General features: G+C 46.3%; 102 protein-coding genes, 1 other RNA gene and 2 pseudogenes (2 of these 105 running past the window's edge). 65 read left to right on the plus strand and 40 right to left on the minus strand.

Annotated features, from left to right (window positions below; all coding sequences use genetic code 11):
• Positions 1-9: the start of a dipeptidase gene (locus tag DRW07_RS00540; protein ID WP_124025938.1), read on the minus strand. Its footprint begins 1,188 nt before the window's first position; 9 of the gene's 1,197 nt are visible here — the first part of the coding sequence; the start codon lies at positions 7-9; its stop codon lies beyond the left edge, outside the window.
• A 242-nt stretch (positions 10-251) separates the two neighbouring features.
• On the opposite strand from DRW07_RS00540, the gene DRW07_RS00545 reads away from it, so the two are divergent.
• The 22 genes and pseudogenes from DRW07_RS00545 (at position 252) to mutT (ending at position 23,965) form a co-directional block, all read left to right on the plus strand.
• Positions 252-1,022, plus strand: a complete 771-nt coding sequence (locus tag DRW07_RS00545) for a SapC family protein (protein ID WP_124025939.1) — start codon at positions 252-254, stop codon at positions 1,020-1,022.
• Positions 1,023-1,311: 289 nt separating this feature from the next.
• Positions 1,312-1,770, plus strand: a complete 459-nt coding sequence (mraZ, locus tag DRW07_RS00550; protein ID WP_124025940.1) for a division/cell wall cluster transcriptional repressor MraZ — start codon at positions 1,312-1,314, stop codon at positions 1,768-1,770.
• Entirely contained in the window at positions 1,767-2,720 is a 954-nt protein-coding gene (gene rsmH / locus DRW07_RS00555) for a 16S rRNA (cytosine(1402)-N(4))-methyltransferase RsmH (RefSeq protein WP_124025941.1), read from the plus strand. The genes mraZ and rsmH overlap by 4 nt, the downstream gene beginning before the upstream one ends.
• The gene (ftsL, locus tag DRW07_RS00560) at positions 2,717-3,037 is read left to right on the plus strand and encodes a cell division protein FtsL (protein ID WP_124025942.1); all 321 of its coding nucleotides are present in this window, start codon (positions 2,717-2,719) and stop codon (positions 3,035-3,037) included. Before rsmH ends, ftsL begins: the two co-directional genes overlap by 4 nt.
• Positions 3,038-4,768, plus strand: a complete 1,731-nt coding sequence (locus DRW07_RS00565) for a penicillin-binding transpeptidase domain-containing protein (protein ID WP_124025943.1) — start codon at positions 3,038-3,040, stop codon at positions 4,766-4,768.
• The gene (locus DRW07_RS00570) at positions 4,769-6,304 is read left to right on the plus strand and encodes a UDP-N-acetylmuramoyl-L-alanyl-D-glutamate--2,6-diaminopimelate ligase (protein WP_124025944.1); all 1,536 of its coding nucleotides are present in this window, start codon (positions 4,769-4,771) and stop codon (positions 6,302-6,304) included. It begins immediately after the preceding gene.
• Entirely contained in the window at positions 6,301-7,707 is a 1,407-nt protein-coding gene (locus DRW07_RS00575; protein ID WP_124025945.1) for a UDP-N-acetylmuramoyl-tripeptide--D-alanyl-D-alanine ligase, read from the plus strand. Before DRW07_RS00570 ends, DRW07_RS00575 begins: the two co-directional genes overlap by 4 nt.
• Positions 7,701-8,783 (plus strand): phospho-N-acetylmuramoyl-pentapeptide-transferase, encoded by a 1,083-nt coding sequence (gene mraY / locus DRW07_RS00580; RefSeq protein ID WP_124025946.1) that lies wholly within the window; start codon positions 7,701-7,703, stop codon positions 8,781-8,783. Before DRW07_RS00575 ends, mraY begins: the two co-directional genes overlap by 7 nt.
• A gap of 3 nt (positions 8,784-8,786) precedes the next feature.
• Positions 8,787-10,154, plus strand: a complete 1,368-nt coding sequence (gene murD / locus DRW07_RS00585; RefSeq protein ID WP_124025947.1) for a UDP-N-acetylmuramoyl-L-alanine--D-glutamate ligase — start codon at positions 8,787-8,789, stop codon at positions 10,152-10,154.
• The gene (gene ftsW, locus DRW07_RS00590) at positions 10,151-11,341 is read left to right on the plus strand and encodes a cell division protein FtsW (RefSeq protein WP_124025948.1); all 1,191 of its coding nucleotides are present in this window, start codon (positions 10,151-10,153) and stop codon (positions 11,339-11,341) included. The genes murD and ftsW overlap by 4 nt, the downstream gene beginning before the upstream one ends.
• Positions 11,334-12,401 carry an undecaprenyldiphospho-muramoylpentapeptide beta-N-acetylglucosaminyltransferase gene (gene murG / locus DRW07_RS00595; RefSeq protein WP_124025949.1) on the plus strand — a complete coding sequence of 356 codons (1,068 nt, stop codon included), beginning with the start codon at positions 11,334-11,336 and terminating at the stop codon, positions 12,399-12,401. The genes ftsW and murG overlap by 8 nt, the downstream gene beginning before the upstream one ends.
• Positions 12,402-12,433: 32 nt before the next feature.
• Positions 12,434-13,825 (plus strand): UDP-N-acetylmuramate--L-alanine ligase, encoded by a 1,392-nt coding sequence (murC, locus tag DRW07_RS00600; RefSeq protein WP_124026806.1) that lies wholly within the window; start codon positions 12,434-12,436, stop codon positions 13,823-13,825.
• 6 nt (positions 13,826-13,831) lie between these two features.
• Positions 13,832-14,788 (plus strand): D-alanine--D-alanine ligase, encoded by a 957-nt coding sequence (locus tag DRW07_RS00605; RefSeq protein WP_124025950.1) that lies wholly within the window; start codon positions 13,832-13,834, stop codon positions 14,786-14,788.
• Complete coding sequence (locus tag DRW07_RS00610) at positions 14,785-15,513, plus strand: cell division protein FtsQ/DivIB (RefSeq protein ID WP_240630467.1); 729 nt, start codon at positions 14,785-14,787, stop codon at positions 15,511-15,513. Before DRW07_RS00605 ends, DRW07_RS00610 begins: the two co-directional genes overlap by 4 nt.
• Positions 15,506-16,735 (plus strand): cell division protein FtsA, encoded by a 1,230-nt coding sequence (gene ftsA / locus DRW07_RS00615; protein WP_124025952.1) that lies wholly within the window; start codon positions 15,506-15,508, stop codon positions 16,733-16,735. The genes DRW07_RS00610 and ftsA overlap by 8 nt, the downstream gene beginning before the upstream one ends.
• Positions 16,736-16,843: 108 nt before the next feature.
• Entirely contained in the window at positions 16,844-17,995 is a 1,152-nt protein-coding gene (gene ftsZ / locus DRW07_RS00620; protein WP_124025953.1) for a cell division protein FtsZ, read from the plus strand.
• A 99-nt stretch (positions 17,996-18,094) separates the two neighbouring features.
• Positions 18,095-19,006: a UDP-3-O-acyl-N-acetylglucosamine deacetylase gene (lpxC, locus tag DRW07_RS00625; RefSeq protein ID WP_124025954.1), complete on the plus strand. Its 912-nt coding sequence runs from the start codon at positions 18,095-18,097 to the stop codon at positions 19,004-19,006.
• A 100-nt stretch (positions 19,007-19,106) separates the two neighbouring features.
• Positions 19,107-19,829, plus strand: a complete 723-nt coding sequence (locus DRW07_RS00630; protein WP_124025955.1) for a hypothetical protein — start codon at positions 19,107-19,109, stop codon at positions 19,827-19,829.
• 78 nt (positions 19,830-19,907) lie between these two features.
• A complete protein-coding gene (locus DRW07_RS00635) occupies positions 19,908-20,780 on the plus strand; it encodes a M23 family metallopeptidase (protein ID WP_124025956.1) in 873 nt (290 codons plus the stop codon).
• A 60-nt stretch (positions 20,781-20,840) separates the two neighbouring features.
• A pseudogene (gene secA / locus DRW07_RS00640) lies at positions 20,841-23,403 on the plus strand (preprotein translocase subunit SecA); the annotation flags it as partial.
• Between the two features lie 71 nt (positions 23,404-23,474).
• Positions 23,475-23,564: pseudogene (locus DRW07_RS18575) on the plus strand (SEC-C metal-binding domain-containing protein); the annotation flags it as partial.
• Positions 23,564-23,965, plus strand: coding sequence for an 8-oxo-dGTP diphosphatase MutT (gene mutT / locus DRW07_RS00645; RefSeq protein ID WP_124025958.1), 402 nt, complete (start codon positions 23,564-23,566; stop codon positions 23,963-23,965). The pseudogene DRW07_RS18575 and the gene mutT, both read left to right, overlap by 1 nt.
• Here mutT and DRW07_RS00650 read toward each other — a convergent pair.
• The 9 genes from DRW07_RS00650 to DRW07_RS00690 all read right to left on the minus strand — a co-directional run bounded on the left by DRW07_RS00650 (position 23,955) and on the right by DRW07_RS00690 (position 30,744).
• Entirely contained in the window at positions 23,955-24,836 is an 882-nt protein-coding gene (locus DRW07_RS00650) for an aspartoacylase (RefSeq protein WP_338067748.1), read from the minus strand. The two genes, mutT and DRW07_RS00650, sit on opposite strands and share 11 nt — an antisense overlap.
• On the minus strand, positions 24,833-25,054 hold the full coding sequence (gene yacG, locus DRW07_RS00655) for a DNA gyrase inhibitor YacG (RefSeq protein WP_124025959.1): 222 nt from the start codon (positions 25,052-25,054) through the stop codon (positions 24,833-24,835). Before yacG ends, DRW07_RS00650 begins: the two co-directional genes overlap by 4 nt.
• Positions 25,051-25,800, minus strand: a complete 750-nt coding sequence (zapD, locus tag DRW07_RS00660; protein WP_124025960.1) for a cell division protein ZapD — start codon at positions 25,798-25,800, stop codon at positions 25,051-25,053. Before zapD ends, yacG begins: the two co-directional genes overlap by 4 nt.
• A gap of 103 nt (positions 25,801-25,903) precedes the next feature.
• Positions 25,904-26,509, minus strand: a complete 606-nt coding sequence (gene coaE / locus DRW07_RS00665) for a dephospho-CoA kinase (protein ID WP_124025961.1) — start codon at positions 26,507-26,509, stop codon at positions 25,904-25,906.
• Positions 26,506-27,390, minus strand: coding sequence for a prepilin peptidase (locus DRW07_RS00670; protein WP_124025962.1), 885 nt, complete (start codon positions 27,388-27,390; stop codon positions 26,506-26,508). The genes coaE and DRW07_RS00670 overlap by 4 nt, the downstream gene beginning before the upstream one ends.
• Before the next feature lie 41 nt (positions 27,391-27,431).
• Complete coding sequence (locus DRW07_RS00675; protein WP_124025963.1) at positions 27,432-28,640, minus strand: type II secretion system F family protein; 1,209 nt, start codon at positions 28,638-28,640, stop codon at positions 27,432-27,434.
• Between the two features lie 44 nt (positions 28,641-28,684).
• Complete coding sequence (locus tag DRW07_RS00680) at positions 28,685-29,107, minus strand: pilin (protein ID WP_124025964.1); 423 nt, start codon at positions 29,105-29,107, stop codon at positions 28,685-28,687.
• A 216-nt stretch (positions 29,108-29,323) separates the two neighbouring features.
• Positions 29,324-30,190, minus strand: a complete 867-nt coding sequence (gene nadC, locus DRW07_RS00685; protein WP_124025965.1) for a carboxylating nicotinate-nucleotide diphosphorylase — start codon at positions 30,188-30,190, stop codon at positions 29,324-29,326.
• A gap of 35 nt (positions 30,191-30,225) precedes the next feature.
• The gene (locus DRW07_RS00690) at positions 30,226-30,744 is read right to left on the minus strand and encodes a retropepsin-like aspartic protease family protein (protein ID WP_124025966.1); all 519 of its coding nucleotides are present in this window, start codon (positions 30,742-30,744) and stop codon (positions 30,226-30,228) included.
• A gap of 95 nt (positions 30,745-30,839) precedes the next feature.
• Here DRW07_RS00690 and ampD point away from each other — a divergent pair, with 95 nt between their 5' ends.
• On the plus strand, positions 30,840-31,373 hold the full coding sequence (gene ampD / locus DRW07_RS00695) for a 1,6-anhydro-N-acetylmuramyl-L-alanine amidase AmpD (RefSeq protein ID WP_124025967.1): 534 nt from the start codon (positions 30,840-30,842) through the stop codon (positions 31,371-31,373).
• Positions 31,374-31,449: 76 nt separating this feature from the next.
• Positions 31,450-32,307, plus strand: coding sequence for a substrate-binding periplasmic protein (locus tag DRW07_RS00700; RefSeq protein ID WP_124025968.1), 858 nt, complete (start codon positions 31,450-31,452; stop codon positions 32,305-32,307).
• A 14-nt stretch (positions 32,308-32,321) separates the two neighbouring features.
• On the opposite strand, the gene DRW07_RS00705 is transcribed toward DRW07_RS00700, so the two are convergent.
• The gene (locus DRW07_RS00705; RefSeq protein WP_124025969.1) at positions 32,322-32,738 is read right to left on the minus strand and encodes a hypothetical protein; all 417 of its coding nucleotides are present in this window, start codon (positions 32,736-32,738) and stop codon (positions 32,322-32,324) included.
• Positions 32,739-32,836: 98 nt separating this feature from the next.
• Between DRW07_RS00705 and ampE the strand changes: the two genes are divergently transcribed.
• The 9 genes from ampE to DRW07_RS00750 all read left to right on the plus strand — a co-directional run bounded on the left by ampE (position 32,837) and on the right by DRW07_RS00750 (position 43,829).
• Positions 32,837-33,673, plus strand: a complete 837-nt coding sequence (gene ampE, locus DRW07_RS00710) for a beta-lactamase regulator AmpE (RefSeq protein WP_124025970.1) — start codon at positions 32,837-32,839, stop codon at positions 33,671-33,673.
• Positions 33,674-34,032: 359 nt separating this feature from the next.
• Positions 34,033-34,779, plus strand: coding sequence for a GntR family transcriptional regulator (locus DRW07_RS00715; RefSeq protein ID WP_124025971.1), 747 nt, complete (start codon positions 34,033-34,035; stop codon positions 34,777-34,779).
• An 18-nt stretch (positions 34,780-34,797) separates the two neighbouring features.
• The gene (aceE, locus tag DRW07_RS00720) at positions 34,798-37,470 is read left to right on the plus strand and encodes a pyruvate dehydrogenase (acetyl-transferring), homodimeric type (RefSeq protein ID WP_124025972.1); all 2,673 of its coding nucleotides are present in this window, start codon (positions 34,798-34,800) and stop codon (positions 37,468-37,470) included.
• 16 nt (positions 37,471-37,486) lie between these two features.
• Positions 37,487-39,421, plus strand: coding sequence for a pyruvate dehydrogenase complex dihydrolipoyllysine-residue acetyltransferase (gene aceF, locus DRW07_RS00725; RefSeq protein WP_124025973.1), 1,935 nt, complete (start codon positions 37,487-37,489; stop codon positions 39,419-39,421).
• 210 nt (positions 39,422-39,631) lie between these two features.
• Entirely contained in the window at positions 39,632-41,050 is a 1,419-nt protein-coding gene (gene lpdA / locus DRW07_RS00730; RefSeq protein WP_124025974.1) for a dihydrolipoyl dehydrogenase, read from the plus strand.
• Positions 41,051-41,096: 46 nt separating this feature from the next.
• Complete coding sequence (locus tag DRW07_RS00735; protein WP_124025975.1) at positions 41,097-41,357, plus strand: DUF1289 domain-containing protein; 261 nt, start codon at positions 41,097-41,099, stop codon at positions 41,355-41,357.
• An 11-nt stretch (positions 41,358-41,368) separates the two neighbouring features.
• Complete coding sequence (locus DRW07_RS00740; RefSeq protein WP_124025976.1) at positions 41,369-42,181, plus strand: HDOD domain-containing protein; 813 nt, start codon at positions 41,369-41,371, stop codon at positions 42,179-42,181.
• A gap of 63 nt (positions 42,182-42,244) precedes the next feature.
• Positions 42,245-43,015 carry a DUF481 domain-containing protein gene (locus DRW07_RS00745; protein ID WP_165870350.1) on the plus strand — a complete coding sequence of 257 codons (771 nt, stop codon included), beginning with the start codon at positions 42,245-42,247 and terminating at the stop codon, positions 43,013-43,015.
• A gap of 82 nt (positions 43,016-43,097) precedes the next feature.
• Complete coding sequence (locus DRW07_RS00750) at positions 43,098-43,829, plus strand: DUF481 domain-containing protein (protein WP_124025978.1); 732 nt, start codon at positions 43,098-43,100, stop codon at positions 43,827-43,829.
• Here the strand turns inward: DRW07_RS00750 and DRW07_RS00755 are convergent.
• On the minus strand, positions 43,800-44,450 hold the full coding sequence (locus DRW07_RS00755; RefSeq protein WP_124025979.1) for a hypothetical protein: 651 nt from the start codon (positions 44,448-44,450) through the stop codon (positions 43,800-43,802). The two genes, DRW07_RS00750 and DRW07_RS00755, sit on opposite strands and share 30 nt — an antisense overlap.
• A 195-nt stretch (positions 44,451-44,645) precedes the next feature.
• On the opposite strand from DRW07_RS00755, the gene DRW07_RS00760 reads away from it, so the two are divergent.
• Positions 44,646-47,450: a tetratricopeptide repeat protein gene (locus DRW07_RS00760; RefSeq protein WP_165870351.1), complete on the plus strand. Its 2,805-nt coding sequence runs from the start codon at positions 44,646-44,648 to the stop codon at positions 47,448-47,450.
• 5 nt (positions 47,451-47,455) lie between these two features.
• Here DRW07_RS00760 and serA read toward each other — a convergent pair whose 3' ends face one another.
• The 6 genes from serA to ssrS all read right to left on the minus strand — a co-directional run bounded on the left by serA (position 47,456) and on the right by ssrS (position 52,322).
• Positions 47,456-48,685 (minus strand): phosphoglycerate dehydrogenase, encoded by a 1,230-nt coding sequence (serA, locus tag DRW07_RS00765; RefSeq protein ID WP_124025981.1) that lies wholly within the window; start codon positions 48,683-48,685, stop codon positions 47,456-47,458.
• A gap of 300 nt (positions 48,686-48,985) precedes the next feature.
• The gene (gene rpiA, locus DRW07_RS00770; RefSeq protein WP_124025982.1) at positions 48,986-49,639 is read right to left on the minus strand and encodes a ribose-5-phosphate isomerase RpiA; all 654 of its coding nucleotides are present in this window, start codon (positions 49,637-49,639) and stop codon (positions 48,986-48,988) included.
• 24 nt (positions 49,640-49,663) lie between these two features.
• A complete protein-coding gene (locus DRW07_RS00775) occupies positions 49,664-50,248 on the minus strand; it encodes a 5-formyltetrahydrofolate cyclo-ligase (protein ID WP_124025983.1) in 585 nt (194 codons plus the stop codon).
• 39 nt (positions 50,249-50,287) lie between these two features.
• Positions 50,288-51,229, minus strand: coding sequence for a nucleoside hydrolase (locus DRW07_RS00780; protein ID WP_124025984.1), 942 nt, complete (start codon positions 51,227-51,229; stop codon positions 50,288-50,290).
• The gene (locus DRW07_RS00785; RefSeq protein WP_124025985.1) at positions 51,226-52,125 is read right to left on the minus strand and encodes a ribokinase; all 900 of its coding nucleotides are present in this window, start codon (positions 52,123-52,125) and stop codon (positions 51,226-51,228) included. Before DRW07_RS00785 ends, DRW07_RS00780 begins: the two co-directional genes overlap by 4 nt.
• Positions 52,126-52,140: 15 nt before the next feature.
• Positions 52,141-52,322: non-coding RNA, 6S RNA (gene ssrS / locus DRW07_RS00790), on the minus strand.
• A gap of 80 nt (positions 52,323-52,402) precedes the next feature.
• On the opposite strand from ssrS, the gene DRW07_RS00795 reads away from it, so the two are divergent.
• The 4 genes from DRW07_RS00795 to DRW07_RS00810 are packed head-to-tail and all read left to right on the plus strand — an operon-like array spanning position 52,403 to position 56,638.
• The gene (locus DRW07_RS00795) at positions 52,403-52,996 is read left to right on the plus strand and encodes a UPF0149 family protein (protein ID WP_124025986.1); all 594 of its coding nucleotides are present in this window, start codon (positions 52,403-52,405) and stop codon (positions 52,994-52,996) included.
• 3 nt (positions 52,997-52,999) lie between these two features.
• Positions 53,000-54,313, plus strand: coding sequence for a Xaa-Pro aminopeptidase (pepP, locus tag DRW07_RS00800; RefSeq protein ID WP_124025987.1), 1,314 nt, complete (start codon positions 53,000-53,002; stop codon positions 54,311-54,313).
• Positions 54,310-55,506: a 2-octaprenyl-6-methoxyphenyl hydroxylase gene (gene ubiH, locus DRW07_RS00805; protein ID WP_124025988.1), complete on the plus strand. Its 1,197-nt coding sequence runs from the start codon at positions 54,310-54,312 to the stop codon at positions 55,504-55,506. The genes pepP and ubiH overlap by 4 nt, the downstream gene beginning before the upstream one ends.
• Positions 55,493-56,638 carry an FAD-dependent monooxygenase gene (locus DRW07_RS00810; RefSeq protein ID WP_124025989.1) on the plus strand — a complete coding sequence of 382 codons (1,146 nt, stop codon included), beginning with the start codon at positions 55,493-55,495 and terminating at the stop codon, positions 56,636-56,638. Before ubiH ends, DRW07_RS00810 begins: the two co-directional genes overlap by 14 nt.
• Positions 56,639-56,845: 207 nt before the next feature.
• Here the strand turns inward: DRW07_RS00810 and DRW07_RS00815 are convergent, their stop codons facing one another.
• A complete protein-coding gene (locus DRW07_RS00815; RefSeq protein ID WP_124025990.1) occupies positions 56,846-57,592 on the minus strand; it encodes a hypothetical protein in 747 nt (248 codons plus the stop codon).
• A gap of 159 nt (positions 57,593-57,751) precedes the next feature.
• Here DRW07_RS00815 and DRW07_RS00820 point away from each other — a divergent pair, with 159 nt between their 5' ends.
• Together DRW07_RS00820 and DRW07_RS00825 are read left to right on the plus strand one after the other, a co-directional pair.
• A complete protein-coding gene (locus DRW07_RS00820) occupies positions 57,752-59,029 on the plus strand; it encodes a M24 family metallopeptidase (RefSeq protein WP_124025991.1) in 1,278 nt (425 codons plus the stop codon).
• Between the two features lie 22 nt (positions 59,030-59,051).
• On the plus strand, positions 59,052-59,738 hold the full coding sequence (locus DRW07_RS00825; protein ID WP_124025992.1) for a TMEM175 family protein: 687 nt from the start codon (positions 59,052-59,054) through the stop codon (positions 59,736-59,738).
• Here the strand turns inward: DRW07_RS00825 and elbB are convergent.
• Genes elbB through DRW07_RS00840 form a run of 3 tightly spaced genes read right to left on the minus strand, consistent with a single transcriptional unit; the run spans position 59,735 to position 61,821 of the window.
• Entirely contained in the window at positions 59,735-60,391 is a 657-nt protein-coding gene (gene elbB, locus DRW07_RS00830; RefSeq protein WP_124025993.1) for an isoprenoid biosynthesis glyoxalase ElbB, read from the minus strand. The two genes, DRW07_RS00825 and elbB, sit on opposite strands and share 4 nt — an antisense overlap.
• Positions 60,392-60,412: 21 nt before the next feature.
• Positions 60,413-60,922 carry a rhodanese-like domain-containing protein gene (locus DRW07_RS00835; RefSeq protein WP_124025994.1) on the minus strand — a complete coding sequence of 170 codons (510 nt, stop codon included), beginning with the start codon at positions 60,920-60,922 and terminating at the stop codon, positions 60,413-60,415.
• Between the two features lie 35 nt (positions 60,923-60,957).
• A complete protein-coding gene (locus DRW07_RS00840) occupies positions 60,958-61,821 on the minus strand; it encodes a LysR family transcriptional regulator (RefSeq protein WP_124025995.1) in 864 nt (287 codons plus the stop codon).
• Between the two features lie 142 nt (positions 61,822-61,963).
• On the opposite strand from DRW07_RS00840, the gene gcvT reads away from it, so the two are divergent.
• The 7 genes from gcvT (at position 61,964) to DRW07_RS00875 (ending at position 72,659) form a co-directional block, all read left to right on the plus strand.
• Positions 61,964-63,058, plus strand: coding sequence for a glycine cleavage system aminomethyltransferase GcvT (gene gcvT / locus DRW07_RS00845; protein WP_124025996.1), 1,095 nt, complete (start codon positions 61,964-61,966; stop codon positions 63,056-63,058).
• A gap of 27 nt (positions 63,059-63,085) precedes the next feature.
• Positions 63,086-63,475, plus strand: a complete 390-nt coding sequence (gcvH, locus tag DRW07_RS00850) for a glycine cleavage system protein GcvH (protein ID WP_124025997.1) — start codon at positions 63,086-63,088, stop codon at positions 63,473-63,475.
• Positions 63,476-63,517: 42 nt separating this feature from the next.
• Positions 63,518-66,421 (plus strand): aminomethyl-transferring glycine dehydrogenase, encoded by a 2,904-nt coding sequence (gene gcvP / locus DRW07_RS00855; protein WP_124025998.1) that lies wholly within the window; start codon positions 63,518-63,520, stop codon positions 66,419-66,421.
• A 230-nt stretch (positions 66,422-66,651) separates the two neighbouring features.
• A complete protein-coding gene (locus DRW07_RS00860) occupies positions 66,652-68,709 on the plus strand; it encodes a tetratricopeptide repeat-containing diguanylate cyclase (protein ID WP_124025999.1) in 2,058 nt (685 codons plus the stop codon).
• 116 nt (positions 68,710-68,825) lie between these two features.
• Positions 68,826-69,746 (plus strand): cation diffusion facilitator family transporter, encoded by a 921-nt coding sequence (locus tag DRW07_RS00865; protein ID WP_124026000.1) that lies wholly within the window; start codon positions 68,826-68,828, stop codon positions 69,744-69,746.
• Between the two features lie 72 nt (positions 69,747-69,818).
• A complete protein-coding gene (locus tag DRW07_RS00870) occupies positions 69,819-70,502 on the plus strand; it encodes a TorF family putative porin (RefSeq protein WP_124026001.1) in 684 nt (227 codons plus the stop codon).
• A gap of 18 nt (positions 70,503-70,520) precedes the next feature.
• Positions 70,521-72,659 (plus strand): methyl-accepting chemotaxis protein, encoded by a 2,139-nt coding sequence (locus DRW07_RS00875; RefSeq protein WP_124026002.1) that lies wholly within the window; start codon positions 70,521-70,523, stop codon positions 72,657-72,659.
• Between the two features lie 22 nt (positions 72,660-72,681).
• Here DRW07_RS00875 and DRW07_RS00880 read toward each other — a convergent pair whose 3' ends face one another.
• From DRW07_RS00880 to DRW07_RS00890, 3 genes are all read right to left on the minus strand, one after another.
• Positions 72,682-73,458 carry a substrate-binding periplasmic protein gene (locus DRW07_RS00880; protein ID WP_124026003.1) on the minus strand — a complete coding sequence of 259 codons (777 nt, stop codon included), beginning with the start codon at positions 73,456-73,458 and terminating at the stop codon, positions 72,682-72,684.
• Between the two features lie 152 nt (positions 73,459-73,610).
• Complete coding sequence (locus DRW07_RS00885; protein ID WP_124026004.1) at positions 73,611-73,973, minus strand: hypothetical protein; 363 nt, start codon at positions 73,971-73,973, stop codon at positions 73,611-73,613.
• Between the two features lie 9 nt (positions 73,974-73,982).
• Complete coding sequence (locus tag DRW07_RS00890; RefSeq protein ID WP_205665340.1) at positions 73,983-74,906, minus strand: SPFH domain-containing protein; 924 nt, start codon at positions 74,904-74,906, stop codon at positions 73,983-73,985.
• Between the two features lie 210 nt (positions 74,907-75,116).
• Between DRW07_RS00890 and DRW07_RS00895 the strand changes: the two genes are divergently transcribed.
• A complete protein-coding gene (locus DRW07_RS00895; protein ID WP_124026005.1) occupies positions 75,117-75,731 on the plus strand; it encodes a hypothetical protein in 615 nt (204 codons plus the stop codon).
• Positions 75,732-75,742: 11 nt separating this feature from the next.
• Here the strand turns inward: DRW07_RS00895 and DRW07_RS00900 are convergent, their stop codons facing one another.
• Entirely contained in the window at positions 75,743-76,969 is a 1,227-nt protein-coding gene (locus DRW07_RS00900) for a threonine/serine exporter family protein (protein ID WP_124026006.1), read from the minus strand.
• 237 nt (positions 76,970-77,206) lie between these two features.
• On the opposite strand from DRW07_RS00900, the gene DRW07_RS00905 reads away from it, so the two are divergent.
• Both DRW07_RS00905 and rsgA read left to right on the plus strand, forming a co-directional pair.
• Positions 77,207-79,153 (plus strand): S9 family peptidase, encoded by a 1,947-nt coding sequence (locus DRW07_RS00905; protein ID WP_240630468.1) that lies wholly within the window; start codon positions 77,207-77,209, stop codon positions 79,151-79,153.
• A 224-nt stretch (positions 79,154-79,377) separates the two neighbouring features.
• Positions 79,378-80,418, plus strand: a complete 1,041-nt coding sequence (rsgA, locus tag DRW07_RS00910) for a ribosome small subunit-dependent GTPase A (protein WP_124026007.1) — start codon at positions 79,378-79,380, stop codon at positions 80,416-80,418.
• A 222-nt stretch (positions 80,419-80,640) separates the two neighbouring features.
• On the opposite strand, the gene DRW07_RS00915 is transcribed toward rsgA, so the two are convergent.
• Both DRW07_RS00915 and DRW07_RS00920 read right to left on the minus strand, forming a co-directional pair.
• A complete protein-coding gene (locus DRW07_RS00915) occupies positions 80,641-81,339 on the minus strand; it encodes an alpha/beta fold hydrolase (RefSeq protein ID WP_124026008.1) in 699 nt (232 codons plus the stop codon).
• Positions 81,340-81,486: 147 nt separating this feature from the next.
• On the minus strand, positions 81,487-82,143 hold the full coding sequence (locus DRW07_RS00920; RefSeq protein ID WP_124026009.1) for a DUF4097 family beta strand repeat-containing protein: 657 nt from the start codon (positions 82,141-82,143) through the stop codon (positions 81,487-81,489).
• Between the two features lie 158 nt (positions 82,144-82,301).
• On the opposite strand from DRW07_RS00920, the gene DRW07_RS00925 reads away from it, so the two are divergent.
• The 4 genes from DRW07_RS00925 to cdd all read left to right on the plus strand — a co-directional run bounded on the left by DRW07_RS00925 (position 82,302) and on the right by cdd (position 84,060).
• Complete coding sequence (locus DRW07_RS00925; RefSeq protein WP_165870352.1) at positions 82,302-82,604, plus strand: PilZ domain-containing protein; 303 nt, start codon at positions 82,302-82,304, stop codon at positions 82,602-82,604.
• Between the two features lie 10 nt (positions 82,605-82,614).
• The gene (locus DRW07_RS00930) at positions 82,615-83,283 is read left to right on the plus strand and encodes an AAA family ATPase (protein WP_124026011.1); all 669 of its coding nucleotides are present in this window, start codon (positions 82,615-82,617) and stop codon (positions 83,281-83,283) included.
• Positions 83,270-83,575, plus strand: a complete 306-nt coding sequence (locus tag DRW07_RS00935) for a ribbon-helix-helix domain-containing protein (protein WP_124026012.1) — start codon at positions 83,270-83,272, stop codon at positions 83,573-83,575. The genes DRW07_RS00930 and DRW07_RS00935 overlap by 14 nt, the downstream gene beginning before the upstream one ends.
• A gap of 80 nt (positions 83,576-83,655) precedes the next feature.
• Positions 83,656-84,060, plus strand: coding sequence for a cytidine deaminase (gene cdd, locus DRW07_RS00940; protein WP_124026013.1), 405 nt, complete (start codon positions 83,656-83,658; stop codon positions 84,058-84,060).
• Between the two features lie 329 nt (positions 84,061-84,389).
• Here the strand turns inward: cdd and DRW07_RS00945 are convergent, their stop codons facing one another.
• The 7 genes from DRW07_RS00945 to DRW07_RS00975 form a co-directional block, all read right to left on the minus strand.
• A complete protein-coding gene (locus tag DRW07_RS00945; protein WP_124026014.1) occupies positions 84,390-85,892 on the minus strand; it encodes a tryptophan halogenase family protein in 1,503 nt (500 codons plus the stop codon).
• The gene (locus tag DRW07_RS00950; RefSeq protein WP_124026015.1) at positions 85,889-86,908 is read right to left on the minus strand and encodes a cupin-like domain-containing protein; all 1,020 of its coding nucleotides are present in this window, start codon (positions 86,906-86,908) and stop codon (positions 85,889-85,891) included. The genes DRW07_RS00945 and DRW07_RS00950 overlap by 4 nt, the downstream gene beginning before the upstream one ends.
• Positions 86,909-86,931: 23 nt before the next feature.
• Positions 86,932-87,948 (minus strand): cupin-like domain-containing protein, encoded by a 1,017-nt coding sequence (locus DRW07_RS00955; protein WP_124026016.1) that lies wholly within the window; start codon positions 87,946-87,948, stop codon positions 86,932-86,934.
• Complete coding sequence (locus DRW07_RS00960) at positions 87,948-89,459, minus strand: tryptophan halogenase family protein (RefSeq protein ID WP_124026017.1); 1,512 nt, start codon at positions 89,457-89,459, stop codon at positions 87,948-87,950. The genes DRW07_RS00955 and DRW07_RS00960 overlap by 1 nt, the downstream gene beginning before the upstream one ends.
• Before the next feature lie 121 nt (positions 89,460-89,580).
• A complete protein-coding gene (locus DRW07_RS00965) occupies positions 89,581-92,847 on the minus strand; it encodes a TonB-dependent receptor (protein ID WP_124026018.1) in 3,267 nt (1,088 codons plus the stop codon).
• Positions 92,848-93,199: 352 nt separating this feature from the next.
• A complete protein-coding gene (locus DRW07_RS00970; protein WP_124026019.1) occupies positions 93,200-96,442 on the minus strand; it encodes a family 20 glycosylhydrolase in 3,243 nt (1,080 codons plus the stop codon).
• Between the two features lie 2 nt (positions 96,443-96,444).
• Positions 96,445-97,629, minus strand: a complete 1,185-nt coding sequence (locus tag DRW07_RS00975) for an amino acid deaminase (protein WP_124026020.1) — start codon at positions 97,627-97,629, stop codon at positions 96,445-96,447.
• A gap of 230 nt (positions 97,630-97,859) precedes the next feature.
• Between DRW07_RS00975 and DRW07_RS00980 the strand changes: the two genes are divergently transcribed.
• From DRW07_RS00980 to DRW07_RS01005, 6 genes are all read left to right on the plus strand, one after another.
• The gene (locus tag DRW07_RS00980) at positions 97,860-98,726 is read left to right on the plus strand and encodes a MurR/RpiR family transcriptional regulator (protein ID WP_124026021.1); all 867 of its coding nucleotides are present in this window, start codon (positions 97,860-97,862) and stop codon (positions 98,724-98,726) included.
• Between the two features lie 19 nt (positions 98,727-98,745).
• Entirely contained in the window at positions 98,746-100,188 is a 1,443-nt protein-coding gene (locus DRW07_RS00985) for an N-acyl-D-amino-acid deacylase family protein (RefSeq protein ID WP_124026022.1), read from the plus strand.
• 18 nt (positions 100,189-100,206) lie between these two features.
• Positions 100,207-100,593, plus strand: coding sequence for a RidA family protein (locus DRW07_RS00990; RefSeq protein WP_124026023.1), 387 nt, complete (start codon positions 100,207-100,209; stop codon positions 100,591-100,593).
• Between the two features lies 1 nt (position 100,594).
• Entirely contained in the window at positions 100,595-101,998 is a 1,404-nt protein-coding gene (locus tag DRW07_RS00995) for a sodium:solute symporter family protein (RefSeq protein WP_124026024.1), read from the plus strand.
• Between the two features lie 71 nt (positions 101,999-102,069).
• Positions 102,070-102,906 carry a substrate-binding periplasmic protein gene (locus DRW07_RS01000; protein ID WP_165870353.1) on the plus strand — a complete coding sequence of 279 codons (837 nt, stop codon included), beginning with the start codon at positions 102,070-102,072 and terminating at the stop codon, positions 102,904-102,906.
• A 71-nt stretch (positions 102,907-102,977) separates the two neighbouring features.
• Positions 102,978-103,988: an aminoglycoside phosphotransferase family protein gene (locus tag DRW07_RS01005; RefSeq protein WP_124026026.1), complete on the plus strand. Its 1,011-nt coding sequence runs from the start codon at positions 102,978-102,980 to the stop codon at positions 103,986-103,988.
• Here DRW07_RS01005 and cysK read toward each other — a convergent pair.
• Positions 103,968-104,918: a cysteine synthase A gene (gene cysK, locus DRW07_RS01010; protein WP_124026027.1), complete on the minus strand. Its 951-nt coding sequence runs from the start codon at positions 104,916-104,918 to the stop codon at positions 103,968-103,970. The two genes, DRW07_RS01005 and cysK, sit on opposite strands and share 21 nt — an antisense overlap.
• Positions 104,919-105,050: 132 nt before the next feature.
• Between cysK and DRW07_RS01015 the strand changes: the two genes are divergently transcribed.
• The 3 genes from DRW07_RS01015 to DRW07_RS01025 all read left to right on the plus strand — a co-directional run bounded on the left by DRW07_RS01015 (position 105,051) and on the right by DRW07_RS01025 (position 108,990).
• A complete protein-coding gene (locus DRW07_RS01015; RefSeq protein ID WP_124026028.1) occupies positions 105,051-105,512 on the plus strand; it encodes an Lrp/AsnC family transcriptional regulator in 462 nt (153 codons plus the stop codon).
• 109 nt (positions 105,513-105,621) lie between these two features.
• Positions 105,622-107,397 (plus strand): GGDEF domain-containing protein, encoded by a 1,776-nt coding sequence (locus DRW07_RS01020; protein ID WP_124026029.1) that lies wholly within the window; start codon positions 105,622-105,624, stop codon positions 107,395-107,397.
• Between the two features lie 81 nt (positions 107,398-107,478).
• Positions 107,479-108,990, plus strand: a complete 1,512-nt coding sequence (locus DRW07_RS01025; protein WP_124026030.1) for an Hsp70 family protein — start codon at positions 107,479-107,481, stop codon at positions 108,988-108,990.
• A 23-nt stretch (positions 108,991-109,013) separates the two neighbouring features.
• Here DRW07_RS01025 and DRW07_RS18390 read toward each other — a convergent pair whose 3' ends face one another.
• The 4 genes from DRW07_RS18390 to DRW07_RS01040 all read right to left on the minus strand — a co-directional run bounded on the left by DRW07_RS18390 (position 109,014) and on the right by DRW07_RS01040 (position 112,680).
• Complete coding sequence (locus DRW07_RS18390) at positions 109,014-109,265, minus strand: hypothetical protein (RefSeq protein ID WP_240630469.1); 252 nt, start codon at positions 109,263-109,265, stop codon at positions 109,014-109,016.
• Between the two features lie 79 nt (positions 109,266-109,344).
• Complete coding sequence (locus DRW07_RS18395; protein ID WP_240630470.1) at positions 109,345-109,848, minus strand: HDOD domain-containing protein; 504 nt, start codon at positions 109,846-109,848, stop codon at positions 109,345-109,347.
• A 127-nt stretch (positions 109,849-109,975) separates the two neighbouring features.
• Positions 109,976-112,210, minus strand: a complete 2,235-nt coding sequence (locus DRW07_RS01035) for a xanthine dehydrogenase family protein molybdopterin-binding subunit (protein WP_124026031.1) — start codon at positions 112,208-112,210, stop codon at positions 109,976-109,978.
• Positions 112,210-112,680, minus strand: coding sequence for a (2Fe-2S)-binding protein (locus tag DRW07_RS01040; protein WP_124026032.1), 471 nt, complete (start codon positions 112,678-112,680; stop codon positions 112,210-112,212). Before DRW07_RS01040 ends, DRW07_RS01035 begins: the two co-directional genes overlap by 1 nt.
• 191 nt (positions 112,681-112,871) lie before the next feature.
• Here DRW07_RS01040 and DRW07_RS01045 point away from each other — a divergent pair, with 191 nt between their 5' ends.
• Both DRW07_RS01045 and DRW07_RS01050 read left to right on the plus strand, forming a co-directional pair.
• The gene (locus tag DRW07_RS01045; RefSeq protein WP_124026033.1) at positions 112,872-115,073 is read left to right on the plus strand and encodes a S9 family peptidase; all 2,202 of its coding nucleotides are present in this window, start codon (positions 112,872-112,874) and stop codon (positions 115,071-115,073) included.
• 153 nt (positions 115,074-115,226) lie between these two features.
• Positions 115,227-115,343: the start of an ABC transporter substrate-binding protein gene (locus DRW07_RS01050; RefSeq protein ID WP_124026034.1), read on the plus strand. Its footprint extends 1,023 nt past the window's final position; the window shows 117 of its 1,140 coding nt (coding positions 1-117); its start codon is at positions 115,227-115,229; its stop codon lies off the right edge, out of view.

A 115,343-nucleotide genomic window follows, 5' to 3' on the forward strand; every position in this document is an offset into this window, starting at 1 on the left:
TTTGTTCATGCAATGTCCGATGGGTAAAAATACGTTGTGTGAATCTCTGAAATGTCACAAAAATTTAATACTTGAAACAGGCTAACATCATCCCAAGATAATGGGAAAGCAGTTATTGTTTTTCCAGAGTGACATCTTTTGCCAAATGGGTAATACTGCTTCGCGTTTTGTGGCTGTACTGGCCATTTGTATGTAATAACCCGGCAGGGCGCTATGGCCACTGCCTATAATAATGAAAGAGTAATAGATAAATGGCTATGAATTTTGTACCGCTAGACAAAGAAAAACACAAAGATATTAAAATAGCGGCCAGACCTAACTTAGAGTTTGCCAAAGAGGCGCATATTTCTGCTGCATCAGTGCGCGAATTTGCAATGTTGGCAGCATCAATGCCGATCGTTTTTATCGAAGATCCAAACAAACGTTTTTATTCAGTTGTGATGTTGGGGATTGAGCAAAAGCAAAATTTGTTTTTGCACGACGGCCAATGGCAGGGCTCGCACGTCCCAATGAATCTATTGCGTTATCCTTTCGACATCAAACCAGATGGCGACAAGTTAGGTATCTACATCGACGAGAACAGCTACCAAATCACTGATGACGGAGAACCTCTCTTCGTCGATGGCGAGCCAAGCACCTTTTTGCGCTCACGCCAGCAGTTTCTGACTGATTTGGCTAACAGTGAAATGCTAACCCAGCGTTTTGTTGCCAAACTTCAGGAACACAACCTATTGGAAGAGATCAACATTCGCATTGCTTATCAAAATGGTGAGCAGCGAAATGTAACAGGCTTGTACAGCATCAATGAGAAGAACTTGTTGGATTTGTCTGCAGAAGCCGTTGTTGATTTACATAAAAATGGCTTTATTGGTGCGGCTTATACTGCAATGGTTTCACTCGGACAGCTAAATCGTTTGGTTGAATTATCGAACAAAACAGAGAACCCCATTCAGTCAATGCAAATTGTACGTTTGAGTGAACAGCAAAATGCGGAAGGCCAAGCTGCACCTGAAAACGCATAACAAATTCTCGCTTTTCTTATAAAACCGGTGTTTTTTCACCGGTTTTTTTATGCCTTAAAAATATCAACTAAATCATACACTTTTTCATTGATTATTTTTTCATCGTTGCCTAAGTGCAATTGTGGGATCAAATTATCCATTTTTTGCCTTGACAGTGGGGTGCGGGGGTAACTAAACTGCAAAAAGTGGGTAAAAGTGGTGAATAGTGGATCTTTGCGTCGTACTATTGCAGAACAGAGCTCAAGAATAAAAATAAAAAACAGCAAACAATAAAAAGAAGGCTAGGGGAATGTTCCGCGGCGCTAATGCAATTAATCTGGATAGCAAAGGGAGACTGGCAATACCAACGAAGTATCGTCAGTCTATTCTGGATGATTGTGACGGACAGCTGATCTGCACCATAGACTCAAAGCAAAGCTGCTTGCTACTTTACCCACTTCCCGAATGGGAAGAAATTGAAATAAAACTTCTCAAGCTTTCCAGCATGATTGAGCAGGAAAGTAGACTTCAAAGGCTTCTTCTGGGCAACGCTACCGACAGTGACATGGACAAAAACGGCCGTGTCTTGGTGCCTCCTCCTCTTCGTCAATATGCCAAATTAGACAAGTCCATCATGCTGGTGGGTAAGCTCAATCGATTTGAAATCTGGGATGCTGCAACTTGGACTGCGCAAATTGATGCTGACGTGGCTACTGAACGAGCCGGCGGTTTCGAATTGACAGAACGGTTGCAGGATTTCTCATTGTGAGTGGTACAAACGACTACGCTTCCCCGGAACATGCTTCTGTCTTGTTAAATGAGTGCCTAGAAGGGCTAGCGATTGCACCCGAAGGTATTTATGTAGATGCTACCTTTGGACGAGGTGGGCACAGCAGAGCGATATTAGCGTCACTTGGTGACTCCGGCCGTTTAATCGCCTTCGATCGCGACCCTCAAGCTATCGAAGAAGGGAAAGCGCTCGCCAACCAAGATGCGCGTTTTAGCATCATCCATAGCCCTTTTTCTGACATGGCCGAGCAAATAGATAAACTTGGCTTACTCGGCAAGGTGAAGGGCGTATTGATGGACTTAGGCGTTTCTTCGCCTCAGTTGGATCAGGCAGATCGCGGGTTTAGCTTTTTGCGAGATGGTCCTTTGGATATGCGAATGGATACCAGTTCTGGTCTTAGTGCAGCGCAGTGGTTAGCTAGTGCAGAAGAGCAAGATATTGCACAGGTTATTAAAGAGTTTGGCGAAGAAAAATTTGGCAAACGCATTGCCCACGGTATTGTTAATGCGCGTCAGCTGACACCTATTACCCGAACTTTGCAACTGGCGAAAATTATTGACGAGTCAGTACCCGTCAAAGACAAGTTCAAACATCCAGCCACACGTTCATTTCAGGCTATTCGCATATACATTAATGCAGAATTAGACCAGTTGAGGGAGGGGTTGAAAGCGGCCGTAAGCTTACTGGCACCGCATGGTCGTTTGGCTGTAATCAGTTTTCATTCTCTGGAAGACCGTCTTGTTAAACGCTTTATGAAAGATCAAAGCCAAGGCAAAGCCTATCCAGTTGGGTTACCTATTACTGCAGAGCAGATAGATGCCGACAGAGTGCTCAAGCTTATCGGTAAGGCTATTAAACCCTCCCAGGCAGAAATTGACATAAACGTGCGGGCGCGAAGCTCTGTGTTGCGGGTGGCCGAAAAACGATGAAATACGCAGGGACAAATTTTAATCTGCTGCTGATACTGGTCACTGACTTGACCCGCCATAAAATGCGGGTTTTGTTGTCTTTGCTGGTAGTAATAAGTGCCATAGCCGTGGTGTTATCAACGCATCACAACCGACAGCAAAACATCAAACTTGAAGCGCTGATGCAGCAGCAGGACGATTTAGACATAGAATGGCGTAATCTAGTATTGGAACAGCGTGCTCTGACAGAACACAACCGCATTGAAGCCATGGTTCAAAAAGAACTGAATATGTACCGTCCATCGGTAGATGAAGAAGTTGTGGTGAGAGTAAAGTAGATGGCCAAAGCGAAGCAGACAGTTCGCCCCGCACAATTACCCTGGCGCTTTTGGGTGGTTATCATTGGTGTGGTAAGTGTTTTTGTCGTACTGGCGGTAAGGGCTGCTTACATTCAGGTAATTGCTCCAGGGCATTTGGTAAAAGAGGGCGATAACCGAACCCTTAGAACCCGTAATATGCCAACATATCGCGGCATCATTAAAGACAGGAATGGCGTTGAACTCGCGGTCAGTGTGCCAGTGAGAGCAGTATGGGCTGACCCAAAAGTTATTCATGAAACGGGCGCGCTTCAGCATCACAGACGTTGGTTGGCATTGTCGGATGTACTGGGTCAGGAAACCAGCGAACTCATGGCGCGGGTACAGGATCCGAAACGTCGTTTTGTATACCTGCAACGTCAGGTTTCACCCGCCATGGCTAACTATGTAGACCAGCTTGATATACCTGGCATTCACCTGCTCAATGAATCCAGACGTTATTATCCAACGGGTGAGGTATCAGCACAGCTCATCGGAATCACAGACGTTGACGACAACGGCATTGAAGGGCTGGAACGTTTGTACAACGATAGGCTAACGGGCACACCTGGTACGCGTAAAATTCGTAGAGACGCCAAGGGACGCCAAGTTGAACTTCTTGAAATGAAAGAAGGTGAGGACGCCGGTAGTCTCGTTCTGACCATAGATCAACGTATTCAAGCACTGGCCTACAAGGCGGTCAAAGAGGCGACAATCCGTTACCAGGCTTCTTCGGTTTCTGCGATTGTTGTGGACGTTGAAAGTGGGGACATCATGGCGATGGCAAACAGCCCTTCTTTTAATCCCAATGACAGACAAAATGCATCACCACATCGCATGCGTAACCGAGTGATCACTGATGCGTTTGAGCCCGGCTCTTCTATGAAACCGCTGGCCGTATTAGCCGCATTGGAATTTGGTTCTGTGCAGATTGATGATGTTATTGATACCTCACCAGGCTGGATGCGAGTAGGGGGGAGCCTCATTCAGGACCCCGTTAATAATGGCCTGATGACATTAGAAGAAATCATTCAAAAGTCGAGCAATATGGGCACCTCCAAGTTAGTCCTGTCTATTCCTGAGCGCTTTTGGATAGATACCTATTACAACATGGGGCTAATGGAAGATACGGGGACGAATCTAACCGGTGAAATTAGCGGCATTTTCCACGAGCGTAGCCGTTGGTCAAAGCATGAATTAGCTGCCTTATCGTTTGGTTACAATATTTCAGTGACTGCCGCGCAAATTGCCCGGATGTACACGATCCTTGCTTCAGGCGGTATAAAGAAGCCCCTTAATATCGTTAAAAATGATAAGAAAAATACATTTCAGTCTGAACCTTATCGCGTTGTCAGCGAAAAGAATGCCCGCGCAGTAGTACACATGATGGAGAGCGTCACTCAGGAGGATGCCTCGGCCAGAAGAGCGGCCGTAGCGGGTTACCGGGTTGCAGGAAAGACAGGTACAAGTAAAAAGGCGGTAGCGGGAGGCTATTCCAGTGAATACGTCAATATTTTTGCTGGTATAGCACCAGTGAGTGATCCAAAGCTGGTTACCGTAGTGCTGATCAATGAGCCCGGCGGTGATTTGTACCACGCCAATGAAACTGCTGCACCCGTGTTTTCGCAAATTATGGGGGGCGCACTGCAAATGCTCAATGTTGCGCCTGATGATAAGCGTGTTTCCTCAACGTTTGCTAGGCATGGAGGCTAGATGGTAGTCAGTGAATTTGTTCAAAGTGTGCGGCCTCTGATGCAAAAATTTGGTATCGATGCGCCGGACATTCGCATTCAGGCAATGACGCTTGATAGCAGAGACGTATCGTCGCACGTTGCTTTTGTTGCGGTGAAAGGACACAGCTTAGACGGTCGTGATTTTATCCCTCAGGCAATAAGCCTGGGCACACCAATTATTTTTGTGCAAGCTGACAGTGAACAGGAACATGGCCAAATTACCATGCGTGATCACACCGTGCTGATTTACCTTTATGCCTTACCCGATATTCTGTCTTCTATTGCAGGCGCGTTCTATGATTACCCTGCAAATAAGTTAATCACAACAGCCGTCACCGGCACCAACGGTAAAACCTCTGTCGTCAATTTAATTTCTCAACTGAAGTTTACACTTGGCACACGTTCTGCGGCGATTGGTACTTTGGGCAGTGCTATTTACGAAGGCCCGCAGACAGACTGGGCTGAGTCAAAAAACGCCAACACCACCCCCGATGCTATATATATGCAGTATCAGCTGGCTGAATTTGTTCAGCAAGGTGTTGCACATGTTGCTTTTGAAGCGTCTTCTCATGCGCTGGTGCAAGGGCGATTGGCACAGATTAAAACCGATGTAGCCGTATTTACTAATCTGTCCCGAGACCATCTCGACTATCACGGCACAATGGAAGAATACGCGGCTGCAAAAAGGCTTCTGCTTGATCAGCCTAGTGTGCGAGCGGCTGTTATCAATGGTGACGACCACTGGTCGAAAGCGTGGATAGAGGGTGCAAAAGAAAGAGGGATAAAAACGGTTATTACCGGTCTACGTAGTACATCCGAAGTTTTTGAAGAATACCAACACTATTGCTTTGCCAGTGATATTCAGTATCACACCAATGGCGTAATATTCATACTTCATACCTCATGGGGGAAAGCCCAGGTTAAATGCGCACTACTTGGCGAGTTCAATGTGTACAACCTGCTCTCGGCAGTCGCAACCTTACTAGTGCAAGGAGAGCGTTTCAGTGAGGTTATAAAAGGGATCGCAGAAGTTAAACCCGTTGCCGGTCGCATGGAAGTTTTTGAGTTCAGCCGAGCTGCCAATGTGGTGGTTGACTACGCACATACGCCAGATGCGCTTGAAAAGGCGCTTCAAGCAGTCAGGAAACACACAGGGGCAAAATGCTGGTGCATTTTTGGCTGCGGCGGTGACAGAGACAAAGGTAAACGTCCTCAAATGGCGACCGTTGCCGAGAAATTTGCCGATCGGGTCGTATTAACCACAGACAATGCACGCAGCGAAGACCCGCAAACTATCGTGGCTGACATTATGAAAGGATTTGACGATGCAGCAGTGGTCGGGAATCAGCCAGACCGGGAACAGGCGTTGCGCTATTGTCTCAATAATGCTTCGCCACAAGACCTCATATTGGCCGCAGGTAAAGGCCATGAAGCTTATCAAATTATCAATAATCACACTTTGGATTACGACGAGCGTGCAGTGATAGCGCGTTTGCAACAGGAGTATTCATCATGATCACCAAATCTTTGCGCTGGATAGCCCAGCAGGTCAACGGTGAATTAACAGGTTCGGACGCTATGGTCACTAAGGTGACCACAGATACCCGAGAGCTACAAAAAGGCGATTTGTATATCGCGTTAAAGGGCGAACGCTTTAATGGGCATGATTTTGTTCAAACTGCCGAAAAAGAGGGCGCGTGTGCAATTATTGCAAGCGAGCCTGTAGAAACGTCATTGTCTGTGATTCAGGTGGCGGACACGAAACTAGCGTTAGGTCTTTTGGGTAAGGCTGTAAAGGACTGTGTTAATCCAAAGACTATTGCCATTACGGGATCCAGTGGAAAAACCACGGTAAAAGAAATGTGTGCGGCGATCTTGTCAAGACGTGGCGCTGTTCTTGCTACCAAAGGTAATTTTAACAATGATATTGGTGTACCTCTGACCCTTTTGGAATTAAAGCAAGAACACGAATATGCCGTACTTGAGTTGGGCGCAAATCACTTAGGCGAGATTGCGTATACCACAGACTTAGTAAAGCCCGATGTTGCGACTATTGTGAATGCAGCGGCGTCTCACTTGGAAGGCTTTGGGAGTTTGTTCGGTGTTGCCAGAGCGAAAAGTGAAATCTTTAAGGGACTTACTCAGCATGGTGTGGCTATTGTGAATGCAGATAGTCAGTTTGCGCCATTTTGGCTGGGCAAACTTAAGCAACGTAAAGTCAAACAGTTCTCGCCAACAGAATACAATGCTACTGCTGATTTCTATGCTAAAGACATCTCTCTTTCGCTAGATGGTTGCGCTGAGTTTTTACTGTGCACACCAGACGGCGAAATAGATATCAGGCTGGCACTTCCTGGCCAACATAATATTGGTAACGCTATGCTGGCTGCTGCACTCACCATGGAAGTGGGAGCAACACTCGAAGACATCCAGGATGGCCTGGCAAATATGTCACAAGTCAAGGGCCGTTTGAATGTGAAGCAAATCGCGCCACATATTCGGTTATTGGACGATTCCTACAATGCCAATGTAGCTTCGGTCAACGCTGCAATTGACCTACTAAGTAGCTTTTCAGGTCGGCGCATTTTGGTATTGGGCGACATGGCAGAACTGGGTCAAAAATCTCGTTATTACCATGAACAGGTGGGTTTGTACGCGAAAGAAAAGGGCATAGATAACTTGATGACTATTGGTGTATTAAGCCAAACCGCGAGTGCCGTATTTGGTGAAGCCGGTATTCACCATACCCGAACAGAGGACTTGCTTCAGTCACTTGAGGCAACACTGGCTGCAGAGTTTCGCGATATTACTTTGCTGGTCAAAGGGTCTAGAAGTGCACGCATGGAAGATGTTGCCGCAGCCATAGAGGCATCAAGCTTGGGAAAGCGTAATCGCCGTCGGGAGCGCGTAGCATGTTAATGTGGCTGGCGCAGTGGCTCACCCAGTTTGATACTGGGTTCAATGTATTCTCTTATCTGACTATGAGAGCCATTTCGAGCACCCTGACGGCGTTGATTCTGGCCATTGTGATTGGTCCGCGAATGATCCGCTTTTTACAGCGTCTGCAAATTGGCCAGACAGTAAGAGATGATGGTCCTGAAAGCCATCTGTCTAAGTCGGGCACACCCACTATGGGTGGTGTACTTATTCTGTTTGCCATTATGACCAGCGTGTTACTTTGGGCTGATTTGTCCAACCACTACGTATGGGCGACGCTCTTTGTTATAACCACTTATGGCATCATCGGTTTTGTTGATGATTACAGAAAAGTGGTGCGCAAAGACCCTAAAGGTTTGATAGCCAAATGGAAGTACTTTTGGTTATCCGTTGTAGCGATCGTGGTCGCGTTTTATTTGTATAGTGCAGCTTCACTTGAGGCTGAGACTGCCCTTATCGTGCCATTTTTCAAAGATGTGATGCCGCAACTTGGGTTGTTGTACTTAGCCCTGGTTTACTTTGCGCTAGTGGGCAGCAGTAATGCAGTTAACTTGACTGATGGTTTGGACGGGTTGGCAATCGTACCCACCATACTGGTTGCAGGTGCACTGGCAATATTCGCCTATGTTACCGGAAATGTTAATTTCTCAGATTACCTGAATATCCCGCATATTCCTTTCACTAGCGAACTCGTGGTGGTGTGCACTGCCATTGTAGGCGCTGGATTGGGTTTCCTATGGTTTAATACTTATCCAGCACAAGTCTTTATGGGCGATGTTGGTTCATTGGCGCTGGGCGGTGCATTAGGTATTCTGGCCGTATTGGTAAGACAGGAAATCGTACTTATCATAATGGGTGGTATATTTGTTATCGAAACCCTTTCGGTGATTTTGCAGGTAGGCTCTTATAAACTTCGTGGTAAACGCATATTCAGAATGGCGCCCATTCATCATCACTTCGAATTAAAGGGCTGGCCTGAGCCAACCGTCATTGTCCGGTTTTGGATTATCTCGCTAATTCTTGTGCTGATTGGCTTAGCCACCCTTAAGTTGAGGTAAAAAATGGGGGCGCCGACTATCACAACTCCATGGAACAACTTGCCTGATAAGCACATTGTGGTAGTGGGCCTAGGTAAAACCGGGCTCTCGGTAGCTAGCTACCTTATTGCTCAAGGGGTAAACGTTACCTGCTGGGATACCCGAGATGCGAGCGATATCGCAAGTAGCGAACGGGTTCCTGCATCAGCAGCAAGGCGATTGGGCGAGCAAACCGATGCATTTTGGGTAGCAGTCGATGGCGTGGTCATCAGTCCTGGCATTGACCCTTGGGGCGATGCATTGGAACCTGTGCGCCGGCACCATATTCCGCTAATTGGTGATATAGAGCTCTTTGCTTACGCTATCTCACAGCGACAAGTGCCACCTAAATTAGTAGGGATAACAGGTTCCAATGGCAAAACAACCTGCACTTTACTGCTTACACACCTATTAAATCACGCAGGCATTAAAGCACAATGTGCGGGTAACGTCGGCAAGCCCGCGTTGGACTGTATCGACCTCGACGTGGATGTTCTAGTGCTGGAGTTGTCCAGTTTTCAGTTGGAAATGACAAGCAATTTACCCCTTGAAATCGCGTGTTTTCTTAATTTGAGTGATGATCACTTGGACCGCCATGGCACTATTGCCCACTATGGAAAATTGAAGCAGCGTATCTACAATCATGCGCTAAAAGCCGTGTACTGGCGGGAACAATCAGAAACCATCCCTGTAAAAAAAATGAATAAAACAAGCACATTTGGTTTGAACCAAGTTTTATCTGATGATGACTGGACTGTCTCTGATGGCTTTGTGTGTCAGGGAAACGCTGAAGTGATTGCTGTTAACGATATTCCCATGGCTGGCTTACACAATGCCATGAATGTAATGGCGTGTTGTGCGATGGCGAGATTGCTAGATGTTCCTGTAACCTCATTACGGCATGGCGTAATGCAATTTGTCCCCCCGCAACACCGATGTGTAACAATTTCTAATTACAAAAGCGTTCAGTGGATTGATGACTCAAAGGCGACCAACCCTGGGGCGACAATCGCTGCCTTAAAGGGGTTGGGCCCGCTGACCCAAGGCCGACTATTTTTGATTGCGGGTGGCGACGGCAAAGGCGCTGACTTTAGCGATCTTGCTCCTGTTTTTGCTCTATTCGTGTATAAACTCATCGCCATGGGAAAAGACGGGCATAAACTCAAGGAACTCCATGCAAATGCAGCGGCGGCAAACTCTATGGAGGAAGCCGTCGATATGATCAACCTCGAATGTCAAAAGGGCGATGTGGTCTTGCTGTCACCCGCCTGTGCCAGCTGGGACATGTTTGACAATTATGAGCATCGCGCCGCAGTATTTAAATCTGCCGTTGAACGGGTGTCGGCTGCATGACCAAGGACGTTTTCCCAGACAACAAACCCTACGACGGTGGACTTATTCTGGTTTCACTGGCGCTAATGGCCATTGGGCTGGTTATGGTGACCTCGGCTTCAATGCCAGTTGCTGAACGATTGTTCGATAATCCCTTTCATTTTTCGATTCGCCATGCCATATACCTCATTGCCTCACTAATTTGTGGCATGGTTATCGTGCAAGTGCCTATGTATGTCTGGCAACGTTTTAACCCGTGGTTATTGTTACTTGCTATTCTGTTACTGGTTGCTGTGCTGGCCATCGGTCATACGGTTAACGGAGCAAAACGCTGGATCGCCATTGCAGGGTTCACTATTCAGCCCGCAGAGGGAGCCAAATTGTTTTTGTTTGCCTATCTGGCTGGTTACCTTGTGCGACGCTACGAAGAAGTCACTGAAAACTTAAAGGGCTTTATCAAACCTTTGTTTGTATTTTTCCTTCTAGCCCTGCTACTACTCAAGCAACCGGATTTTGGTACTGTGGTGGTCATGTTCACCACCACGATAGGCTTGTTGTTTCTAGCTGGGGCGAGACTTTGGCAATTCTTTGCATTGGTCTTTGTTGGCTTATTGGCTTTTGTCGTTCTTATTTTGGACAAAGAATACCGATTGAAGCGCGTCACCTCGTTCCTCGACCCTTGGGCTGATCCATTTGGTGGTGGCTTTCAGTTAACACAATCACTCATGGCATACGGTCGCGGTGATCTTTTTGGTCAGGGACTCGGCAACAGCTTGCACAAAAACGAATTTCTTCCTGAAGCCCATACTGATTTTATCATGGCGATCATCGCTGAAGAGATGGGGTTTGTCGGTGTGATGGTCGTTTTATTACTTTTGCTGTATCTGGTAATAAAAGCATTGAATATTGGCCAAATTGCGATGGCAAAGGAACGCCCTTTTGAATCCTTCTTTGCCTATGCGATTGGTATTTGGTTTAGCTTTCAGACGGCCGTCAATGTAGGAGCTAGTGCGGGTATTTTGCCCACTAAAGGGCTGACGCTTCCACTGGTTAGTTCTGGCGGTACTTCCCTAATTGTTATGACTGTTGCTGTAGCAATCCTGTTGCGTATTGATTTTGAATGTCGCGTAGACGGCGTTCAGGCTATGTCAAAGGGTAATGCTAAAGACAAACCTAAGTCCAAGCCCAGTGAGGTGGTCGATGCCTAGCGCGATTGTAATGGCAGGGGGAACCGGTGGCCACATTTTTCCTGCATTGGCCGTTGCCGATCGCTTACGTGAACAAGGTTGGCATATTCATTGGTTGGGTACTGCCGACAGAATGGAAGCTGAAATTGTGCCACGTCGCGGCTATGAGATTCACTTTTTGCCGGTTAAAGGTCTTAGAGGAAAAGGGCTATTCAATATGCTATTAGCCGTATTTGGGCTAATAAGAAGTACGCTTAACGCCATGGGATTGATTAAACGTGTTAAGCCTGATCTGGTCTTGGGTTTTGGTGGTTATCCCAGTGCGCCTGGGGGTATTGCCGCCAAGCTGGCGCGCACGCCATTGATCATTCATGAACAGAATGCTGTACCCGGATTAACCAATCGATTGTTGGGCAAATTGGCAGATGAAGTACTTTTGGGGTTTCCTCAAGCCAGCAAGGTATTTGCGCAAAAAGGCATTGCGTCGGAAGTGGTAGGTAATCCTATTCGAACAGACATTAAAGAAAAGGTGGGTAAAGCCATTGACGGAACACTGAACCTGTTTATCGTCGGTGGTAGCTTGGGGGCACAGGCCTTAAATGAAACCTTGCCATTGGTGTGTAAAGCATTTGATAACCTGAATATCGTGCATCAATGTGGAAAAGGTAACCAATATGCAGTAGCCGAAGCGTACGCGAAGGAAGGAGTTAATGCTCAAGTTGCTGACTTTATTGACGATGTTGCATCGCATTATGCATGGGCCGATGCGATTATTTGCAGAGCGGGCGCATTAACCGTTTCTGAAATTGCACAAGCGGGGGTCGCAGCATGCTTTGTGCCGTTGCCTCATGCCGTTGATGATCATCAGACAAAAAACGCGCAATCTTTGGTTGAAAAAGGCGCAGCGTTTCTTGTTCCGCAGGCAACACTTTTTGACGGTTTGACTGAAGCCATTAGCCAGTGGTTAAACAATCCTCAGTTATGTGCTGATATGGGGGAAAAGGCTAAAAAGGTGTTGCCAAAAAATGCGACAATACGCATTGTCGAAAAATGTGAACAACGAGTGGTGGAGTCAGCGTAGTGCCAGCAGAACAAAACTTTCAAAGTCCAACCATGCGACGAGTAACGCGCATCTTTTTTATTGGCATTGGTGGTGCCGGTATGGGGGGAATAGCAGAGGTATTGCTTAATGAAGGTTATCAAATAGCCGGTTCTGATATCGCCCGTAATAGTATGACTGAGCGCTTAGAAAAACTAGGTGCTGAGGTGACGATTGGTCATCAATACAATAATCCCCAAGGTGCTAATGTTGTGGTGGTGTCCAGTGCGATTGATCAAAGCAACCCTGAGATACACTATGCCAATGAAAACCGAATACCTATCATTCGCCGAGCTGAAATGCTGGCTGAACTTATGCGGTTTCGATATGGCATTGCCGTGGCGGGAACACACGGAAAGACGACCACGACCAGTTTGTTGGCAACTATCTTTGCAGAGGCAAATACAGATCCAACATTTGTGATTGGAGGCTTGCTGAATAGTGCTGGCACCAATGCAAAACTGGGTAGTAGTCGCTATTTAATTGCCGAAGCAGATGAGAGTGATGCATCTTTTCTTCATCTCCAACCGATGATTTCTGTGGTTACCAATATTGAAGCCGACCATATGGACACCTATGGTGGCGACTTCTCTAAAATGGAAGATACCTTCATTGACTTTTTGCATAACCTGCCGTTCTACGGGCAGGCAATTGTATGTGGTGATGACGAAGTCATTCAACGCCTTAGGCCAAGAATTGGTCGCAGCGTATCGACCTATGGTACGCAAGCCCACAATGATTATCAGGCGAAGAACATTACATTTGGTTTCAACTGTGTGGAATTTGAGGCACATAGGCCGAAAGGTGAGCCGTTACACATTAAGTTGAACTTGGTGGGGCAGCACAATGTGCTCAACGCACTGGCTGCTGTGGCTGTAGCCACCGAAGAAGGCCTTGATGACAAGGCTATTCAGACAGCACTTGCTGGCTTTGAGGGCATAGGCAGACGTTTTGACGTAACAGAAAACCTGCAGGTTGAGAAAGGTAGCTTTACCTTAGTTGATGATTACGGTCACCATCCGACCGAAGTAAAAGCGACCTTGGCGGCGGCTCGTGCCAACTGGCCAGACAAACGGATAGTGATGGTTTACCAGCCCCACCGGTTTTCGCGAACTCGTGACCTGTACGAAGACTTTGTGGATGTATTGTCAGCCGCTGATAGTTTGTTATTACTTGATGTTTACGCTGCGAGCGAGCAGCCCATTGAGGGGGCAGACAGTAAATCTTTATGCCGTTCCATCCGGCTTCGCGGGGATGTGGAGCCTATCTATGTAGGACCGAATGAAAAGCTTTTCGATATGTTAAATAACGTTATACAACACGACGATATTGTCATGCTGCAAGGTGCAGGTAGCGTGGGTATGTTAGCAAAACAACTTATCCAGCACTGTGCGACAGGAGCGTAAAGAAACATGACGCCGCAAGCGGTTCAAATAGATAAATTTGGTAAGGTGGCTGTGCTTATGGGCGGTACATCAGCCGAGCGTGAAGTCTCACTGAGTTCAGGGCAAGCTTGCTTGCAAGCGCTTTTGGCAAAAGGGGTAGAGGCTATCCCGTTTGATCCATCAACGCGGCCGTTACACGAGCTGGTAGATCTTAAGGTAGATCGCGCCTTAATTATGTTGCATGGCCGCGGAGGCGAAGATGGCACCATACAGGGTGCGCTGGAATACCTTGGTTTGCCATATACTGGATGCGGTGTTTTGGGGTCAGCCATTGCGATGGATAAGATCCACACTAAGCAAATTTGGCAAAGTGTTGGAATTTCCACTGCAAAATACCGCATTGTGACGCAATCAACCTTTGACGCTGGATCTTGTAGCGCTATAATGGATGAACTGGGGGGGATCGTCATGGTGAAACCTGCTCGAGAAGGATCGAGTATAGGTATGGCCAAGGTGAATTGCGCTAAAACACTCGCCACTGCTGTAAGTACAGCGTTTCGTTATGATTCGCTTGTGCTCCTTGAGCAGTACATTGTTGGTAAAGAATATACAGTCGGCATTATAAAAGACCGAGTATTACCTTCAATCCGAATGTCTACCCCACATACGTTTTATGATTACGCTGCCAAATACGAAGACAGCACGACGCAGTATTTTTGCCCGAGTGGCTTGAGTGACGAAGAAGAAAAACAGTTAAGGTCACTCTGCTTGGATGCATTTAATGCGCTGTCTGCATCAGGATGGGGGCGTATTGATGCAATGCGTGATGAACAAGGTCGGTTCTATTTATTGGAACTCAATACCATTCCGGGTATGACGGCAACTAGCCTGATCCCGAAAGCCGCTAAGGTGGATGGCGTGGCCTTTGAAGATTTGGTCTGCGAGATAGTCGCAACCAGTTTCGCGCCAGGAGTGCGGGTGTGAGCCAGCGCTGGACAGCGTATCACTGGGGAGGATTAACCTTCTTAGTAGCTGTCATCTGTTTGCTGGCTTTTTTGGCTTGGCAAATTCGGCATTACTTGCAGGATGAGCAAAAGTCGCCTGTGCAGACGATTCTGTTTTCTGGTGAGTTTGAACATGTGAGCATCACTGAGTTGGAGCGTTTGATTCGCACCTCTCAACCGGGAAGCTTTTTTGCTTTGGATGTCAATGAGGTACACGAGTTAATCGAGGGACACCCGTGGGTGTACAGGGCTTCTATAAGAAAACAGTGGCCTCATACGTTGCAGATTTATTTGGTAGAGCAACAGCCAGTCGTTGCCTGGAATGCTGATATGGTGCTGAATCCCTTTGGAGAGGCATTTAATGTGGCTCCTGAACCGCTTGAACTGCCCCAGCTATTTGGGCCAGGCGGGAGCGAGACGACTGCGCTGGAAGGTTACAATGCGATGCAGCAGTTGCTCGCGACCAGCGGCCTGGCGATCAGTGAATTGTCGCTGAGTGAACGTTTTGCCTGGCAGGTACAGTTAACCAACGGCATTAGATTGAATCTGGGCCGGCAAGAATTTATGGATAGGTTACAACGCTTTATTGATGTATATCCGTTGTTGGCTAAGCAGGACAAACCTATCCAGTATGTAGATTTACGCTATGACACGGGTTTAGCCGTGGGCTGGCAACAAGAAGAAGAGAACAAGACGGATGTCTAAACCAGCAGAACGCAATCTGATAGTCGGACTCGACATAGGAACCAGTCAAGTAAAGGCTGTGATCGGTGAAGTACTCGCTGACGATACGCTAAGTGTTGTGGGTGTAGGTACGCATGCGTCTAAAGGTATGGATAAAGGTGGCGTGAACGATTTGAACCTAGTGGTTCAGTCAGTGCAGCGTGCTGTACATGAAATGGAGCTAATGGCAGATTGTCGTGTGTCATCGGTGTTCATGTCTATCAGCGGCCGTCACGTTAAATGTCAGAATGAAAACGGTATGGTGCCGATTAACAACCAAGAGGTGACTCAGGAAGATGTAGACAACGTGGTACATGCCGCACGCTCTGTTCCGATTGCGGCAGAGAGGCGATTGCTTCACGTGCTTCCTCAAGAGTTTACTATTGATGTGCAAGAGGGCATAAAAAATCCAATTGGTATGTCAGGTGTGAGGATGGAAGCCGACGCACACATTATTACCTGTGCTGATGACATGGCTAAAAACCTGGTTAAGTGTATTGAACGCTGTGAGCTTCATGCTGACCAATTGATATTTTCGGCGTTAGCGTCATCTTATGCTGCATTGACGGACGATGAAAAAGAGTTAGGTGTCTGCGTCGTCGATATCGGTGGTGGCACTATGGATATGGTGATTTACACAGACGGAGCGATAAGGCATACCGCCGTTATTCCTGTTGCCGGTAACCAAATTACCAGTGATATTGCGAAGATTTTCCGAACGCCAATAAGCAATGCAGAAGATATAAAAGTGAATTATGCCTGTGCATTAAAAGATATGGTCAGCATGGAAGAAAGTATTGAAGTGCCCAGTGTGGGAGGTCGACCAGCCCGAGCAATGTCAAGGCATACTCTGGCCGAGGTCATTGAACCTCGATATCAAGAATTATTCGAACTCATTCACGATGAAATTCGTGGTAGTGGGTTTGAAGAGCAAATTGCCGCGGGTTTGGTGTTAACCGGTGGGACTGCCAAAATGGAAGGTGCAGTCGAATTTGCAGAAGAGCTGTTTCAAATGCCAGTTAGAGTAGGGCAGCCAATAAACATTAAAGGTTTATCAGAATATGTTGACGATGCTAGTTTCGCTACGGCGATAGGATTGTTACAGTATGGAAAGCTACACACAAGTAATAACAAGACCGGCAGTAATAAGACCGGCGATACCTTGTGGAACCGGGTTCAAAGCTGGTTCAAAGGTGAATTTTAATTTTTTTGGGGGCGTCAAGCACAGCCATAAGGGTCGGCAAGGAAGCAGTAAGGCCAAGGCTTATGGGTGTGTTGCGCAAAAAAAGACGTACAAATCCGGAGAGTAAGTATGTTTGAGTTAATGGATAGTCACGGCGAAGAAGCCGTAATCAAAGTAATCGGTGTTGGCGGCGGTGGCGGTAATGCCGTTGAGCACATGGTTTCACAAAGCATTGAAGGTGTTGAGTTTATCGCTGTCAACACAGATGCGCAGGTACTTCGTCGTTCTACTGCAAACGTTACCTTGCAAATTGGTTCTAATGTAACCAAAGGGCTTGGTGCGGGGGCCGATCCAAACCGTGGCCGAGAAGCGGCACAGGAAGACCGCGAAACCATTCGCCAGTCTTTAGAGGGCGCGGATATGGTATTTATCACTGCCGGTATGGGCGGGGGTACTGGAACAGGTGCAGCTCCTGAAGTGGCCAAGATTGCACGCGAGATGGGGATTCTCACTGTAGCGGTTGTCACCAAGCCTTTCCCATTTGAAGGAAAAAAACGTACCGAGTACGCCAGTCAAGGTATCGAAGAGCTTTCAAAACACGTTGACTCATTGATCACTATCCCGAATGAAAAACTACTTAAAGTGATGGGGCCTGGCACGCCGTTGTTGCAGGCATTCAGCTCTGCCAATGACGTATTGCGCGGTGCTGTGCAGGGTATTGCAGAGCTGATCACCCGTCCTGGTTTGATCAACGTTGACTTCGCTGACGTGAAAACCGTGATGTCTGAAATGGGCACTGCCATGATGGGCAGCGGCAATGCATCTGGCGCTGATCGCGCAGAGGAAGCAGCAGAAGCCGCTATTGCTTGTCCTTTGTTGGAAGACATTGACTTGTCAGGTGCACGTGGAATCTTGGTTAATATTACAGCGGGTCCTGATTTTGCTATCGATGAATTCGAAACAGTAGGTAACGCCGTAAAAGCGTTTGCATCTGAAAACGCCACTGTTGTGGTTGGTACTGTGATAGACATGGAGATGGCTGATGAACTGCGTGTGACTGTGGTTGCAACAGGAATAGGTGCAGAGAAAAAGCCTGATATCTCATTAGTTAGTTCAGAGGGTAGTCGATTGACGGGTACGGCCAGAGAGTTTACGCCCAATGTTGAAGTTAGACCGGCAACTGACGGTAATCAGGCGCTTAAAACTGATGACCTAGCTCAGCCAAAAGATGACATTGACTATCTGGATATTCCGGCATTTTTGCGGAAACAGGCTGACTAGTCATTACTTCTTGTTATTAAGATGACACTTTTTTGACAAGATAGTAATTACTAACTATAATGCGTGCCCATTTTGAACAGGTCTAATCAGTTAGATAATATGATCAAGCAACGTACTATAAAAAGGCCGGTGCAGGAAACAGGCATCGGGCTGCATAAGGGCGATAAGGTCACTATGACTCTCCGACCCGCACCCGCGAATACAGGTATTGTGTTCCGGCGTGTAGACCTTACGCCTTTTGCCGATATTCCTTCGCGTGCAAACGCCGTTGGCGATACCATGTTGTGTACCTGTTTGAGCAATGAAGACGGTGCTACTATCAATACCGTAGAGCACCTTGCATCTGCGTTGGCCGGTTTGGGTATCGACAACATCATTGTGGAAGTTAACAGCAACGAGCTGCCGATTATGGATGGCAGTGCCAGTCCGTTTGTATTTTTATTGCAATCGGCAGGTATTGAAGAGCTGAATGCACCTAAACGCTTTATTAGAATTAAAAAGACAGTGCGTGTTGAAGACGGCGATAAGTGGGCTGAGCTAAAACCCTACGATGGTTTTCGCGTTAACTTTGCCATCGACTTTGACCATCCTGTGATTAGTCAAACCCGTCAACATGTGGTCATGGATTTTGACACAGCGTCTTACATTGACGAAGTGAGCCGAGCAAGAACGTTTGGCTTTATGCGTGATTTGGAATACATGAATGCTAACAACTTAGCCTTGGGCGGCAGTATGGAAAATGCCGTTGCCCTAGACGATTATCGCGTTCTTAATCCAGAAGGCTTGCGCTATGATGATGAGTTTTTGAAGCATAAAATCCTCGATGCCGTGGGTGACCTTTATTTAGGTGGTCATTCTATTATCGGTGAGCTTCATGCCTACAAAACAGGTCACGGTTTAAACAATAAGCTGCTGAATGCCATGCTAGCGCAAAAAGACGCATGGGAGTATGCTGAGTTTGAAGATAAAGACACCGCTCCAATTCGCTACGGGAAGCCTGCCTTAGCCTAGTGCTGTCATTTTGTCCTGAGCGTTTGATAAATAGGCGTCAATGAGCCGAGTGTGTAAGCTTGGTATCAAGGCGCCTTTTTTGGTTTATTGAGGAAGCAAAATGGACGCACAAAAAAGTGACACCGAATCACCGCATAGCCAAGTCTACCTTTTTGAAGAGCTTTACCGGTTTATGCGAGAATCAACCGGGCTGGCTATTACTGCTGCTTACTTAATACTTATTCTTTCAAGCATGCACTATGTGTATGTGTTTTATGGCAGTTTTGACATTGATATTGTCAAATATGTGACCTTCGAAGATATTCTCGCTACGCCTATCAAGAATCCCGATATCATCTTAATCTTCACCTTCATTATTGCTTTGTTATTTGCTGTCGATAAAAGTAATGCGTGGCGTGCAAGGCTGTTATCCCACAACAATGACGAGCCCATTCCTCTGTTCAAAAAATTCTTAAGGGCCTTTTTTTGGTCACCGCAAAACCGGCAGGCCAATATCACGTTAACTATCCTTATTGTTATTGGTAGCCTTGCCGTCTATACATTTACCTTTGCATTTAAAGAAGCCGAGCTCATCCAAGAAGGTGAACGAGAGCACGAGCAAATCGAACTGACAGTGGCGGATGGCCAAGTATTGAAAAATGTGAATTTGTTGGGCTCCACGTTGAATTATGTGTTTATTTATGATGTAAAAACGCAGAAGTCCCTCATCTATTATGTTGAATCGATTATTGCCATTACGCCTGCTGCCAAACCGGCGAAAACAGAGCAAGCACCAGCACCCATGCCGATAAAAAAAGAACAGCCGGCGCAATCTGACAATTAACTGCCTAGTGACATTGAGTACCTAAATGAACATCTGTACACTAGGTGCGGATTTTGGTTTGACAATATTATCAGTAGCATGAAACTCACTTTAACATTTCACGGGAAAAAAACGCGTTACAGGCGTCATGTGTCTGTGCGTAACCTGGTGAGTGGGAGTGTACTTGTTTCTATTTTATTTTTGGTTTCCAGTCGTTCGACAGAATCTGTTATGGAAGACTATGCAAGAGTGCAGGTAGCTGAAGCCTTGCTCCGCCAAGACAATAATCGTCTCACTGAATTAAGCGATGAAATTAAGGTAAGCCTTAACGCATACTCACAGCAAATAGCACAGTTAAACAAAGAGTTGACGGCCATGCAGCAAACGCAGCGCGCCTTGGCTGAGCGATTAAATGTTGAGGCGCTTTTTGAACCATCCAAAAAGGTTTCAGATCGCGCGATAGGAAACACCGGCGACCCACTGTTTGAGCGTATTGAAACCGCAAGGTTGACTATTGAAGACAAACAAAAACAACTGGCTTTGCTTGAAAAACTGGTTGCTGGTCACCATATAGACACACAGGTTGCGTTGTCTGGCAGGCCCATACAGAAAGGGTGGTTATCGTCTTATTACGGTATGCGTAATGACCCCTTTACGGGAAAGCCTGCCATGCACAAAGGGCTCGATTTTGCGGCGAAGGCAGGCAGTGCGGTAGTGGCGACTGGTGCTGGTTTGGTCACGTGGTCGGGTGAGCGCTTTGGTTACGGTAATCTGGTAGAAATCAATCATGGCAATGGCATCGTCACTCGTTATGGTCACAATAGCGATATAACAGTGAAAGTGGGAGATGTTGTTACCAAAGGTCAAACCATCGCCACAGTAGGCAGTACAGGACGCTCAACAGGCGCTCATGTGCATTATGAAGTCATTAAAAATGGGCAACAGGTCGACCCCCTCGCCTATCTGCGATGAACACATCTAATAACATCATCAGGCAATAGTAATTGCGGAAGTAGTGGAAATATAACAGCAATGTTCTCAAGCGTACTTAAGAAAATATTTGGTAGCAGAAACGACAGGCTACTGAAAAAACTGAATAAAAGTGTTACGACCATCAATGCATTAGAAGCAGAGTTTGAAAAGCTTGATGATGAACAGCTGAAGAGTAAAACGGCTGAGTTTAGACAAGCGCTTGCAGATGGAAAGACACTGGATGATATTCTGCTGGAAGCATTTGCAACCGTACGTGAAGCCAGTAAACGCGTTTTTGGCATGCGTCACTTTGATGTGCAAATGGTTGGTGGTCAGGTGCTTCACCAAGGTAAAATTGCAGAGATGCGAACGGGTGAAGGTAAGACCTTAACGGCCACCTTACCCACATACCTCAACGCGCTCTCAGGAGAAGGCGTTCACGTGGTAACCGTAAACGACTACCTTGCCCGCCGTGATGCCGATTGGAGCAGGCCTTTATTTGAGTTTTTAGGAATGACAGTAGGCTGTAATGTTCCTGGTATGTCTCCACAGCAAAAGCGTGAGGCGTATCAAGCTGACGTTACCTACGGAACCAACAATGAATTTGGTTTCGACTACCTTCGCGACAATATGGCTTTTAGTCCGCAAGATCGCGTTCAACGCCCGCTAAATTTTGCCGTTATAGATGAAGTCGACTCAATCCTTATCGATGAGGCACGTACCCCACTGATCATATCAGGTGCTGCTGAAGACAGCTCGGCACTTTATCGCAGTATCAACACCATTATCCCAGAGCTGGTTCAACAAGAAAAAGAAGACGAAGAAGACAATCCGGGTGACGGTGACTTTACTATTGATGAAAAAGGTAAGCAGGTTCATTTAACCGAGAATGGTCAGATACGGGTTGAGGAAATCTTACAGCGCAATGGCATTCTGCCTGAAGATGAGTCGCTGTTTGCAGCGGGTAATATCTCATTACTGCATCATGTGAATGCAGCACTTCGCGCACACAAGCTTTATCAGAAAGACGTCGACTATATCGTCAAAGATCAGGAAATCGTGATTGTAGACGAGCACACTGGGCGAACGATGGAAGGACGTCGCTGGTCGGAAGGTCTGCATCAGGCGGTTGAAGCCAAAGAGGGGGTGAAAATTCAAAATGAAAACCAAACCTTGGCTTCAATCACTTTCCAGAACTACTTCAGGTTGTACAACAAGCTGTCAGGTATGACAGGTACTGCCGACACCGAAGCGTTCGAATTTAATCATATATACGGTTTGGAAACTGTGGTTATTCCAACCAACAAACCTATGATCCGAGATGACAAAGCCGATCTGATTTATTTAACAGCGCAAGAAAAATACGAAGCAATAGTTGAAGATATTAAAGACTGTGTTGAGCGTGGTCAGCCTTGTCTGGTTGGTACTATTTCAATTGAAAATTCTGAGCTGTTGTCGCGTATTCTTAAAAAAGAAAAAATAAAGCACAAAGTACTGAATGCTAAATTCCACGAACAGGAAGCTGACATTGTTGCGCAAGCGGGTAAACCTGGTGCCGTTACTATAGCCACCAACATGGCTGGCCGTGGTACGGATATTGTTCTGGGTGGCAACTGGCAGTCTGAAGTGGCAGAGTTGGAAAACCCATCGGAAGAAAAAATTGCCAAAATTAAAGCTGCATGGGATGAATCACATAAGGTTGTTCTGGAGGCTGGCGGCCTGCACATTATAGGTACCGAGCGCCACGAATCGCGTCGTATTGATAATCAGCTCCGCGGCCGCTCAGGTCGTCAGGGAGACCCAGGTTCATCGCGTTTTTACTTGTCGCTTGATGACGCCCTAATGCGCATTTTTGCCTCTGAAAAGATGGGTAATATGATGAAACGTCTGGGCATGGAGCGTGGCGAAGCCATTGAGCATCCCTGGGTTACCCGGGCAATCGAGAATGCTCAGCGCAAGGTGGAAGGGCGCAACTTCGATGTGCGTAAGCAACTGCTTGAATACGACGATGTTGCCAATGATCAGCGTAAAGTTATTTACGAACAGCGCAATGAGTTGCTTGATGAAGGTGATATTGGTGAAACCATTGTTGCTATCCGCGAAGATGTACTAAACGATGTGATTAATGAATATATCCCACCACAATCACTTGAAGAAATGTGGGATGTTGCGGGCTTAGAAGAGCGCTTAAAAGCTGACTTTGCCGTCGCATTACCGCTGAAGCAATGGCTTGATGAGGACGACAAGCTGTATGAAGAGAAGTTGCGTGACCGCATTGCTGAGAAAGTCGATGAAGCCTACAAAGAAAAAGAGAATATGGTAGGTGAAAGTGTACTGCGTCAATTTGAAAAAGCAGTAATGCTACAAAACCTAGACTCACACTGGAAAGAGCACCTTGCCGCGATGGACCACCTTCGTCAGGGTATACATTTGCGTGGTTATGCTCAGAAAAACCCTAAACAGGAATACAAAAGAGAAAGTTTTGAACTTTTCTCGACGATGTTGGAAAACCTAAAGACCGAAGTGATCACTATTTTGAGTAAAGTGCAGGTGAGAGCAGAGTCAGACGTGGAAAAGGTGGAAGAGCAACGTCGTCAGGCTGATGAGGTACCCAAGCAGTATCAGCATCAAGAAGCACAAGGTGTTGACGCTGCTCAGGAAACGCCACAGCCAGCAAGACCACCTCAACCGGTAGTACGCGATGGAGCAAAAGTCGGGCGCAATGATGCTTGCCCGTGTGGTTCAGGTAAAAAATATAAGCAGTGTTGCGGTAAATTGACCTAATGGTCCAAGCGGTAGTTAATGTTGCGGTTGGTGTTGTAATACGTGACCGCAGCGTGTTTGTTTGTAAACGAGCCAAAGATGCCCATCAAGGTGACCTATGGGAGTTCCCAGGCGGAAAAGTAGAGTCAGGAGAAACTGACACTCAGGCGCTGTCCAGAGAACTTGCTGAGGAAATCGGTATTCAAGTTAAGCGCGCAGTGCCACTAATGACGTTGCGCCATGACTACACAGATAAAGCAGTATGCCTGCATGTGCAGCTTGTCAGAGATTTTTCGGGAGAGCCTCATGGCAAAGAAGGGCAACCTAGCGCGTGGCGAACGCTGGATGAATTAAAACCCGAAGACTTTCCTGCCGCGAATGTGGCTATTATCGATAAGTTAAAACAAATACTTACAAACTAATGCTATCGGCAGTAGCAAACGCTATCTGTAGATGCTGATAAGCGGCTTCATTGATGAAATGTGGATAAGTAGGTTCACCATCCCAGGTTGTTACGTTGCCATCGAAATGTGCAAATACTGGGTCTCCGGCTTGCAGCAAATGAAAATCTCTATCCTGTAACTCAGGGTGTATCATAGCCACCCTTTCACCACTATCTGAAAGTGGATATTCGACAACCTTATCTAATCTGAAGGCTGGGGCGACAGTGAGCTCTGTCAGTACCGCGCGGCCCTTATTGTTCCACAACTCACAAAATGCGAGTATGTGCTGGATCATTTCAAAGGCTTGTTGTGTGATGGTGGCACGGCAAACGCCTTGTTCCTGAGGGCCAACTTCAACCATAAGTCCCCGCTTCCCAATTGTACATAGATAAGGGTGGTCCTGGGGGGGCTTTTCGTCTTCGACTAGAATGACTGCGCTGGGCATGTGTTGCTTGACATAGCGGCTGAGGCCAATGTGAAACTCATCCGCTTGCAACACAATAAGCGTTGGACCCATGTTAGATGTGGTATTGTGAATATCGATTACAATATCTTGTGTTGGAGCGGCTTTGGGGCCGTATTGCTGGTTGATTTCCTGCGCTCTGAGCGCCTCATAGCACTGCGCCTCTGTTGCCAGCGATGTCAAACTGAATTGGCGATTTAAATCTTCTTCCGTATAGCGAATATTTTGCTTACAAGCTCTGGGGTTACCCATCGCAAAATTGATGGTAAGACCACCAAATTGACTATTAATGGCACTTTTATATGCAGAGTGAAGTAATGTCGTACCACTTGTTTCATTACCGTGGGTGCCACCCACAATAAGTACTTTATTAATGATATCTTTCATGATGACTGGTGGGGGGAACGCATTTTTTCAATATAGGCTTCAAGGGCCTCATCTGTCATGCTGTTAATGTCTTGTGCCGGCTCACCGGCAATACTGTGGTTTTCTTCTGCCCATTCTCCAAGATCAATCATTTGACAGCGCTTACTGCAGAAAGGCCTGTATGTGCTTGTTTCTTGCCATTCAACGCCAGTCTGGCAGGTGGGACAGTTAACCTTCACTTACACGCCGCCATATCAAAAGTAATATCGGCAGTAGACGATACGGCCTGATCGCCTTTCATTTGCATAAAGCGTAACGCGTAGCGGTATTTATTGCCGCTTAATGTTGGGTAAACTCCAGCGCTTGCTGCGAGGCGAACACGGATCAGTTCGCTTTTATCTTCGGCGTCACCCTGGTAAAAGCCATTTGGGGCAGTGAGTTCTACAAATTGACTGCGCTGTCGCAGAAATGACAATAACAAACTAATGGCATCACTAAGCAGATCGATATGCGATAGCCAAAGAGCCATATCAGCCTTGCGCTCATCGGTAGGTTTGTTCAACCAAAAATGAAGATGCGGTAAATCAAAACTGCAAGTGCCACCCGGGATAGTAAAGCGCTGGCGAATAGACTGTAAAAAACCTTCCAGTTTGAGTTCACTACCGGGTTTTTTACTGGCTTTTAACTTGTCTCTTGTGTGGATTACTGCTTGCAGAGTTTCAGATAATGCATCGCTGTTAATGTTGGGATGTTGCGACCAGTGAACCAGATTTCGTTCTTGCGTATCTAACTCTTTTACCACGTCTGTTCTTACATCAATACGCTCTATTAGATCGAGCAAGGTGAAAAGATGAGAGAAATAATTGAGATGAGCGTGGCTGTCATCATGCGCTGCAGCGGCTTTTGCTTGGGCCATTAAATGCTCTATACGCAAGTAGTTGCGCATCCTCTCACTTAATGGAAACTCATATGTAGCCGCTGACATGCATTCTTCCTATGGTAACTTATTGATTAGCTTACCGCTTATTCGCTTTATAACCAAGTCTTTGACCATTTTTTAGCACTCAGAGCGCAAAAATGGTTATTTTTTACTCCTGTGAAACCAGTGTTAAGTATTTATTGTGTAACGCATCCACCTTCGGTACCAATGCATCCAATGTACTGGTGTTTTCAATGATGTCGTCTGCAATGCCCAAACGCGCTTCACGACTGGCTTGTGAAGCAATAATACGCTTGATAGTGTCTTCGCTGCTGCCGTCTCTGGACATGGCGCGTTGCAACTGAAGCTCTGCTGGACAATCAACCACCAGAATGCGATCAAACTGCGACTGCATTTTGTTTTCAGTCAATAAAGGAACATCGACCATACAATATGCAGATTTTGCTTTGTTAATGGCGCTATGCATTGTTTGACGAATTATGGGATGAAGTAGGGCGTCAAGCCAGGCTTTGGCCTTATCATCGCTAAATACGATTTGTCTGAGTACGGGGCGATTTAACTGCCCATTTTCTTCAAGTACTGCTGTACCAAAATGTTCTGCGATAGCATTGGTTGCTGGCATACCGGGCTGTACCACGTCTCTGGCTATTTTATCAGCATCAATAAGGTCGATACCTCTGGATACAAAAAGGTTCGCTACGGTGGACTTACCACTGCCGATGCCGCCGGTTAAGCCTACAACCAGCTTTTTCATAAACCGAGTATTTGGGTGAAGTAGTAGTTGGTGATGGTATCTTTGTATAATAACGCCAGCCAGCCCGCAGCGGCCAAGTAAGGGCCAAACGGTATTGCTAGGTTTCTGTCCTTTGCCTGAACCAGCATCATGGTAATACCAACCACGGCGCCTACTAGCGAGCTTAGCAATATAATGATAGGTAACCCCTGCCAACCAACAAACGCGCCTAGTGCGGCGAGTAATTTAAAGTCGCCAAACCCCATGCCTTCTTTGCCCGTGACCAGTTTAAACAGCCAATACACGCTCCATAAACTCAAATAACCAAAAGTAGCGCCCAAAATAGCGTCAACAGGCCCGACGAAAAGCTGTTGTGTACTGGCCAGCAGGCCTATCCACAGTGCGCCAAGTGTAAGTTGATCAGGCAGGAGCATAGTATCCAGGTCAATGCCAGTCATAGCAATAAGTAACCAGGTAAGAATTATGGCAATACATGCTTGCGCACTTGGGCCATAGTACCAAGCTACCCACACACTAAATAGGCCGGTGAGAAGCTCAACGATAGGGTAACGAATAGAAATGGGCGTTTTGCAGCTACTGCATTTTCCACCAAGGAACAGATAACTGAGCACAGGTATGTTTTCCCATGCTCTGATTTTATGGCCACACTGGGGACAGCTGCTAACGGGAACGGCAAGGTTAAATAGCTCGTTCTTTTCAGAAGATGGGTCGTCCTGTTCACCGAAATAAGCGTGAAATTCTGCTTTCCATCCGCGTTCCATCATAATGGGCAGACGGTAAATTACCACGTTTAAAAAGCTGCCTACCATCAAACTGACAATAAACACGACAGAGCAAAAAAGCCAAGGTGAACTGTGTAGCGCGTCAAAAAGGGCGGTCATTATTCTTATTACCCGTTAAATCAAGTGGTATCTAATGCTGTTTAGACAACGTTACCCATCTGGAATATTGGCAGATACATAGCCACTATCAAACCACCAATTACCACGCCGAGTACCGCCATTATCATGGGTTCTAGCAGGCTGGTAAGACCATCGACCATATCATCAACTTCGGCTTCGAAAATGGAGGCAACCTTGCTGAGCATGTCATCAACAGCACCCGATTCTTCACCAATGGCCACCATTTGGTTAACCATATCAGGAAAGACATTGGTAGCGCGCATGGCTGTGTTCATGGGCATGCCACTAGAGACCTCTTTACGAACATAAAGAATCGCGTCTCTATAAATGGCATTGCCAGCTGCACCTGCAGCTGATTCAAGACCTTGAATTAATGGCACACCTGAAGCAAAAGTAGTCGCGAGTGTTCTGGTGTATCGGGCAATAGATGCTTTTTTAAGGATTTCTCCTACGACGGGCACTTTTAACAGCTTAGCATCAACGGTATCGCGAAGTTTTTGTGATTTTCTATGTGCTTTGCCAAACATAAAGCCAAATGCGATCATGGCGGCAATAAAATACAGACCATAGTCTTGCATAAACCTGGATATACCCAATACTAATTGTGTGAATGCCGGCAATTCTGCGCCAAATCCAGCAAATATCTCCTCAAATTGAGGTACAACAAATATTAGAAGGATTGTTGTTACGATGAAAGCGACAACCAATACTGCCACAGGGTAAAACATGGCCTTTTTGATCTTTGACTTTAGCGCTTCAGCTTTTTCTTTATACGTTGCCACTCTATCAAAGATAAGTTCTAATGCTCCAGATTGCTCCCCTGTTTTTACCAAGTCACAATAAAGATCATCAAAATATATGGGGTGTTTTCTGAGTGCATTGGACAACATGCCCCCAGCCTTCACTTCGTTAGCAATTTCTTTTAGCAGCCTACGCATTTTCGGTTTTGAGTGACCATCTCCGATCATCTCTAACGTTTGTAGTAAGCTCACACCTGCTCCTAGCATAGTCGCTATTTGTCGAGTTATTACGGAGATGTCAGCTGCTGTTATTTTGGGGTCACCACCAAAAAGTGGCTTTTTTTGTTTTTTGACGGTTGACGCTGATACGCCTTGTCTTCGTAGGAGGTTGCGTGCTTCTATGATTGAGCTAGCAACTATTTCACCTGCTCTTTTGTTGCCAGAACGATCAGTGCCGTTCCATACGAAAGTTGTTGAGGCTTTTGACATATAAAAAAAGCTCGCTCTTCATGAGCGAGCTCCCTTTCAATTGATTAGCAGAGTGGTGGGTTATTAGTAGTACAAGTACCAGTCTTATCCCAAGTTACACGACCATCACCTTCAATAGTAGGAGTCATGATGTAAGTAATACCTTCGATAGCGCCGCCATCGCCAGTCGCAGTAATAACACCGTTTGCAGTGGTTACTTCTGGAACCTCATCGTCCGCACCTGCAACGTCTGCTGGAATACCATTCGTACCCGCATCACACTGGGCTAAGTCACCTGTTGAGTGTGCACAAACTTCAACCGCAGTCTTTGCAGAAGCTGTGGCAGTTACAACACCGCTAAATTTAGCCTTGTTGGTGTAATTCTGATAAGCAGGCAAAGCTACTGCTGCCAAAATACCGATGATTGCAACAACAATCATTAGTTCGATTAGTGTAAAGCCTTTTTGGTTAGTCTTAACTTGGTTCATGGTCTTCTCTCCGGGTCGCGCTTTCGCGCTGGGTTAGTTTAACAGTTTCAAAGCATACCGGTTGCGTTGTTATCAATGGTACGCCTCGGTACTTGAATTCAGTATAAAAAAGATTTTCAAACTGACAAGTATAAGGGTGCATACCTAAGTCTGAGTTTTAGTTATACACCGCAAAAACCCTAACGTCACCTGTTCACTGTAGCAGTCTTTTTGCTGTTATAACAAGCTCAACCGCATAGATAAATCAATAGCTTGAATGTGTTTGGTCAGGGCGCCCGAAGAAATATAGTCAACACCGGTACTTGCAAGCGCGCTTAATCTTGTGTCAGTAATATTTCCCGACACTTCTAATAAACAGCGCCCACTAACGTAATTAACGGCCTGCCGAACTTCTGTCGTAGTGAAATTGTCCAGCATAATAATGTCTGCACCCGCCAACAACGCCTGTTCGAGCTCTTCAAATGTCTCTACCTCGACTTCGATAGATTTGCCAGGGTGTGACATTTTCGCCTGCTGAACCGCATTCTTGATACCGTTACAGGCTGCGATGTGATTTTCCTTGATTAAATACGCATCAAACAAACCTACTCTGTGGTTGTTGCCGCCCCCGCAATGAACGGCGTATTTTTGCGCTTGGCGAAAGCCTGGTAGCGTTTTACGCGTATCGAGTAGTTTTGTTTGAGTGCCTTTGAGTAAACGCACGTAGTGGGTAGTAGTAGTGGCTGTTGCACTTAAGGTTTGCAAAAAGTTAAGGGCAGTGCGCTCAGCACACAGTAATACGCGCGCATTGCCTTTGATATCACACAATGTCGTGCCCGCAGCTACTGACTGTCCGTCCTGAACATGCCAAGTCACCTCTATAGCGTTATCCAGTGCGGTAAACGCGCAGTGAGCCCAGTCACGACCGCACATGACCATTGGCTCTCGGGTAATGATGTGTGCTTGTGCTTGGGCCTGAGAAGGGATCAGGCTGGCCGTGATATCTTGATTAATATCTACCCATCCACCTAAATCCTCTTTTAGTGCCTGATAAACATGAGCGGTGATATCACCAGGGGTGGGTTTAACAGTGTGATGTGGCATTAATGCACTCCGTGTTGTCGATCTCGATTGGTGTGTTAAAGGGTGCGTAATATGAGCCATTCGCCGCGCTGGGTAAACTCTAATTGTCTTAGCACACTCATGCCAAGTAAAATATGGTCATCACGCATACCAGGGTTAATACTGGCGTCAACATTGTTTAGCATAATATCGCCAAGCTCGAGTTGAGCAATACGCGTAAACGCAATCTCAACGTTGCCGTTAGCGGTGCGCGCTATACCTCTGCCGAGTGGCCTTAACCCCAGCTTTTCAGACAAATGGGCAGGCACAGAAACAGAAGTTGCGCCCGTGTCTACCAGAAACGTCACGGTTTCCCCATTAATTTTACCATTGGCAACGTAGTGCCCCTGTCGGTTTTGTTTGAGTTGTACTTCAATATTGCTGCCGACTTGGTTTGACTCTACCCGCATATTGGGGTTGTGTTGTCGTTCCAGTAACCCAGAAAACGCCCAGGCACAAATCCCTATGGCGCACACCCAGGCCAACAAGATCATCCATTTGGCTGACGACGCCGCCGAATCGGGCTCAGTATCCAATTTTCACTCCACAATGCGATAACAAACAGTAAGGTTATACGTTACCATAAACAAAGTAGATGATGGCTTTATTGGATTAGGGGCAAAGAGACAGAATGACTGAAATTCGCGCTAACTGGTTACCTTCACCACATTGTGATGACCGACCCGATACTCCTATTTCATTGTTGGTTATTCACAACATTAGCTTACCCCCCGGGGAGTTTGCCCAGCCTTATATTAAACAGCTGTTTTTAGGTACCCTAGACTGCAACGAGCACCCTTATTTTTCCCAGTTACGTGGGCTTAAGGTGTCTGCCCATGCGGTTATTTACAGAACCGGTGAAATTGACCAATTCGTTGATTATGACAAACGAGCCTGGCATGCCGGTGTGTCCTCGTTTCAGGGAAGAAGCCGATGTAATGACTACGCCATCGGTATTGAACTGGAAGGCACAGATACAGCACCCTATACCGACGAACAATATCAGAGTCTTGCTGCGCTTACCCGAATGTTGCAACAGCAATACCCTTTGATCACGCTGGGCAGAATTGTTGGCCATAACGACATTGCACCTGGCCGAAAAACAGACCCAGGCGTTGCCTTTGATTGGGGCCGTTTCAGGGGGATGGTGCAGACTGGTTTGTAAAAAAAATGTTACGGTCGATTGGCGTTTCTCACCACTCAGAAATATACTGAAAGAGAAAACAGTAAGGACCGAACATATGAAAATACCGAATTTTTGGTTGATTCTGGTCGTGTCTTTCGTACTGATGTCCTGTACCCAAGAACACGCTTCCCAGTCTAATGCGGCACAAACCGCCCCCCCTGAACCTGAAGTCGTATCTGAATCTAACGCTGCAGACGCAACAGTAAAATCGGACTGCGCGTTTCGATTGGGTTTCGACGTCTGGGCGCCCTATCAATTTGTCGATTTGAACAATCAAGTAAGCGGATTAGATATTGAGCTTATTTCTGATGTGGCATCCCTTATGGACTGTGATTTAGAGTTTGTACAGGGTACCTGGCGAGACCTCTTACAGGGCCTTGAAAACGGTAATATTGATATGCTGTTGGGGGCATCAAAAACACCCGCAAGAGAAACGTTCGCCCACTTCAGTCTACCCTATCGTCAGGAAGAGTTTGTGCTGTATATCCGAACCAACGAACCTGAATTCGCTGCGTTCAAGAGTATTGACGACTTTATTCAAAACGGTAGCAAAATTGGTTTGGTCAGTGAATATTTCTATGGCGATGAAATTTCGTCAATGTTGGACTCGGAAGATAAAGCCGATCATTTTGTTTTTGGCATTATGGGCGAACTGAATGTGGCTCGGTTGCTGGATATGGATATTGACGCTTATCTTGAAGACAGTTTTGTGGGCGCTTCAATCATTCGTCGTAAAGCATTGTCGAGCATGATAGAGCCGCATAGCATACGAATTACTACCGGCGATATTTATGTCATGTTCAGCAAATCAAATGTGACAGAGGCGCAAGTAGAGGCGTTTAATGTAGCGCTGGCAAACTACAAGATGTCAGATAAGTACAGAACTGTACTGAATAAATATACTAACCTGTAATGGCGAGCGCAGGGCTAAAAGCTTAGGCTCGCGGTTACGTAGACGCCACGGCTTTGTCGTGCGGGAAGTGTGTTAATAGGGTAAAAAACAGGCGTGTCGTTGAGAAGGTATACCTGCTCATCCAGCAGGTTTTTCAATTCAAATGAAATACCTACTGTTTGTTGCCCCTGACCAATACCATATTTTCGTGTGGCTTTTATATTTATCCAATCGAATCCTTCTGCGTCTGGATTGAGCAGCTCGCGATTAGGGTCAAAAATGATGGAATCGTGATAGCGTGAATAATAGAGGTGATATACGCTAAGCTGCCAGTTGTTTCCCTCGTAACTCACGCCCAGTTTGGATGATTTATTCGCTGAGAGGTTTACATTGCGCTGCTCTTCACCGTTTTCACTTCTCAATAAAGGCAGCTTGTCGAAGAGGAAAAACATTGAAGTGGTCCAATCTCCGCGCCCTCAAAGGTGACTTTAGTTGCCAATGAACTCGCCATGAGCGACCATACTCTCTTTGCAATGAATGAGAATGACAAATGACCATTTTGGCACTGTTAATTGCATTAGCCATCGAACGCGTGACGGTAAAGCTTCCTCAATGGCAGGGGCAAACCTATGCAAAACACTATTTGGACTGGGTCACTGAAAAAGCATGGCTTTCAGAAGACTCTACCTCCGTAGCTTGGTTCGTAGTGGCCTTCCTTCCTGCATTGTGCTGCGCAGTGTTGATGTCATTGTTGCCTGGTTTGTTGGAATTTGTTGTTCAAACGCTCATCCTTTTTGTATGTCTGGGTTGCCAGGCAATCAGGGACACCTATAAATGCTTTTTACAAGCGGCCAACCGTGGCGACGTAGAAGCCTGTTATTTGTACAGCACACAAATGGGACACTGTGATAGTCAGACTGATAAGGGAGCAACCTTTGGTTTGCGTTTGGTGTGGCTGAACTACCAACATTATGCTGCGGTTATCCTGTTTTTTGTTGCGTTCGGCGCGCCAGGTGCAATTTTTTATGTGTTGGCAAGAGAGGCGTTTGACTATGCCTGTAATGAAGAGAGCTTTTCCGTAACGTCAGCCAGCGCAGTTAGGCATTTAGCCGACTTTATCCCTGTGCGTTTAAGCGCATTCGGCTTACTACTTGTGGGTAACTTTGCCCATGCTATGCCGGTATGGCTTCAGTCGCTATTTGCCTTTTCAGAGCGCCCATCAAAAACACTGACTCGGGTAGCCTCTTCCGCCGAGGTGCTGCCTAATCCCGAGCAGAAAGACGTAGATCAAGCCACGGAGCCAGCAATGTTGGTTAAGTTGGCTAAGCGCAACTTATTGTTTTTGCTAGTGGTTGTTTCAATATTAACCGTGGTTGGCGTAGTCTAGAGTAAGAATGGGAGAGAGGGCTTGAGTTAAACCACGCCGTGAACCCATCCATGGGGGCTCCGTTTCGGCATCCATGCCTCAAAGGGGTTTAACTCAAGCCCTCTCTCCCATTCTGACGTTGGTCCCTACAGCAACCTTTAGCTCGTCGTACCAGTCTCAATACACAGTTCAATATATTGACCGTAAGGGCTTTTTTCCACTTTAGTACTACACTAATTAACCAAACTTTCTATTTGGTGTTTGTTCATTGGCGTAAGATCGCCTACACTATTGGAAAGGTAAATTGGTATTACCAATAGGTTTGATTTGTTTTAACTGTTTACAAATTCAACAGTTAAAAGAGGAGACGCTGTTTCGCCATGCAAGCAACGCGGCAAAAATTGTCTGATGTGATTACAGATAAGCTCGAGGCCATGATTCTCGACGGCTCATTTGTAGCAGGCTCACGTTTGCCACCCGAGCGTGAACTGGCGTTAAAGTTTGATGTTTCTAGACCGTCTCTTAGAGAGGCTATGGGAAACTTACAGGCAAAAGGTCTTATCGAACGAAAACAGGGTGGTGGTACCTTTGTCAGCAAGCGGCTCAACGCTGCCATGACCGACCCTTTACTTGAATTGGTTGCCAATAAACCTGAAACACAATTTGATTTGCTTGAGTTCCGTCATGCCCTTGAAGGTATGGCGGCTTATTATGCTGCGTTACGTGGTCAGCCAGAAGACTATCGCGCGCTGCTTGATGCATTGGAAGCAATGCAATCACAGGCAGAAAAAAGGGACCTACGCGCTCAGGCCGAAGCGTTGGGGGCATTTTATTTAACCATGGCCAAGGCGTCACATAATATGGTGCTATTACACGTTATGCGAACTATGCAGGCGATGTTAATTGACAATATTGAGCGCAACTTGGATTTGCTTAGTCGGCACGCCAGTGTAGATACTGAACTCGGTGATCAACGGGCTGACATTGTTAGAGCTATTGCAAAGCGGGACCCGGAAGCCGCCAGACAGGCAAGTAATGACCATCTGGCGTTTATAGAAAAGACATTATTAAAAATAAATCAACGCGACACCCGTGTTCAGCGAGCGTTGCGACGTATTGAAGTCTAATAAAGATAGGACAGTACAATGAGTGAAACGATGCACCACGATGTGGATCCACAAGAAACACAGGAATGGATTGATGCCCTTGAGTCGGTCCTCGACGCTGAAGGCGTTGAACGAGCCCATTTTCTATTGGAATCGTTGATTGAAAAAGCTCGCCTAAATGGCGCTCACCTTCCATACGACGCAACAACAGCGTATATCAACTCTATCCCTGCGGGTCAGGAACCCACTATGCCTGGCGATCAGACCATAGAGACCAAGATTCGCAATGCGATTCGCTGGAATGCATTAATGATGGTGCTGCGCGGCTCAAAGAAAGATTTAGAACTGGGTGGCCACATTTCCAGTTTTGCATCGTCAGCCATGTTCTATGATGTAGGCTTCAACCACTTTTTCCGTGCGCCAAATGAAAAAGACGGTGGGGACTTCTTGTTCGTTCAGGGGCATGTCTCTCCTGGTATTTATTCACGCGCCTATATCGAAGGGCGTTTAAGCGAATCTCAACTAGACAACTTCCGTCAGGAAGTAGACGGCGAAGGGATTTCTTCATACCCTCACCCTAAACTCATGCCTGACTTCTGGCAGTTCCCAACGGTTTCTATGGGTCTTGGGCCTATGCAGGCCATTTATCTTGCCCGTTTTCTAAAGTACCTAACCAATCGTGGATTGAAAGACTGTTCTGAACAACGGGTTTATTGTTTCATGGGTGACGGTGAAGTCGATGAGCCAGAAAGCTTGGGTGCCATTGGCCTTGCATCACGCGAAGGCTTAGACAATTTGACCTTTGTGATTAACTGTAACCTGCAACGCTTGGATGGCCCGGTTCGCGGTAATGGTAAAATCATCCAAGAACTTGAAGGTACCTTTCGCGGCGCCGGATGGGAGGTGATCAAAGTCATTTGGGGGCGCTACTGGGATGCGCTATTAGCTCGTGATACGTCCGGCAAATTACTACAGCTAATGAATGAAACGGTTGACGGTGAATATCAAAACTACAAGGCCAAAGGCGGCGCCTATACCCGTGATAATTTCTTTGGCAAATACCCCGAATTAAAAGAAATGGTTGCCAATATGTCAGATGAAGATATCTGGCGCCTAAACCGTGGTGGTCATGATCCGGTTAAGATGTATGCAGCCTATGATCGCGCTGTTAAAACCAAAGGCCGCCCACAGGTAATACTGGCTAAAACAGTCAAAGGTTACGGCATGGGAGCTGCGGGTGAAGGTAAGAATATCGCCCACCAAGTTAAGAAAATGGACTTGGATGCAGTGAAACACTATCGCGACCGTTTTGCACTGCCTATTGCAGATGACAAGCTAGAAGACCTGCCTTACTTTAAGTTTGACGATGACAGTGAAGAAATGAAGTATCTTCGCGCACGTCGCGAAGCGCTGCATGGTTACATGCCTAAGCGCTTGCCGAAGAGTACTGAAAACCTAGAAGTACCTGATCTCAAAGCCTTCGAAGCCGTGACTAAAGGTTCAGGCGACCGAGAAATTTCTACCACAATGGCATTTGTGCGCGTGCTTACTGCCATGTTGAAAGACAAAAAAGTAGGCAAGCGCGTCGTGCCTATTATACCCGATGAAGCACGCACATTTGGTATGGAAGGCTTGTTCCGCCAGGTGGGTATTTACTCTAGCCAGGGGCAAAAATACGAGCCTCAGGATTCTGATCAGGTTGCTTATTACCGTGAAGACAAAAAAGGTCAGGTGTTACAGGAAGGGATTAATGAATTAGGTGCAATGGCCTCATGGCTTGCTGCGGGTACTTCATACAGTCTTAACGACTTACCGATGATCCCGGTTTACATCTATTACTCCATGTTTGGCTTCCAGCGCGTAGGTGATATGGCATGGGCAGCCGGAGACAGCCAGTGTCGCGGCTTCCTCGTTGGCGGCACGGCTGGTAGAACAACGCTGAATGGTGAAGGCCTGCAGCATCAGGACGGTCACAGTCATACACAGGCAGCCCTGATCCCCAACTGCGTAAGCTACGACCCGACTTATGGCTACGAAGTGGCTGTGATTGTTCAGGACGGTTTGCGACGCATGTTTGAAGACCAGGAAAACGTCTTCTATTACTTGACAGTCATGAATGAAAACTACAAGCAACCAGCTATGCCAAAAGGCAGTGAAGAAGGTATTATCAAAGGTATCTACTTACTTGATAGTGTTGGTTCAGCCAAGTCGAAGAAGAAAGTTAAACTACTTGGCAGTGGTACAATTTTGGAGCAAGTTCGTGAAGCGGCTGATTTGTTGAAAGACAAGTACAGTGTTGCCAGTGAGGTATACAGTGTTACCTCATTTAATGAACTAGCTCGAGATGGTATGGACTGCGATCGACACAACATGCTTCATTACAGTGACGAGCCAAAAGTGCCTTATATCACTCAGGTGTTGAGTGAAGGTAATGATGGCCCCACCATCGCAGCGACGGATTACATTAAAAACTACTCGGACCAGGTACGTGCCTATGTGCCAGGAAGCTATCGCGTATTGGGTACTGACGGCTTTGGCCGCTCAGATTCAAGAGCAAACCTGCGCCGTCACTTTGAAGTTGATGCAAATTATATTGCCTATGCTGCCTTGTATGAGCTGTTTAAATCTGGCGACCTTGACGCTAAAGCGCTGAACAAAGCCATGGACGAGTTGGGTATTGATCCAGCTAAAGTTAATCCACTCTACGCATAATTAGGGAGAACTGAGAATGTCAGATACAAAAGACGTATTTGTGCCCGACGTGGGCGATGACGAAGTCGAAGTCATCGAGCTTTGCGTAGAAGTGGGCGAAGAGGTAGAGGAAGAAGCCTCACTGGTCACCGTTGAGAGTGATAAAGCCAGTATGGATATACCGGCTCCCTTTGCTGGAAAGGTGGCATCGTTAAATGTTGCAGTGGGTGACAAAATCAAGCAGGGTGATTTACTGGCTTCTATGGAGCCAGCAGGAGCATCCGGTGATGCTGAACCGACACCTGAACCCGAAGTTGAAGAAAAAGCTGAGGAGACTTCTGTCTCGTCTGCAAGTTCTTCATCTGTCATTGATGTGAAAGTCCCTGATATTGGCGGTGATGAAAACGTTGATGTCATTGATGTATTGGTCAGCGTTGGCGATGAAATCGAAGAAGAAGCAGGCCTTATTACCCTTGAAACCGACAAAGCGACCATGGATGTGCCTTCCCCACAAGCCGGAAAAGTGGTGAGCGTGGAAGTAAAAGAGGGTGACAAAGTCAGCGAAGGCAGTTTGGTGATCACACTTGAAGTGGGCGGTTCAGCACAGGCAGAGCCTGCTAAATCTGAATCAGAGCCAGCGAAAGAAGCGTCGTCAGCACCTGCGCATTCTTCAGAAAAAGAAATTGAAGTGACGGTACCTGATATTGGCGGCGATACGGACGTTGACGTCATTGATGTATTAGTCAATGTGGGCGACAAAGTCGAAGCCGAGGACGGTCTGATTACTCTGGAAACCGACAAAGCGACCATGGATGTGCCTTCGCCAGAAGCTGGCACTATCACTGAAATGTTAATCAAACAGGGTGATAAGGCTTCACAGGGAACCTTAGTGTGTAAAATGAAGGTGGCGGGTGCTGCTGCACAAAGCGCGCCTGCATCAGAACCCAAAGCTGCTGCACCGGCAAAAGCAGACACTCCAGCGCCTGCACCTAAGGCTCCGCCTGTACCGCATCATCCTTCGGCCGGAGAGCGAACCAAATCAGGTAAGGTGCATGCATCTCCATCGGTACGACGCCTTGCCAGAGAGTTTGGCGTAGATTTAACGCAAGTGTCAGGCTCTGGTAACAAGGGGCGTATCTTAAAAGAAGATGTACAATCGTATGTTAAGTACGAATTGTCGCGTCCCAAAATGACTCCAGGTTCCTCCGTAGGCGAGGGTTCGGGCGGTTTGCAGGTACTTGCTCCGCCTAAAGTAGATTTTTCCAAGTTTGGTGAAGTGGAAGAAGTTCCACTCACTCGTATTCAAAAAATCAGCGGGCCTAATTTGCATCGCAACTGGGTGACTATCCCTCATGTTACGCAGTTTGAAGAAGCGGATATCACTGACATGGAAGCATTCCGCAAAGAGCAAAATGCTATTGCTGCGAAACGCAACACCGGGGTTAAAATTACGCCATTGGTATTTATGATGAAAGCCGTAGCCGATGCGCTAAAAGCGTATCCGGTCTTTAACTCTTCGCTTTCTGAGTCGGGCGAGAGTTTAATTCAGAAAAAATACTACCATATCGGTATTGCGGTAGACACGCCAGGGGGCTTAGTAGTACCTGTTGTGCGTGATGTTGATCAGAAAGGAATATTTGCCTTATCTGAAGAGCTGATGGAAATCAGCAAAAAAGCGCGAGACGGTAAGCTGAAAGCCGCAGACATGCAGGGCAGTTGCTTTACTATATCCAGTTTGGGCGGCATCGGTGGCACGGCGTTTACGCCGATTGTAAACGCACCTGACGTGGCAATATTGGGCGTATCAAAGAGTGAAATAAAACCAAAGTGGAATGGACAGGACTTTGAACCCCGTCTAATGTTGCCGCTGTCATTGTCCTATGATCACCGAGTGATTGACGGTGCAGTTGCCGCGCGCTTTGCAGTACATTTGTCAACTGTACTGGGTGATTTGAGACATATGTTGCTTTAGCGGGCAACGACGGCTACCCACGGAAAGAGGGCGTGATTTATACCACGCCGTTAACCCATCCATGGGGGCTCCGCTTCGGCATCCATGCCTCAGAGGGGTATAAACCACGCCCTCTTCCCATGGATAACCGCCTAAGCGGCTTGCTAGCGCTAAGTATATTGATAGAATTGGACTTGTTATCCTACAAACAAAAAGAATTTTGAGGTCACGATGAGTGAAATAAAAACGCAATTGGTGGTATTAGGTGCTGGACCAGGCGGATACAGCGCCGCTTTCCGTGCAGCAGACTTGGGCATTGAAACTGTTTTGGTTGATGCGCGTGAAACCCTTGGCGGTGTTTGCCTTAACGTAGGCTGTATCCCATCAAAGGCGTTATTGCACGTTGCAAAGGTTATTAAGGAAGCGAAGCATCTGTCTTCGCATGGTGTATCGTTTGGTGAGCCTACGATTGATTTAGACAAAGTTCGCGACTGGAAAGACAGTGTTGTTGGTCAATTGACTAAAGGTCTAAGCGGTATGTCTAAAATGCGCAAGGTGAAGCACGTTCAGGGGTACGGTAAGTTCACCGGCTCAAACACCCTTGAAGTTGAAGGTAAAGATGGCAAAACCACCATCACATTTGACAATGCGATTATTGCGGCTGGTTCTGAGCCCGTAAACTTACCCTTCATCCCTGATGACCCTCGTGTGATTGACTCTACTGGCGCGCTAGAGCTCGCTGATATTCCTGAAAAAATGTTGGTGCTGGGTGGCGGAATCATCGGTCTTGAAATGGGAACCGTATACGAGGCTCTTGGCTCTAAAATTGATGTTGTTGAATTCTTAGACCAGCTGATCCCAGCTGCTGATAAGGACATCATCAAAGTTTACATGAAGACCATAAAAGACAAATTCAACGTGATGCTTGAAACCAAAGTAACGGCGGTTGAAGCGAAAAAAGATGGTTTGTACGTTACTTTTGAAGGTAAGAAAGCGCCTTCTGATCCTGTGCGTTATGACAAAGTGTTGGTTGCTGTGGGTCGTAAGCCTAACGGTGCACTTGTTGCTGCTGACAAAGCGGGTGTAACGGTTGATGAGCGTGGGTTTATCAATGTAGACAAGCAAATGCGTACCAATGTGTCGAACATCTTTGCTATCGGTGATCTAGTAGGTCAGCCTATGCTAGCTCATAAGGCCGTTCATGAAGGTCATGTTGCAGCAGAGGTGATTGCTGGTAAGAAGCATTTCTTCGACCCGCGTTGCATTCCATCTGTTGCCTATACTGAGCCAGAAGTTGCTTGGGTGGGGCTTACTGAGAAAGAAGCCAAAGAGCAGGGCGTTAACTATGAAGCAGCAAGCTTCCCGTGGGCCGCTTCTGGTCGTGCTATTGCCAGTGCCGCTACAGATGGTCTGACTAAGCTTATTTTCGATAAAGACTCAGGTCGCGTGATAGGTGGTGCTCTGATCGGTACAAACGCAGGTGAGATGTTGGGCGAAATTGGCCTAGCCATTGAGATGGGGGCCGATGCTGAAGACGTAGCGTTGACCATTCACGCTCACCCAACGTTGAACGAGTCAATTGGTTTGGCCGCAGAAATATTTGAGGGCAGCATAACGGATATGCCCAACCCCAAAGCGAAGAAAAAATAGTACAATAGGGCAACAATTGTTGCCCTTTTTTTTGCTCTGAATCATTATGGCCAATATGCCTTCTCAGCTTGAAATGTTTGCCGTACCCAGTCCCTGTATTGGCGTTTGTCAAACTGGCGAGCGTGGCTATTGTGTAGGGTGCTTCAGAAGCAGAGAAGAGCGTTTGTACTGGCTTCAGGTTGATGACGCTACGAAACGCACTATTATTAAAGCCTGCGCACGCAGAAAAGCGTATGCAATATACAAACAAAATAAAAAGAATGAACAGAGTGAGCAAGGTTATAATGCACAGCAAGATCTGTTTTAGGGCGAAGTAGAATGAAAGTCGAAGAGGTAATAGCAGCTGCTACCAATACTTTCTCTTTACCAGAAGTCTGTGTGAAGTTGAGAGAGGCCATTGATAATCCCACTGTGGATATCGATGTTATTGCCAGTATGATTTCCGCTGATCCTTTGTTGTCTGCAAAAATCTTGCGACTTGCCAATAGCGCCTTATTTCGTTTTCCCAGCCAAGTCGAAACCATCAGTAAAGCGCTCTCTATTCTGGGTATGGAGGCAACGTACAACCTCGTGATGGCAGATGCCGCCAGTCAAATGCGTCAGGCCTTTAAACCCAAAACTATGGACACAGATGCCTTCTGGTACCGTTGTTTGTTCAAAGGCGTTATGGCCAAAGAAACTGCCCGTAAGCTTCGTATACGAGGAACAGAGCGTTTTTTTGTGTTAGGCATTTTGTGTAATCTCAGTGAACTGGTTGTAGCAGCTAATTTTGAAGCTGACTATGTGGCATACATGCAGGACAAAACATTGTATCTGCCGTGGCAGGCGCAGCAACAACACTTTCATTTTTCTTTCCCTTTGGCCAGCAGTCATATATGTAAAGCGTGGGGCCTTCCACTAGGGCTATATGCGCCCCTGTCTAAGGTATTTGATGCAACTGCCAAAGATAGAGACGCCTCCGTCCTTCAATTGGCCATTAAGTTGGTGATGCATCACCAGGATCACGATGAATTTCACAGTTTAAGTTCGCTGGAACCTGAGCTATCTATGTGGCACCATACTGAAGAAGAGCTGTATGATTTAATTGAGTTTTGTCACAAAGAGGCAAAACGCCTTCAACGTTATTTCTAAAAAAATAAGATGAATATCCGGACTTTTTTTGGGGCAGGGCTGTGCCCATTATTATTGTGTTTTTTGTTTTCTGCGTCTGCTATGGGAGCGGGCGGCAGAGAAGACATTATAAAAATGCTGTATGCGGTAGATTTCTCTGATAGTCGCAACGAAGGTGCTGAACCTGGATTCGCCCTAGAAGGAGAGTTTGGATTCATTATGGCAAGCGGCAACACAGATGCAACATCAGTGAAAGGTAAGCTGTTTGCCACGCATGAAACGGCAACCTGGAGCAATCAATATGAAGTTGAGGGCTTGTATACACGCAGTCAGCGAATCAACCAAGACAATGCTAAGCGTACTACAGCGCAAAGGGTGTATGCGTCCAGCCACGCAGATTATAAATTACTAAACCCCGAACAGCGCATTTTCTTGTTTGCCGATTATGAAGACGACCGTTTTAGTGCCTTTGACTATCAGGCGTCTATTGCAACAGGATGGGCCCATGTGAAGTGGCGTGACAATGCCAGTTCTTTTCGCTATAGCATAGGGCCAGGTTTTAATTTTTCAGAGAGAAAAAACGGTGATGGCGACGACAACAGTGGTTTCATTGTTCGGGCCTCGGCGGAATACCTCTACAAGTGGACCTCGGGTGCGAGGCTTAGACAGTTTTTCAGCACAGCGGCTGGTGATGAAAACACCCGCTCTCGGTCTGAAACCTCTATTTCGGCCAACATATTCGATGCCTTGGCCATGAAGCTTTCTCTGAAACTAGACCACAACACCTCGCCTAGGCTTGACGACGCCACACTAAATACGGAAACGTCTGTAGCCTTGGTTTATCAATTCTTTTAGTTGACATGGTCAGGCTGCAGATTACCATAGCGCTCTGACAGCCTTATCTGACTAATTACTGAGCAAAGGAACTATCCTTATTATGAAACGCACCCTGTTATCACTGGCTATCCTCATGGCTACCCCTGTTGTTGCTGAAGAAGCAAAAACGTTCTCTCTTGACGGCGAGTTTGGTTTAATTTTGACCACAGGTAATACTGAAACTACGTCTGTGTCTGCCGGCCTGACTGCCAAACAAGAGCTCGAAAACTGGAGCAACGACTATTTAATTGAGGGACTTTACAAAAAAGAAACGAATCAGGTAAATGGTGAAGACGTTGATCAGGTTTCAGCGCAAAAGTTCTTTGCGTCAGCCCAGGGTAACTACAAATTAGAAAACCCCAATCACCGTCTGTTTGGTTTTGCCTCCTACGAAGACGACCGCTTGGGTGCCTACAAGTACCAGGCCACAATAGCGGCCGGTTGGAACCAAAAAGTATGGCAAAACGACGTAAGTAGTTTTGAATACAGTGTGGGTCCGGGTTATGCGTTCCAGGAAACTAATGAAGGTGAAGATGCAGACAGCTTTATCGTACGTGGTTCTGCTGCTTATCGTTGGAATATTTCTGACACAGCCAAGTTTACTCAAACGCTATCTACAGAAGTGGGTTCTGACAACACTAAATCCAGAGCAGAAACTGCATTAACTGCTAAAATAAACGGCTCATTGTCGATGAAAGTAGCCCTCAAGCTCGACCACAATACGGATGTGCCAGAGACACGTAAGAACCTGGACTCAGAAACTTCAGTCACCTTGGTTTATACCTTCTTCTAATTCCGACTGAGAAGATGATAACGATCCCATCAATGTCTCGATGGGATCCGTTTCTTGAACGGGGCAATAGCCTACAAAAGCTGACGGACTACTTCTTTCATCTTGGGTTCTCCAACATTTGTCAAACACTGAGCAATAACAAAGGTTAATGTCTAAATCTACGGCACTATCGCCCATGAAGTTAGAGGCTAGTTGTCTGAACGCTTCTGTGTTTTTATCTGTTATCGGCCAAGATACTTTTAACACAACTCGTGCTTCACCAGCACCGAGTACACCCGAAAGTGAAGATGAGTGAATTTGTCGATTACCCTCAAATTGTGATTCTAAAAGAAATTCATCAAGCTGTTCAAAGGTGAGCAGAGGTTTATCCTGTGCTGTAAACGTTGCCTGATTCAATAAGGCAGGACCTACCCCAACGTTCTTGATGTCGATAGATAGAAAATATGCTTTATCATCTTTTGCAATGCTGACACGCGTGTCTACCATAGGCCAAACCGACGCATGTTGTTGTGCTCGCATTACCTGAGATTGATCCCAGGCTATAAATAACGCTGCGATAGAGACAACAATGGCTGTAAGCGCAGCGATTGTTTCAAGGTTAAAGAAAGTCTTGTTGGCCACCCAGTTTTCCTTTTCTGACAGTATTGGTGGAGAGTATGAGACGTTTTTAACACAAGGGCCAAAAAATGCGTAGTACAGGACAAAAAGAAGTGACAATTTTTTCTGCAACTCTGCATAGGTTAAAGAGGGTAGTTTATTGTTTTCACACTCAAAAATACGCTAGCATTCATGTATCAAACGTTAATGAGCTTTTTAATGACGATGTATATTCCTCGCAGGGCAGCAGCTGTCGTTTGCCTTGCTTGTTTGCTTTCGCTGTCCTTTCCTGTCTTGGCCCAATCCTCACGTGACTATGAAAAGGCGTTAGAAGCCTTCAATGACAGGAGAATCGAAGAGGCTCTCAGTCATTTATCAAACGCGCTGGAGCAGGACCCTGCCGATTTATCATCCCAGCTGCTGATGGCCACTGTACTGTTTGAACAGGCATCGTACACCGAGGCTGCTGAACTGTATAGACAGGCAATGCGACAGGGTGCCGATCCCAATCTGGCACGTGTTCCGCTCGCCAAAGCAATGCTGGAAAATCGTCAGTTTGAAGGCATTGCTGCACTTCAGACATCACGACTAAGCAAAGAAAATAGCTATCTACTCAATGTGATAAAGGCGTCCGCCTTGGTTCAACTCGACCGGTTAGACGATGCTGAGACCTTGTACCAGTCTGCCGAAAGTATGCAAGTAAATGCCTTTCATACAGCGCTGAATATGGGACACTTTTATATTCGTCGTGGTGAATTGCAGCGCGCAGAGGCGTATCTGAATGTTGCACGTGAGCAATCTCCTGACGCTTTGTCAGTCGCTCAGCTTCACGGGCGATATTTATTGGCAACGGGTGATGCTGACGCTGCTCTAACTATACTGCAACGCGCTGCTGACGCTGCACCACAAAATCCTTTACTTGCTCGCAGCTTGGCAAGTGCATTTATTACTTTGAATCAGTTCGAGGAGGCGAAATCCTGGGTAAATCGTATTGTTAAGCTTGCCCCAGATGCACCTCATACCGCTATGCTGCGGGGAGTGTTCGCGTTACAGCAGGATAGTCAGAATAGACAAAATAACATTTTTCTTAAAGTCCTCGATGAGCTTAGTCAGGTCACATTAGATCCAGTCATTACTGAACGAGAAGTAAAAACGGCTGACGCGCTACTTGCCTTAACGGCAAACAATTTCGACTCAGCACAACAATTGCTGGAACGCATGATCGAGCTGTATCCAGACGACACAACAGCCTTGGTATTACTGGCCGAAACATACGTTAAGCTTAACTACCATGGCAGAGCGCTTGAACTTTTGGACAGGCGAAGACATAAATTCAACAACGATATTCCTGTGAATATTTTGCTGTGCGAGCTATTTATTCATCAAAAGCGCATTCATCGATGTGATTCGCTCCTGACACTGTTATCCATGCGGTTTACCAATGAGCCCACTATTGAGCTGATGAAAGTAAATGTAATGACGGCCAGAGGTCGACATGCTGATGCGTTGACCTTGTTTAACAATGCATTCCCCAGCCCAACTGAGCCCTCTTTATTACACAAAAAAGCCCAGTTGATGGTGAATGCTCACGTATATCCAGAGGCACTCAGCACTTTTGAATATCTGTTAGACGCAGCTCCAAATGACCTCGAAGTTATAATCGATAAGGCTAAGTTACACATTCAACTGGAAGAGTATGCTGTGGCAGAAGAGTTGCTACTCAGGGCCGAAAAACTGGCACCAGAGTTATTGGCCGTTCAGGTTGCTCTCGCTCATTTGCACGTAGAAAAAGGCGAAGCTGCTCGTGCGGAAAGTCTACTGCGTGCGTTACCCGTTGATTCGCTGACTGAGGCGAGTCGTCTCTTGCTAGGCAGAGCACTTTTGATGCAGGGTGACTATAAGCAAGCTGAGAATATTCTTAACCCTATGGAAGATTCATCCTTTAGCGCCGCTGACCTGCTGGTAGAAGTATTTACAGCACAAGCCAATTATTCTTCAGCGTTGGCAATCGTTGAGAGGCAACTTCGCAAGAATCGATTATCAGACAAATACATTAAAAAACGAGCCAGCTTGTTATTGGCATTTGGCGACAAAGACCAGGCTAAAAGGGAGTTGGCTAAGCTTTATGGTATCTGGTTGCAGGAGCCCGAAAAACTGGTCAACCTAGCAAAGTTACAAATAGACGCAGAGGATAACGAGGGGGCACTACGTTCCTTGAAAAAAGCACTCGACGTAAATCCAGAATTGACTGACGGTTTGGTTGAACTTGCCAGAGTATTGTTGAAAGAGGGTAATATTACTGATGCGAAGTTACAGGCTAATGCCCTAAAAATGCAACAACCCGACTCGGCAATTAGTCTGATAGTTTCCGGCGAGGTAGCAGAAGCAGAGGGTAACCTAACACTGGCTAATAGTATGTTTATTAAGGCATTGCAGTCTGAGCCCAGTAATTACGTTGCTGCTTCGAAGTTATTTGACCAGGCAATGAAAGGGGTGAATGAAGAAGGGTTTATCACACTCATGCAATCTCATTTGAATGCGTTTTCTGATGCGCATTTTCAGCGTAATCTTTTGGCTGACTATTATTTCTATAACGCCAATTTAAACGAGGCAAAACCTCTTTATGTTGCACTTATTGATGCCGGTTTTGAACAGAATAGGAATGCCATTATCAATAACATGGCTGCTATTTTAACTGAGCAAAATACTGATCTTGATTTTGCCAGTGAGCTTATTGAAGAAGCGCTGTCCAATGCGCCAAACAACCCTGCATTCCTCGACACAAAAGGGTGGCTATTGGCTTCTCAAGGGCAGCCTGAACAGGGGTTAAGAATATTGCGTCAGGCATTTGCACGAAACACCAATAATGCATCGGTGCGTTATCATCTCGCTCATACGCTTAAACAACTTGGTCAGAATAAAGAGGCCAAAGAACAACTGAGAAGCGCGCTGGCACTTAACACCCCATTTTTAGGGATAGAAAATGCCCGGCGCTTATGTTCAGAACTTAATTGCGATGGGTAGACGAATTAATGAAGGATCCGCGTTTTAATTGTTCCGTCAATTTTAAGTAGTTGCTCGAACGCATCGTCCGCGTGATCGGCTTCAACGTCTACCACTACATAACCAATCTCAGCACTGGTTTGTAGGTATTGTGCTGCAATGTTGATGTTCTTCTCGGCAAAGGCCTGGTTGATTTGTGTGAGTACGCCAGGGCGATTCTTATGGATATGTAACAATCGCGAACGACCGGTATGCTCCGGTAAAGAAACCTCGGGGAAATTAACTGCAGACAGCGTCGAACCATTATCACTGTACTTAGTCAGTTTTCCTGCCACTTCAACACCAATGTTTTCTTGCGCTTCCTGTGTACTGCCACCGACATGCGGCGTCAGAATGACATTGTCAAAACGACGTAGTGGTGATTCAAATTCTTCGTCATTGCCTTTGGGCTCTACAGGAAATACATCGATTGCTGCTCCGCTTATATGGCCACTGTCTAACGCACTTTCTAATGCTGGAATATCGATAATGGTGCCACGTGCAGCATTTATGAGAATGCTACCAGGCTTCATTGCTTTTAACGCTTTCGCATTAATCATATTTTGCGTTTGAGGGGTTTCCGGTACATGAAGTGACACCACATCAGAGGTGGCCAAGAGTGTTTCAAGGCTCTTAATTTGTGTGGCATTACCAAGCACTAGTTTATCTTCGATATCGTAAAACTGAACGCGCATGCCCAGGTGCTCGGCCAGAATACTCAACTGAGTACCAATATGGCCATAACCAATAATGCCCAACACTTTTCCACGTGCTTCAAAAGAGCCCACTGCACTTTTAAGCCATTCGCCGCGATGTGCTTTTGCATTTTTAAGTGGAATACCGCGCAGCAACAAAATAATTTGGCCTAGCACTAGTTCAGCCACAGAACGTGTATTTGAAAAAGGTGCGTTAAATACCGGGATACCTCTGGCTTGAGTAGCGTTAAGGTCAACCTGATTGGTGCCAATACAAAAACAGCCTACGGCGACCAATTTGCTCGCTGCATCAACCACGTTTTGTGTCAACTGGGTACGTGAACGAATGCCTACGAAGTGCACATCACTGATTTTCTCAATGAGCTCGTTTTCTGGCAAAGATGTCTTAAGGTATTCAATATTATGGTAACCATTGGCCTGTAAGGTTTCTACTGCGCTCTTGTGCACACCTTCCAACAGGAGAATTTTAATTTTGTCTTTGGGTAAAGAAACTTTAGTCATGAATACACTCGTATTTTTGGGACATCTGGACGGCTAAACGGAGAACAGAAGTTACCAGATCTCGTGATGTAACAAAAGCGAATTTTCTGACTTATTAAAAAATAGTTGAACAAAAAATGGGTGACTGAGAGAGGTTTATGACGTTGAGTAATGAAATCGACCTCAATGAGCCAGGGTAGGCTTGATTACCACGCTGTGAACCCATCCCTGGGCGCTCCGCCTCGGCATCCACGCCTCGGAGAGGTAATCAAGCCCACCCCACCTCATTAAGGCCTTTCTCAGTAGTTTTATTCCAACTGTTTAATACTTCACAATACCGCTCTCACTGGCAGTCAGTACAATATCCGCTCCGCGATGGGCGAACAGGCCGTTGGTTACTACACCCGCAATGGCATTAATGTCTGACTCAAGTTTTTTAGGGTCCAAAATGCGCATGTTGTGAACATCTAGGATCACGTTGCCATTATCTGTGATCACTCCCTGGCGATATTCAGGATCGCCGCCAAGCTCTACCAGCTTTCTGGCAACGTAAGAACGGGCCATTGGAATAACTTCTACAGGCAATGGAAAACGGCCTAGAACATCTACACGTTTACTGTCGTCAACAATACATACAAATGTCTCCGCGACGGCAGCGACGATTTTTTCTCTGGTAAGTGCAGCACCACCACCCTTTATCATATGCTTGTGCTCTGTTACCTCATCCGCGCCGTCCACATAAATGTCCAGTTCACTGACGTCATTGAGATCAAAAACTTCAATCCCGATGGCTTTGAGTTTTGCCGTAGATGATTCAGACGCAGAAACGGCACCTTTTATACGGTCAACATATGGTGCCAGAGCCTCAATGAAACAGCCTACCGTACTACCAGACCCTACACCTATGATGCAGTCGTCTTTGACATAGTCGAGGGCGGCTTTTGCCACAGCCTGTTTTTTCGCGTTTTGATCCATAGTATCTCCGTAGGGCAGTGTGAATTATATTATCTGTTCTGGCGTGACCACGTAATCGAGCGGTATGTCCCAGGGTTCAGCGGGTAGGGTATTATCGTAGTATTGGCATTCATGCGCCACCCCTATGAAGATGGCTTTTTTATTTTTATCTCTTATTGCGGCTAAGGTTCTGTCGTAAAACCCTCCGCCCATACCAAGACGATTTTTGTGTTGGTCGAAAGCGACAAGGGGCATCAGGATCACATCCAGTTCAGCCAAGGTAACTAAGGTATTGCAAGCCAAAGCGGGTTCTTCAATATGGAATCTATTTTTAGTCATTTGTGTCATGGGGGAATACCCCTGAAAAAGCAAATAGCCTTGACTAAAGGGGTGCAATACGGGCAATGCCGTCATTTTTTTCTGTTGCCAACACCAAGTTATAAAAGGCGTAAGGTTTATTTCCCCCCGATGCGCCAAATAAACACTCACCGTGCGGGCGTGCTGAATGATTTTACTGCTCTGTAATTGCTGGCAAAGTGCCGTTGCAGCCTGATGTTGCGCGGTGGCAGATAATGCCGCGCGTGCTGCCTTAAAGTGCTTTCTTAGGTGTTGTCTATTAGTGTGAGACATAGTGGCGAAAACAGGTGGCAGCAGCGCGTTTTGCAGACGTTATCGTGCGTAGGTGTCGATAAACAGTTGCGTTAATCGTGGGTGGTCAACACGAACGGCAACTTTCACCTTCTGTGCGTTCAGCCACAGCGGACTAGCTGTAGTGCCCTCAGGGGCCACAGAAGTTTGCCCGCGGTTCAATTCGTCAGTTGAAATGCGAATATGTCCCTCTGTGAACTCAAATAAGTCAGGTTCAATTAAATGGGCAAGCGGAAAGGCATCGTGGAAAAAGCACACGCGGTCACTACGACCCTGCGAGTAGAAGTCAATATAAAATTGTGATGAGCGCTGAACGAAGCCACCAAGTACGGGGTTTTTTTCAGCAAGAATATCGACAAATGCAGGATCAAATGGAACGGCATTGGTAACATCCAGGCCGAACATGTGAATATCCCAGTCGGCTGAAAATACTATATCGGCAGCGTGTGCATCATTCCAGATGTTTGCCTCAGCAACAGGGGTCACATTGCCTTTTACAAATGCCGCACCGCCCATAATATTAACGCCTTTGATGAGCTTCGGCAGCTCGGGTTCGAGGCGCAAGGCTAGCGCTAAATTGCCCAAAGGACCTACTGCAACCAGTGTTATTTCCCCAGGGTATTGTCTCGCCATGTCCACAATGAACTGGGCAGAAGAGCGCGGATCTAGCTCACCTTTGGGCGCAGGATGATTGATATCGCCAAAGCCGTCATCTCCGTGAACAAAATGGGCATAGCTTGACTCAGGCCCCACCCATGGCATCCCCACACCTTTGGTAACAGGGATGTCCATTTTTGCCAATTCACACAACGCTAGTGCATTTTGTGCTGACATACTAACAGGCACGTTGCCATATACCGTTGTGAGTCCAAGCACTTCAATATCGGGAGATTGAAATGCAAAAAAGATAGCCATCGCATCATCGATGCCCGGATCCGTGTCCAATATAATCTTGTGGGTCATGAGTTACCTTCTTTTTGTAAAAAAGCGTCGACTTCGCTTTGGTTGGGTATAGATTGTGCGGCACCCGCGCGCGTGACAGAGATAGCAGAAGCGGCACAGCCTCGTTGCAGTGCCTGCTGACTATCGATGTTTTGACTATACGCAGCAAGGAAAAAGCCGATAAAAGTGTCTCCAGCGGCGGTGGTGTCTACTGCGTCTACAGTGAAGGCATCCACCTCAACGAGCTGACCTTGGCTAAGCATGCATACGCCTTGTTTTCCTAACGTCAGGATAATATCTTTGTTTGGCCACTGTTGCTTACAATAATCCAAAATCCCTGCTTTATCGTCGCATCCAGTTAGCATGGCGCCTTCAACTTCATTCACTATCAATAAATCAATATCGTTAAGTGGTAGCTCCTTCACAGCGTCTGTCATTGGGGCAGGGTTGAAAGCGACACGAACGCCACGTTGTTTTGCGATGGCGATGGCACTCTCTAAGGCACTGGTTTCATTTTGCAGTAATAACCAATCATCCTTACTGGCGGTGGCTAATGCCTGCTCGATGTCTCTAGAGGCGATAGTTTGGTTAGCACCACCAAACAGCACAATAGCGTTTTCACCTTCTGGCGTGACCTGAATAATGGCATGGCCAGAGGGTGTTTCTTCTAACGCAATATGTTCGCAGTCAACACCGTAGCGTGTCAGCATGGAAACATACTGATTATCGCTTTTGCAAAGCTTTCCTATATGTTTAACGCTGGCGCCCGCTCTAGCGAGGGCGACAGACTGATTGGCGCCTTTGCCACCTAGCAATTGTTGATAAGCAGTAGATGCCATGGTTTCGCCAGGCTGAACAAAATGGTCAACCTGATAAACGTGGTCAATATTGACTGATCCTAAATTATAAATGGTCATAATCTATCCAATAGGGTGTTTCCCAAAGTGCCGCTGTTCATTGTTCGCCCGTGAACCGAAAAGTTCAGGGCGGAAGCCTCTTCGCCACCGTAGGCTTCTCAGTACGCGCTGAGCTTGCACAATAGCAGCGTGTCAGCTTCCTTGGTTTAAAGCATCGGCCAGGGACATGAATGAACTGGCTAACACCTCAGGAAACATAAACTTGTAGACCAAGGGCGTCAGGGTATATGAAACGCCCGTGTTCGTGAAGTAGATCATAGCACTTAACTTAGGTAGCATGACGTCAAAAGCGATTAAGAGTATTGGTGTGATTAAAAAACAAACCTATGAAGACGTTGCTGCCGTATTAAAACAGCACAATGTTATTGCAGACCCTGCGGAGATTCATGGAATCTTATGTGGATTACTGAGTGGTGGCATGGGCCATGCACAAAACGACTGGGTCAATGTTCTGCAAGACACTTGTAATGAAGAGGGCACGTTTAATGAACAAACCCTGTTCACGCTAACGCAGGTGTTTAATGAATGTTGTCAGGATTTAATTGAAGGTCAGTTTGGATTAAATTTGTTGCTGCCCAACGACGAGGCAAGTCTAAATGTCCGAGGTGTGGCCCTTATTGAATGGGTACAGGGGTTTATGCTGGGGTTTGGCATGCAGCAAAATGACCTTACCGGCTGCTCTGATGAAGTAAAAGAAGTGATGGCCGATTTTTCTGACATCGCGCGTATGGAAGAGCCGATGGAAGAAGATGAAGAGTCAGAACGTGCACTTCAGGAAGTGATTGAATACGTGCGCATGTCAGCAATGTTTTGCTTTAGTGAATTGGGCAAATCACTACTGGATGATGCACCTTCACCCTCGGTACATTAATGCATGATTACGCAAGAAGAATATGTCACTCGCCAATCTCGTTTATTGGCTAAATGTTTGCCCAATAGCATTCTTATTATTCGCAGTGCGTCTGAGTTGACTCGCAGCAGAGATACAGAGTTTCCATTCAGGCAGGACAGCGACTTTTTTTACCTGACGGGTTTTAACGAGCCCGACAGCTGGTTAATTTTGTCTAATCGCAACGATACAGACGCGCCGTTTCGTGCCATGTCAGTCAGGCCTACCGACAGGCATGCTGAAATTTGGCATGGGCGTCGACTGGGTGTAGATAGGGCTCAGGAATCGTTTATGTTGGATATGTGCTTTTCCAATGATGACCTTCCTGAAGCTTTGCTAACGTTGGTAGATGGCCACGAGCATGTGTATCTCTCATTGGGGCATCACCCCCAAAGTGATGAACTGGTGCCCGACGTTGTCGCCCAACTCAAAGCGTCTAGAACGGCAGTCGCACCCACAGCGTTTATTGACTGGCAGCCGATTGTACATGAGATGCGCTTGTTTAAGTCCTGTGCTGAAATTGCCATTATGAAACAAGCCGCAAAGATTTCTGTTGAGGCGCATAAGCGTGCGATGACCGCTTCACAACCGGGTAAATTTGAGTACCAGTTGGCGGCAGATATGCACCATACATTTGCTTCGCAAGGTGCGCTGGCGCCTGCCTACAACACAATAGTCGGAAGCGGTGAAAACGCCTGTATTTTGCACTACACAGAAAACCGCGATGCGATGAAAGACGGTGACTTGGTACTCATTGATGCGGGCGCAGAGCTCGACGGCTATGCCAGCGATATCACCCGCACGTTCCCGATAAATGGAACGTTTAGTAAAGCACAGAAAGCCCTGTACGAGCTGGTACTGCAATCGCAGGAAAGCGCTCTGTCACTGCTGGTTGCTGGCAACACTATTAACGACGCGAATGAAGAGGTTGTAGAGATTTTGACCACAGGACTTGTTGAACTGGGTATTCTGTCTGGAGAGGTCAATCAACTCATTGCAGATAAAGCTTATCGACGCTTTTACATGCACGGACTTGGCCATTGGCTAGGTCTGGATGTTCACGATGTGGGCGACTACAAGTCACAAGGTAAAGACAGACCTCTGCAACCAGGTATGGTATTAACGGTAGAGCCCGGCCTGTATATTCCTGATGAAGAAGACATTCCCGATGAATACCGCGGTATTGGCATAAGAATAGAAGACAACATTGTTATTACCGCAAACGGCAATGACATCATCACTGAGGATGCGCCGAAAACGATTGCTGCAATAGAAAGCCTTATGCAGGGCTCTGAATGAGCCAGGGCCTGCAAAACTATGATATAGCCATTATTGGCGGAGGAGCCACTGGATGTGCCATGGCCCTTGGACTGCAGCGTCATACCCGCTTAAATGTAGTATTGATTGATGCCGGTGAACCCCCTAATCCTCATAGTGAACAAGCCGGTTTTGACCAACGAACCATCGCTCTTTCTGATCAAAGCTTACGCATTCTGCAAGCACTCGGATGTAGTCTGAATAAGATGGTTAGCGCACCCATTGAACATATTCACGTTAGTGATAAAGGGCATGCTGGTCAGGTGTTGCTTCACGCAAACGACTATGGCATCGAAGCGTTTGGTTTGGTGGTGTCGTTGGCACAATTGGGTCAGCAGCTTTATCAATCACTCGATCTTACTGCTGATCGCCTGACCTACCTGAACAGAACTGAGGTTACAGAGATAGTGCGTACTCAGGAACATTGCCAATTCACATTAAGTAGCGGCAAGACGCTAACTAGTAAGTTACTGATTATGGCTGATGGTGGTCGTTCAACTCTGGCTGAGCAGTTAGGCTTTAGGCGAACGCACAATCATTATGAACAAACGGCTATCACGCTTTCTCTGGAGACCAGTGAGCCGCACAGAGGGTGGGCGTATGAACGCTTTACTGATTCTGGGCCTTTGGCTTTATTGCCGCTAGAATCACACCGGTTTGGTGTGGTGTGGACAGTCCTCTCTGATGAGGCAGAGTATTGGTTAACGCAAAGCGATAAGCAGGTTATCAATCATCTTCAGGCGCAATTTGGGTATCGCTGCGGGATGATTAAACGCATCAGTGAGAGAGCCTCTTATCCACTGGCGCTTCGTCAACTGGACTCGGTGTTTCAACACCGTTGTGTGGCAATAGGCAATGCAGCACAAACTTTACATCCTATTGCGGGGCAGGGCGTGAATTTAGGGTTTCGCGATGTGAGTGACTTGTTGTCAGTGGTAAAGGAACATGCCCAGGACGCTGGCCTATACAGTGTTCTTCGGGCGTACCAGCAAAAACGTCATGTCGACAAAACTCGCACTGTATTTATGACCGATGCGTTAGTGCGCCTTTTCTCGAATCAACATTTACCGCTGGTCATGGGCCGCAATATTGGTCTGACCGGGCTGAACTTCCTGCCAAATGCAAAAAAAGCATTTGCGCACAACGCTATGGGTAAATCACATGCAGCACTTTGATATTAGTATTGTGGGTGCCGGTATGGTTGGCTTGGCCCTGGCTCGCGCGCTCGCGCCACTGAACAAACGCATTGCACTTATTGGGGCTGAACCTTTGACTCAATCGCTGCCTACTGAGCCCACGCTTCGGGTGTCAGCAATCAATTTACACAACCAAAGTCAGCTTGAAGCGCTCAATGTTTGGCAGCATCTAGACACTACCCGTACATGCACTTATGACGATATGTTGGTATGGGAAGCGCGCAGTTTTGGTAAAATTACGTTTACTGCCAGTGAAGCAAATGCAAGTCATTTGGGTACCATTGTGGAAAACCAAGCACTGGTAAATGCACTGGCAAAAGAAGTGTTAACACAGAGTAATGTGCAGGTGTTTGACGCTGTTAGTATTGACAAGCTGTCGCTGGGTGAAAAGCAGCATGCGATTGTGTTGAGTGACGAACAAATGCTGTCGACCGATTTTATTGTTGGAGCAGACGGTGGCCAGTCTCTGGTTCGAAAAATCGCCAATTTTCCACTGACGTTTCGCGATTATGGCCAGCAGGCCATAGTGGCAACCATCAAGACTACTTTACCCCATGAAAACTGTGCCCGACAGGTATTTACCGAACATGGTCCGCTGGCGTTGTTACCTTTGGGCGACCCGCATTTATGCTCTATTGTCTGGTCTCAAACCACTAAAGTTAGTGAAGCACTGCTGGTACTGGACGAAGACGCGTTTAACAAGGCCCTTATGGTAACCAGTGATCAGGTGTTAGGTAAGATTCGCCTTGCCAGTGAAAGAAGGGCGTTTCCGCTAAAAATGCAGTACGCACGCAAATGGCTCGACAATAATCTGGTGCTGTGTGGCGATGCTGCGCATACCATTCACCCTTTGGCTGGACAGGGCGTCAATCTCGGTTTTGGTGACGTGTGGCATTTGGCCGATTATTTGCTACAAAACGGCGATCTTCGCCAGTACGAACGTTCACGCAAAACCCATGCAGTAAAGACTATTGCTGCAATGGAAGGCTTCCATCAGCTCTTTACAGGCAGTCATCCGCTTAAAAAGCTTATTCGCAGCAGTGGTTTGTCATTAGTGAACAAGCAAGATCTATTGAAAGGGTCGCTGTTGTCACAAGCGTTAGGGGTGTAGCGCCGCCACCATAACTACCTACTTGGTTAATTCAATGATAGACACAATAGGCTCTTGGGTAACTGTAGCAACGCCGGTATCAGTTGATGACCAATTTGATAGAAGGGTCAAGTTTAGCAAGCCGTGCAGATGATGGGTGTACTACGCTGACTATTAATCACGCGGTAGAGAAAACACCTGTAGCATGCTGGTAAAGCGTGTTTCTGGTTATTTGTCTCGCATTTGGATAAGAATGTGAAACTGATTGATATACTCAAGCTCCCTGAAACTGGGTGGCGCAGTTTGTGTCATGGATGACGTAAGCGCGTTAAACCAACTCTGGCGTTGCATGTCTTCCAGTATGGTGTTGTTGGCGCCTACCTCGATATCAAAACCTCGGATCTCGCAAAATGTGGTTTTGCAGATCACGGCATCCAGTTTTACGTGATGACCCAATTCATGCAGTGTGTAAAAGTCTTGGATTTGATTTTCAAAGTAGGGCGCCCAAGATTCATCGCGTTTATCCCTGATGTATTTTGCGAAGAATGTTTTAATTGAAAATTCGTGGCTGAGCATGGCACTTTTAAACGGCTCTGGAAGATTATTGTGGATGATACTGTTGTCAAAAGAATCTGGCTGCTGCAACCCCGCTTCTTGCATAAGAGCATAAGCTTCGTCTATTTTCCGGTAAGCGTTTTGCAATTGTCCTTTCACAACAAGCAACTGTGCATTTAATTGTTCTATCTTTTCGTTTTCCTCGAGCGCTCCAGAATCCTCGTGATTTTCAGACATCACATCTTGGATACAGGATTTGGTAATAGCGGGAGGCGCAATGTTGGCATGAGATGGGGACTGCGATACATGTTGAGTTGCAATAGGTAAAGGCTCGAGGTGCGATGAAAAACTCCATCTACCCGCAAAGAATGCTGCAGTTATGGCACACAGTGCGACCAATGTCAGACTGATTTTGTTCATTATACTTCCTTGTACACTTTGATATCGACACACCAAAATTAACGGTTGTAGTTAGATTCGTCAATCCATAGCATCGTATGCAACAGCCAGTTTGAACTGTTATCTTGCTTATTTGGCATGTACTCTTTAACTTCACGGAATTTTGCAGGTTGCATAATAATGAATAAAAGAACGTTCCTGAAACTCTCAGCCCTAGGAATGGCGGCGGCTTCTGTACCTACAGTTGCTTTGTCGGCACCGGTAGCGAAAAAAGACAGTAAATTGCCGGCAGTCGATATGAATGTCTCACCGATCTCTGTAAAAGAGAGGTTAGGACGTATCCAAAAAGCGCAAGCAGTAATGGCCGAGCAAGACATTAGTGCCATAGTGCTAGAGCCTGGTCCTGCGATGGACTATTTTACTGGCATTCAGTGGTGGCGCAGTGAACGGCTGGTTTCTGTGGTGATCCCCCGACAAGGTGACATCGCCATTATCTGCCCTTTCTTTGAAGAATCCAGCATCAGAGAGCTACTCGTATTTGGTGACGATGTTAGATTATGGCAGGAAGACGAAAACCCGTATCAGCGGGTAAAAGAAGTGTTAGCTGATAGGGGAGTTAACAGCGGTAAGTTAGGCTTTGAGAGCAGCGTGAGGTTTTTCGTTCTCGACGGCATTATGTCGCTATTGCCTACTATGTCATACACCAGCGCAGAGCCCGTGACGCTAGCCTGTAGAATGTTTAAATCGCCACATGAAATTGCCCTGATGCACAAAGCCAGTGAGGTTACTCTTCGTGCTTATGAGTATTTATATAGTGTACTTGAAGCAGGCATGACCCAAGCGGATGTGAAAAGTGTGTTGGTATCTACTCAGAGTGCGCTAGGAGGTGGCGGGGCTTGGGGTATGGCCTTGTTTGACGAAGCAAGTGCTTACCCACACGGTACAAAAAAATCGCATACCTTGAAAGAAGGATCGATCATATTAATGGATTGTGGTTGTAACGTGCATGGCTATCGCTCTGATATAAGCAGAACTTTGGTGTTTGGTGAACCCAGCAAACAACATCGTCGGGTGTGGGATACCGTCAGGCAAGGGCAGCAAATTGCCTTTGAGGCCGCTCAGGTCGGTACGCCCGCAGGCCGCATTGATGATTTGGTCAGGCAATTTTACGAAAGAAGTGGGTTTGGCCCAGATTACAAACTACCCGGTTTGTCGCACAGAACAGGCCATGGAATTGGTATGGAGGGCCATGAGCCCATCAATTTTGTAAGGGGAGAAAAGACCAAGCTTGCTAAAGGCATGTGCTTGTCAAATGAGCCGGGTATTTATCTTCCGGGCGAGTTTGGCGTAAGGATAGAAGACTGTATCTACATGGGGGAACGTCAGGCACATTGGTTTACCGAACCGCCCGTTTCCATTGACCAACCACTTGGAAAACTTGCGACGTTAAAGGTGTAACGGCCAGCAATCAGAGGCAAATATGGACGAACAGGGCAAGCAACAATTCAAGATGCGTGGTGAAGCCATGACGCGCATCGAGATTTTCGTGGCAGCGGCGTTTGCTTTTGCCATCACTATGCTGATTATTTCACTGGATGACATGCCGCGAAACATGGACGAGTTTAAAATGGCCATTAGGAATATTCCCAGCTTTCTGATGAGCAGTGCTCTCATTATTTATGTGTGGCATATTCATGCTAACTGGTCACGTCATTACGGCCTGGAAGATCGTATGACTGTGTTTCTTAGCAGTGTGTTGATTTGCATAGTCCTGATTTTCATGTACCCGCTAAGACTGATGATGCAGGGGTTGTTTTTTATAGTGTCTGACGGCTACTTTCCGTTGGGTATAGAACTTGATGGCTATGACAATTTAAGAATGATGTTTTTGTTCTATGCTATCGGCTTCTTGGCGTTAACGGTGAACTTTTGGGCCCTGTATGCTTATGCCCGACATTTACGTGTAAAGTTGGCTCTCAGCGAACTTGAGCTCAAGTATACCCGCGAGAACGAGATTAGCTGGTTGCTCAACTGTGTTATTAGTGCGGCTGTGATTACGGTAATGGTGTTCATTCCTGACAACCTGCTCATCTATTCGCCGCACCTTTTCTTTCTGCTATTCACGACCAGCTATATCGTTAAAAAACTGAATGTGATTAAGGCTTAATCAATAGCAGCCACCAGTTTGCTAACGATGTTGTCAATACTGGCTGCTGCTTCGGTAATATTAGCTGCCAGCATATACGCAGGTGTCGAGAATACCTTATAGGTTTCATCGTAAACCACGCCGTCTACGCTTGAATCAACATGGCTGGCACCCATAGCATTAAGCGCTTCGGCTGTACTTGCATCTGTTCCTATAGTGAGTTTCACACCCTGAGGATACACGGCAGGGATAATGGCAGGGGCGATACAGGCATAGGCCGCCGGTTTGCCAGCATCGGCAAAGGCTTTACAGGCGGCGAGTACATCTTCATTCACCTCACTGTCTTTACCATGTACTGCAAACGTGCATAGGTTCTTGGCTGCGCCAAAACCGCCCGGAAGCATAAGGGCGTCAAACTCATCTGCATTAAGCTCGGCCACATTTTGAATATCACCGCGCGCAATTCGGGCTGCTTCAACCAGCACATTGCGTGTATCGCTTTCGTCTACTTCGCCTGTGAGGTGATTCACCACATGCAACTGGTTGATATCGGGGGCGAAACAGCTGTACTTCACACCCGCTCTTTCCAGGGCCAACAATGTTAGTACCGATTCGTGAATTTCAGCACCATCGAATACCCCAGAACCGCTTAAAATAACCGCTACCTTTTTCATAAATGCTCCTTAAAAACGAATTTATTGATTCCATGGCATACGTGCCATGAGCAAAGCCAGACCACAGGTGCCTGTGGCACCGGTTACAAATAATCCCACGCCCAACAATCCAGTAAACCATAACCACTGCATTGAAACCGTAGCGGCTAGCAGTGTACTAATCAATACACCCGCTCCGACTGTGAGTTGCACCTGACGGTCGAGCGTTAAGCCTTTAGGTTGCCCTTTTACTACGTGAAGCCCAGCTTCCTGCCAGCCATTGATGCCGCCTTTAAGGTTGTGAAAGCGTAAATGTGCATAACGGATTTGCAATTGCTTAATGGCCTTTTCGGCCCGAATGCCCTTTTGACAGTACACTACCACGTCGCTGATGCCATCGGCGATCATAAACTTGTCGAGCTTGCTGAGTGCCGCCAAGGTTGAACCTTCAATGTGCGCAGTCGCGTGTTCTGCCGGTTCGCGTACATCAATGAAGAGTGTCGTCGGCTGGTTTACCAGAGAATATGTATCATGCGGAGCAATGGTATTCACTGCGCAACCTCCTTACTTTTTTTAAATCGAACTGTTTAGTCGCCCATCAGTCGCCGGGCCAAAAACGCGGTTAAGGTATCCAACGCGGCCTGTTGCAGTGACGGCGCATTTTGCTGACGCTGAAACAGTCCGATATGAATGTAACCCAAAGCGGGCAAATGTTTATGCCTGAGTATTTGTAAGTTTTCAGGCACGCTGCGCTTTGCCAGTGCAGTAATGCCTAACCCTTGCTGCATGGCCACAGTCAACCCACCCAAATCCGAGTTAGTGTAGGCAATACGCCAAGGCACAGTTTGTTGTTTGAGACGGCTAATCACCCGTGAACGATAGACACATCCATCGGCGGCTAACACCAGATCAACTTGTTTAGACGTAGGTAGGTGGTTAGCGTCACCCACCCAGACTAACTGGTCACTGACCCAATGCTGGGCTTGAGCTACATTTTTGTCTTCGACCAACGCCAATACAAGGTCGTACTTATCTCGGTTTGCTTCTTCCAACAGGTTTCTGCTCAATGCAGAGGTGACATCCAGAGAGACATCAGGATATTGCAAAGCAAACTCGCCAATTAACGAAGGTAATAGTAAAGACGCAAACTCACTGGGAATACCCAAACGTATTCGTCCTCGGAGGCCCGCGTCGCTCATATGCACAAATACCTCGTCATTCAGGGCTAACATTCGCTGGGCCTGGCTGTACAACCAGTTACCGTCTGACGTCGGAATATAACGTTGCCCCTTTTTTTCGAAAAGGCGTTTGTCTAACTGTTCTTCCAGCTTTTTTATTTGCAAGCTGATGGCCGGTTGCGAGCGACCTAAAATATCGCCAGCTTTGGCAAAGCCACCTTGTTGAATAATGGTCACGAAGGTGCGCAGTGTGTCTAAGGAAAGCTGTCTCAATTGATTTGTAAATTTAATTTAATGAGTATTAATACATAAGAATTGTAAATGTATTTATAACAATTTCAAATTTGTTGTTTAGTCACACTGTTTCTATACTTTTGAAGTTTTTTAAATCCTACAATATCACACAGGCGACCCTATGAGCACTGAGCAAAATCAGCGTACCGCACTCTATCAGGAACACGTCAACCTAAATGCCAAGCTAGTCGACTTTTTTGGTTGGGACATGCCCATAAATTACGGCTCTCAAATTGAAGAGCACAATGCCGTTCGTCAAGACGCTGGCATGTTCGACGTGTCACATATGACCATTGTTGATGTGATTGGTGAAGATGCCCAAGCCTATCTACGCAAATTACTGGCTAATGATGTGCTAAAGCTTCAGGACAAAGGTAAAGCGTTGTACAGCGGCATGCTTAATGAAGACGGCGGTGTGGTAGACGACCTGATCGTGTATTTCTTTGAAGAAACGAATTACCGCTTGGTGGTGAACTCTGCCACCCGTGAAAAAGACATCAACTGGTTAAACAAGGTTGCAGAAGGCTTTAACGTTAACATTAACGAGCGCGACGAGTTTGCCATGATCGCCGTTCAGGGCCCTAACGCCAAAGAAAAAGCCGCTACAGTATTCAGTGCCGCACAAAAAGAGGCCGTGGCAGGCATGAAGCCGTTTTACGGTGTTCAGGCAGAAGACTTGTTTATCGCTACTACAGGTTATACCGGTGAGGCCGGCTATGAAATTATTGTGCCCGTAGGGTCTGCCCCTGGGTTGTGGCAACAACTGCTCAAGGCAGGCGTTGCACCTTGTGGATTGGGGGCCCGTGACACGCTACGTCTGGAAGCGGGCATGAACCTGTATGGTCAAGATATGGACGAGACAGTCTCACCACTGGCAGCCAATATGGGCTGGACTATTACTTGGGAGCCCAGTGATCGCGACTTCATGGGCCGAGCAGCACTAGAAAAACAAAAAGCAGAAGGCACCCAAAAGCTGGTAGGCCTAGTAATGACCGAAAAAGGTGTATTACGTGCCGGTCAGAATGTTCGTTGTGACGCCGGCGAAGGCATCATCACCTCAGGAACGTTTTCCCCAACCTTAGGCCATGCTATTGCCTTTGCTCGTGTGCCTGCCAATGTGGGTGATACGGTTGAAGTGGAAATGCGTAAGAAGTGGGTTACAGTAAAAGTAGTCAAGCCAAGCTTCGTTCGCAACGGCAAGTCTGTATTGTCTTAATCAATTTTTAACAGCAAGGAAAAAATCATGAGCAACATCCCATCTGATTTACGTTATGCCTCTACACACGAATGGGTTCGTCCCGAGGGCGACGGTGTATTTACGGTTGGTATTACTGATCACGCACAAGACCTGTTGGGTGACATGGTGTTTGTTGAATTACCTGACGTAGGCGATGCCGTTAGTACGGGTGACGATATTGTTGTGGCAGAGTCGGTAAAAGCCGCTTCTGATGTTTATGCACCAATAACTGGTGAAATCATTGCCGTCAATGAGGATTTGGACGGCTCACCTGAATTGGTGAACAGCGACCCTTACGGCGACGGATGGATGTTCAAAATTAAGGCTGATGATGCGGGCGAAGTTGAAAGCCTGATGGACGCTGAAGGCTATGAAAATAGCTTGGATGATGAATAAGTAAGCACTTACACATTTAACGAACGAAGAAGTATATACGCTATGTCAAATACGCCACTTTCTCTGACTGAATTAGAGCAACGTAATGATTTTATTGGGCGCCATATTGGGCCTGATGAAAATGAAATGCAGGTCATGCTGGATACCATTGATGCTGAATCTTTGGACGCCTTAATCCAAGAAACCGTGCCTGCGGGCATTTTGTTGCCAGAGCCACTGAAAGTGGGCGAAGGCGCGACAGAAGTAGACGCGCTTGCCGAGCTAAAGGCCGTAGCGAAGAAGAATAAAATTAATCGTTCGTTCATTGGCATGGGGTATTACGATACGCACGTGCCGAATGTGATTTTGCGCAACGTACTGGAGAATCCAGGTTGGTATACCGCGTACACACCGTATCAGCCTGAGATTGCTCAAGGCAGATTAGAAGCCATTCTAAACTTCCAGCAGCTAACTATCGATCTCACCGGTTTAGAGCTTGCGTCAGCGTCTCTACTTGATGAAGCAACCGCTGCTGCAGAAGCGATGGCGCTATCAAAACGCGTTTCAAAAAATCGCAAAGCAAGCTTGTACTTCATCGCGGACGATGTGCATCCGCAAACCCGAGATGTAGTAGAAACCCGTGCAGAAATGTTTGGCTTCGGCATTATAACAGGTCCGGCGGAAGAAGCCGCAGAGCATGATGTGTTTGGTGCCTTGCTTCAGTATCCGACCACCACCGGTGAAATTAAAGATATCAGCGCTATCATAGCGGCAGTGCAGGCGAAAAAAGGCATTGTGTCTGTTGCCGCAGACCTAATGAGCTTGGTGTTGCTGAGATCGCCTGGCGAAATGGGTGCTGATGTTGTGTTCGGTAGCGCCCAGCGTTTTGGTGTGCCTATGGGCTATGGCGGTCCACACGCCGCCTTCTTTGCTACCCGTGATGCCTACAAACGTTCGCTTCCTGGCCGTATTATTGGTGTGAGTAAGGATACCCGTGGTCGCCCGGCACTTCGCATGGCGTTGCAGACCCGTGAGCAGCATATCCGACGCGAAAAAGCTAACTCAAACATTTGTACTGCACAGGTGTTGTTAGCCAATATGGCGTCTTTCTACGCGGTGTATCATGGACCGCAAGGTTTGAGAACCATTGCTCAGCGTATTCACCGCTTTGCCGACATCTTTGCCCGTGCACTGGCGGTGAAAGAAGTGGGTACACTGCATAATACCTACTTCGATACCATCACAGTGCAAACTGACAACAAACAAGCCATTCTGGACGCGGCCTATGCCAAGGGGATTAACCTGCGTGCCGATTTGGAAAATGCCGTAGGTGTGTCGTTTGACGAAACCACTACACGTCAGGATATTGAGCAATTACTTGATGTTTTCTTGAGCGAAGGGCATGGGTTAAGCGTTGAAAAGCTTGATGCCGAAGTCACCACACAAGCTATCGAATCTATTCCAAATGATTTACAACGCACCAGTGATTTCTTAACTCACGAGGTTTTCAATCAGTACCATTCAGAAACTGAGATGTTGCGTTATATCAAGTCGCTTGAAAATAAAGACTTAGCGCTCAACCACTCGATGATTTCATTGGGCTCGTGCACCATGAAGCTAAACGCAACAGCTGAAATGATCCCGGTAACCTGGCCTGAATTTGGCGGTTTACACCCGTTTGCCCCACTTGATCAAGCGGCGGGCTATCAAGAGATGATCAGCGAGTTAAGCGACTGGTTAATCAATATTACGGGTTACGATAATTTGTCTATGCAGCCAAACTCAGGTGCACAAGGTGAGTACGCAGGGTTATTGGCTATTCAGCGCTATCATGAAAGTCGCGGCGAAGGACACAGAAATGTGTGCCTTATTCCAAGCTCAGCCCACGGCACCAATCCTGCCTCGGCACAAATGGTGAGCCTGAAAGTGGTGGTAGTCAACTGTGATAGCGATGGTAACGTTGATCTTAACGACTTGCGAGCCAAGGCTGAAGAAGTGGGCGACAACTTGTCATGTGCCATGATCACTTACCCGTCAACCCACGGTGTATATGAAAAAACGGCGCGTGAAATTTGTGACATCATTCACCAGCACGGCGGGCAGGTGTACATGGACGGCGCTAACATGAATGCGCAGGTGGGTATTACGTCACCAGGCTTCATTGGGTCTGATGTATCGCACTTAAACTTGCACAAAACATTCTGTATTCCGCATGGTGGCGGTGGTCCTGGTATGGGGCCGATTGGTGTTAAATCGCACCTTGCGCCTTTCTTGCCTAATCACACAGTGGTAAACGTAGACACAGCAGGTGAACAATGTGGTGCGGTATCAGCAGCGCCATGGGGCAGTGCGTCTATTTTACCTATTAGCTATATGTACATCAAAATGATGGGTAGTGCAGGCCTTCGAAAAGCAACAGAGGTGGCTATTTTGAATGCTAACTATGTGGCGAAGAAGCTATCGGGCCATTTTGAAGTACTGTATACCGGTGCAAATGGCCGTGTGGCGCACGAGTGTATTATTGATTTGCGCCCGCTTAAAGAAGCCAGTGGTGTTACTGAAATGGATGTAGCGAAACGTTTGAACGATTATGGTTTCCACGCTCCAACCATGAGCTTCCCAGTAGCGGGTACGCTAATGATTGAACCTACAGAATCAGAAGCTTTGTACGAGCTCGACCGATTCTGTGAAGCCATGATCTCAATTCGTGAAGAAATTGCCAAAGTAGAAAGTGGCGAGTGGGATGCCACAGACAACCCACTGCACAATGCACCGCACACTCTGGCTGATATCTGTGACAGCGACTGGAACCGCAGCTACGACAGAAACACCGCAGCTTATCCGGTAGAAGCGGTAGCCCGCAACAAGTTCTGGCCTACGGTAAACCGTATTGACGATGTGTACGGTGACAGGAACTTGGTTTGTAGTTGTCCTGATTTGGACAGTTATAGGGATATTGCTGAATAAGTGAGTACGGCAATTCTAGTTGTAAACTAGGTCAATATTTTATCAGAAGCGAGTATTGCAATAGTGGTACTCGCTTTTTTATTCATAATCGTTTATCGATACACATTAATTACCTTCCTAACCTACTTGCCGCCACCTTGGTGCCAAGACATCAGACCAAGACAATCTGTGCTAATCACGTATACTGGTCCGCGACTTATCATAATTAACAGAAAGCGGATGTTTCCTTTATGAAAGCCTTAGTGCGTGCTGTTTTTACGCTGTTTACCTTAATAATTTTGAGTCTGCCACCTTTACAGGCGGCGTCTATACAAGAGGTTGAGCAAGCGCGAGAAAAGGGCGATCTCATTGTTGCTGACAACAAGGCCAGAGAACTGCTTCAGACAGCTACAGAAAAGAGTGATATTTCACTTGAAGCGAATGCGAAATTTCAGCTTGCGCGCAATGCCATGGAGCGTAATGACTACCCTGAGGCACAAGCATGGCTTAATCAGTCAAGCACACTTTTCCAAGAAATCGGCGATGAGTTGGGTATGGCAAAAACCTATCGCCAGATCGGGTTAACGTACCGTTATCAATCGAACTATTCCGTGTCGCTGGAATACCTTTATATGGCCTTGGCTATTTATCAAAGCCAAGGTTCACCGCGGGATTTAGCTTCAATCAACAACAGCCTTGGCGTGGTGTTGGAAAAAATGGGGCAATTTAACGAGGCAACGGTCTATCATCAGCAAGCGCTAGAGGCTAACTATGCGTTGAACGATCAGTCGGGTATTGCTTCTGCGCTCTATAACCTGGCCGATATTCGACGGGTAATGGGCGATTACGCGTTAGCCTTGGACTATTTTACCCAAGCTCTTGAAATAGATGAGGCAAACGGCAACAAGAAAGATATTGCGTACAGCAGTTACAAAATGGGCTATGTGAATATGCAGATGGGTAACTATGAGTTAGCCGGTCAGTTTATGCAGCGTGCGCATCAGCTTTTTCAAGAAATAGGCGCAAAACGAGATATAGATTGGGCACTATCAGGGCTTGCTGATTTGGCGATGCGGCAAGGCAAGCTGGCAGACGCAGAGGCACTGGCTCGGGGCATTATCGAGCGGGCCAAAGCGAATAATTACAACAGTTTGCTACTTGATGTATACCAAACACTGATTGACATTTTATTACTTAAAAAAGAGTACGCAGAGGCGCTAAATGTCATTAATGTCGCCATGGAGCTGGCTGAGAATATTAATGAGTCACACAAGATTTCACAATTGCTTGCATTAAAGGTGACAGCATCAGAAGCGCTAGCTGATGTTAGCGTGGCCTATGAAGCCTTAAAACGTCAAAAAGAGCTGGATGATACATTATTTAACCAAACCCGTTTAGACGCACTTGCGTCTGCACAAGCTCAAACAGAATTTGTGCGACGCGCCAATGAAATTGAACGGCTAAAACAACAGCAGGCTTTACAGGAAATACAGGCTAAAGCTGAACGCGAAAATCGCCAAATGCTCGCTATCGGTATAGTGGGCCTGGCGGTAGTGGCATTTTTGTTGTATTCCCGACGTGTACAATCTAACTATACGAAACAGCTAGAAAGTGAAGTAGCCCTGCGTACCAGTGAACTTAAAAAGGCCAATGAGGAACTTGCAGCACTTAGCTTGACAGACAAACTAACGGGCTTGAACAACCGTCGCTTCATAGAGAATCAGCTTGATGCCGACATTGCCAGTGTGCTTCGCAAGCACAAACAAGCCGAGTATGGTGATTTACCCGAACACGCTGATTTGTGTATGTATGTGGTTGATTTAGATAACTTTAAGGCAATTAATGACACCTTTGGTCACACCGCGGGTGATCGCGTATTGCAACAAACTGCCACCCGATTAAAGCGTATCTTTAGGGAGTCAGACTACCTTGTTCGCTGGGGCGGTGAAGAATTTGTTGCTGTCGCACGTTTCGTTAATCGCGCCGATGCTGAAGTACTTGCCAAACGCATTATTAACGATATTCAAAACACACCTTTTACACTCGATCAGACAAAATCAGAAACCATCACTTGTAGTGTAGGTTTTGCTTGTTTCCCCTTTGCCTGTGGGCACCACAGTGAAGAGCCGCTTGTCGACATGTTTACCGCAGCTGATCAGTGTCTATATGCCGCGAAACAGTCTGGACGTAATACCTGGGTAGGCGTGAGCGATATTAACGACTCCTCGGTTTTGCCTTTGCCTTCGTCACTTGTGGCACTAGAGGAATTGGCCGGTCAAGACAAGCTAAAACTGTTACATAAGCGCTAAAACTGCAGCGTGAGCCAACTGAGTAATCGACCTAAAACAAATTCAATTGAAAAAGCTAGACTAATTAAAAAACAGGCGTAAACTCCCGCCACTTATTCTTTAGATTTGATTAAAAAATGGTCGTTGGCGTTTGTCAGCAGCAGGAGAAGAACTTGCTGCGTTTGTCTTTCGTGGCCGCAGGAGTGTTTGTAATTTTAGCCTTCGGTTTCGCTATTTTGAGCGATTCTGGAGCCATATTATTTGATGGTATTTACTCATTAATCGCTTTTTTTATGGCGTTACTTACCTTAAAAGTGTCCGATTTGGTAGACCTACCAGACGACGACCGTTTTCATTTTGGTTATACCGCGATTGAACCCACGCTAAACTTGTTTAAAGCGCTGATTATTATCGTCGGCTGCTTGTACGCTGTGGTGTCGTCTATATCAGCGCTTATGGCTGGTGGTACTGAGGCCGAATATGGCGTAGGCATAATATATGGTGTTGTGGCGACGGTTTCATGTTTAGGAATTTCTTTATTTATGCGCCTCAAAGGCAGCCACATCCGTTCAGATTTGGTTGCTGTAGATTCACACACGTGGTTGGTGGATGGTGTACTTAGTGCGTCGATTTTACTTGGCTTTTTAATTGCCTATTTTTTTGAGCGCAATGGTTTGTCACATTGGTCGCCTTTTGTAGACCCAGTCCTACTCGTGGGGCTGGGCATAGCTATGCTGCCTGTGCCGGTAAAAATTATGCTAGAAAGGCTCAATGAAGTGATCCACAAAGCGCCGCCTGAAAAAGTAACCAAGGCCATAGAGAAACGCCTCACCCATACGCTGACAGACGTACCCTATCGACATGTTGAGGTGAGGATAAGTAAAGCGGGGCGTAATATTTATTTACTAGTCCATATCATAGTGGCCCCTTCTTTTTCTGTAAAAACGATTGCAGAACTCGACACCATTCGTAAACGCTGTGAAGAAGAAATGCAGGCTTGGGAGCCTGCCATCGTTATGGATATTCTTTTTGTCAGTGACCCAAAATTAGCTGACTAATTAATCGTTTATTCATCACTTTTTAAAATACCAACTATACTCTGTTTGAACACACAAAAACGGAATAAAATTATGTACAAAAATATCGCCAGAGTATTTGTTTTATCACTCTTTTTTAGCTCATTTGTGAACGCAGAAACTACGGGCTCTGTTACCTTTGCGTCAGACTATTTGTTCAACGGCGTGTCACAAACTGACGAAAAGCCCGCCTTGCAGTTTAGCCTCGATTATGCCGATGAATCGGGATGGTATGTCGGTACATGGAGTTCAAATGTCGACTTTGGTGACGGTACAGACTATGAAGTCGATGTTTATGCCGGGTATGGTGGCGAGTTTGAAAGTGGTATTACCTATGATGTTTCGTTGCTCTATTATGCCTATTTTGGTGGCTCTACAAGTAGCGAAGGTAGCTACCCTGAACTCGTGGTGTCGTTCGGTTTGGGCGATACTACCTTGAGTGCCTCCTATTCATGGGATTATTTTGGCACTGAAGCCGACCATGTCATTCTTGCACTTGATAAATCAATGCCCGTCAGTGAAAGCTGGACGCTCAACATGGGGATAAATATGAGCACCAGTCTGGACGACGATCTTTATACGTGGGATGGGAATGATGAAGCCTATATTCACTTTTATCTGAGCGCAGACACCCAATGGCGAGGTCTTGATTTTTCCATTGGCGTTCATAGCACAGATTTAGACACTTATGGTGAAACACGTCTGTTGGGCACGGTATCTCGTTCATTTAGTTTCTAAAAGGAAAGCGCGGTTACCATGCTTAGTTCAACGTCTTCGTTAACGTCGAAACTTCTTATTATCATAGGCGCTCTGTTTATTATGTTGGCGCTTATTTTTATTTCTGCCAGTTTCGTTTTGCAAAAATCGGCTGGCAGCCGGATAGGTGACACAGTATCTACAGAGATACGTGAGCAAATTGAGGCTACTGTGACGGCGCGAGCATCGGAGTATAGCGCACAAACAGAAGCACTCATTACTGCAGCATACAAATATCCATTTGTGTTAGCGTCAATACTACAAAACAGTATTGAAAACCGTGGCCAGAATGCCTTAACACGTGCGCAAGCAGAGGCTGCGGTGCGTAGCGTGTTGGCTGAGAGTGATACATCTAGTTTGTATGCGCAATTTGAAGTGGGTCAGTTTGATGGAAGACAGAATGACTTCTTGAGTGGTTTTTCTCATTCCGTTGATGGCACCGGAAGCTTTGAGGTCTATTTTGTGCGCGACCAAGACGGTCAAATTGTGCAGGAGCCAATCGACGATGCCGCTGAAAAGTTTGACACCACAACCGATGAATTTGGATTTCGTGCCGCAGAATGGTTTTTGTGCAACAAAGAGCAAATGCGTCCCTGTGTAGCTAACCCCTATGAATACGAAATTCGGCCCGGGTACAGTGAATTAATGACAAGTTTGACAGTACCCGTTATTGCCAATGGTCGCTTTAGGGGGGTGGTAGGCGCAGATCTCAACTTGCCCATACTGCAGCAGCGGGCGAATGAACTCAAAACCTCTTTGTATAATGGGCGTTCAACGGTGTTCGTAGTCAGTGACAAAGGCTTTTTGGCCGCTGCCACAGACAATGAGGACAAACTTGCCCGACCTTTCGCAGAAGTTTTTTCAAATAAATCACGCAGTGAAAGCTTGTTGTCGTTATCTGGGGGCAGTGAAACGCTGACCGCCGATGGCAAGATTTTTGTCACCATTCCCATCAATATTGCGCTTGCTGATACGACTTGGTATTTAGTTGTTGGGGTTGATGAATCTGCTGCGCTAGCGCCGGTTAAAAATGTGACAAATGAGATAGATGCGTCAACCGTGTCTATGATCACAACGCAAGTATTGGCCGCCATTATTGCCACTGCTGCGGCGTTATTTGTAGTACTTCTGTTGACTCGAAGCATAGTTCGTCCTGTCAAGCAGGTGGCTGACAGAATGAGTGAATTGTCTGGCAAAGGGGGCGACTTAACCCAAGAAATAAAGGTAGAGTCGCATGCAGAACTTATTCAGTTGAGTACCGCGTTTAACCAGTTTCGTGAAAAAGTACGAGACTTGCTTGATCAGGCTAAACAGAGTTGTGCTGACGTAATTGGAAACAGCAAGACTACTCAGGAAAACGCCGATAAGACCGAAAATCAAATTCGATCACAAGAGCTTGAAATCGACAGTGTGGTGACCGCCATTACACAAATGTCAGAAGCTGCTAGAGAAGTTGCCCAAACCGCCGCCGATACCGCTTCGAATGCTGACACAGCCAACGAGTCAGTCAAAGAAACAGAGCAAGAAGTATCAGAATCCACAGAGTCTGTTCGGGCCCTGAGTGACGATATGGTCGAGGCTTCCTCGGCGGTTAATACGGTGTCTCAGCGAACCGAAGACATTCAGAAAATCTTGGATGTGATTGGGTCTATTGCTGAGCAAACCAACTTATTGGCACTCAATGCTGCAATCGAAGCAGCACGAGCCGGTGAAGAGGGACGTGGCTTTAGCGTAGTAGCTGATGAGGTAAGGGGGCTAGCGTCTCGCACGGCCGATTCAGTTGATGAAATTGCCAATGTGATCAGAGGGCTTAGAAGCGAAGTAAGCCGCACTGTTGGTATTATGGAGCAGGGCACCAAACGCGCTGAAAGTGCTGCTGAGCGTGCTCAGTCGTCATTTAGTAAAATGAAAACGACCGCAAAGCAGATTGAAGAAATCAGTGCGCGAATGATGCAAATGGCTACAGCGGCTGAACAGCAGAGTCAGGTAAGTGAAGAACTGAATAAGAATATGGTCACGATTGGTGATATTACTAAGGAGGTATCGTTGTTATCTGCAGCATCCGCAGGCAGTGCAAAAGAGATTTACGATTCAGTCAACTCCCTTGATCAACTGCTCGCAAAATTGAAGACCCATTAGTACAAACGGCATGGATGCCGTGCTAATTCTGTGAAGGAGTCTTTGACCAATCAGAGAGCTGATATTTCGCCAAAATCTGTTGTAACTTGCCATTCGCTCTAAGTTCCGTCATACCATCTGACAATATGTCGGCGAGCTTATTGGAATCTTCATGAGCAGGCGAAAATGCAATATAGATATTTAAACGAGAAACCAGCCCTGCCTCTCTTATTCTATTCCTGATATTTAAGCGTGTTGCCAAGTAGTTAGTTACTCTTCTGTCGTCAATAAACACACTGATGCGGTTGGCAATAAGTTTATTGAGATTCTGTTCCAGCGGGTTTTTCCCGTAGACAACCTGTACTTTGATGTTGTCACTATGTGCCTGAATGTAGGTATCTATTTCATTAGAATAGCTATAATCACTGACCACACCTAAAAGCTGGTTTTCCAACGAGGTGATGTTGCGATATACCCAGTCACTTTCTTTTATCGTGAAGAAAGTATATTCACTGACGCCTTGTTCATTATCCGGAAAGATAAAATCGGGTGCATCGGGTTTAGTGGCACCAATTATGCCGTGGAACTTCCCACTGCGCGCTGCCTTGACGGCTCGGTTCCAAGGCATCTTGATATATTCTATTTGATAGCCTGCGTTACTGAGTACTTCTTCAGCGACCTCTACAATGTAACCCGGTGAGGATGTATTGGGTGTGATGTTGTAGGGCGGCCAGGCATCGGCCACAATGGTAATGGTTTCAGCATGGCTTAACTTGGCAAATAGCGACAATATCAGCAGGACAATGCGTGTAGTTTTCACTTTGTAGCAACTTCAGGTTGGCTCGTGGCGACGAACACATCAACTCAAAATATGACCTTAGTGTATAACGCTGGGGAAGAATAGTCATTAAAACCCCACTCGGCAGCATAACAATGCCACCGAGTGATGTGCAGCCTCAATATAGCGTCTTACTATTTTTCGTCGTCACTTTTTTCGTTTTTGTCGGACAGTGAGGTGTTTTGCTTTTGCTCCTCTATCAGGGTTTCCAAACGCGCCGACGATTCTTCAGCGGTTAAGGTTTCGGGTGAGGCGTCCTTCTTTTCAGCAAGCGCGGCGTTGGTAGCCGCAAACGTCTCGCTGACCTCCAAATTAGAGGTTGCTGGTGTGCCACTTTGCAGCAGCAGTAATATACCAATAGCTCCTCCCGCAGTGAAAACAACAAGCATCTCAGTTTGTCTCTCTTTACTCAGCTTCTTTTTGGCCAGCATAAAAATGACACCAAATACCACCAAAATGATTAAAATTTCGGGTAAGGCTTCCATTATTGCGCTCATACAGACCTCCTAGTTAGCAGATTGCTTGGATGTTTTCTTCGTTTGCTCTGCAAATAATGCTTGTTGCAAGCCCACAGTGCCTAAGGCTTCTACCGGCACAAACACCTTGTTTTCTGATTCAGCCATTTTTTCCAACACTTCTAATGCTCGGTATGAAAGGTATTTGTCTGTGACCGACGTAGACAATATTTCATTGACCTCTTTCGTGGCCTCTGCTTTTTCCCTATCGATAGCGCGCTGCATTTTGGCTTGTGCTAACTCTCGTTCCTGGGTAATTTTTTGAATTTCAAACTGGGCACGTTCGCGCTCTATTTGCTCCCGTCTTTCCGCAGCTTGTTCTTTTGCTTTAGTAATAATGTCAGGAAATTGAACATCTGCTAACCCGAGGCGTTTCAACTTTAACGGTGTATCAGTAAGGGCACTGGCAATTGCATTTTGTAGCTCGGTACTAATGCGTTCTCTTGAGCTGGCCACCTCATTGATGCTGTATTCCGCCATAATTTGTCTGGCAACATCCCTGATAATTGGTTGAGCATAAGTTTGATACACTTTTAATATGTCTATTCTTCCTTTCTCTGCTGGTACGCGGTTATAAATATCATCAATTTTGTCCATGTCTACACTGACCGTCATACGTAGATCAAAATTCATAGATAACTGGTCTTTGGGCATAAACAACTGGAACTTCTCAAAGCGCGGTTGATCAGATGCATCCAGCGTAATTAAACGGTCACAATACATCAGACAGGGGTCCAGCCTGAATCTACTTGGCCCATAGGTTCCGTCTTTAAAACCATTCTTAGTTAACACTTTGCCTACACTGGCGGGTTCGATAGTGACCTTTTCGCCAAATAGACTGCAACCACTTAACGTTACTAACGCCGTACCCATCACAGCCAGTTGAGAAAGTTTTTTTAAGTGCTTTTTCATCATGCATCTCCTTGCTTTGTTTTTGATGCTGTTATCTATCTTTTATAACAGAGTATGTTCGCAGTGTTGCACACTTGAATTTAAAAAACAATAAAGCAAATAACGTTTATTGTATTTTTGTTTGCAGTAATATTGTTTACATAAATATAAGTAAAATAGAAAAGTCGCGTATGATTTGCTACTCTTGACCGGTATTTACGCTTAGGTACTTGTATGACCAAATTGGAAAAAGCACATCGAACTAAAGACCTGCGAGACTATTTGTTGTCTGACAAGGTAACGGAAGATTCTGCCGAGTTTATTCCCATGCAAGGGGTGATTACCTTGCTGGAAACAACCATGCCCACAATCCGCAAGCGGATAGAGTTGGGTGAACTGAAAGAAAAAACGTTTTTCTTGAAGCAGCCTGAACGCAAAACATTTCTCGGTGTAGAAGCGGGGGGAGTAAAAGTGCTGCTTAAAGTGAAAATGCAGCGTCGAGAGATAATTCGCAAGGCCGTCTTTGAAGCAGCCAAAAATCAAACCCAAATTACCTACACTGACTTGTTGAATCTGGCAGATATGCGCTGGGACTCGCCGCCTGACAGGTTGTTTTGCAGCCGCGTGTTAAACGAGTTATCGAATGAAAGTTACGATGACACTATCGACAGCGGTATCGGTATTATGATCAGTGCTGTTGTGATAAGTCGCAATGAGCACATGCCAACCCAGAGTTTCTTTGAACATGCCGTAAAGCTCACGTTAATGCATGAAATTGGTGACAGAGAGTCACAGCTGGAATTCTGGCATGAGCAACTGGCGCTCGTATACAGCCACTTTGGCAGCTAATCAGGCTACGGTTATAGGGCCTTTTTACTTGGGTAGGCTACGTTTGCAAAAATCAGCCCGGCTACCATAGACATAAAGATTAAAAACGTTTGTTGGCCAATATGCGGTGCAGGTATAAAGTCATGCCCTGATATCAGTGAATTCAGACCAATGTAGGTTTTTGAACCCGGTACGAGAATAATTAACCCCTGCATAGTCACAATCGTTGCCGGTGAATCGGCAAGTCGTGAAAACAGGTTAGCATACACACCCACTGCAAACGCGCCAACAAAAGTACCTAGCGCATAATCCAGATATTGGGCACTCCAATAGGTTATCCCCCACGCAATAAAACCGCACAGTAAAGACCAAAGAATATGCTTGGCGCGAATGCGAAAAATCGGAATAAGCGAGGCACACAACATCATGATTGCTATCCATGCCCACCACTTTGCTGGTGCTTGTGGTTGAACAAATTCCTGTATACCAAAGACACCCACACCAATCGTGACACCAAAAAAAGCACCAAAATAGAGCTTAAACAGCATCATGAGGGCGTCCATAATACGCGCTGTGCCTGAAACTAAATGACGTGCTGAGAGCTCGGCCAATCCTAGAAATAATGCCAGCCCCGGCATAAATACAATGAGCGATGAAAGTACTACTAGCCAAATATTGACACCTGAATCAATACTGTGGCTAATGGCTACCGCTAAAAAACCCGTAGTGAGTGCTGAAGCCGGTTCGACCATAGTAGCTACGCGTTTTGATTTTCCTGCCCAAAGTACCCAAAAATAGGCCGTTAATCCTAGTAAACCTGACCAGAAAACATCATTCCAGCTGGTACCCATGAGTAGTGCAAAGGCGGCAGAGGCCGTTGCAAATGCGGCGCCGATAATAGTTTTATTGTAAGGGTGGGGTGCGTTATCTATTACATCCAGTTGCTTATCGGCTTCCTCTAGGCTGAGTTTGTCGGCGAGTAACAAAGACACCAACTCATCAGTTTTTGACAGTGAACCCAAATCCAGTTCGCCAGGTTGAACTCGCGCAGCGTGGGTGTACTCATCCTCATGCTTATCGCTCCAGATAACAAAAGTCAGTGAGGTAGGCGTTGTGATGTAGGACGCATGCAGATTTAAGTATGACGCCACTTCTAACAGGTGTGCCTCTTGGCGATAAGCGGGCGTGCCATACTTGTGCAGCATCTTGCCAAGTTTGACGATAAATTTTCTTTTCTGTACAAATTCTGCGGTGTTCATATGAACTACTCAAACGGTATAAGGGCTAACACAAGTCAAATTTTGAGGCGCGATTTTATTTTCACAAACGGGAGATCACAAAGCAGAAATATTGTGCGCCACGCATTACTTTAAGTAATGTATCAGTCTTGGTCATTTAGTCAGTCTTGTCACTTGGTTTTGTAGCAACGACCTGTATATACTGACTTTGCGAGATCATTCAAACGTAAACTCACAATTAACTCCGCTGGAGAGACCATGAAAGGATTTAAAATAGCATCGTTTGCGCTGTTAGCTATGGCTGCCCTGAGCGCCTGTAGCGACAATAAAACAGAGCAAGTGGCACAAAAAGACGTTGAACCGCAACAACAAAAACAACAACAAAAAGTGATGCCAGAAGGACTTCAGACTTACTCTGCAGAAGCCTTCTATGAAACCAAATCGATTTTTGGCAGTTCAATTAATCACGATGGCACAGCAGTACTGGTATCAAACGACGAAAGTGGCGTATTCAATGCCTACAAATATCCACTTGATGGCTCTGCGCCCACGCAATTAACCGCCTCTACCGACGATGCTGTTTGGGTGACAAGCTGGTTCCCAGAAGATGACAGGATTTTGTATTCGTCTGATCAGGGCGGCAATGAGTTGAGTCATGTATATGTACGCAATCTCGATGGAAGTATTACCGACCTGACGCCAGGCGACAAACACAGAGCGGGTTTTTATGGCTGGCATGAAGACAAAAAGCACTTTTTCGTGGCAACGAACGAGCGCGACCAAAAAGCCATGGATTTGTATCAATACAGTATTGAAGATTTCTCTCGCGAAATGGTATTTGAAAATACCGACGCCATGAATCTTTCAACAATCAGTGATGATGGGCGCTGGGTAGTGTTGCAAAAAGTCTTGAGCAACCGTGACAACGATATTTATCTTGTCGATTTGAACAGTGATGACAATGCCCTCATTCACGTCACTCCCCATGAAGGTTATGTGAGTCATAGTGTGTATACTTTTACTCCAGACAATAAAAAACTCATCTTTGGTTCAAATGGAGAGGGTGAATTTCAACAAGCCTACAGCTACGAATTAGAAACCGGTGAAGTTGCACCTGAATACGCTGCGGACTGGGACGTATCCTTTTTCTATTATTCGGAGAATGGTAAGTACCGTGTTGCGGGTATCAACGCTGATTCGCAAACCAAGCTAGATATCGTTAATACGGAAACGGGGGCGCCATTAGTGCTCAATGGTCTTCCTGAGGGTGACCTTCGCGGTGTCAGCTTCTCTGATGATGAGGAGAGAATCGTCTTTTATATCAATTCTGATGTGTCACCTTCCAATCTGTACACCTATGATATCGAGGCAGCCAGTGCAAAGCGCTTATCAAATTCTTTGAATCCTGAAATACAGGAGTCACATCTGGTTTCCAGTGAGGTTGTCAGATTCGAAAGCTTTGATGGCGTTGAAATACCTAACCTGTTGTATAAGCCACACAAGGCAAGTGCTGACAATAAAGTGCCAGGCATCATTTGGATCCACGGTGGACCAGGCGGTCAAACACGCAAAGGTTATAATGCGGTTATCCAGCATTTGGTTAATCACGGTTATGCCGTATTAGGTATTAATAATCGCGGTTCGTCTGGTTATGGTAAAACCTTTTTTCACTTAGACGACAAGCGTCATGGTGAGGATGACCTGCAGGATGTGGTATACGGTAAAAAGTATTTACAGTCACTCGACTGGATAGATGATGAAAAAATTGTTGTTATGGGTGGCAGTTACGGCGGTTATCTGACAATGGCAGCGATGGCATTTACTGACGAGTTCCAGCTAGGTATCAATATTTTTGGCGTGACCAACTGGGTCAGAACGTTAGAGAGTATTCCACCTTGGTGGGAGTCATTCCGAGATGCGCTTTATGATGAACTTGGCGACCCTGCTGTAGACAAAGAAAGACTTACCCGAATTTCCCCCGTTTTTCACGGCGATAAAGTGCAAAAGCCTGTACTTGTTGTGCAAGGCGCGAATGATCCGCGCGTGTTGCAAGTGGAGAGCGATGAAATGGTAGCGGCCATTCGTGCCAACGGTGTCCCTGTGGAGTACGTCCTGTTTGATGATGAAGGTCATGGCTTCAGTAAAAAAGCGAACCGTATTACCGCCCAGAATGCGTATTTAGATTTCCTCAAGAAACATTTGTAATACACTCCCGCATCAAAAAAAGCGAGCCATATGGCTCGCTTTTTTGTTTACTTTATTTGTAGTACGTTTACACTTCACCGTGTATGTATAACGGTTAGGAGAGATTGATGATTGTAGTAAACCTAACCGGGTATCAAATCTAAACACGTATTTGTCACCCGGTTTTCGCCGGGGCCATTCAAGCCCCCTTTAAGAATAATTACTGGTTTAATTATGGGTTTGCTATGACAAATTTTAGTATTTTAGCCACATTTGGGTGGCGTCCTTTTTTTCAACAACAACTTTCTCTCGACGAGTGGGAAACTGCACAGCCCGTGCGTGTAACCGCTCAACACAAATCGCGCCTCGTTGTCACATCTGACCAAGGCACGCAAACGCTGCCGATCACACCCGCTATGCCGGCTATAACAGTCGGCGATTGGCTGTTACTCGACGATCTCGGAACGTTTGTCCGCATTTTGGCTCGACAGACATGTTTTAAGCGCAAATCACCCGGTAGTAAAGTGGAGTCGCAACTGATTGCTGCCAATGTAGATGTAGCGCTGATTGTATGCTCGCTAAATGACGATTTCAGTTTAAATCGAATTGAACGCTATTTGGCCTTGGTGCATGAATCAGGAGCAGAGCCTGTAGTTGTGTTGAGTAAAGCTGATCTGAGTGATGACACTGTTCACGCTATTGAACAGGTTCAGGCTTTGAGCCCTTTACTGAGTGTCATATCGCTGGATTGTCGTTCTTCTCAAGCTCGTGAAGCACTGCAAGACTGGCTTATCGAAGGAAAGACATTGGCCGTGTTAGGGTCTTCTGGCGTAGGAAAATCAACGTTAATCAATACCCTTGCAGGCGATTGCCTTCAAGCTACTGGCAGTATCCGAGAGGATGATGACAAAGGGCGGCATACCACAACACATCGCGCCTTGTTAACAATGCCAAGCGGTGCATTATTGCTGGATACGCCAGGTATGCGTGAGCTACAGCTTGCCGATTGCGACGCGGGTTTAGAGACAACGTTTGCTGATATCACCGCGCTGGCAGAACACTGCAAGTTCAGCGACTGCCAGCATCAGGGGGAACCAAACTGTGCGGTTCAGGCGGCTATCACTAGCGGTGATATTGATCAACGTAGGTTAGATAATTACCTAAAGTTGCGTAAGGAAGAGAAGTTCAACACGGCTTCTTTAAGCCAGCGGCGAGCGGCAGACAAGGCATTAGGTAAATATTACAAACGCACACTCAATGCGGCACATACGCTTAAAGGTAGATAGACATTCTCTACTTTCTTAGACGCATGGATGCGTCTTCTGATTGGCATGTCAGCGACAGCGTTAAGCCAAGTACCACAGAGCCCGTAACACACGTAAGAAGCAGCACAGTCATAATTATTCTCAGGTCATACACCGTTATAATGAGTGTAGCGAGTAGCCGGTTTAGTTAGCCAATAGGTTTTATTGACCCGGTCCATCACTTTTTTTGATATATCAGCTGTGCTATGCCAAAAGTTGGTTCAATGCCGCTGATACCTGTGCAGTCTGCTCAAGCGGTGACAAATGTCCACTGGCTGTAATCTGGTGAAATGCTGAAGCAGATAGTTGTTGGCTGACGGCCTGCATATCAGCAAACGGCGCTATTTGGTCGTGTTCAGCGGCTATCAAATTAATCGTAATGTTTGTAGCAGCAAGTCGAGATACAAGGTTAGGGCGTTCAGAGGTGGCTTGAAAATGGTACTTGAGTACCGCGCCACCCAAATCGTGCTCCATCTCCCTGTTGACTGCCACTGCCTTTTCAGCGTGAGGACCCTGCCGCCACAGCAATTGCGACTGGCGAGCATCTGACATTGGCCTAAATCGCCCCTTTTCAAGTGCTGCTGCCATTTGCTTTCTTTGCTTAATATCGGCCTGGGTAAGTCCAGCAGGGTTGTAGCCAACCAGTGTTAAAGACGCAACCTGCTCAGGATGCTCAAGTGCGTAGAGACTGGCAATAAAGCCACCCATGGAAAAACCCACCAAGTGAACCGTATCAGAGCCCACTGTATGCTTTGTCATGCCGAGCATCTGCTCGCGAGATTCAGCCCATTGCAAAGGCACATAGCGTCTGTCTGCCATATCCATTTGTTTCCACACCGCAAACCAGACCCTTTCGTCACATTGCGTACCTGGAAAAAATACAGTAGGAGTGGAAATAGTCATAGGTTGCTAACAATGCTTCATCGGCAGATAGAGGTTATGACTAAGTATACGGCATGTTGAGGTGAATTTATAAGAAAGGGTTCGAATACTGTGTTCGGTATGCCAAGCAGCAGATTGCTGAGCCCTCTGCTGCTCTGGTCTGGTTAGCTATTGCTGATAGCGATACTCTACCTTATCGAGTAAATGATCTGGAACATCCAACTTTACCTTTCGATACAAAATAATGCTGCCGTCTACCGTTACATCACTGTCTATAGTGAGTTTAGGAGAATTAGAGTCGCTCCAATCGTTGTCGCTATTACTCTTTTCAAACACAATGTCGCCACTTACTCTGGTTGCATCAGCTAAGCTGATATCGCCGTTAACAGTGCCAATATCATCGCCTACAATGACCTGTGCCAATGATATATCGCCATTCACGGTTTCGATATCTCTGCCCACTTCCGCACCATCTGAAAATTGAATGTCGCCATTTACCGTTGAAATACTATGTTCAACAAATAAGTCTGATTTGGCCTCAATATCACCATTCACTGCACTAATGCTCTGAATACGAACCCCGTAACCCATAGTAATGTCGCCGTTTACTGTTGAGATGGAGGCCGCAGTGACACTGTCACCTAATTCAATGTCACTATTGAGTGCAGATAATTCACCCACACTTCTGCCATCTTCAATATGAACATCATCAAACATATCAGACACGTCTTTACCATGGGCATAGACATTCATGTGTATAGCGCCAAGGGTAATGCCTACGGCAAAAAAAGAAACTAAAGGTTTTAGTCGTTGAGCGTTTTTCATCTTTGATTTCTCCATCATTCTGCACTGTTTTGTCGCAGTGCTTGATGGGAAGGTTTAAATCATGGGTTAAAAAATCGTCTTTTCTTTTCTTTTTCCAGATTTTTTCTATAGTTAGAAGCGATGACTGTCGATATGCTGCAATAAAAAGGAGAAGTGACATGTCTGATCCCGGCTTTTCGGATCGGCGTGCGTCTGCACGACTTGATATGGAACAAGAAGTAATCTCACTTTCTTGGACCGATGAGAATAACCAACGCCATGAACACAGCGTGGTTTGTTCTGATGTTTCCAGGGGCGGACTAAAACTGTTGCTTCCTGAACCCTTGCAGGTTGATTCGATTGTTGATGTGCAACTCACGCCGGACAATGTGTCTGCGAAAGCTTTCAACGCAACAGTTGTGCGATGTATACAGCGACAAACCAACGAGTTTGAAATAGGTTTGCAGTTTATTCAGAAATAATGGTGATTATATGATTGTACTTGTTGGAGGCGAAAAAGGGGGGAGCGGCAAGAGCTGCCTTGCACAAAATGTTGCTGTGTATTTTGCTAAACACAAAAAGGCGAGCGTACTCATGGTCGACTGCGATCCTCAGCGAACATCCTCTGATTGGATCCATGCGAGAAATGAGCATCCAGAATTGCCCACTATTAATTGTATTCAGCTGTATGGAAAAATTCGCAACGAGTTGATCAGCCTAAATAACAACTATGACGTCGTCATAGTCGATTGTGGCGGACAAGATAACCTTGCTTTGCGTGCGTCAATGAGTGTGGCTGAACACGTTATTATTCCACTGAGACCTAAGCGCAGAGATCTCAAAACTGTGCCCCATATGGAGGATATTTTAACAACTTGTAAAATGGTTAATCCGAAAATGAGAGCCTCGTTTGTTATCACCCAGTGCCCTGCATTACCCAGCCAGGCAAAGCGCATATTAGAGGCAAAAGAAGTGTGTGAGTCGTTTGGTATTAATGTACTAGACGCCATTACTTACAATCGCAATATTTATGACGACAGCGAAGAAAATGGCATGTCTGTGATGGAGCTAGATGAAGGTGGAAAAGCTGCAGACGAAATAATCGCAATCGTTGAAGAAATGCTGGCGTTTGACCCAGGTTTAAGTCATGAGTTTAACTGACTTAAAAAAGAAACAGGGAAGCAAGCAAAAACCTAAACTGAGTGTGGACGAGTTCATTAATGATGCTGAGGCGTATGCCAGAGGAAAGTCAGTTATTGAGTCTGCGCAACAGGAAAGTCATGGTCATCATCGCAACTTTAAATTGGCAACCTTTACACTGAGCCCCAGCAGTATAGAGCAATTGAACGTATTGGCTAAAAAATCCGGCATAGCAAAGTCGCGGCTGATCAGAATAATGATCGAAAAATATTTTCATGAAGAAATGAGTAAACCGTTCGACGCCGATATCTGAAAGCACCGAGTAAATTTGATCGGTAATCAGTTGGCGGGTAGGATTGTTGGCCTTTTAACTTTTTTGCTCAAGGAACCTACTTGTCAAATTCAGAGACAGAGCACATCCAAGCATTGGTTGACGCTGCCCAAGCTGCCCAAAAACAGTCGTATTCCCCTTATTCGTCATTTCAAGTGGGGGCCGCTATCTTTGCAGATGACGGTAATACTTACTCTGGCTGCAACATAGAGAACGTTGCCTACCCGTTAGGCCAGTGCGCTGAAGCCACGGCAATAGGAATGATGATTATGCAGGGAGCAAAGCGTATTGAAGACATCATGATAGCCAGCCCGAATGATCAGGTGTGCCCACCCTGTGGTGGTTGCAGACAAAAGATCAGTGAATTCGGCACTGCTGAAACCAAAATACACATGGTGACGCGATCTGGTGAAGTGAGCACAGTCACCTTAGGTGAGTTGCTGCCACTGGCATTTGATTCATTGTAATTATTCGGGTTTCTCTTTAAGGTGCATGGCCAAAGAGCGCTCGTAGAGACCGTTCTCCTTAAAAGCTGTAATAGCGTTATTTAACACATCTCGTTCTTCGACCCTTTTTGCATTCATAATGAATGATGCTGGCACTATACTGGTCGGCGCAGGGCTTCGGTAAAAAGCACGCTGATTAAAAGGTTTATTTAAATGGCATGATGGTTTTTATCTCTACCTCTAATGAGACCATGCCTTAATAGTAGGACAAAGCGTTAATAAATAAAGCTGGTAGCGGTATGAGTTTGTCAGGCTTTCTTATCGCATTGAAAACTTTCTATGTCGCTAAACTAAAGCAAAGCACTGTGAGGTTTAAAATTAAGCCCGCAACGGCGCAGAAAGTCGGCAACGTTATCAAGCTCTAGCTGATAACTTTTTGGGTCAGGCACTTGCCGCAAAGGCTGATTAGGGAATACGCCATATCCAGCCAGCAGACAAGCCCATGACTTGGGGTTATAACTACCATATAAGTTTCGCTGGTACATTTCTGCTGCAAAATTACCGCTGTTTTGCCATAGATGGAGTATCGCTTTAAGGCGTTCAGATATATGCGGATTAGCAGCATTGTCGCGCCAGTATTCTGTGTCGCTGCGCTGATTGGCCTTATAATGACAAACTACATAATCTCGGATACCGTCAAAGCGCTTGTTGATGTCCTGATTAAATACATCTTCGTATTGGTTTGTAAATCCGCCTTCCTGATAGCAGTTTATGAACTGCAACACTGTGTTAAGCGACAGAGCAATTGCAGTGGCTTCAAGTGGCTCGATAAACCCTTGAGACAAGCCAACAGCGACACAGTTTTTATGCCAATGCTTTTCAACACGCCCCACTTTCATACTTAAATGGCGTGCTTCCGTATCAGAATCTAACATACCAAGATGGGCACGTAATTCGTGCTCTGCCTGGGTGCTGTTTATGTAATCTGAACTGTAGACATAACCATTGCCAAAACGGTTCTGCAGTGGAATTTTCCATGCCCATCCGTTGCTAAGCGCAGTAGCTTTTGTTTCGACAGGCAAGGGGCTACTGATCGGGGTGGCTAAAACCACGGCTGCATCATTGAAAAGGTTCTCTTTGAAGCTTTTGAATTCGACGTGAAGCGTATCCTGGAGTAATAATGACCGAAAACCTGAGCAATCAATAAACATATCAGCGGTAATGGATTCACCGTTTTCCAGCACTACCTGATGAATTGCGCCAGAGGCTGACGTGAGCACATGCGATATTTTTCCCTCGACGCGTTTTACTCCACGTTTTTTGGCTGTTTCAGTAAGAAACTTGCCAAGTAACCCTGAGTCAAAGTGATAACCAAATGCAACGCCAAATGGAAAGCTGTCATCAGGTAGCGGGCCAAGATGATGCTGCGACAAAAAGCTCTCAAGAAAATAGCGGTCTGGTCGTGCATCGACATCAAAACCCTGCATACGAGCCTGAATATTTTTGAAAAATAAAGGGACGGTAAATGGATCGTCAACCTGTGTTTCAAACGGATGAAAATAGCTGTCATAGCCAGGTTTGTGCGACCAGCCAGAAAAGGTAATGCCATTTTTATAAGTCGCATTGCACTGTGGCATCCATTCATGATCAGCTATACCAATGGTTTCAAAAAACAGTTTGAGATGTGGTGTACTGCCTTCGCCCACACCAATAATGCCAATGTCATCAGACTCGATGACGGTCACGTCAAAGTCAGGAAGTTTGCAGGCGATAAGGTTGGCGGCTATCCAGCCAGCAGTGCCACCACCGACAATAAGGATGCTATGTTGCTTGGAGGAAGGGGATACGTTCATTGTTGGAACTTCTCAATAAAAAATTCTTTTGCCATTCGAAGGAGGTCATCATCAATCTCGCCAAGGAGTTGAAGCTGGTGCTCCGGGATATATGACGCGGGGTCGACGCCTTGTCTAAACACATAATGATCAAACATACATTGCCAGGCAGCCCGCTGTTGTTGGTTCATGTTACGCATAGCAAAAATCGCCATTTTCAAACTATCAGTGAAACTGGGCGAGGTGGCGTCTTTTGCAAATGACCCATTCCACCAGTAATTCATTAGGCCGTTTACATCGCTTAAGGATTCGACGTGATGCCACCATAACATGGGAATGAAAATCGCATCTCCTGGTGCCAGTTCGGCCTGGTAGGCTTGCTGCATCGCCTGTTCAAAGCGAGGGTATTTACTCAAGTCAGGGTGATGAAGGTCGACTAGGCTGACGGGCACACCCGCGGGTGTCACTTCAAGAGGGCCAGGATACAGATTGCTGGTCTGATCGGGGGCAAACAAGGTGAATCTGCGTTTTCCGGCAATTACACAGGCAATATTATCGGTTCCATCAAAATGCGTATCTACAATTCCCTGATTGCCCAGCCACAATCGGGGCGGTGTATCAGGGAAAAAGTTAGCGGTGTTGTCCTTTTCAAAACCTGGCAACAATACATGTGCCAACGCGCTTTGCATAGACAGAGCAGGGCAATCAGGCCGTCCTTTGAGTTCAAGTAAACGCATTAAAAATCTGTCCAGTCGCTCTTCGCCACTGGCAAACGTAAAACCCGTAAGGTCATCATTGTAAAAAAAGCGTCTATTGGCACTTTTAGGGGCCATAGACAGCATGACCTTGTCGCCTTGATAGAAATTGCACAGGTACTCAATGAAAGTCTGGTCGGCAGCCTTTGCTGCTTCCACTACTGGCCATGATTTCGCAAAATCACGGATGACCACGGGGTGTTGCGCGGGGACTATCTCGCTGAATAATTGTTGCTCAGACAAGTCTGTATATTCAGCAACGTGTTTATATTGAGTAGTCATAATATTGGCTTCATGGTTATTGCTTAGCGTGTCAATTTTTCTGTGAAGTAGCGTTGGATCTGCGCAACTTGGTCATCGGGTATTTCACCCAAAATATGCTGCTGATGTTTTGGAATGTAGCTTCTGGGGTTTATATCCTGTTGAAATACATAATGATTAAACATGTGGCGCCAGGCTTGACGCTGTTTATCAGAGGTATTGCGCATTGCTAGCAAAGCAATATTTAAGCTATCGATGGCACTGGGTGCAACGGCGTCAGGTGCCGAAGAGCCATTCCACCAGTAATTCATTAAGCCATTCACTTTTTCAAGAGATTCAATATGATGCCACCACAGCATAGGAATAAAAAGTGCATCTCCCGGACCTAATTCAACGCTGTAGGCCTGCTTTAGCGCTTCTTTAAACAGGGGAAAGCGCGCGTGATCAGGCTGATTAAAATCTACCAGAGTTGTAGGCGCACCTGCTGGCGTAAAATTGATAGGACCAGGATACAGGTTTTGAGTTTGGTCTGGAGGAAACAACAAAAAGCGTCGGCGTCCAGCAACGACACAGGCTATGTTATCTGACCCGTCATAATGGGCACTCACAATACCTTCATTACCAACCCACAATCGCGGTGGTAAATCAGGAAAATAAGTGCTGGGATTATCTTGAGCTAGGCCCGGTAATACCGCTTCTAAGCGTGTGTTCTGCATAGAAATCGCCGGGTACACGTCTCGGTCGATGAGCTCTAGCAAGCGGCCCAGAAAGAGGTCTATACGTTCTTCACCCTGCAGGAAATTCACACCGGTCAAATCGTCATTATAATGAAACCGCTTATTTGCTGCTGGTGGCGCAACAACCATACCGGTCTTTTTTCCATTGTAGAACTGCAAGAGATATTGGCAAAAGTCTTGCTCGCCGCGCTTAGCTGCCTGAACGATAGGCCAATGTTTTGCAAAGCCGCGAATAACAATAGGCTTTTGTGCAGGTGCTATCTCATTGAAGAATTGTTCGGGGGTGAGGTCCGCGTAACTAGGCAGTGTTCTTAAATCAGTCATTACAGTGCGCTTTTAGCTGGGCAGTGTTGCTGTATAAAGTCGTGTAACGATGGCATTGTTGCCACTTCCTCTTTGATGCCTTTTACGTTTGCGTGCATCATATCTGACAGCTTTTGTTGATTAAAGGTCGCCATCAAGGGATGCACTTTTTTAGGCCTGTACTGCATGCCTTCAAGTACTGAGTACCAGCTTTCATGGGTAAATAACTCATCTACACCCGGTGGCAATTGGCCGCGTTGTTTAAATAGCGAGAGCTTCTCCTGCAAAGACGCAGGTAGCGGAGACTGCGTGCATCTGCGCCAAAATTCGCTGTCGTTGCGTTCACTGGTGCAATAATGCATAACAATGAAGTCTCTAATTTCTTCAAAATCAGCATCTACTTTGCGATTAAACTGCGCCTCGTTGTAGTGCTCAAAATCGCGATCGGGGAAGTGGGTAATAAAGTGAATTAACGTTTTGTAAATAATATGGATTGCTGTCGACTCGAGAGGTTCGATAAAGCCGGCAGCCAGTCCCAATGCCAGACAGTTTTTGTGCCAAATTTTGTCGCGCTTACCGGTGGTAAAGGGAATAAATCGCGGCGTGTTAAGCGGTTTCCCTTCCAATCCACTTAGCAAGGTTTGCACTGCCTCATCATCGCTGCAATAGTCACTGGAAAACACATAGCCATTCCCAGTGCGATGTTGCAAAGGGATTTTCCATGTCCAACCGGCGGCCTGAGCCTTAGCTACTGTGAAAGGTTGAGGCGTCGCTATGTTTTCTGTTTGTACAACTACCGCTCTATTACAAGGTAAGTATTTGGACCAGTCTTGGTAGCCTACCTGCAATGCTTGGTTGATCAGTAACCCGTTAAACCCAGTGCAATCAATAAAAAAGTCGCTTTGTAATTTGCTGCCGTCTGATAGTGACAGCGATTCAATAAAACCTTCTGCATTCTGATGAACCTGGGTGACGGTGTTTTCGCTTCTGATAACGCCTTTTTCTGTGGCTTGTGTGCGAAGGTAACGAGCGGCCTGCAGAGCATCAAGGTGGATGGCATGGGCAATGCTGTCTTCGGTCCAGGATTTCGGTTGGCGCGGTCGCAAAATAAATCGCCCTAGCTCTGCCATTTGCGCACAAGGTGAGTGTTCCGTCCATGTTGTTTGCACACCGGCTTGTTTTGTTTGTAGCCAGGCCTGATAAAAATCAAAGCCATTGATGTGATGGCCTACACGACCAAAAGGATGGAAGTATTGATGATCTTCTCGTAACCAATCGTCAAAACGGATCCCCAGTTTAAAGCTTGCAGAAGTAGACTGTACAAACTCTTTCAAATCAATCTGACAGGCTCTGAGAAAGTCCATAATCGAAGGAACGGTAGACTCGCCGACACCGACAGTATCGATATCAGGTGACTCGATCAGTGTAATTTGGATATTTGCCCGTTGTAGCAGGTTAGATAGCAGAGTTGCAGCCATCCAGCCAGCAGTTCCACCTCCTACTATGCAAATAGACCTCAAAGCATGTTGCATAACAGCTCCCTTGTTTAAAGTATCTTGATATTAACCAAAGTCGCCTGCTAATAAAATAATGGAGTCTGTGGTATTGCTACCACAAACTCCACCATTACATACACCATAAAGGTGCAAGGGGTTAAAATGATGCCCTTAACGTTAACGAATACCTTCTGTCGGTAGTGAAGGTAAACGCATCAGTTAAGGTGCCTTGCTGGTCTTGTTGATACTGAGTTTCAGTATCCTGACCCAGCACGTTACTGATTTCTAAACCTAACTGAACGTTGTCGGAAATCGCATACAGGAAGCTTGCGTCCATCATGCCTTGTGCTTTGGAATAGGCAGGCACGAATTCTTCAGATTCCTGTAGTGTTAACAAATACTCTGAGCGCCAGGTATACGCAATACGGGCGGTATACTCTTCGTATTCGTAGATACCCACAATATTGACATTTTGGTCAGAGTATCCCTGCAGCGGCAAACCAGTGAACTGACGGAAGCTGTTACGGTTATCAGTAATTGGAACACCTGCGCCATTAAAGGTGAGTGGCTGCGTGGGGTTCGTATTCGGATCTTCCAATCCATTCTGATCAATGTAGGTATAGTTCAATTGCAGACCTAAACCACTCCAGGCGCCAGGTAGCATGTCATAAAACTGCGTATATGCTATCTCGTACCCACGAATAGTACCGTCACCGGTATTATCAGGGCCATAAGCAGCAACCGGGTAGGTTTCGCCGTTCACATCCAGTTCAGTAGCAAAAGAGCGGTTGCGAATGATGTTAGACAACTTCTTGTGGAACAAACCAAATGTCAATGAGCCAGTCGGTGCAAAGTACCACTCTGCGGTCAAATCAAGATTGATCGATTCTTCGGGCTCAAGGAAGGCATTACGTGCATTGGCGCTGATTTCGATATTTCTTAAATCAACCGTAGGGTTAGTAGTTTCATCTTTATCCAGACTCGGGAACCTCAGAACTTCCTCATAATCTAATGACACAACCATTTTATTCGCGGCATCGACTAGGCTAGGATAAAACAAGCCTTTTGATGCACCAAAACGAACAACGACGTCATCAGTTACACCAAAGTTTAGGTTAAGACTTGGTAGCAGGGTTGAGTAGTCCGCACCGTCAATGGTATTGAGAAACGCTTCACCTGAGGCCAAATTAAAGATACTAGGGTATTGGTTTAGCATTACCTGATACAGTGAATCAGTGGGATTCACACCCCTTCTTGAGGTTGCCGGTAAGGTAATACCGCCTGTTGACTCGAGTTGATAGTTTACATGGCGCAGGCCTACATTACCCACTAAGTAAATGTCGTTAAAATCTACTTCAAAGTCTGCACGCACATAAAACTCTGTGCGATCAGTCTTACTTGAACTGATATGACGTGGAGCAAAGTGACTAAACACTCTATCGTCTAAGTCTTCATAGGCTTGTGCACAGCGACCACTTCCGTCCATCGCAGTACCTAGTGCAATCCAGTCGCCACATCCTTCTCTTAGGGTTTGCACATAATTCTCAGCCAGATCCATTCGCGGGAACAAGAAGCTGGTGTTGTCTCCTAGGAATGTCTTGCCATTGTAGTGGTCAGCAAAACTAATACGGTCATACAGCTCTGGCACAACTTGTGGTGAAGCATTATAGGATGCTTGTGCATTCCAGGGCGTACCCAGTGCTTGCCAGCCCTCATACTCAGTATTGCGTACAATTAATTCTTTTTGCGAGTAGTACATGCCACCGCTGACTTTGGTAAACATGCCTTCATCAATCACGTATTCTAAATCTAACTGATACGCGTCTGATTCAGCTTCATTGTGTTCTTCTTGCTGCATCCCATTACTGATTCGCAATAGTGGGTTGGTATTCGGCTCAACATCTGGTGGGTTAGACGTGTTTGCATTTAAGAACTCAATTTGCGGCGTGTCACCCCTCAAATCAAGGAAAATGGGTGCATTGTCAAATGTCTGGTTACCGTTGATACGAGACGTTACATTGTTGTTGTGAACAATTTGGTCGGAATCAACACGCTGATAATCAAAATAAACTGTCAGACTGTCAGTCGCCTTAAAGCGAAGGTTTAATGACGTGTCTTCAACGTTACTTTCGTTATAGTTGTAACGCGAACGGAACTGAAGCGGCAAGTTACCTTCGTTTGATCGACCCACGCCAGACGTCAAATAGCCATTTGCATCAACCGTTAATGGACGGCCTTCTTCTGACTCGTCGAACCATTGAAATGCATTTGGCGCATAAGGTAGGAATCCGCGATCACCAGAGGCAACTACATACTCGCGCCACTCCAATGAAGCGTGGGAGTTAATGTGCTCAAGTGTCGCTAAGAAGCGTTCATCTTTACTTTCCCATTGTAATGAAGTGGTAAAGCCGCGACGTTTACGATCGTTTTCAGCAGAAGCAATCGTGTAGTTGGCGGGCGCATACCAGGTTTCTCCTTCAGGCTGCCCTTCAAGTGCATCACCCTCATAGGGGGCAACAAAGTTTGCCTGATCTTCTGCCGTATAAATTTTAGCATCTGGGAAATTGTCACATGAGCGCCAATCTGAGGCCTCTGGCCAGCAAGGCTCAGAGGATAGACCCGCGACGACACCCGGTGTAACACCTAACCATTCATCATAAGAAAAGGTAGTTAGCGGACCACGACTATGGTAGTTACCCAAACCGAAACCATCGCCACGAGTGCGGTATTCAGATGCCGATGCCGCGACGAGTACACCAAATTTACCAGAGTCTGTGTCCCAGTTATCAGCAAACAAGGCACTGAATGAAGGTGTTGTTTCTTTTCTGTAATCACCACGGTTGGCTTTTGCGGTTATCCCAAACAAGCGCTCATCAGAATCGAGCGGCTTGCGCGTAATTAGGTTAACCGTGCCAGAAATACCACCAGAGATCAGGTCTGCTGTCTGATTTTTTACTACCTCGACAGCGCCCAGTAATTCGGCGGGGAAATCTTCATAGCTTAAGCCACCATAGGGGTTTGCACTGAAAGCATCTCGGCCATTGATTTCGCTGCGGACTCTGTCCAAGCCGCGAACGAGAACACTGGTACCCTCATCAGCGTAGTGCTTAGGATCATCGGAAGAAGCAAACCGCTCAATGGTAACACCGGGTACACGTTGTAACGCTTCTGTAACCGATTTGTCTGGCAATGCGCCGATATCCTGTGCAGTAATGACATCTTTTACCGTGTCAGCAAGACGCTTCAATTCTTGCGCGGTTGCGATACTGTTGCGAATGCCTTTAACTTCAATGACTTCAACCGTGTTTTCTTCGGCGTTGTTGTCACCTGTTTGTTCTTGTGCCAACGCCACACTGGTTAAACTGCTAGCCAGTACACCACTTATGGCAACACTGAGTGCTGTTTTTGTAAATTTATTAGCCATCTCGATTACTCCTTAACTAATCGACTGTTGAATTGTTGAGAGGACAGCGTTGTCATTTCTTGACGAATCGCAACCACTCTCGCAAAGGCATTCTTATTTTTCATGATTATTGCGTCCCACGTTTCCTAGTAACTCAAACGATGAATCTGAAAATCGTCAGATAGCATTTTTACTGCTTTGTTACTTTCTAACATTTCCAATACGATGTTTATGATACTTTTTACCATTTACGGCGGTTTAATTTCAATAGTTTTTTTCAAATTGCGTAAAAAGAATGTAAATGAGGTGTTGGTTGGTGAGGTGATTTTGAGAAAAATCGGGCACCCAGTGGTGCCCTGCTTGGGAAGGCTTGTTAATTGTTTATTAATGAAAAACGTTGACCGGGATAGGGAGCAGTGAAGTATTCCACCGCGCGTTTCGATTGCATGGTCACAAAAACTTGTCTGCCATCTTTGCCACCAAAAGCGACGTTAGTGGGATGAGGGCCGCCAAGTGATATATTTTTAAGCAAGGTTCCGTCTGGGCGCAGAATGGTAACTTGCCCAGCACCATAGCGCGCAATATATAAATTACCCCGACTGTCACATCGCATACCATCAAGACCATGGTCACTAAACTGATAGAATAAGCGTTTGTTACTAATGTGGCCTTGTGATGATAGGTCGTATGCCCAGACTTTGCGTTGGACACTTTCGTTCACATATAGCACGCTGTCGGACGTGCAAACTGCAATGCCATTGGTTGTGCCCATATTGGTCTCGAGCAAGTGTGTTGTGCCATCAGGCATAATCCTCCACAACTGTCCTGTTCCCGCTGCCCAATTTGGATCGCTGGCAAAAATAATGTCACCCTGAGTAATGGCGATATCATTCGGTTGGTTCATGCTGCTATTGTGCGCATGAACAACAACTTCACGAGTGCCAGGGGCTACGCGTAAAATATTATGGCCCGTATAGTCTGCGATATACATGGTGCCATCTTTGCCAAATTTAATGCCGTTGCCTGTACTGCCTTCGGGTAGTGAGAGGAATAGTGATGCCTGCCCGGCCTTAGTGACCTGACCAATCGTCCCTTGGTGTTGGTAATTTACCGCATATAATAGGCCGTTGCTGTCTACTGCAGGCCCTTCAATGCCTGTAGTGAAGTGATTGTTTGCTGTGAATGCCTGGGAATACGTGTCGTTGGGGTAATAGATGGTTACGTTGGCCGCCCGATGCAGGAGTTTTTCGATGGGGTAGGCCGCGGAAACCACTATTTCCTCCCGAATGAGTGTTGCTTCCTTCAACACAGACGTAATCTCCTGAAAACCTTGTTGTGAAAGGGAGTCTTCGTTTCTAATAATATCCACAAGCAGTTTTGCTGCAGTAGACACTTCAGCAACACTTTTCACAATAGGGAGGAGGGAAGCCAATGGTTTGTGGCCAACTATCAGTGATTCTAGCGACGTGGCATTGTTATGCCATTGATTGAGCTTGGCAACAATCTGGTTTTTAAGTGTATCGTTATCCGTGTTGGCCAGCCATGCGACAATCCACTCCTCCAGTTCACGAACGGCAAGGCTCTCGGCTGGTAATGCGTCTACATAACGGTTGAGCGGCGCTTGCTGATGATACTCGTCAGCCTGAGATTTTGCGTGATGGCGATGATAATATTGCGCTTGTTCAACTGCTTCCGACAACACCATGAGCGGCGTAATATCCTGATTGCCCATCAGCCTTTTAAAGGCCGCTTCCATCTGTGCATTGTGTTTTAACCCGACGATACTGTCTGCAAATTCTGACATGGCCACCAGTCGCTGATACATAAAAGCCTCATTTTGCATGCTGCGAGGTGACCATAACCGCTCCGCAATTGCATAGGTTCTTGGCCAGAGACGAAGGTCGATGTTTTGCGGTGTGACAATTTCGCCCCATAGTGTAGCCTCACCACCTAATACCAGCGCCTGTTCATCCTCAGTAAGCGGTGCCAGTTGAATACCTTTAGGAATGCTGGAACCATAAATAGCACTCCCCGCTATTAACTTACCGTCAAAGGAATATCGGCCATTGCCAACGATGGATGTGCCCGTGATCGTATTACCTTCAATGCGTAACTGACCCTGAAAAGGGCCCATCCAGGTATCGAGGTCAAAGCGTATCTCATTATTGACAATGCGCAACGCGTTGAGAGGCTTTCTCGAACGGTTTTTGAAATCGATAAAGCCTCTTGTAATGTCACCCTCTATGCTAAACAGGGTTAACGTGCCCGTTATCGCAGCGCCACGCAGGCGTGGGATGTGAAATGACCAAGTTTGCCAAGTCTCATTACTTCTGGGGGCGGCCTCTACCACTTCAGGGATAGGAATAGGATCATTGCGATAATGATAAGCGGTTGGCTGAGGCTGATCGACATAGTAACCGGTCGACAATATGCTCTGTCGATTATTTTTTGCTTTGTGGTTAATTGAGTCATGACCACGCCATGATTGAATCAGAATGTCATGGGGTAAATCAGGGTGGTAAATTTCATCCCAGCCCACCATGATTTTTCCATGCTTCGTTAAAACATCGTTAACCTTTTGATTGAAGTAGGCCTGCAAACCTTTGTAATCAACGAGTTCATGCGCTTCTATAAACGCTTGGATTGTAGGGTTTTCATTCCATTGCTTGGGATTAACCTCATCGCCGCCGATATGAAAATAAGGATCAGGAAAAATACCACTCAACTCTTCAACTATACCCTCTATGAATGCATAAACTTTGTCGTTGATTGGGTTAAGTGTCGGTTCATGCACGCCCCAGTGACGTTCCATTTTATAAGGGCCTGGCGCAGACATCAGCTCGGGGTAGGCCACGGCAATGGCACTGCCATGACCAGGAACATCAATTTCAGGCACGACTCTGATACCTCTGTTATAGGCGTATTGCACTATCTCACGCATGTCATCCTGGGTGTAATATTGACCGTCAGAGGCAAGCTGATGAAGCTTAGGGTAACGCTTTGATTCTACACGCCAGCCTTGGTCATCAGTTAAATGCCAGTGAAACACATTGAGTTTGGCGCTTTCCATACCGTCTAACTGACGTTTAATGTCTTCAACAGGTATAAAACGTCTAGCTGGGTCGAGCAGTAGTCCTCGCCAGCTGAAACGAGGAGAATCTTTGATCTGCACAAGAGGTAAGCTTATTTGGTTTACATTTTTTGTTGTAAATAGTTGCAAAAGTGTCTGCAAACCACGCATTGCCCCTAACTCTGTGTCTGCGGTTAAATCAACGCCGTGCGCGGAAACGTTCAATGTATAACTTTCATCGTGCGTGGGATGAGGCAAAGTTTGAGTTACTGCGTTCTCCACTTCGATGTTGATAGAGATAGCGGTAGTCGCCCCTGCAGAGGAAAGGTGGCGGGTCGCCTTTTTGATAAAGCGCTTGGTACTTTGCTTCAAACGCGGTGAGTTTGGGCCCTTGATAGTAAGAGAAAGTGCATTGCCTGTTAGTATTTCCCTATCAACCACCCTTATCTCTTTTGGCCAGGGCATCAGCTTTACGTTTTCTGTTGAGGCAAACAGCACCCCTGACATACTCAAGGATAGAAAAATAAAAATAAAACGGGTGAGCATCGTTATTGGACTCCAGGACGAAAGCAGGTTTTCATGGTTTTTAACACAGTCAGCGAATCATCGACCAAGTGAATGGAACACCATTTATCCAGCGTGAGGCAAGGATGAGAGGTGGCAAAGCCAATCAGATCGCCAGGCATGAGTTTTTCGTTTGCATAAGTGTGCAGCATACTGTGTTGGTCCATTACCTTAGTGGTTCTAGTTTTTGTGAGCTCGCGCGGGGCGTCCCAGCCAGGTCTGAACCACTTTACCGGTATGGGGTAGCCAGCGTCGAAGGCGACATCTCTCTTTCCCATCCCCACAATGGCTCTGTTGCTGTCAGACGGCGTAGAGAGCACATAGGCCCACACTTCGAGCGAGGACTGTAACTGTGTTGGCATGGCTTGTGCGGTGTGATCGCGTTCCAACACTTTGTTTTGCGCCACTTCGTATATGCCCTTATCATGAATGAGGTAGCAACCTGGCCTAATCAAATAAGTAACATCGGCTTTTTGATTGTGTGAAAATTTTTCTGCCACTCTGTCATACCATGCGCTTCCCGCGCCTGTGAACAGTATTGTTTCAGTTGTGAAATAGTGATTGCTATACAGCCCGTCAAATATTGACATGGCGGTATTGAGAAATGTATCTACTTGATCGACAGTGCTGAGTGTACCCTCATAGAACTCTACCCCCGCCAACTCAGTAAATGATGACTTTTTGACGGCGTTCGCCAGAGCGAGGGCTTCCTCATAGTTAATGCATCCACACCGACCTTTAGGGGGGCTAATTTCTATCAACACATTTAAGGTGTGTGGTGTCTGGCAAAAAAAACGTTCCAGTTGAACCAGGTTTTCTTTTGAATCTAGTAAACAATAAAATTCAAACTCAGGATCATCTAACAGATCGTCTATGAGCTGCATATTGGCTTTGCCAATCAGCTGATTGGCAAGAAGAATTCGTCTAATACCATGGTTATAGGCAGCTGCAACTTGCTCAACCGTTGCCAGTGTAATACCCCAGGCCCCTGCATCGAGTTGTAAATGAAACAGGTCAGGTGTCATGGTGGTTTTACCATGTGGCGCTAAGCTAACTCGCTTACGTTCAGAATAGGCCTGCATCCAACCAAGATTGTTATTCAGTTTTGACTCAAGAATAATCGCTGCAGGTAACACCAAGTCTTCATCAAGTATGTTGGCTTTTTTCATTCGCTATACGCTACATTTACATTGAATTAACGGGGTAGAAATCCTATCAATGGTGAAAATAATTTTCAATCAAATGCATTTTATGGTGGTAATAAGTAACAAATTAAGTAGACTAATTACAAACATACTGCGCGAAACGAAATAAAAATCGACTGAATATTCTAGTGGCTTTTTCTTTCATTGCAGGTCGAAGATAGGTATGAAGTTAAGTTTTTCCCAAAGGAAACAACATGAGTTATGAAATTGACGTTGTGTCCAAAATCTCGGAAATTTACAATCATCTAAGTGACGCAGAGCAGAAAGTAGCTACTGTGATATTGGATGATTTAGTGTTTGCGGCTAATGCCAGTATTACAGAGATTGCCTCAAAAGCCGAGGTGAGCGAGGCTACAATCACGCGCTTTGCGAAATCTGTAAATTGTAAGAATGTTCGAAGTTTGAAGCTGAAACTGGCTCAGTCAGTTGCTGTGGGGCAACGGTTTATCTCTGAATCCAAAGTAGAGCCTTCTGGCATCTTTGGTATTTACGAATCAATAAAAAAGAATTTGGACGATAACGCCAAACTCATGTCTGAGGACCTTATCAATACAATCGTCGACAGGTTTCAGGAAGCCAGACAGGTTTTTGCCTATGGTGTTGGGGGCGGATCAACCATCATGGCGCAGGAAACCCAGTATCGGTTGTTTCGTCTGGGCTTCTCGGTTACCGCGTACTCTGACCCGGTATTAATGCGTATGGCTTCATCGACCGTCAATCAAAATGACGTCATTTTTTGTCTTTCCCTGAGTGGGTGTAGCCCAGATGTGTGTGAAGCAGCGCAAATTGCTCAGCAATACGGTGCAACTATCGTGTCTATTACGCAGAAAGGATCTCCGCTGGCACAAAATAGTGACTTTCTGATACCGATAGAAACAGAAGAAACAGACTACATTTTTTCACCGAGTACGTCCCGCTATGCCATGTTGGCTGCTATTGATGTATTGGTTACCGAGCTCGCAGTTAAGAGAAAGCGAACATCACGAGAAAAGCTTAGACGCATAAAGCTTACACTAGATCATCATTTCCACGGAAATGACAGATTGCCGTTAGGCGATTAAAAAGGAAGCGTTGCTCTACATGGAATATGACTTATTGATTAAGGACGCCATTGTGGTTGATGGCACTGGTCGTGAACAATTTCGTGCTGACGTTGCGGTAACAGATGGCAAAATTGAAAAAGTAGGCCAGCTAAACAAAGCAAAGGCAAAATCTGTCATCGATGCATTTGGTCAGTGTCTGGCTCCCGGTTTTATCGATGTGCATTCTCATGATGATACCAGTGCCATTCGCAAACCTAAGATGGAAGAAAAGGTTACCCAGGGCGTGACTACGGTTGTCGTCGGTAACTGTGGTATTAGTGCCAGCCCTATTACCTTGTGTCAGGACCCACCAGACCCTATGAATCTGTTGGGTGACAAGGAGGCTTTTTGCTATCCCACATTCAGTTGTTATGCTGATGCCGTGGCTAAGGCCATGCCCAATGTCAATATTGCGGCACTCATCGGCCACACAACCCTTCGCGCTCATGTGATGGACGATCTGTCACGTGAAGCGACTGAAGAAGAAATAACAAAAATGCGCGAGTTGCTTGACTGCTCGCTTGCCCAAGGGGCTATAGGTTTAAGTTCTGGGCTCGCCTATGCAACGGCAACGCATGCTCCGCCTGAAGAGCTAGTGAGCTTAATGCCCACTGTTGCTAAGTACAATGGGTTGTATGTCACGCATCTGAGAAATGAATTTGAAGCTATCGTGGAAGCATTGAACGAGGCCTTTGAAACGGCCGGTTCTGCAAAGGTTCCTCTGGTAGTGTCCCATGTTAAATGTGCAGGAAAGGCTAACTGGGGCCGTTCCGCTGAGGTTATTGATGTACTTGATAGCGCTGCAAAGCAACAGACGGTGGCCAGTGATTGTTACCCGTATTCAGCCAGTGCTAGTACATTAGATTTAAACCAAGTAACAGATGAAATTGATATTTTTATTCCCTGGTCAAAGCGCCACCCTGAGATGGCTGGGCGCTTGTTGGCAGATATTGCTCAGGAGTGGCAAATATCGCTGATTGAAGCTGCACAAAAGTTGCAGCCAGCTGGCGCCGTGTATCATTGCATGGATGAGTCAGACGTCGAAGCTTTTCTTAAATTTCGCCTCACTATGATTGGCTCAGACGGGTTGCCCGGCACACCGAGCCCTCATCCGAGACTGTGGGGGACATTTCCCAAAGTTATCGGACATTATTGTCGCGAGCGTAAACTGTTTGATCTACCCACTGCTATTCACAAAATGACAGGCCTTTCAGCGGCGCAATTTGGTCTGCACAACAGAGGGGTTATAGCAGAAGGACACTGGGCAGATTTAGTCTTGTTTGACTTTAGCAGTATTGCCGATATGGCTACGTATGACCAACCGCAGCGACCTTCGAAAGGCATTAGTCATGTTTGGGTCAACGGTAAATTGAGTTATCAAAAGGGCGTTGTTGAAGCCAGTAATGGCGGAATGTTAATCAAACGTGTTTCAGTTTCATAGAGTATACAGGAGTTTTTCATGGCGTTAATTCGTTATGGTGCAGAAGGTGGCGTCGGGACTGGTGGCCAACATCTACCTTTTTCAAAAGCGGTTCAGGCGGGGGGCTGGCTGTATGTGTCAGGGCAAACCCCCATGACAGACGGTGAAGTGGTTGAGGGAGGCATCATTGAACAGTCAAGACTGGCAATACAAAACTGTCTCGACATTATGCGCGATGCGAATTATGACTTGTGCGATGTCGTTCACGTGACCGTTATTTTAACAGATGCACGCTATTTTCAATCGTTCAATAAGGTATTTGCAGACGTTTTTGGGCAGCATCCTCCTGCCCGTATTTGTGAAGTTGCTGATTTGGTTGTTGACTGCAAAGTAGAAGTCGGCGTGGTGTGCTACAAGGAAAGCTAATATGGATAGCACCGCGTTTCTGGGGATTTTCATAGGTTATATCGCTTTCACCTTATTGTTGGGCTGGTATGTCAGCAAAAACCGTCGAACAGGCGATGATTTTCTGATAGGCAGCCGACAGCTGCCATTTATGCTTACGCTAGGGACAACGGTCGCCACGCTTGTCGGTACTGGGTCATCCATGGGGGCGGTTGGATTTGGCTATGAAAATGGCTGGGCAGCTGCGCTGTATGGCGTGGGTGGGGCGACGGGCCTCATTCTTTGTGCCTGGTGGTTTGCACCTGCCAGAGATAAACAGTTTATGACCATGAGCGAAGAATTGTCACACTATGTGGACGAGCATCCCGTAGTGAAGAACGTAGTGGCATGTCTCATTTTGGTTGCCAGCATTGGGTGGTTGGGTGCGCACATACTAGGAGGGGCAATGTACCTGTCCTGGATCACGGATATTGATATTCAGTCGGCTAAGGTGCTCATAGCGTTAGGTTTCACGCTGTATATTCTGGTAGGTGGATACATCGCTGTTGTGTGGGCAGACAGTTTGCAGGCTATTGTCTTATTTACAGGGTTTGTTCTACTTGCTTTCTTTGCTGTGCATGAAGCAGGTGGATTTTCAGCTATGCTCGCTGCACAACCTCAGGAAAATACCTCGTTTCTGGCACATCAAAAAATAGGCTGGCTGCCCGCCCTGTCGTTGGCCATCGTGATTGGGGTCGGTGTACTGGCAACGCCGTCTTTTAGGCAGCGAATTTATTCGGCAAAGAGTGTGTCATCCGCTCGCAAATCGTTTGTCAGCGCAGGTATCTTGTATTTTCTTTTTACCACTATACCAGCCATTGTTGGTATGTCGGCGTTTGCCCTCAATCCTGAACTTGATAACAGAGATTTTGCTTTCCCTTTTTTGGCAAGCTCAACACTCCCATTGTTGATAGGTTTATTGGTATTGATAGCCGGGCTATCGGCCACGATGTCGAGTGCCAGTTCAGATGCTATAGCCGGTGTGGCGACAGTAATGCGAGATATCAGTGTTATGCTCACCGGTAAAGTGCCCCAGGAGGCCAAGACGGTATGGTATTCCCGACTGGCAACATTATTGATAGTTGGGGTAGCACTGCTTCTTGCCAGCTTATCTGATGATATTATTGGGTACATTACAAAAATGATTGCCACAGTGCTGTCAGGCTTATTCGTTTGTGGTGTGTTGGGGCGCTTTTGGCCCGCCTTTAACTGGCAGGGCGCACTCGCCTCGCTTGCTACTGCATCGGGTATATCCCTGCTGGTAGTTAGCCAAGATGAGTGGATGGCCACATTAGGCAACCCTATTATGCCGTCAGTTGCGGGCAGTTTACTTGCTGGGTACATTGTGACGCGCTTAACCTCTTTGGTACCTAAGAGCGCTCTCTAAGACGCATACCCCCTTTGCACGAGCAGCATATTTATTAGACAATTACGCAGTGTTTTATGTGCTGCGTAATTGTGATGACTCGAGTTGTGTTAACCCTGTTGTGTGTAATATTGCCATTTCAGCTTAAGGCTGAAAGGTACATATTTTTTGGCGTTGGTGAAGAAACCTACGAAATTCAGCTATTGAAAATGGCGTTGGAAGTGGAGGCCGAAAACGACGTTACGCTGGACATGTTTAATGGACATATACCCAAATACCGCGCCTTTCAAATTATGGACAAAGGTGAAGGAATTGATATTGTCATTGGCGGGGCTACAAAGGAAAGAACCGCTGTCAGTCAGCCAGTACATTTTCCCATTTTTAAGGGGCTTTATGGGCTTAGACTCAACCTGATTAACAAACACTCTCCAGATATTCTTAAGAATATTCGCCATATTGATCAGTTAAAAACGCTCATTGCCGGTCAGTTTCACACTTGGAGTGATACAAAAATATTGCGTCACAATGGTCTGACAGTTGCCAGTGGCAGCGATGTTAATGGACTTTATGAAATGTTGCACAAAGGTCGGTATGATTTCTTTCCTCGTTCAGCATTAGAAATACAATGGGACCTGAGTCAGCATCAAAACCTTGACCTGATTATTGACCCACATATCGTAATTTTGTATCCAAAAGCACATTATTATTATGTTCAAAAAGGCAATGACGCTCTGGCAAAAAAAATCTCTAAGGGGCTAGAAACCTTGCTTAAACGTGGGGAGTATGACCGTCTATTTAATCGCCATTTTGGTCAGCTATTACAATCGCTAACCTTGAACAACAGGCATGTACTCCATCTTGACAACCCCAGTCTGCCCGATGGCACACCATTAGACAGACCCGAATTGTGGTATTCCTTAAAACGCTGAGTCGGCCCATGTATTCAACGGTACTCAGTTCTAGTAGATTCGCAAAGTGAAGAAGTACTGAGTTACACTTTGTGCACACACAAATCTTTGAGGAAGAGAAGACTTTGTTTGAAGAGGCCGTGCTTGCACAAATTAGAAACGGATTGCAGGACAGCTCTATTGAATTTGTTCAGCAGATCCAGCGCCTGTGGAGTGACTATGGACAGATAGTGCGTCTGGTGAGCCGGAATTCTGGAAAGCATTATGTGGCTAAAGTAGTATCGTCTGAAACGCCTGGCGCGCATCCGAGAGGTTGGAATACGCTTACCAGTCATGAACGTAAGGTACGTTCATACGCCATTGAAGCTACCTTCTATCAGAAATACGCACACCTCACTTCAGCCAAGTGTTTGGTACCCGCTTATCAGACAAGTACGTCGTTTTCAGGCGGCTCCGTTCTTATCATGCAAGATTTAGATGCATTGGGGTACACAGAAAAGCCTACGTCGCCCACTATGGATGGGTTGCACCAAGCTGTCATTTGGTTAGCGAATTTTCACGCTACATTTTTGGCGACAAAAGGGGAAGGCCTGTGGCCAATAGGCACATACTGGCATTTGTCTACGCGTCAGGATGAGTGGCAAGCCATGCCCGATGGATTGGTGAAGCAGCATGCAAAAACCATTGATTCAGCACTACATAACGCATCATTTCAAACCTTGGTGCACGGTGACGCCAAAGTGGCGAATCTATGCTTTCATGTGTCGGGAACCGGAGTGGCGGCGGTGGATTTTCAGTATGTGGGGAGAGGACCAGGCGTAAAAGATCTTGCTTATTTACTTGCCAGCGCACTGGATAACGAGGGGTTGTATCAACACGGCGACCAAATGCTTGATGTATACCTGAATGAATTCATCAGCGCTCTGACTATCAGGCAGTGCGAACTTGACAGAAAACCTATTGAGCGCGAAATCCACATGCTTTATCCAGTTGCTTGGGCAGACTACTATCGATTTTTGCTTGGATGGAACCCGGATAGCTGGAAAATCTGCGATTACATGCTAGAAATGGCTGACAACGGTCTAGCCAATATCTGCAAATAATTCAGTGCTAAAATAACGCTCAGCGTTATCAGCTAAAATACACACAATATTTTTACCAGCGTATTCGGGTTGCTTTGCTAACACTAAGGCGGCGGCAGCTACAGCACCTGAAGAAATACCTACGGGCAGACCTTCTCGTTTAGCGAGCTGTCTGGCAGTGTGGATTGCAAGATCATCGTCTATGGTTAAGATACGATCTAATGCCTTTGTGTTGAGTATGTCGGGTACGTGACCCGAGCTCAATCCTTGTATTTTATGCGTGCCCGCTCTACCCTCGGTTAAGACGGGACAGGAGGCTGGCTCAACCGCCACTATTTCAATATCAGCATTGGCGCGCTTTAACGTTTCTGCAATACCTGTAATGGTGCCACCCGTGCCTACGCCCGCCACAACAACATCGACATTACCTCCTGTATCTTGCCAAATTTCCTGGGCGGTGCTGACTGCATGCATGTTGGGGTTGGCTTGGTTAGCGAACTGGTCAAGCATCACGGCGTGTGGTCGTTGAGCAACCATTTCTTTTGCTTTGTCGATAGCGCCTTTAGTGCCTAAGTGTTTAGGGGTAGTAACAACCTTGCCGCCATACAACTGGATGAGCTTCCGTCGCTCAATGGACATGTGCTCAGGTATCACAATGGTAATTGGAATATCCCGCATTGCACAAATCCACGCACAGGCAACACCGTTATTGCCCGACGTTGCTTCAATAATTTCTGTTTTGTCACTAAACACATCTGACGCCATCAATGCATCTATCATCGCCATGGCTGGACGATCTTTAATTGAGCCCGCAGGATTAAAATATTCGACTTTACCCAGCAAGTTAGCACAAGCTTGGTGGTCGGCAGCGAACCGTTTTAAGTTTACCAAAGGCGTATTGCCAATGGTTTGCGTGATGTCATCATAAATTCGTGTTACGTGATCTAGCATATTATGTGTCTGTTTGAATGAATAACTGTATGTATGATGTCATGTTACATCGAATATATTTTCTAAGAATCACTCGAAAAACTTGATTAAGTAGTTTATTTTTCTACATGAGTATTAAAGAGTGAAATAAATATGCTTGATAAGTTGGATAAAGAGATTTTACGTCTTTTGCAGGTGGATGCGGGGCAATCGGTTTCTGACATCGCTGAGCAGGTTGGCCTGACGCAGACACCCTGTTGGCGAAGAATACAGGTGCTGGAACAAAAAGGTGTTATACAAAGCCGGGTCGCACTGTTAGATCCCAATAAGCTTAATGTTGGCCTTACTGTATTTGTTCAGGTAAAAGCGCTCAAGCACGACGACAAATGGCTTGCGCAGTTTGCTGCACATACCCAAGCGCTTGAACAGGTAACGGAAATTCACCGAATGAGTGGTGAGTATGACTATTTGTTGAAAGTCATGGTAGCGGATATGGCATCGTTTGATCACTTTTATAAAAAACTGGTCGCAGGTATTGAGTTGTCGGATGTAACATCGAGTTTTTCAATGGAAAAGATCAAATACACTTCTGCATTACCACTTAATCACATTTAGCCGTATGGTTGCGCTTTGTGCACTTAGGTAATGGATATCAGCATAGAGGTAGTTTCAGGGCATGATTGCAGGTATCCTAGAGCACTAAAGTGACGGGCAACATAAGAATATGCGAACGATTTGGCTCCCTGTGGTTTCATTATTTTTCGGGCTTTCAGCATTTTCAGCTAAGGCTACTGAAGAAATCGATAATTTTATTCAACAGGTTCAAACCGTCACGTATGATTGCCCGGATTCAGGCTATCTTCCTCAGTTAGAAGAGTATTTGGATTCAGCCGAGCTGACTGCTCAACAGCGATTCGCTCTCATTGCATCAAAAACGCAAATAATGATTTGCCAGGGGCAGGCATCCCAAGCGCAAAAGATGCTCTACGAACTTACGGCACAAGACGGCATAGATAAGCGGTCTTATGCCTATGCCTCTGCAATTTACCAAATTGGGTTTACTTACGACTTCAAAGAAGATCCAAAGCGTTGTGAGTACTATGAGAACGCCAAGGCTTTGTCAGCAGACAAACACAGCGACGTTTATTTAAGTGCGTCGTTAGGTATCATCACAAATTGTGTTGCCGGTATTGAAGTGGCTGAGCGACTGGGGATGATGTTCAGTATTCTTGAGCGCTACTCAGCATCACAAGATTACGGGGCTCTGGCGCATATCCACAATAATATTGGGCTGGTTTATGGAACCTTAGACCAACATGTGCTGGCTGCAGAACAATACTTAAAGGCCCACGAAATGGGGCTAAAGGTGTACACAGGAAGCAATCAGCTCACCATTCTTATTAGCGCTATTACGTCGCTTTTTGCCAGTGGACAGTTTGACAAAGCTTATGACGCTATTCTGGAATTTGAGGCTATCAACCAAAATGTGGCCACACCGCTGACCAACTACTATTACTATCATGCGCTAACGGGTTACTACTATCGCACCGGAAAGATTAACGAAATGAAGCAAGTCTTGCCTGATTTGGAGCTGGCTGCACAAAAAATCAGTAGTCCTGTTACTGATGCCATGCTCAAGTGGTATCAGGTTGTGCCCTGTGTGGCTGAGGGCGATAAAAGCTGTATTTCTGATTATCTGGCTGACGTAAAAGCCAAGTGGCCAGAGAAACACAGATACTTTTGGACCAATATTCAGTATCTGGCGCTGGAGGTGGAGATGTACCTAGTGCTTGAAGATGTTGATAAAGCAAAGGCCGCCTTCGAAGCGTATGCCAATAGTATCAGCGAGCGCAGACAGCGCAGACAGTATTCTTCGAGTATTCTCAGTGTGGCTAACTTGTATAGCAAAATACATTCGTTGGAATCTCAAGCTATTCAGGCTGAGCAGATCAAGCGCAACATTCTGATATCCGTGATTATTGTTTTCATTGCATCGATTACCATTGTTGGCTTTGTTTTGCGCAAGCGGCAACTTGCTCGCCTAGCCATTGATCCAGACACAGGTTTGCTCAATGCTAAAACAGCTATCGCACGCATAGAGCGCTTGGAAGCGCCTGACCAGGGTAAATCTATCGCCCTTGCCATCTTCGATCTGGGCAATTTTAGAGAAATCAATCGTTTGGTAGGGCCTACTAAAGGCGATTTTGTTCTTAGTCAAATTGCTAATACGCTAACAAAGGTAACCAGAGACTCGGATATCCTTGGTCGCTTTGCACCTGAGCAATTTATATTGTGTCTACCCAATATCGACGAAGGCAGTGCAAAGCGTTTGTTTGATAGAGTGCAAAATGAACTTGATAACACGTTTACACTCGACGCGGGGACTGAATCTGTGAGTGTTCGTTCCAGCATGAGCATATTTATCACGTCAGATAAGTTATCAGACTTAAAATCTGTTCTGGATGAAATGCTGCTGTCCATCAGCCTGAAAGCAAAGTAAGTCAATTACGGTCAATTTCTGGTGCTGTATTAAATTGTCCATTACAATCCGGCTCTTGTTTTATTTGGATGTAGTGATGCCATGGCAGCAATTGGTATAGATTACGGAACGTCTAATTCAGAAGTCGCTTATTTTGACGGTGAAAAGCACCATTTCATTAAGCTCGATCCGGCTATTGAGCAAGCTAATAAAATACGCTCCTCGGTTTTCATCTATTATGAAGACGACCTGCCGTTGCCACCAGCAGATGTCATTGAAACCAAAGTTTCACATATACAGCAGGCAATTCAGCAGCAAATTGAAAAAGCCAAATCAGGCTATTATGAAGCCAGTGATCCTCGTGAACAAAAACTTTACAGTGACAAAGTCGACAATTTAAGAGCAGAGTTTCACAATCGCCCCTTGTTGCAGCGCCGCGCAATACAACTCCTAATGAAAGACCGAACCGTCCAAGACTTGCCATTAAAGCAGCTTGTAGAAACCGGTCGATTTGCGTTTGGTGAAGAGGGGTTTAAGCGTTACCTGAAATCGCCAGAAAAAGGTCGACTTATTTATTCCCCTAAGAACTTCTTAGGTGCCAGCTTGGTGGCCGGTCAGCAGGAAGCGTTCGTGGGGATGATTGCAAAACAACTTGCGTTTTTCCGCGCATCGGCTGAACAACAATTACAGCAACCCGTTGATACTGCTGTCATCGGCAGGCCTGTAAGGTTCCATGGTACTCGCGGGGAGGAGGGCAACGCGCAAGCAATAGACATTATGGAAAAAGCGGCTGCGCAAGCTGGGTTCTCCTCAGTATCTTTTCTGGAGGAGCCCATTGCTGCGGCTTACAAAATTGAACGTGCATTGACTGAACCTACCGATGTTTTAGTGGTAGATATTGGCGGTGGTACAACGGATATTTGTTGCATTAAATTATCACCGCAGCAGCAGAATGTGTGGGATCGTCAGCAAGATGTATTGTCAGTAACGGGTACCCGACTGGGCGGAATGGAATGTGACAAAAGCCTGATCATTAAGTCTATTGCACCTACAATGGGCCAGGGACTGACTATGCAAAATGGTTTTCCTGTTCCGCCCACCTATTACTCAGACATGTGCGCGGTGGACGATATTCCAAAGCTCAACCGGTTTTTTTCCGATGATTATGGCCTTGATATCGCACAAACTATGTCAATTGTTAAAAACGCTGAACCCATGGAGAGGCTACTCACGGTTCAGGCTGAAAAGCTGTCAGCGCGTCTGGTGAACTCCTCCAGAATGGCAAAAGAACTCTTATCGTCCAGAGAAGAAATTACCCTTCCATTACATTACATAGAGCCTGACTACGACGTTGTCATTAACACAGGTGATTTAAATCGCTCCATGCAATCTTGGTTGCGCCGTATCAAAAAACTGGTTGATGAATGCGTTGACGCCAGCAGAGAAGCTCCACAGCAGCTTTTTATTACGGGTGGCATGAGCTTATCGCCTATAGTTCGACAGGCTATTCAGGATAACTTGCCGAGTAACTTGCCGCTTTTGGAGGGCGATGCGTTCAACTCGGTGGTCGAAGGTTTAGCTATTCATGCAGCGAATAAAGCTAGCAATAAATAAAGGTGTTTTTGGTGTCATTAGGTTTATTGTTCTGAAAGTTCCTCTAAGGTCTGTTCACACATATTTTCTAGGTCTTGTTCATCCATGTTGAGGCGACCAAGAATATCATCCTGCACAGTAAGCCATTCATTGCTTTGCGCTTCTGGTTGCGACTTTAAAAAGCTAACATATCTGGCCAGTTTTAGGATGCATAGTAAGTCCAGGCCCACGTCAGAAAGCTCTCCGGAGTCGAATAAACCGTCTGTATCGAGTTGATAATAGATGACCTCTGTCATTACCGCTGGCAATTTCCATTGCTGGCCAAGTAGGGCACTAATGGTGGGATGTGACGTTCCGTAACGTTGACGTTCTGCTTCAGCCGCTCTCCTTCGCTACTTGTAGGATGGCATCAAAATCGTCGTATTTCAGCATCATAATTGGAATGCCTGCATTGTGAAATAAGCCGAGCATGTAAGCATTGTCGACCAAGGCTAGCTTATTGATTAAGCGCGAAATAATAGACGCGCTAGCGGCTACTGTACTGGCTTCTTCCCAAAAGCTGGCAAGCTTGTCTGATTGCCCCATGGCACTTTTAAGTGCAACTGATTTTGTCAGAGGTAATACCCGTTTTTGTCCGAGTGTCATTACCGCTTGTTGTATCGATTCGATTTCCTTCATTCTGCGAAATGCTGCGGAATTTACCACCTGAAGTACGGCTGCAGAAATACTGATGTCAGAGGAAATGATACGGGCTATCATGGCTAGATCGGGTTCAGGCTTTTTCGCTTCTTCTGATACTTTTAATAATGCTTCAGGGCGCGGTGGAATGGTGACCGACTGCAGTATTTGTTTTTCATTACTGGTAATAGTTATTGCCACGATTTAACTTCCTGTATGATTGAAGGAGTAACAATATTTTGCCTATTGTAAAGATAAGCGGCAAATGAGTACTTGGCAAATAAAGAAAGAGCAGCGTTCTGCTGCCCTCTTTACGTTTGGTCTTGCGCTACGTGCGCAGAGGCTGGATAGGTAAACTGCGATGCCGTTTACCTGAAGCCTGATAAAGAGCATTACTTAATGCTGGCGCAAATGGGGCCATGCCTGGCTCACCCAAGCCTGTTGGACTGGCGTCAGATTCAACAAAGTGCACGTGAACCTCGGGCATGTCTGCAATTCGCATTACAGGATAATCATTGAAGTTTCCGTTTACTACGGCACCGTCTTTAAATTTGATTTCACAGTACTTCGACAGTGAGATGCCCATAGCAACCGCGCCTTCTTGTTGCGCAGTGGCACCATCTTTATTGAGTACCTGACCACAGTCGACCGCTGAGTCAACTCGTACGACTTCAAAATCATCACCTTTCATGCGGACATGAACGGCCATGGCAACATAAGTTTGAAAGCTGTAATGCACTGCAATACCAATACCTTCACCTTTGGGCAGTTTTTTGCCAAAACCCGATTTTTCAGCTGCGAGCGCAAGCACTGCTTTAGAACGGGCCACTTGTTCAGCCTGTTCAGGATTAGTATTGCCATCGTAGAGTCGATTGAGCATGGTGACAGTGTCAACACCTGCTTTTTGCGCTAATTCATCAGCAAATACACCGTATCCAAAGCCCCAGAAAATCGCATATACCGCACGATACCAACCTATACGGGTATGGGCCGGTGCCAATCCAGATTCACTGCGAAGATTTGCAATGCCAAAGGGGTGCGTTTCGATTTCACTGACGGCATTTGCCGGTGCAAACTGTATTGCTGGATTGAACAAGGTATTGATAGAAGGAAAGGCTACACGGTGAAGCCAACCCGTAACCTCACCATTTTCGTCCAATGATGCCTCAATATGTTGAGCACTGTTCGAGTGGTAGTAGCCTGTCCGGGTGTCTTCTTCCCGAGTCCAAGTGAGCTGGATAGGTGTACCTACTGCTTTTGAGATGGCTGCAGCTTCCTGTACATAGTCGCACTTGAACTTGCGACCAAACGCACCACCGCAAATCATGACATTCACTTTGACATTTTTCTTATCTATACCCAGGAAGCCAGACAACACAGATTGAATGTCATCTGGGCTTTGAGTTGACGCCCACACTTCACAGTGCCCGTCGTGAACCGCTACAACACTCGCGTTAGGTTCCATAGGTGCATGCACCAGGTGGCCTTCTGTATAGGTTGCAGACACTGTGTGTTTAGCGTCTTTAAAAGCTCGCTCAAGATCACCGCGTTCGGCGATTTTTTCTGCGGGCTTTTCAACATTGCGAACTAGCTCCTGCATATATACGTCGGTGTCATAGCTACCATGCTCACCTCTGTCCCATTCAACCTTGAGTTTCTCAACACCTTGTTGCGCGGACCAAGAGTTATTTGCGACTACCGCTACACCGCCTAGAGAGCCAAACGGTACTTTAAGTGGGGCAACCTCTACTACGGCCGTTACGCCTTGAACTTTTAATGCGTCAGTCTTGTCCAGTGATTTTAAAGTACCCCCCATTACCGGACAGTGAACAATTGCTGCATATTGCATTCCTGGTACTTTTACATCAACGCCGTATGTGCGCTTACCTTCTATCACCATACCGACATCGTGTCGCGGTAGCGCTTTGCCAATATAATTAAAATCTGACTTGGATTTTAAGGTTGGCGCCTCTGGCACAGGCAGTGTGGCTGCAATAGGTGCGAGTTCGCCATACCCGAGTTTTTTACCATTTGTTTTATTAAAAACATGATGCTGCTGTGCATAACAGTTATCCGTTGTGGTGTTCCACACTTTCGCTGCAGCAGCCACTAGCATTTCACGCGCAGCAGCGCCTGCTTGACGCATAGGTTCATACATAGTGCGAATACTGGCCGAGCCGCCGGTCGCCTGAGAACCAAACTTTTCTTCATTACCTTCTGCTTGTTCCACCCTGACAAATGACCAGTCAGCTTCCATCTCATCGGCCACGACCGAAGGCAGTGCGGTACTAATCCCTTGACCCATTTCACAACGACCACTGTAAATCAGCAGGTCACCGTTTTCCTGCAAATGAATAAATGCGTTGGGGTTAAATTCCGATGCTCTCGATGCAGACTGCGTTGCATGTGCAGCAGAAAATCCAATAAATAATCCGCCTGAGGCCAGGGCTGATACTTTAAGAAACTGCCTCCTGTCGACATTCAGCGAAAAAGAGGAAGCCTTAGCTTGAGAGTCTTGTTTGGCACGTTCTGCCGTTAGCAGCGCTTCGATATCAGGGCGCATCAGGATACCTCCTTGGCAAGTTCATAAGCGGCAATGTTGATGGCCTTTTTAATTCGTTGATAGGTACCACAACGGCAAATGTTGCCTTGCATCGCATTGTCGATATCCTGATCTGATGGCGACGTATTGTTTGCGAGTAAGCTGGCGGCATTCATAATCTGTCCAGCCTGACAATAACCGCATTGAGGTACGCCCACCTCTAACCACGCTTTTTGCAGCGGGTGATCAGCATTATCAGACAAGCCCTCAATGGTGGTCACATTACGGCCAGCCAGTGCACCTACCGGCATCACACAAGACCGGGTAGCTTGACCGTCTACATGCACGGTACAAGCGCCACAGAGTCCTTTTCCACAGCCGAATTTTGTGCCGGTGAATTCGAGACGATCCCTCAAAAACCACAAGAGTGGCATGTTCTCTGGAACGTCGATGTCGTAACTTTGATTATTAATGGTTATTTTTTTACTCATTGTGGCTCCCGCACTAGTGACGACTTCTTACGCGTCGTGTACATAAAGTAGCCAAGCCCGCGCTGAAAGACAACTCACTTCGTCTGTTCCATATGTCATTAAACTTTGCCAGCGCCAGGTTAAAACTGACGCTGTCACTCTCCCACTATTCGTAATACACTGGCCCAGCATTCATCAAATAACTAAAAAACATGAAAAAAATTCTTTTACTTTGTGCCATGGCGTTCGGTTCTGCACAGGCCGAACAACTCAGCATAGAACGCATATACGATTCACCGTCACTGTCAGGCAAGTCACCACAAGCGGTCGCTCTGTCGCCCGATGGTAAGCGAGTCACCTTTATCCAAGGTAAACAGGATGACTACGAGCGTTATGACTTGTGGGAATATCACCTAGAGAGTAAAACCACCCGAATGTTGTTTGACTCCAACGATTTGCACAGCGGGGAAGAAGTGCTGTCGGATGAGGAAAAAGCGCGCCGCGAGCGGATGCGTGTGTTTGGCAGTGGGATCATGAGCTATCAGTGGTCTCAGGACGGGCAGGCGCTGCTATTCCCTCTAGGTGGCGATGCTTATTATTTTAAGCTGGGCAATAAGAAAGCACAAAAGCTGCTTGATACGCCCGAATTTGAAACCGATGTGCGACTCTCGCCCAAAGGTAATTATTTATCTTATATTCGAAACCAGAATCTGTTTATCTTAGACATCAGAAGTGGTGAGGAAAATCAGCTCACGAAGGAGGGCGGTGGTGCCATTAAATTTGGCATGGCTGAGTTTGTTGCGCAGGAAGAAATGGGGCGCATGACCGGTTATTGGTGGTCGCCCGATGAAACACATATTGCGCTCACAAAGGTCGATGAATCTCCTGTGATAGAAATCACCCGCTCAGAGATTTATGCAGACGACATAAAAACCATAACCCAGCGTTACCCCAAGGCGGGTACACCCAATGTATTGATTGAATTGGGCGTGCTCGCTCTATCGGATAAACAAATACGCTGGGTGGATATGGGTGAAGAGAAGGACATGTATCTCGCTCGTGTAAATTGGCATCCAGGTAGCGAAATGCTCACCTATCAATGGCAAAGCCGAAATCAGCAAACATTGGAGCTTCGAGCGGTTAATGTTGCCGATTTAGCGCAAAACGTACTGATCACTGAGCAAAGCAAAACCTGGTTGAATCTCAATGACGATTTGACCTTCCTATCCAATGGCAAGCAGTTTGTTTGGGCGTCGGAGAGAGATGGGTTCAAACACCTATACCTGTACAACTCAAATGGCGTGATAGAGAGGCAACTCACTGCGGGTAATTGGGTGGTCGACAAGGTCGAAGCAATTGATGAAAACGCTGGCCTCCTTTATTTCAGTGGTCGAAAAGACACACCCATAGAACGTCATTTATATAGGGTGCCACTCGCGGGCGGCCCTGTCACTCGTGTCAGTCAACGCGAAGGTATGCACAGTGTAACCTTTAGTCACGATGCATCGATTTATGTTGATACCTTTTCAACGGCCAATACACCGCCACAAGTGAGCGTTCACAATGCCAATGGCGAAAGGGTAACCTGGCTGGAGCAGAATGAGATCAACGAACAACATCCGCTGCATGCCTATCAGGATAGCTGGATTGCACCCACATTTGGCACTATTAACGCCGATGACGGAACGCCTTTACACTATCGGCTGTACACCCCGGCCGATATATCCACAAAGCGGCCTGTGATCGTCTATTTATATGGTGGCCCATTGGTCGGACAAATGGTAACGAATAGTTGGGGGCGACGAGGCTTACTTGTTCAGCACTGGGTGAGTAAAGGCTATGTGGTATTCACGCTGGATAACCGAGGCTCACATTATCGAGGAAAAGCATTTGAAGATCACATCTATCAAAAAATGGGACATGTTGAGGTTGAGGACCAGGTGACGGGCGTAAAATTTCTTCGTACCTTACCCTTTGTCGATAGTGAACGCATCGGAGTTTACGGACACAGTTATGGTGGCTACATGGCGATCATGACCATGTTCCGTGCCAGTGACTATTTTCAGGCAGGTGTTTCAGGCGCCCCTGTAACGGACTGGAGGCTCTATGATACTCACTACACCGAGCGTTATATGGGTAACCCCACTGAGGTGGACGAGGCCTACACCGCGTCTTCAGTCTTTCCCTATGCCAAAAATCTCAAAGGTGATTTGCTTATTTATCATGGTATGGCAGATGACAATGTGTTGTTTACGCATAGCACTATGTTGTACAAACACCTGCAGGACAACGCAAAACTCTTTGAAGTGATGGATTATCCAGGTAAAAAACACTCTCTGCGGGGCAAAAATACGCAGGTTCATTTAGCCCACACGATCACGCGTTTCTTTGACAGGCATCTAAAACCAGAGTAACAGCGGGCAGGGCGTAAACATAAATGTCGCCCTATTCGAATCAGATTGTGTGTTTCTTATACAAAAACTTTCTGCTTTGCTAGTTGTTACACTATGCTAACAGCTAGCAAATGTTAGTTTTTAATGAACTACTGTTAAGGAATGCAATAATTTATGATTGGAATTCGTAGTTTTTTAAGCTCTGTTATTGTCGCGATAGGCCTGATTCTGCCGACAGAGGTATTGGCTAACGGGTCGAGTCAACAATGCAATATCATGCCGGCTCACGAC

This window comes from Paralteromonas sediminis, assembly GCF_003820355.1.
In the GTDB taxonomy this organism is placed as follows: Bacteria; Pseudomonadota; Gammaproteobacteria; order Enterobacterales; family Alteromonadaceae; genus Alteromonas_F; species Alteromonas_F sediminis.

Coding starts and splice junctions, on each gene's coding strand:
- mraZ (WP_124025940.1), top strand. CDS start 1,312: ATGTTCCGCGGCGCTAATGCAATTAATCTGGATAGCAAAGGGAGACTG.
- zapD (WP_124025960.1), bottom strand. CDS start 25,800: ATGTCAGCGGCTACATATGAGTTTCCATTAAGTGAGAGGATGCGCAAC.
- DRW07_RS00570 (WP_124025944.1), top strand. CDS start 4,769: ATGGTAGTCAGTGAATTTGTTCAAAGTGTGCGGCCTCTGATGCAAAAA.
- ampD (WP_124025967.1), top strand. CDS start 30,840: ATGACTGAAATTCGCGCTAACTGGTTACCTTCACCACATTGTGATGAC.
- aceE (WP_124025972.1), top strand. CDS start 34,798: ATGAGTGAAACGATGCACCACGATGTGGATCCACAAGAAACACAGGAA.
- murD (WP_124025947.1), top strand. CDS start 8,787: ATGGGGGCGCCGACTATCACAACTCCATGGAACAACTTGCCTGATAAG.
- cysK (WP_124026027.1), bottom strand. CDS start 104,918: ATGCTAGATCACGTAACACGAATTTATGATGACATCACGCAAACCATT.
- aceF (WP_124025973.1), top strand. CDS start 37,487: ATGTCAGATACAAAAGACGTATTTGTGCCCGACGTGGGCGATGACGAA.
- DRW07_RS00795 (WP_124025986.1), top strand. CDS start 52,403: ATGACGTCAAAAGCGATTAAGAGTATTGGTGTGATTAAAAAACAAACC.
- DRW07_RS00985 (WP_124026022.1), top strand. CDS start 98,746: ATGGAATATGACTTATTGATTAAGGACGCCATTGTGGTTGATGGCACT.
- DRW07_RS00965 (WP_124026018.1), bottom strand. CDS start 92,847: ATGGCTAATAAATTTACAAAAACAGCACTCAGTGTTGCCATAAGTGGT.
- DRW07_RS01015 (WP_124026028.1), top strand. CDS start 105,051: ATGCTTGATAAGTTGGATAAAGAGATTTTACGTCTTTTGCAGGTGGAT.
- rsgA (WP_124026007.1), top strand. CDS start 79,378: ATGACAAATTTTAGTATTTTAGCCACATTTGGGTGGCGTCCTTTTTTT.
- lpdA (WP_124025974.1), top strand. CDS start 39,632: ATGAGTGAAATAAAAACGCAATTGGTGGTATTAGGTGCTGGACCAGGC.
- DRW07_RS00780 (WP_124025984.1), bottom strand. CDS start 51,229: ATGACCCACAAGATTATATTGGACACGGATCCGGGCATCGATGATGCG.
- DRW07_RS00680 (WP_124025964.1), bottom strand. CDS start 29,107: ATGAACCAAGTTAAGACTAACCAAAAAGGCTTTACACTAATCGAACTA.
- serA (WP_124025981.1), bottom strand. CDS start 48,685: ATGACTAAAGTTTCTTTACCCAAAGACAAAATTAAAATTCTCCTGTTG.
- DRW07_RS01045 (WP_124026033.1), top strand. CDS start 112,872: ATGAAAAAAATTCTTTTACTTTGTGCCATGGCGTTCGGTTCTGCACAG.
- gcvH (WP_124025997.1), top strand. CDS start 63,086: ATGAGCAACATCCCATCTGATTTACGTTATGCCTCTACACACGAATGG.
- coaE (WP_124025961.1), bottom strand. CDS start 26,509: ATGAAAAAGCTGGTTGTAGGCTTAACCGGCGGCATCGGCAGTGGTAAG.
- DRW07_RS00930 (WP_124026011.1), top strand. CDS start 82,615: ATGATTGTACTTGTTGGAGGCGAAAAAGGGGGGAGCGGCAAGAGCTGC.
- DRW07_RS00705 (WP_124025969.1), bottom strand. CDS start 32,738: ATGTTTTTCCTCTTCGACAAGCTGCCTTTATTGAGAAGTGAAAACGGT.
- DRW07_RS00545 (WP_124025939.1), top strand. CDS start 252: ATGGCTATGAATTTTGTACCGCTAGACAAAGAAAAACACAAAGATATT.
- mutT (WP_124025958.1), top strand. CDS start 23,564: ATGGTCCAAGCGGTAGTTAATGTTGCGGTTGGTGTTGTAATACGTGAC.
- DRW07_RS01035 (WP_124026031.1), bottom strand. CDS start 112,210: ATGCGCCCTGATATCGAAGCGCTGCTAACGGCAGAACGTGCCAAACAA.
- DRW07_RS00980 (WP_124026021.1), top strand. CDS start 97,860: ATGAGTTATGAAATTGACGTTGTGTCCAAAATCTCGGAAATTTACAAT.
- DRW07_RS00825 (WP_124025992.1), top strand. CDS start 59,052: ATGGACGAACAGGGCAAGCAACAATTCAAGATGCGTGGTGAAGCCATG.
- DRW07_RS00950 (WP_124026015.1), bottom strand. CDS start 86,908: ATGACTACTCAATATAAACACGTTGCTGAATATACAGACTTGTCTGAG.
- DRW07_RS00630 (WP_124025955.1), top strand. CDS start 19,107: ATGGACGCACAAAAAAGTGACACCGAATCACCGCATAGCCAAGTCTAC.
- DRW07_RS00970 (WP_124026019.1), bottom strand. CDS start 96,442: ATGCTCACCCGTTTTATTTTTATTTTTCTATCCTTGAGTATGTCAGGG.
- DRW07_RS00995 (WP_124026024.1), top strand. CDS start 100,595: ATGGATAGCACCGCGTTTCTGGGGATTTTCATAGGTTATATCGCTTTC.
- DRW07_RS00700 (WP_124025968.1), top strand. CDS start 31,450: ATGAAAATACCGAATTTTTGGTTGATTCTGGTCGTGTCTTTCGTACTG.
- DRW07_RS00575 (WP_124025945.1), top strand. CDS start 6,301: ATGATCACCAAATCTTTGCGCTGGATAGCCCAGCAGGTCAACGGTGAA.
- DRW07_RS00865 (WP_124026000.1), top strand. CDS start 68,826: ATGGTCGTTGGCGTTTGTCAGCAGCAGGAGAAGAACTTGCTGCGTTTG.
- DRW07_RS00785 (WP_124025985.1), bottom strand. CDS start 52,125: ATGACCATTTATAATTTAGGATCAGTCAATATTGACCACGTTTATCAG.
- DRW07_RS00735 (WP_124025975.1), top strand. CDS start 41,097: ATGGCCAATATGCCTTCTCAGCTTGAAATGTTTGCCGTACCCAGTCCC.
- DRW07_RS00670 (WP_124025962.1), bottom strand. CDS start 27,390: ATGACCGCCCTTTTTGACGCGCTACACAGTTCACCTTGGCTTTTTTGC.
- DRW07_RS00915 (WP_124026008.1), bottom strand. CDS start 81,339: ATGACTATTTCCACTCCTACTGTATTTTTTCCAGGTACGCAATGTGAC.
- DRW07_RS00810 (WP_124025989.1), top strand. CDS start 55,493: ATGCAGCACTTTGATATTAGTATTGTGGGTGCCGGTATGGTTGGCTTG.
- DRW07_RS00960 (WP_124026017.1), bottom strand. CDS start 89,459: ATGCAACATGCTTTGAGGTCTATTTGCATAGTAGGAGGTGGAACTGCT.
- DRW07_RS00870 (WP_124026001.1), top strand. CDS start 69,819: ATGTACAAAAATATCGCCAGAGTATTTGTTTTATCACTCTTTTTTAGC.
- DRW07_RS00775 (WP_124025983.1), bottom strand. CDS start 50,248: ATGTCTCACACTAATAGACAACACCTAAGAAAGCACTTTAAGGCAGCA.
- DRW07_RS00900 (WP_124026006.1), bottom strand. CDS start 76,969: ATGAACACCGCAGAATTTGTACAGAAAAGAAAATTTATCGTCAAACTT.
- ftsZ (WP_124025953.1), top strand. CDS start 16,844: ATGTTTGAGTTAATGGATAGTCACGGCGAAGAAGCCGTAATCAAAGTA.
- DRW07_RS00860 (WP_124025999.1), top strand. CDS start 66,652: ATGAAAGCCTTAGTGCGTGCTGTTTTTACGCTGTTTACCTTAATAATT.
- DRW07_RS00635 (WP_124025956.1), top strand. CDS start 19,908: ATGAAACTCACTTTAACATTTCACGGGAAAAAAACGCGTTACAGGCGT.
- murG (WP_124025949.1), top strand. CDS start 11,334: ATGCCTAGCGCGATTGTAATGGCAGGGGGAACCGGTGGCCACATTTTT.
- DRW07_RS00650 (WP_338067748.1), bottom strand. CDS start 24,836: ATGAAAGATATCATTAATAAAGTACTTATTGTGGGTGGCACCCACGGT.
- nadC (WP_124025965.1), bottom strand. CDS start 30,190: ATGCCACATCACACTGTTAAACCCACCCCTGGTGATATCACCGCTCAT.
- DRW07_RS00895 (WP_124026005.1), top strand. CDS start 75,117: ATGACCAAATTGGAAAAAGCACATCGAACTAAAGACCTGCGAGACTAT.
- DRW07_RS00925 (WP_165870352.1), top strand. CDS start 82,302: ATGTCTGATCCCGGCTTTTCGGATCGGCGTGCGTCTGCACGACTTGAT.
- DRW07_RS18390 (WP_240630469.1), bottom strand. CDS start 109,265: ATGACAGAGGTCATCTATTATCAACTCGATACAGACGGTTTATTCGAC.
- DRW07_RS00920 (WP_124026009.1), bottom strand. CDS start 82,143: ATGAAAAACGCTCAACGACTAAAACCTTTAGTTTCTTTTTTTGCCGTA.
- DRW07_RS00740 (WP_124025976.1), top strand. CDS start 41,369: ATGAAAGTCGAAGAGGTAATAGCAGCTGCTACCAATACTTTCTCTTTA.
- DRW07_RS00875 (WP_124026002.1), top strand. CDS start 70,521: ATGCTTAGTTCAACGTCTTCGTTAACGTCGAAACTTCTTATTATCATA.
- DRW07_RS00815 (WP_124025990.1), bottom strand. CDS start 57,592: ATGAACAAAATCAGTCTGACATTGGTCGCACTGTGTGCCATAACTGCA.
- DRW07_RS00750 (WP_124025978.1), top strand. CDS start 43,098: ATGAAACGCACCCTGTTATCACTGGCTATCCTCATGGCTACCCCTGTT.
- DRW07_RS00935 (WP_124026012.1), top strand. CDS start 83,270: ATGAGTTTAACTGACTTAAAAAAGAAACAGGGAAGCAAGCAAAAACCT.
- DRW07_RS01020 (WP_124026029.1), top strand. CDS start 105,622: ATGCGAACGATTTGGCTCCCTGTGGTTTCATTATTTTTCGGGCTTTCA.
- DRW07_RS00605 (WP_124025950.1), top strand. CDS start 13,832: ATGACGCCGCAAGCGGTTCAAATAGATAAATTTGGTAAGGTGGCTGTG.
- lpxC (WP_124025954.1), top strand. CDS start 18,095: ATGATCAAGCAACGTACTATAAAAAGGCCGGTGCAGGAAACAGGCATC.
- DRW07_RS00890 (WP_205665340.1), bottom strand. CDS start 74,906: ATGATGAAAAAGCACTTAAAAAAACTTTCTCAACTGGCTGTGATGGGT.
- ftsW (WP_124025948.1), top strand. CDS start 10,151: ATGACCAAGGACGTTTTCCCAGACAACAAACCCTACGACGGTGGACTT.
- gcvP (WP_124025998.1), top strand. CDS start 63,518: ATGTCAAATACGCCACTTTCTCTGACTGAATTAGAGCAACGTAATGAT.
- DRW07_RS00885 (WP_124026004.1), bottom strand. CDS start 73,973: ATGAGCGCAATAATGGAAGCCTTACCCGAAATTTTAATCATTTTGGTG.
- pepP (WP_124025987.1), top strand. CDS start 53,000: ATGATTACGCAAGAAGAATATGTCACTCGCCAATCTCGTTTATTGGCT.
- DRW07_RS00955 (WP_124026016.1), bottom strand. CDS start 87,948: ATGACTGATTTAAGAACACTGCCTAGTTACGCGGACCTCACCCCCGAA.
- mraY (WP_124025946.1), top strand. CDS start 7,701: ATGTTAATGTGGCTGGCGCAGTGGCTCACCCAGTTTGATACTGGGTTC.
- ampE (WP_124025970.1), top strand. CDS start 32,837: ATGACCATTTTGGCACTGTTAATTGCATTAGCCATCGAACGCGTGACG.
- DRW07_RS00945 (WP_124026014.1), bottom strand. CDS start 85,892: ATGAACGTATCCCCTTCCTCCAAGCAACATAGCATCCTTATTGTCGGT.
- DRW07_RS00905 (WP_240630468.1), top strand. CDS start 77,207: ATGAAAGGATTTAAAATAGCATCGTTTGCGCTGTTAGCTATGGCTGCC.
- rpiA (WP_124025982.1), bottom strand. CDS start 49,639: ATGGATCAAAACGCGAAAAAACAGGCTGTGGCAAAAGCCGCCCTCGAC.
- DRW07_RS00990 (WP_124026023.1), top strand. CDS start 100,207: ATGGCGTTAATTCGTTATGGTGCAGAAGGTGGCGTCGGGACTGGTGGC.
- DRW07_RS01025 (WP_124026030.1), top strand. CDS start 107,479: ATGGCAGCAATTGGTATAGATTACGGAACGTCTAATTCAGAAGTCGCT.
- DRW07_RS00975 (WP_124026020.1), bottom strand. CDS start 97,629: ATGAAAAAAGCCAACATACTTGATGAAGACTTGGTGTTACCTGCAGCG.
- ftsL (WP_124025942.1), top strand. CDS start 2,717: ATGAAATACGCAGGGACAAATTTTAATCTGCTGCTGATACTGGTCACT.
- elbB (WP_124025993.1), bottom strand. CDS start 60,391: ATGAAAAAGGTAGCGGTTATTTTAAGCGGTTCTGGGGTATTCGATGGT.
- DRW07_RS00715 (WP_124025971.1), top strand. CDS start 34,033: ATGCAAGCAACGCGGCAAAAATTGTCTGATGTGATTACAGATAAGCTC.
- murC (WP_124026806.1), top strand. CDS start 12,434: ATGCGACGAGTAACGCGCATCTTTTTTATTGGCATTGGTGGTGCCGGT.
- DRW07_RS00675 (WP_124025963.1), bottom strand. CDS start 28,640: ATGTCAAAAGCCTCAACAACTTTCGTATGGAACGGCACTGATCGTTCT.
- DRW07_RS00760 (WP_165870351.1), top strand. CDS start 44,646: ATGACGATGTATATTCCTCGCAGGGCAGCAGCTGTCGTTTGCCTTGCT.
- DRW07_RS00820 (WP_124025991.1), top strand. CDS start 57,752: ATGAATAAAAGAACGTTCCTGAAACTCTCAGCCCTAGGAATGGCGGCG.
- DRW07_RS01040 (WP_124026032.1), bottom strand. CDS start 112,680: ATGAGTAAAAAAATAACCATTAATAATCAAAGTTACGACATCGACGTT.
- DRW07_RS00565 (WP_124025943.1), top strand. CDS start 3,038: ATGGCCAAAGCGAAGCAGACAGTTCGCCCCGCACAATTACCCTGGCGC.
- ubiH (WP_124025988.1), top strand. CDS start 54,310: ATGAGCCAGGGCCTGCAAAACTATGATATAGCCATTATTGGCGGAGGA.
- ftsA (WP_124025952.1), top strand. CDS start 15,506: ATGTCTAAACCAGCAGAACGCAATCTGATAGTCGGACTCGACATAGGA.
- gcvT (WP_124025996.1), top strand. CDS start 61,964: ATGAGCACTGAGCAAAATCAGCGTACCGCACTCTATCAGGAACACGTC.